General features: G+C 69.6%; 81 protein-coding genes, 3 tRNA genes, 1 other RNA gene and 4 pseudogenes (2 of these 89 cut by a window edge). 35 read left to right on the top strand and 54 right to left on the bottom strand.

All coding sequences use genetic code 11. From position 1 onward, the window contains the following. Window positions 1-877, top strand: partial view of a transglycosylase domain-containing protein gene (locus ACIBO8_RS02480; protein WP_396113865.1) — the 3' portion only. The gene continues 1,532 nt to the left of window position 1, outside the view; the window shows 877 of its 2,409 coding nt (coding positions 1,533-2,409); its start codon lies beyond the left edge, outside the window; its stop codon occupies window positions 875-877. A 67-nt stretch (window positions 878-944) separates the two neighbouring features. Here the strand turns inward: ACIBO8_RS02480 and ACIBO8_RS02475 are convergent, their stop codons facing one another. Then, window positions 945-1,397, bottom strand: coding sequence for a GatB/YqeY domain-containing protein (locus tag ACIBO8_RS02475; protein WP_396113299.1), 453 nt, complete (start codon window positions 1,395-1,397; stop codon window positions 945-947). Between the two features lie 25 nt (window positions 1,398-1,422). On the opposite strand from ACIBO8_RS02475, the gene ACIBO8_RS02470 reads away from it, so the two are divergent. Together ACIBO8_RS02470 and ACIBO8_RS02465 are read left to right on the top strand one after the other, a co-directional pair. Continuing rightward, window positions 1,423-2,319: a metallophosphoesterase gene (locus ACIBO8_RS02470; RefSeq protein WP_396113298.1), complete on the top strand. Its 897-nt coding sequence runs from the start codon at window positions 1,423-1,425 to the stop codon at window positions 2,317-2,319. A gap of 73 nt (window positions 2,320-2,392) precedes the next feature. After that, window positions 2,393-2,466, top strand: a tRNA-Pro gene (locus ACIBO8_RS02465). Between the two features lie 266 nt (window positions 2,467-2,732). Here the strand turns inward: ACIBO8_RS02465 and ACIBO8_RS02460 are convergent. From ACIBO8_RS02460 to ACIBO8_RS02450, 3 genes and pseudogenes are all read right to left on the bottom strand, one after another. Further along, complete coding sequence (locus ACIBO8_RS02460) at window positions 2,733-3,548, bottom strand: hypothetical protein (RefSeq protein ID WP_396113297.1); 816 nt, start codon at window positions 3,546-3,548, stop codon at window positions 2,733-2,735. 110 nt (window positions 3,549-3,658) lie between these two features. Continuing rightward, window positions 3,659-5,029 carry a hypothetical protein gene (locus ACIBO8_RS02455; protein ID WP_396113296.1) on the bottom strand — a complete coding sequence of 457 codons (1,371 nt, stop codon included), beginning with the start codon at window positions 5,027-5,029 and terminating at the stop codon, window positions 3,659-3,661. A gap of 237 nt (window positions 5,030-5,266) precedes the next feature. Further along, a pseudogene (locus ACIBO8_RS02450) lies at window positions 5,267-5,701 on the bottom strand (tyrosine-type recombinase/integrase); the annotation flags it as partial. Between ACIBO8_RS02450 and ACIBO8_RS02445 the strand changes: the two are divergent. Continuing rightward, window positions 5,691-6,932: pseudogene (locus tag ACIBO8_RS02445) on the top strand (type I restriction enzyme endonuclease domain-containing protein); the annotation flags it as partial. The pseudogenes ACIBO8_RS02450 and ACIBO8_RS02445 sit on opposite strands and share 11 nt — an antisense overlap. Before the next feature lie 189 nt (window positions 6,933-7,121). On the opposite strand, the gene ACIBO8_RS02440 reads toward ACIBO8_RS02445, so the two are convergent. The 4 genes from ACIBO8_RS02440 to ACIBO8_RS02425 all read right to left on the bottom strand — a co-directional run bounded on the left by ACIBO8_RS02440 (window position 7,122) and on the right by ACIBO8_RS02425 (window position 27,046). After that, window positions 7,122-9,911, bottom strand: a complete 2,790-nt coding sequence (locus ACIBO8_RS02440; RefSeq protein WP_396113295.1) for an AAA family ATPase — start codon at window positions 9,909-9,911, stop codon at window positions 7,122-7,124. Window positions 9,912-9,988: 77 nt separating this feature from the next. Further along, window positions 9,989-10,309 carry a hypothetical protein gene (locus tag ACIBO8_RS02435; RefSeq protein WP_396113294.1) on the bottom strand — a complete coding sequence of 107 codons (321 nt, stop codon included), beginning with the start codon at window positions 10,307-10,309 and terminating at the stop codon, window positions 9,989-9,991. 61 nt (window positions 10,310-10,370) lie between these two features. Then, window positions 10,371-18,095 (bottom strand): SpvB/TcaC N-terminal domain-containing protein, encoded by a 7,725-nt coding sequence (locus ACIBO8_RS02430; RefSeq protein WP_396113293.1) that lies wholly within the window; start codon window positions 18,093-18,095, stop codon window positions 10,371-10,373. Further along, window positions 18,092-27,046: a neuraminidase-like domain-containing protein gene (locus ACIBO8_RS02425; RefSeq protein ID WP_396113292.1), complete on the bottom strand. Its 8,955-nt coding sequence runs from the start codon at window positions 27,044-27,046 to the stop codon at window positions 18,092-18,094. The genes ACIBO8_RS02430 and ACIBO8_RS02425 overlap by 4 nt, the downstream gene beginning before the upstream one ends. 165 nt (window positions 27,047-27,211) lie before the next feature. Here ACIBO8_RS02425 and ACIBO8_RS02420 point away from each other — a divergent pair, with 165 nt between their 5' ends. Further along, window positions 27,212-28,264, top strand: coding sequence for a hypothetical protein (locus ACIBO8_RS02420; RefSeq protein WP_396113291.1), 1,053 nt, complete (start codon window positions 27,212-27,214; stop codon window positions 28,262-28,264). A gap of 713 nt (window positions 28,265-28,977) precedes the next feature. Here the strand turns inward: ACIBO8_RS02420 and ACIBO8_RS02415 are convergent. Together ACIBO8_RS02415 and ACIBO8_RS02410 are read right to left on the bottom strand one after the other, a co-directional pair. Continuing rightward, window positions 28,978-29,346 (bottom strand): hypothetical protein, encoded by a 369-nt coding sequence (locus ACIBO8_RS02415; RefSeq protein WP_396113290.1) that lies wholly within the window; start codon window positions 29,344-29,346, stop codon window positions 28,978-28,980. 273 nt (window positions 29,347-29,619) lie between these two features. After that, on the bottom strand, window positions 29,620-29,832 hold the full coding sequence (locus ACIBO8_RS02410) for a hypothetical protein (RefSeq protein WP_396113289.1): 213 nt from the start codon (window positions 29,830-29,832) through the stop codon (window positions 29,620-29,622). Window positions 29,833-30,020: 188 nt separating this feature from the next. Between ACIBO8_RS02410 and ACIBO8_RS02405 the strand changes: the two are divergent. Continuing rightward, window positions 30,021-30,248, top strand: a pseudogene (locus ACIBO8_RS02405) (hypothetical protein); the annotation flags it as partial. A gap of 192 nt (window positions 30,249-30,440) precedes the next feature. Here ACIBO8_RS02405 and ACIBO8_RS02400 read toward each other — a convergent pair. Together ACIBO8_RS02400 and ACIBO8_RS02395 are read right to left on the bottom strand one after the other, a co-directional pair. Next, window positions 30,441-31,016 carry a hypothetical protein gene (locus ACIBO8_RS02400; RefSeq protein ID WP_396113904.1) on the bottom strand — a complete coding sequence of 192 codons (576 nt, stop codon included), beginning with the start codon at window positions 31,014-31,016 and terminating at the stop codon, window positions 30,441-30,443. 112 nt (window positions 31,017-31,128) lie between these two features. Next, the gene (locus tag ACIBO8_RS02395) at window positions 31,129-31,587 is read right to left on the bottom strand and encodes a hypothetical protein (protein WP_396113288.1); all 459 of its coding nucleotides are present in this window, start codon (window positions 31,585-31,587) and stop codon (window positions 31,129-31,131) included. 63 nt (window positions 31,588-31,650) lie between these two features. On the opposite strand from ACIBO8_RS02395, the gene ACIBO8_RS02390 reads away from it, so the two are divergent. From ACIBO8_RS02390 to ACIBO8_RS02380, 3 genes are all read left to right on the top strand, one after another. Then, a complete protein-coding gene (locus ACIBO8_RS02390) occupies window positions 31,651-31,962 on the top strand; it encodes a hypothetical protein (protein WP_396113287.1) in 312 nt (103 codons plus the stop codon). Next, a complete protein-coding gene (gene fxsT, locus ACIBO8_RS02385) occupies window positions 31,959-34,970 on the top strand; it encodes an FxSxx-COOH system tetratricopeptide repeat protein (RefSeq protein WP_396113286.1) in 3,012 nt (1,003 codons plus the stop codon). The genes ACIBO8_RS02390 and fxsT (ACIBO8_RS02385) overlap by 4 nt, the downstream gene beginning before the upstream one ends. Window positions 34,971-35,520: 550 nt before the next feature. Then, window positions 35,521-36,450 carry a phosphotransferase family protein gene (locus tag ACIBO8_RS02380; RefSeq protein WP_396113285.1) on the top strand — a complete coding sequence of 310 codons (930 nt, stop codon included), beginning with the start codon at window positions 35,521-35,523 and terminating at the stop codon, window positions 36,448-36,450. Between the two features lie 341 nt (window positions 36,451-36,791). Here ACIBO8_RS02380 and ACIBO8_RS02375 read toward each other — a convergent pair whose 3' ends face one another. The 4 genes from ACIBO8_RS02375 to ACIBO8_RS02360 form a co-directional block, all read right to left on the bottom strand. Beyond that, on the bottom strand, window positions 36,792-38,723 hold the full coding sequence (locus ACIBO8_RS02375) for a hypothetical protein (RefSeq protein ID WP_396113284.1): 1,932 nt from the start codon (window positions 38,721-38,723) through the stop codon (window positions 36,792-36,794). Window positions 38,724-39,079: 356 nt separating this feature from the next. Further along, complete coding sequence (locus ACIBO8_RS02370) at window positions 39,080-39,724, bottom strand: DUF6193 family natural product biosynthesis protein (RefSeq protein ID WP_396113283.1); 645 nt, start codon at window positions 39,722-39,724, stop codon at window positions 39,080-39,082. A 2-nt stretch (window positions 39,725-39,726) separates the two neighbouring features. Further along, window positions 39,727-44,157: a polymorphic toxin-type HINT domain-containing protein gene (locus ACIBO8_RS02365; protein WP_396113282.1), complete on the bottom strand. Its 4,431-nt coding sequence runs from the start codon at window positions 44,155-44,157 to the stop codon at window positions 39,727-39,729. Between the two features lie 58 nt (window positions 44,158-44,215). After that, window positions 44,216-45,298 (bottom strand): ALF repeat-containing protein, encoded by a 1,083-nt coding sequence (locus tag ACIBO8_RS02360; RefSeq protein ID WP_396113281.1) that lies wholly within the window; start codon window positions 45,296-45,298, stop codon window positions 44,216-44,218. A 512-nt stretch (window positions 45,299-45,810) separates the two neighbouring features. Here ACIBO8_RS02360 and ACIBO8_RS02355 point away from each other — a divergent pair. Beyond that, the gene (locus tag ACIBO8_RS02355; protein WP_396113280.1) at window positions 45,811-47,757 is read left to right on the top strand and encodes an RICIN domain-containing protein; all 1,947 of its coding nucleotides are present in this window, start codon (window positions 45,811-45,813) and stop codon (window positions 47,755-47,757) included. Window positions 47,758-47,969: 212 nt separating this feature from the next. Here the strand turns inward: ACIBO8_RS02355 and ACIBO8_RS02350 are convergent, their stop codons facing one another. The 3 genes from ACIBO8_RS02350 to ACIBO8_RS02340 all read right to left on the bottom strand — a co-directional run bounded on the left by ACIBO8_RS02350 (window position 47,970) and on the right by ACIBO8_RS02340 (window position 52,141). Then, on the bottom strand, window positions 47,970-48,662 hold the full coding sequence (locus ACIBO8_RS02350; RefSeq protein ID WP_396113279.1) for an MOSC domain-containing protein: 693 nt from the start codon (window positions 48,660-48,662) through the stop codon (window positions 47,970-47,972). 214 nt (window positions 48,663-48,876) lie between these two features. Beyond that, entirely contained in the window at window positions 48,877-51,378 is a 2,502-nt protein-coding gene (gene fxsT, locus ACIBO8_RS02345) for an FxSxx-COOH system tetratricopeptide repeat protein (protein WP_396113278.1), read from the bottom strand. Between the two features lie 64 nt (window positions 51,379-51,442). Next, on the bottom strand, window positions 51,443-52,141 hold the full coding sequence (locus ACIBO8_RS02340; protein ID WP_396113277.1) for an SDR family oxidoreductase: 699 nt from the start codon (window positions 52,139-52,141) through the stop codon (window positions 51,443-51,445). A 59-nt stretch (window positions 52,142-52,200) separates the two neighbouring features. On the opposite strand from ACIBO8_RS02340, the gene ACIBO8_RS02335 reads away from it, so the two are divergent. From ACIBO8_RS02335 to ACIBO8_RS02325, 3 genes are read left to right on the top strand one after another with little or no spacing between them, the layout of a single operon-like run. Continuing rightward, entirely contained in the window at window positions 52,201-52,581 is a 381-nt protein-coding gene (locus ACIBO8_RS02335; RefSeq protein WP_396113276.1) for a MerR family transcriptional regulator, read from the top strand. Then, the gene (gene cutA / locus ACIBO8_RS02330; RefSeq protein WP_396113275.1) at window positions 52,578-52,910 is read left to right on the top strand and encodes a divalent-cation tolerance protein CutA; all 333 of its coding nucleotides are present in this window, start codon (window positions 52,578-52,580) and stop codon (window positions 52,908-52,910) included. Before ACIBO8_RS02335 ends, cutA begins: the two co-directional genes overlap by 4 nt. A gap of 37 nt (window positions 52,911-52,947) precedes the next feature. Further along, window positions 52,948-53,604, top strand: coding sequence for a hypothetical protein (locus ACIBO8_RS02325; protein ID WP_396113274.1), 657 nt, complete (start codon window positions 52,948-52,950; stop codon window positions 53,602-53,604). Between the two features lie 10 nt (window positions 53,605-53,614). On the opposite strand, the gene pyrE is transcribed toward ACIBO8_RS02325, so the two are convergent. Next, entirely contained in the window at window positions 53,615-54,139 is a 525-nt protein-coding gene (gene pyrE, locus ACIBO8_RS02320; protein ID WP_396113273.1) for an orotate phosphoribosyltransferase, read from the bottom strand. A gap of 156 nt (window positions 54,140-54,295) precedes the next feature. Between pyrE and ACIBO8_RS02315 the strand changes: the two genes are divergently transcribed. Beyond that, window positions 54,296-54,580 carry a hypothetical protein gene (locus ACIBO8_RS02315; protein ID WP_396113272.1) on the top strand — a complete coding sequence of 95 codons (285 nt, stop codon included), beginning with the start codon at window positions 54,296-54,298 and terminating at the stop codon, window positions 54,578-54,580. An 18-nt stretch (window positions 54,581-54,598) separates the two neighbouring features. Here the strand turns inward: ACIBO8_RS02315 and ACIBO8_RS02310 are convergent, their stop codons facing one another. Both ACIBO8_RS02310 and ACIBO8_RS02305 read right to left on the bottom strand, forming a co-directional pair. After that, window positions 54,599-55,663, bottom strand: coding sequence for an aspartate-semialdehyde dehydrogenase (locus tag ACIBO8_RS02310; protein ID WP_396113271.1), 1,065 nt, complete (start codon window positions 55,661-55,663; stop codon window positions 54,599-54,601). Between the two features lie 9 nt (window positions 55,664-55,672). Beyond that, window positions 55,673-56,938: an aspartate kinase gene (locus tag ACIBO8_RS02305; RefSeq protein WP_396113270.1), complete on the bottom strand. Its 1,266-nt coding sequence runs from the start codon at window positions 56,936-56,938 to the stop codon at window positions 55,673-55,675. 236 nt (window positions 56,939-57,174) lie between these two features. On the opposite strand from ACIBO8_RS02305, the gene ACIBO8_RS02300 reads away from it, so the two are divergent. From ACIBO8_RS02300 to ACIBO8_RS02280, 5 genes are all read left to right on the top strand, one after another. Then, the gene (locus ACIBO8_RS02300; protein ID WP_396113269.1) at window positions 57,175-57,996 is read left to right on the top strand and encodes a hypothetical protein; all 822 of its coding nucleotides are present in this window, start codon (window positions 57,175-57,177) and stop codon (window positions 57,994-57,996) included. Window positions 57,997-58,203: 207 nt separating this feature from the next. Then, entirely contained in the window at window positions 58,204-59,943 is a 1,740-nt protein-coding gene (gene leuA / locus ACIBO8_RS02295; protein ID WP_396113268.1) for a 2-isopropylmalate synthase, read from the top strand. Window positions 59,944-60,211: 268 nt separating this feature from the next. Continuing rightward, the gene (locus ACIBO8_RS02290; RefSeq protein ID WP_396113267.1) at window positions 60,212-60,880 is read left to right on the top strand and encodes an HNH endonuclease family protein; all 669 of its coding nucleotides are present in this window, start codon (window positions 60,212-60,214) and stop codon (window positions 60,878-60,880) included. Beyond that, window positions 60,877-61,200, top strand: a complete 324-nt coding sequence (locus ACIBO8_RS02285) for a hypothetical protein (RefSeq protein ID WP_396113266.1) — start codon at window positions 60,877-60,879, stop codon at window positions 61,198-61,200. Before ACIBO8_RS02290 ends, ACIBO8_RS02285 begins: the two co-directional genes overlap by 4 nt. Window positions 61,201-61,259: 59 nt before the next feature. Continuing rightward, entirely contained in the window at window positions 61,260-62,918 is a 1,659-nt protein-coding gene (locus ACIBO8_RS02280) for a beta-N-acetylhexosaminidase (RefSeq protein WP_396113265.1), read from the top strand. Window positions 62,919-63,036: 118 nt separating this feature from the next. Here ACIBO8_RS02280 and ACIBO8_RS02275 read toward each other — a convergent pair whose 3' ends face one another. The 9 genes from ACIBO8_RS02275 to ffs form a co-directional block, all read right to left on the bottom strand. After that, on the bottom strand, window positions 63,037-64,074 hold the full coding sequence (locus ACIBO8_RS02275) for an ABC transporter ATP-binding protein (RefSeq protein WP_396113264.1): 1,038 nt from the start codon (window positions 64,072-64,074) through the stop codon (window positions 63,037-63,039). 20 nt (window positions 64,075-64,094) lie between these two features. Next, window positions 64,095-65,162, bottom strand: a complete 1,068-nt coding sequence (locus ACIBO8_RS02270) for an ABC transporter ATP-binding protein (protein WP_396113263.1) — start codon at window positions 65,160-65,162, stop codon at window positions 64,095-64,097. A 10-nt stretch (window positions 65,163-65,172) separates the two neighbouring features. Continuing rightward, window positions 65,173-66,174: an ABC transporter permease gene (locus ACIBO8_RS02265; RefSeq protein WP_396113262.1), complete on the bottom strand. Its 1,002-nt coding sequence runs from the start codon at window positions 66,172-66,174 to the stop codon at window positions 65,173-65,175. Between the two features lie 119 nt (window positions 66,175-66,293). Continuing rightward, window positions 66,294-68,063, bottom strand: coding sequence for an ABC transporter substrate-binding protein (locus tag ACIBO8_RS02260; RefSeq protein ID WP_396113261.1), 1,770 nt, complete (start codon window positions 68,061-68,063; stop codon window positions 66,294-66,296). Between the two features lie 85 nt (window positions 68,064-68,148). Then, window positions 68,149-69,156: an ABC transporter permease gene (locus ACIBO8_RS02255; RefSeq protein WP_396113260.1), complete on the bottom strand. Its 1,008-nt coding sequence runs from the start codon at window positions 69,154-69,156 to the stop codon at window positions 68,149-68,151. Window positions 69,157-70,112: 956 nt separating this feature from the next. After that, window positions 70,113-70,706 (bottom strand): recombination mediator RecR, encoded by a 594-nt coding sequence (gene recR, locus ACIBO8_RS02250; protein ID WP_396113259.1) that lies wholly within the window; start codon window positions 70,704-70,706, stop codon window positions 70,113-70,115. Window positions 70,707-70,710: 4 nt separating this feature from the next. Next, complete coding sequence (locus tag ACIBO8_RS02245) at window positions 70,711-71,019, bottom strand: YbaB/EbfC family nucleoid-associated protein (RefSeq protein ID WP_364700107.1); 309 nt, start codon at window positions 71,017-71,019, stop codon at window positions 70,711-70,713. Window positions 71,020-71,115: 96 nt separating this feature from the next. Next, on the bottom strand, window positions 71,116-74,322 hold the full coding sequence (locus tag ACIBO8_RS02240) for a DNA polymerase III subunit gamma and tau (protein WP_396113258.1): 3,207 nt from the start codon (window positions 74,320-74,322) through the stop codon (window positions 71,116-71,118). A gap of 74 nt (window positions 74,323-74,396) precedes the next feature. Further along, window positions 74,397-74,487, bottom strand: an RNA gene (gene ffs, locus ACIBO8_RS02235) — signal recognition particle sRNA small type. Between the two features lie 84 nt (window positions 74,488-74,571). Here ffs and ACIBO8_RS02230 point away from each other — a divergent pair. Next, window positions 74,572-74,659 (top strand) — tRNA-Ser (locus ACIBO8_RS02230). A 111-nt stretch (window positions 74,660-74,770) separates the two neighbouring features. Then, the gene (gene uvrA / locus ACIBO8_RS02225) at window positions 74,771-77,239 is read left to right on the top strand and encodes an excinuclease ABC subunit UvrA (protein ID WP_396113257.1); all 2,469 of its coding nucleotides are present in this window, start codon (window positions 74,771-74,773) and stop codon (window positions 77,237-77,239) included. A 159-nt stretch (window positions 77,240-77,398) separates the two neighbouring features. Here uvrA and ACIBO8_RS02220 read toward each other — a convergent pair whose 3' ends face one another. The 6 genes from ACIBO8_RS02220 to ACIBO8_RS02195 all read right to left on the bottom strand — a co-directional run bounded on the left by ACIBO8_RS02220 (window position 77,399) and on the right by ACIBO8_RS02195 (window position 81,689). Continuing rightward, a complete protein-coding gene (locus ACIBO8_RS02220) occupies window positions 77,399-77,899 on the bottom strand; it encodes a hypothetical protein (RefSeq protein ID WP_396113256.1) in 501 nt (166 codons plus the stop codon). A 267-nt stretch (window positions 77,900-78,166) separates the two neighbouring features. Next, entirely contained in the window at window positions 78,167-78,967 is an 801-nt protein-coding gene (locus tag ACIBO8_RS02215) for a class I SAM-dependent methyltransferase (protein WP_396113255.1), read from the bottom strand. A gap of 32 nt (window positions 78,968-78,999) precedes the next feature. Next, window positions 79,000-79,341, bottom strand: coding sequence for an STAS domain-containing protein (locus tag ACIBO8_RS02210; protein WP_396113253.1), 342 nt, complete (start codon window positions 79,339-79,341; stop codon window positions 79,000-79,002). Between the two features lie 231 nt (window positions 79,342-79,572). Further along, the gene (locus ACIBO8_RS02205) at window positions 79,573-79,782 is read right to left on the bottom strand and encodes a hypothetical protein (protein WP_396113252.1); all 210 of its coding nucleotides are present in this window, start codon (window positions 79,780-79,782) and stop codon (window positions 79,573-79,575) included. A gap of 240 nt (window positions 79,783-80,022) precedes the next feature. Next, the gene (locus ACIBO8_RS02200; RefSeq protein WP_396113864.1) at window positions 80,023-80,457 is read right to left on the bottom strand and encodes a universal stress protein; all 435 of its coding nucleotides are present in this window, start codon (window positions 80,455-80,457) and stop codon (window positions 80,023-80,025) included. A 5-nt stretch (window positions 80,458-80,462) separates the two neighbouring features. Continuing rightward, window positions 80,463-81,689 carry an ArsB/NhaD family transporter gene (locus ACIBO8_RS02195; RefSeq protein ID WP_396113251.1) on the bottom strand — a complete coding sequence of 409 codons (1,227 nt, stop codon included), beginning with the start codon at window positions 81,687-81,689 and terminating at the stop codon, window positions 80,463-80,465. 39 nt (window positions 81,690-81,728) lie between these two features. Here ACIBO8_RS02195 and ACIBO8_RS02190 point away from each other — a divergent pair, with 39 nt between their 5' ends. Next, window positions 81,729-82,130: a glutaredoxin domain-containing protein gene (locus ACIBO8_RS02190; RefSeq protein WP_396113250.1), complete on the top strand. Its 402-nt coding sequence runs from the start codon at window positions 81,729-81,731 to the stop codon at window positions 82,128-82,130. Here the strand turns inward: ACIBO8_RS02190 and ACIBO8_RS02185 are convergent. Together ACIBO8_RS02185 and ACIBO8_RS02180 are read right to left on the bottom strand one after the other, a co-directional pair. Then, complete coding sequence (locus tag ACIBO8_RS02185; RefSeq protein ID WP_396113249.1) at window positions 82,069-82,473, bottom strand: DUF2809 domain-containing protein; 405 nt, start codon at window positions 82,471-82,473, stop codon at window positions 82,069-82,071. The two genes, ACIBO8_RS02190 and ACIBO8_RS02185, sit on opposite strands and share 62 nt — an antisense overlap. 63 nt (window positions 82,474-82,536) lie before the next feature. Continuing rightward, on the bottom strand, window positions 82,537-83,343 hold the full coding sequence (locus ACIBO8_RS02180) for a hypothetical protein (RefSeq protein WP_396113248.1): 807 nt from the start codon (window positions 83,341-83,343) through the stop codon (window positions 82,537-82,539). Window positions 83,344-84,288: 945 nt separating this feature from the next. Here ACIBO8_RS02180 and ACIBO8_RS02175 point away from each other — a divergent pair. After that, window positions 84,289-84,507, top strand: coding sequence for a hypothetical protein (locus ACIBO8_RS02175; protein ID WP_396113247.1), 219 nt, complete (start codon window positions 84,289-84,291; stop codon window positions 84,505-84,507). A 107-nt stretch (window positions 84,508-84,614) separates the two neighbouring features. Here ACIBO8_RS02175 and ACIBO8_RS02170 read toward each other — a convergent pair whose 3' ends face one another. Further along, window positions 84,615-85,028 (bottom strand): hypothetical protein, encoded by a 414-nt coding sequence (locus ACIBO8_RS02170; RefSeq protein WP_396113246.1) that lies wholly within the window; start codon window positions 85,026-85,028, stop codon window positions 84,615-84,617. A gap of 720 nt (window positions 85,029-85,748) precedes the next feature. On the opposite strand from ACIBO8_RS02170, the gene ACIBO8_RS02165 reads away from it, so the two are divergent. Beyond that, complete coding sequence (locus ACIBO8_RS02165; protein WP_396113245.1) at window positions 85,749-86,114, top strand: hypothetical protein; 366 nt, start codon at window positions 85,749-85,751, stop codon at window positions 86,112-86,114. Between the two features lie 269 nt (window positions 86,115-86,383). Here the strand turns inward: ACIBO8_RS02165 and ACIBO8_RS02160 are convergent, their stop codons facing one another. Then, window positions 86,384-86,710: a hypothetical protein gene (locus tag ACIBO8_RS02160; RefSeq protein ID WP_396113244.1), complete on the bottom strand. Its 327-nt coding sequence runs from the start codon at window positions 86,708-86,710 to the stop codon at window positions 86,384-86,386. A 161-nt stretch (window positions 86,711-86,871) separates the two neighbouring features. After that, a tRNA-Ser gene (locus ACIBO8_RS02155) sits at window positions 86,872-86,961 on the bottom strand. A 108-nt stretch (window positions 86,962-87,069) separates the two neighbouring features. Here ACIBO8_RS02155 and deoD point away from each other — a divergent pair. Beyond that, entirely contained in the window at window positions 87,070-87,777 is a 708-nt protein-coding gene (deoD, locus tag ACIBO8_RS02150; RefSeq protein ID WP_396113243.1) for a purine-nucleoside phosphorylase, read from the top strand. On the opposite strand, the gene ACIBO8_RS02145 is transcribed toward deoD, so the two are convergent. From ACIBO8_RS02145 to ACIBO8_RS02130, 4 genes and pseudogenes are all read right to left on the bottom strand, one after another. Beyond that, window positions 87,774-88,196, bottom strand: a complete 423-nt coding sequence (locus tag ACIBO8_RS02145) for a nucleoside deaminase (RefSeq protein ID WP_396113863.1) — start codon at window positions 88,194-88,196, stop codon at window positions 87,774-87,776. The genes deoD and ACIBO8_RS02145 overlap by 4 nt on opposite strands. Window positions 88,197-88,222: 26 nt before the next feature. Continuing rightward, window positions 88,223-88,738: a tRNA adenosine deaminase-associated protein gene (locus tag ACIBO8_RS02140; RefSeq protein WP_396113242.1), complete on the bottom strand. Its 516-nt coding sequence runs from the start codon at window positions 88,736-88,738 to the stop codon at window positions 88,223-88,225. 175 nt (window positions 88,739-88,913) lie between these two features. Next, window positions 88,914-89,498, bottom strand: a complete 585-nt coding sequence (locus ACIBO8_RS02135) for a DinB family protein (protein WP_396113241.1) — start codon at window positions 89,496-89,498, stop codon at window positions 88,914-88,916. Between the two features lie 41 nt (window positions 89,499-89,539). Then, window positions 89,540-90,487, bottom strand: a pseudogene (locus tag ACIBO8_RS02130) (prephenate dehydrogenase); the annotation flags it as partial. 92 nt (window positions 90,488-90,579) lie between these two features. Here ACIBO8_RS02130 and ACIBO8_RS02125 point away from each other — a divergent pair. Next, window positions 90,580-91,734 carry a hypothetical protein gene (locus ACIBO8_RS02125; RefSeq protein WP_396113240.1) on the top strand — a complete coding sequence of 385 codons (1,155 nt, stop codon included), beginning with the start codon at window positions 90,580-90,582 and terminating at the stop codon, window positions 91,732-91,734. Between the two features lie 63 nt (window positions 91,735-91,797). Here ACIBO8_RS02125 and ACIBO8_RS02120 read toward each other — a convergent pair whose 3' ends face one another. Continuing rightward, the gene (locus ACIBO8_RS02120; protein WP_396113239.1) at window positions 91,798-92,535 is read right to left on the bottom strand and encodes a M23 family metallopeptidase; all 738 of its coding nucleotides are present in this window, start codon (window positions 92,533-92,535) and stop codon (window positions 91,798-91,800) included. A 340-nt stretch (window positions 92,536-92,875) separates the two neighbouring features. Here ACIBO8_RS02120 and ACIBO8_RS02115 point away from each other — a divergent pair, with 340 nt between their 5' ends. Together ACIBO8_RS02115 and ACIBO8_RS02110 are read left to right on the top strand one after the other, a co-directional pair. Beyond that, entirely contained in the window at window positions 92,876-93,262 is a 387-nt protein-coding gene (locus ACIBO8_RS02115; protein WP_396113238.1) for a hypothetical protein, read from the top strand. Between the two features lie 103 nt (window positions 93,263-93,365). After that, window positions 93,366-93,533, top strand: coding sequence for a hypothetical protein (locus ACIBO8_RS02110; protein ID WP_396113237.1), 168 nt, complete (start codon window positions 93,366-93,368; stop codon window positions 93,531-93,533). Window positions 93,534-93,852: 319 nt separating this feature from the next. Here the strand turns inward: ACIBO8_RS02110 and mtnA are convergent, their stop codons facing one another. The 3 genes from mtnA to ACIBO8_RS02095 form a co-directional block, all read right to left on the bottom strand. Next, the gene (gene mtnA / locus ACIBO8_RS02105) at window positions 93,853-94,815 is read right to left on the bottom strand and encodes an S-methyl-5-thioribose-1-phosphate isomerase (RefSeq protein WP_396113236.1); all 963 of its coding nucleotides are present in this window, start codon (window positions 94,813-94,815) and stop codon (window positions 93,853-93,855) included. A 77-nt stretch (window positions 94,816-94,892) separates the two neighbouring features. Further along, complete coding sequence (locus ACIBO8_RS02100) at window positions 94,893-96,563, bottom strand: DUF885 domain-containing protein (RefSeq protein ID WP_396113235.1); 1,671 nt, start codon at window positions 96,561-96,563, stop codon at window positions 94,893-94,895. A 40-nt stretch (window positions 96,564-96,603) separates the two neighbouring features. After that, on the bottom strand, window positions 96,604-97,671 hold the full coding sequence (locus ACIBO8_RS02095; RefSeq protein ID WP_396113234.1) for a PHP domain-containing protein: 1,068 nt from the start codon (window positions 97,669-97,671) through the stop codon (window positions 96,604-96,606). A gap of 163 nt (window positions 97,672-97,834) precedes the next feature. Here ACIBO8_RS02095 and ACIBO8_RS02090 point away from each other — a divergent pair, with 163 nt between their 5' ends. The 7 genes from ACIBO8_RS02090 to ACIBO8_RS02060 all read left to right on the top strand — a co-directional run bounded on the left by ACIBO8_RS02090 (window position 97,835) and on the right by ACIBO8_RS02060 (window position 106,884). Continuing rightward, window positions 97,835-99,676, top strand: a complete 1,842-nt coding sequence (locus ACIBO8_RS02090) for a M48 family metallopeptidase (RefSeq protein ID WP_396113233.1) — start codon at window positions 97,835-97,837, stop codon at window positions 99,674-99,676. A gap of 1,140 nt (window positions 99,677-100,816) precedes the next feature. Next, window positions 100,817-101,881, top strand: coding sequence for a hypothetical protein (locus ACIBO8_RS02085; RefSeq protein ID WP_396113232.1), 1,065 nt, complete (start codon window positions 100,817-100,819; stop codon window positions 101,879-101,881). Beyond that, window positions 101,868-104,609 (top strand): nitrate- and nitrite sensing domain-containing protein, encoded by a 2,742-nt coding sequence (locus ACIBO8_RS02080; protein ID WP_396113231.1) that lies wholly within the window; start codon window positions 101,868-101,870, stop codon window positions 104,607-104,609. Before ACIBO8_RS02085 ends, ACIBO8_RS02080 begins: the two co-directional genes overlap by 14 nt. Further along, the gene (locus ACIBO8_RS02075) at window positions 104,606-105,076 is read left to right on the top strand and encodes a roadblock/LC7 domain-containing protein (RefSeq protein WP_364684543.1); all 471 of its coding nucleotides are present in this window, start codon (window positions 104,606-104,608) and stop codon (window positions 105,074-105,076) included. The genes ACIBO8_RS02080 and ACIBO8_RS02075 overlap by 4 nt, the downstream gene beginning before the upstream one ends. Further along, on the top strand, window positions 105,073-105,549 hold the full coding sequence (locus ACIBO8_RS02070) for a DUF742 domain-containing protein (protein WP_396113230.1): 477 nt from the start codon (window positions 105,073-105,075) through the stop codon (window positions 105,547-105,549). The genes ACIBO8_RS02075 and ACIBO8_RS02070 overlap by 4 nt, the downstream gene beginning before the upstream one ends. Next, window positions 105,527-106,159 (top strand): GTP-binding protein, encoded by a 633-nt coding sequence (locus tag ACIBO8_RS02065; RefSeq protein WP_396113229.1) that lies wholly within the window; start codon window positions 105,527-105,529, stop codon window positions 106,157-106,159. The genes ACIBO8_RS02070 and ACIBO8_RS02065 overlap by 23 nt, the downstream gene beginning before the upstream one ends. 95 nt (window positions 106,160-106,254) lie before the next feature. Further along, the gene (locus tag ACIBO8_RS02060) at window positions 106,255-106,884 is read left to right on the top strand and encodes a hypothetical protein (RefSeq protein ID WP_396113228.1); all 630 of its coding nucleotides are present in this window, start codon (window positions 106,255-106,257) and stop codon (window positions 106,882-106,884) included. Here the strand turns inward: ACIBO8_RS02060 and ACIBO8_RS02055 are convergent. From ACIBO8_RS02055 to ACIBO8_RS02040, 4 genes are all read right to left on the bottom strand, one after another. Beyond that, window positions 106,875-107,861 (bottom strand): hypothetical protein, encoded by a 987-nt coding sequence (locus ACIBO8_RS02055; protein WP_396113227.1) that lies wholly within the window; start codon window positions 107,859-107,861, stop codon window positions 106,875-106,877. The genes ACIBO8_RS02060 and ACIBO8_RS02055 overlap by 10 nt on opposite strands. Window positions 107,862-107,958: 97 nt before the next feature. Then, window positions 107,959-112,797 carry a DNA repair ATPase gene (locus tag ACIBO8_RS02050; RefSeq protein ID WP_396113226.1) on the bottom strand — a complete coding sequence of 1,613 codons (4,839 nt, stop codon included), beginning with the start codon at window positions 112,795-112,797 and terminating at the stop codon, window positions 107,959-107,961. Further along, window positions 112,794-114,824, bottom strand: coding sequence for a flotillin family protein (locus ACIBO8_RS02045; protein ID WP_396113225.1), 2,031 nt, complete (start codon window positions 114,822-114,824; stop codon window positions 112,794-112,796). Before ACIBO8_RS02045 ends, ACIBO8_RS02050 begins: the two co-directional genes overlap by 4 nt. A 57-nt stretch (window positions 114,825-114,881) precedes the next feature. Beyond that, window positions 114,882-115,343, bottom strand: partial view of a hypothetical protein gene (locus tag ACIBO8_RS02040; RefSeq protein WP_396113224.1) — the 3' portion only. The gene runs 114 nt beyond the window's last position; the window shows 462 of its 576 coding nt (coding positions 115-576); its start codon lies beyond the right edge, outside the window — the gene reads right to left on this strand; the stop codon is at window positions 114,882-114,884.

Below are 115,343 nucleotides of genomic sequence, written 5' to 3'. Positions count from 1 at the left end.
GGTGGTCGACGTCGCGAAGCGCTTCGGCGTGCAGTTCCGGGCCAAGCAGGACTACGACTTCGCCGCCACCGAGGAGTCCGCCCACCAGTGGGGCGCCTTCACCCTCGGCGTGTCCTCCTCCACCCCGCTGGACATGGCCAACGCGTACGCGACCCTCGCCGGCGACGGCATGTACTGCACGCCCACCCCCGTCGAGCAGATCACCTCGCAGGACGGCGAGAAGATCGACGTAGGGCAGCCGCACTGCACCCGGGCGACCTCCCCTGACGTGGCACGAGCCGCCCTGGACGCCGCCCGCTGCCCGGTGGGGGACTCGGCCCAGCTCGGCAACTGCAAGGGCCGCACGGCACCGCAGGCGCACTCGGAGATCGGCCACCCGATCTACGGCAAGACGGGCACCACCGACCACGACAAGACCGCCGCGCTGATCATCGGCACCACCACCCTCACGGTCGCCGGCTACCTGGTGAACCCCGACTACCAGGACCACTCCGACCGGATGTCGCACCAGATCGTGAACCCCGCCGTCTGGGGCACCATGGCCGACTTCATGGAGGGCAAGCCCAAGGTCCAGTTCAAGACCCCGGGCAGCCGCAAGATCTCGATCGGCGACCAGCGCTCGATCCCGGACGTCACCTGCGCGACCATCGACGGCGCCCGGGCCCGCCTGGAAGACGCCGGCTTCAGCGCCTCGGTCGGCGCCGAAGTCGAGTCGAACTGCCCGAAGGGGACGGCGGCCGGCACCAACCCGGGCGGCCGGACGATCAAGGGCGGCTACGTCAGCATCGAGGTCAGCAAGGGCAAGGCCGATGACAAGCCCAAACCCCCGAAACCGGGCGACGGCGGCATCATCTTCCCCCCGCCCCGGCGGCGCTGACGGTCGGACGACGACGGGCGGGTCACCCTCGGTGGGTGGCCCGCCCGTCTACTTCTCCCGTACGGGATCAGCCGAGCTGTTTGCGCACCTCGGCCGCGACCCGGCCGCCCTCGGCCCGACCCGCCACCGCGGCCTGCGCGGCCTTCATGGCCGGACCCATCTGACCCTTCCCGCTGAAGCCGCCTGCGCGCAGCGCCTCCGCGACGATCCCCGCGATCTCCTCGTCGGTGAGCTGAGCCGGCAGATACCGGTCCAGGATCTCCCCCTCGGCGTTCTCCTTGGCCGCCTGGTCGGCCCGGCCGGCGCCCTGGAAAGCGGTCGCCGCCTCCCGGCGCTTCTTCGCCTCCTTGGTGAGCACCGCGAGCACCTCGTCGTCGGAGAGCTCCCGCGCGGCATCCCCGGAGACCTCGGCGTTGCGCACCGCGGACAGCGCCATCCGCAACGTCGACGTGGTCAGCTCGTCACGGCCCTTCATCGCGGTGCGAAGGTCATCGTTCAGGCGGTCTTTCAGCGTTCCCATGGACGCCCAAACTACTCTGGCCCTCATGCGCAAGCGCCCCCTTTACGCCCTGGCCGCCACGATGACCGCCGTCGGCGGCGCCACCTTCGCCTACGCCTCCCTGGTCGAGCGCAACATGTTCACGCTGCGCCGCCTCAGCGTCCCGGTCCTCGAACCCGACGCGGAGCCGCTGCGCATCCTGCACCTGTCGGACCTGCACATGATGCCCGACCAGCACCGCAAGCAGGCCTGGGTGGCGGCCCTCGCCGGCACCGACCCCGACCTCGTCGTGGTCACCGGCGACAACATGGCCTCCCCGGACGCCGTACCCGGGGTCCTACGCGCCCTCGAACCGCTGCTGCCCGTGCCGGGAGCATTCGTCTTCGGCTCCAACGACTACCGCGGCCCGGTCTGGAAGAACCCCCTGAGATACGTCCTGCCGATCGAGAACGAGTACGTCCAGGGCGTCGAACTCCCCACGGAAACCCTCCGCCAGGCCCTCACCGACGCCGGCTGGGCCGACCTCAACAACGCCCGTACGGTCCTGAAAGCCGGAGGCCGCTCCATCGAACTCGCCGGTGTCGACGACCCCCACGTGGACCGAGACGACTACCCCTCGGTCGCCGGCCCCGCCACCCCGGGCGCCGACCTGCACCTGGGCGTGACCCACACCCCGGCCTCCCGAGTCCTCGACGCCATGGCCGCAGACGGCTTCGCCCTCCTCCTGGCCGGCCACACCCACGGAGGCCAGGTCTGCATCCCCGGCTACGGCGCCCTGACCACCAACTGTGACCTGCCCCACTCGATGGCCAAGGGTCTGCACCGCTGGCCCGGCTCCGACTCCTGGCTCCACGTATCCGCAGGCCTGGGCACCCACCCGACAGCACCGATCCGCTTCGCCTGCCGCCCCGAGGCGTCCATCCTGACGCTGATCCCCCGCTGACCTGCGACTTTCCGGCAGGGGGATACCGATTTCGCGTGGCGGAGCGCGTCGGATACTATTGCTCAGCACGCCGCGGGGTGTGGCGCAGCTTGGTAGCGCGCTTCGTTCGGGACGAAGAGGCCGTCGGTTCAAATCCGGCCACCCCGACAGAGGTAAGGGCCTGACCAGTGGGAACGCTGGTCAGGCCCTTAAGTTTATCGATGGGGTTTGAATCGCCCCCCCCGAAAACCCCCCGTAAACGCCTGGGCGCGATCAGATTCGTCGGCCTATGGCCGTCGGGCGGGGGACGTCAGGCGTTCGCCTGTTCGGGTCTGCAAGGCCCGGGTGGTTGCGGCGCTCCCGGGCCGCCCGCTGTCCGCCCAACGCCGACATGGCGAAGTGGGTCGGCAGGGAGCAGCCGAGGAAGCGACTCGCTATCGAAGGCCGTGGGGCGCGCTTGATCGCGCCTTGAAGAGGTCGAAGCCGCTGTTGATAACCGCAAACGACGCGAGCGTGCACAAGTAGAGCCCACTGACCGATCCTGTGATCCGTACGTGGTTGACGTCGCCTACGCGCTCCACGATCTCCTTATCGAGCAGACCGAGCGTTCCGCTGATATCGCCGTGGGCAAGGGAGCTGCATCCGCTCCAGACCACTTCGGCGAGGTCCGCGCCGAGTGTGGTCAGCTCGCCTGCGGCTTTGACGCTCTCGGAGTACTGCGGTGACCGCAGCGCCCTCCTGGCGTCGTCCGGTTGAACGCCCGCGTTGATGATCAGGTCGCGGAGCTGCCGCTCACGCTGTTCGACCGTCCGGGGGCCTGGCTGTCCGACGAGTTCTCGCATTCGTGCTGAGTGGCGGACCTCCTTGGCCTCAAGGGACAAGCGCCGGGTCACGCGGGCCAGCCGCATCGGCGGTCCCAGCATCCAGACCGCGCGCGCCCCGTTCTCGAAGGCGCCACGGATGAGCGAGGACTGGGCATGAGTGTGAATGCGGATCGACGCTGAACGGTCGGTCAGCTCACTGACCAGCGATGACCGGAGACACTGCATGTGGTCGACGGCGACCGTCAGGGCGTGCCACGCGCTGTGCGAAACCTGGTATGGGTCAGCCTTGGCGTCATCGCCTGCCAAGGGGCTGCCCGGCTGCACCTGCCAGGCAGCGCCGGGGCGGTCGGTCATCTCGCGCCACGCGTCAACCTTGTCCAACAGCGACAAGAGCTTCCGAAGGTCGCGCTCTTCGTTGTCCTGCACAGCGGGGGATGCTACGCCCGACCGGCTCCGGTGCGATTTATCTGCCCCCAGAGCTCCAGTGCCGGCGGCTCGACGCCGCTGTGGACGCGTCCCCGCCAGGCGCTGCATAGCTAGTTGAACGGGTATTGCTTCCACGCCTGGTCGAGCAGGGGGTTGCGGTCGTCAGCCAGTTGGTGCGGCTTGAGCGCGATCCCCAGCGACCAGGTCGAGCGCCCGGAGTCAGCCATGATCTCGGTCAGGATGGGGCCCACAGGCAGGCGCTGGCCGATACTCACGAGGGACTCGATCTCTCGGGCGGAGCACACGGTCACCGGTACATCGCAGGTAGGCAGTACCTGGCGTCCAAGGAAGCTGTTGGCCATGTACCACGGGTCGAGGGTGGCTACTAGGCCGAGCAATGGCCGGTCGTTCGGGATGTGGGCGACCTCTGGCGCGCCGGCCTTGATCAGCGCGAGCGTGCGGTTGATCTGCTTGATGGCCTTGCCGACGGTGCGGGTCATCATCGTGGTGAGGGAGTCGTCACCCGCGCGTCCAGCGGCCGGGAGGATCCCCGCCTTGGCTTCTACGAGCAGCACCACGTCGTCGAGCACGACGAACCAATCGGTCGTGTCCATCCGGTCCTTGCCGCGGTGGTACTCGACCTCGGGTTCGACACGCGCATCGGGCAGTGTGGCGAACTGGCGTCCCACGTAGTCCTCGAACAGGTACCCGAGGTCGATGGCGAAGCCGGTTCCCCATTTGTGGACGCCGGCGTAGTACCACTCGAGTGGTGACATCCGCCGGGAGATCAACTGGGGTACCGGGGCGATCAGCCGGCCGTCTTTGCGGCGGATGAAGGGGCGCGCAGTGAGCGGGTTGAACACGTACTTGTCGAGCAGCGGCACGGCCGGTGCCTCGGCGGCGAGCTTCTTGAAGCCGGCCACGTCGGTGGCGAACGAGGTGTTGACCACGTCGAGGATCGTGTCGCGCGGAAGCACGTTGAGCACCGGCGTGAAGTTCGACTGGTCGAGCCATGTGGGATCGAAGAGGCCGCCGTTTATGTCGGCCCCGGCGTGCAGCAGCATTGCCACACCGGCGGCCTCCCGGACCGGGGCGCCGAGTAGCTCGGCCAGGCGCTCGTCGGTGATGACTGTCAGGGGCTTGCTGCCGGTGTAGCCGTTGAAGAGCGCTTCGGCTCGCGCTAGCTCCTCGAACATCGACTCCTGGTACGGGAATTGCTCGTACCCGATGCGGACCATGACCGCGAGCGGAGAGCCCAGGTGAGGGTGGTCGAGCTCCTCGGGGTGCAGGTTGTTGTGCATGTGGCAGGCAAGGGTCAGGTCCCGTGCACGCATGGGCGTGGACCTGTGGGGGTTGCCGTTGCACAGCGATGCCTTCACGACCGCCGCGAGCGCCCACGGCGTCGTGCGCTGGTAGCCGCTCGGGTCCTCGTCCATCCGCCGGGGCAGCTTCTGCGCCGCGGCGACCACGGCGTCCAGCACCGACTCCTGGTTGAACCGGCGGACGTGATCCACGAAGTCCTTGTAGGTCCACTCCGGCGCCGCTGAGCTCACGCGAAGACATTGGCACGGTTTGCGCCACTTCAACAACCGGATTTGGGCCGTTCAGCGCGCTTGAGCCGGCCTGTGACCAGGACCAAACACGCTGATGCCCCGACCGATGGGTCGGGGCATCAGCGCCGTCGCTCCTGGCTCTAGCCGGGCATCCGCCGCAGAAGGCTAGGCGGCGTGTGGCCGTTCGGGTTCGCTCGCCGACTGGCCGGGGCCGAGCTTCTCCAGGATGTGAGAGCTGTCCGGGGCCAGCGCCGGTTTGACGATGTAGTGCTTCTTGGTGATCGCCTCGTCTTCGTGGCCGAGTTGGCCGGCGGCGTCCTTGGCGTCGGCTTCCTTGTCGATGAGGCTGGCGACCGTCTTTCGGGCGGTGTGCGGCGTGACCCATTCCAGGCCGGTGTCCGTGCGGGCTTGGCGCCACTGACGCCGCACGTTCTGTGGCGACAGCCAGGTGCCGCGCCGTGAAGCGAAGATCGCGTCGTGAGGGTTGTCGACAGCCGTGATCTTGCGGGCCATCAACATGCCGACCGCGAAGGGCGGGAGCACGACGGTCCGGTAACCGGCGTCAGTCTTCGTCCATCCCTGTCGGAAGATGGACCGGCCGATGAAGGGCGCCAACCTCATGCAGGCTCTCGCCCGCGTCAACCGCCGGTTCCGGGGAAAGCAGGACGGCCTGCTGGTCGGCTACGCCCCGCTGACGGAGAACCTGCGCAGGGCGCTCACCGAGTACACCCCCAGCGACCAGGAGGACCAAACCCTCGGCCGGGAAATCGACCGCGCCATCAGCGAGGTGCACAACGAGATTTCCGTCATCGAGGCGATGCTGGCCTCGGTTGGGTGGCGGGCGGTCCTCGACGACGAGAACGACGCGACCCGCTGGCTGCGGGCAGTGCGCAAGGCCGCCAACTTCCTGCGCGACCCCCGGACTCCCGGCAACCTCGTCGAGCCCGGCACGAAGCCGCTGCACCAACGTTTCCGCGACTCGGCGGGTCGGCTGGAACGGTTCTACCGGCTCTGCGCCACCAGCCGTGACTTCATCGAACGTGCCGGCGACATCGAGCGCCTGCGCCGCGACATTCATTACTTTCGCGACGTTCGGGTCTGGATCGTCAAGGAGGAGGCCGCCGACCGGGAGGCCAAGGGTTTGCCCAACACGGCCGAGGTGGAGCGCTACCTTTCTCAGCTGGCCGCCGAGGTGGTCGACGCTGCCGACATCACGGACATCTACGAGGAGGCCGGCCTCGGCAAGCTCGACATCACCGAGCTCAACGGGGTGGCGTTACAGCGTCTGCAAAACTCCGACACCCCGCACCTCGCCGCCTCTGCGCTACGCCGGCTGATCCAGCGCAAGATGCGGGAGGTCACTAAGCACAACGTGGTCCGCCAGGAACGCTTCTCCGCCCAGCTTGAAGACTTGATGAATCGCTACATGCGCCAGCAGCTGACCAGCGCCCAGCTGATCATCGAGCTCGTCGAGATGGCCAAGCAGGTATCCGCCGACGCCCGTCGCGGCCAACAGTTCGACCCTCCGCTCAACCACGCCGAACTCGCCTTCTACGACGCCGTCGCGCAGAACGGCGCCGCCACGGAACTCATGGGCGTCGGGACCCTGGCAGAGATCGCCCGTGAGTTGGTCAGGTCCATCCAGTCGTCGATCACCGTGGACTGGTTCTCCCGCGAACCGGTACGCGCGAAGCTACGCAGCCACATCCGCCGGCTGCTGGCCCGCTACGACTACCCGCCAGACCACGAGCGCGCCGCCGTCGACCTCGTCCTTCGGCAGATGGAGACCTTCGCCAACGAGTGGGCGCCGGGTGGGGCAAGGTCAAGCTGACGCTTGGACAGCTCGGGAATAATCTTTCGAGCTGCGCCTTGCCGAGCTCGGCATCCGAGCCGACCTGTATCGCTATCGCGACCGCAGGGTTCGCCGGAGTCGTCCTCAGCCCCATGCGCTGAACCGACCGCACCGCGCAGCGGCCACCGGGCACCGGGCACCGGGCACCGGGCACCGGGCACCGGGCCGTCATAGCCGAGGAACCGCGCCGGCCTCGGTAAGGAAGCGGACCAGTTGCGTCCGAGACGACAACCCCAGCTTGCGATAGACGCTGGACAGGTGCGCCTCAACTGTCTTGCGTGAGATGAACATCGCGGCCGCCACCTCAGGGTTGCTCAACCCCCGGGTCACCGCCGTCGCGACTTGCAGTTCCTGCGGAGTCAGCCGGTATGCCGGGCTGGGTTCGTGGGCCGGGCCGGTCGGCCGCTCTCCCGCCGCGATCAGCTCCGCCTCGACCCTCCGCGCGTACGGGTCGGCTCCCAGCACGCGGAACGTGGTCAGCGCCGCCCGTAGGATCGGTCGCGCTTCGGCCAGTCGGCGGTGCCGGCGCAGCGCTTCGGCGTGGCACAGCTCGGTGCGTGCCTGCTCGAACGGGTTGACGGAGTGCCGATGCAACGCCGCCGCGGCGGCGAAGTGGGCGGCCGCCTCATCCCCGTCGACCGCCACCATGCCGTGACAACGCTCGGCCGCCGCTCGCGGCGTCGGCAGCCCACTCAACGCCGCGTGTCGGTCCACCTCGACCAAGCGCGCCGCGGCCTGCTTGGTGCGGCCACACCGCCAGTACGCCTCGACGAGGTCCGGTTCCCAGAGGATCACGTTCGGGTTACCCATCCCGTTACGTGTCGCGAAGTCGCGGACCTCCTCCAGGTAGGTCACCGCACGGTCGGGTGCGCCGGTGGCCAGGTGGAGTAGTCCTCGCACTCCGCCTTCCCACATCACCAAGCCGCCGGTGCCCAGCGGCCCGGACATCTTCGCCGCCTCGTCGAGCCGATCGGCGACCAGTTCCGCATTCCCACGGGCGGCGTCCAGGCGGCCGAGCAGCACCAGCGAGAGCCCGATGGTCACCGGAACACGAGTCTCCTGCCCCAGGCGCAACGACTGCTCCGCGCCGGCGTACGCCTGCGCCCAGTCGCCGGTGCAGCGATCCACCTCACTGCGGTAGTTCAGGGCGTGGCTCAACGTGCCAAGGTGACCGTCGCGGCGCGCATCGTCGATGATTCGGTCCAGGAGCCGGCGCGCACTGTCGTACTCCTCGATCCAGAGGTAACAGGCGCCGAGGAGGCAGAGTGCGAGGGCGTCGCGGTCCGGATCGAGCGCTTCCACGGCCCTGTCGAGGGCGTCCCGGTCGACCGCTGGATCCCCGGCGAGCACGAGCGCTTGCGTCAGCGCCGCCCGGCAGCCGGCGTGTACGGCGGGGTCGCCGGCTGTCTCGGCGAGGCGTACCGCCCGCCGGCACGCCTCGCCTGCCGCTCGGATCCGGCCCTCCGTGAAGGTCGGCAGCGCTGCCTCACAGAGCAGCCGCGCGGCCCGGCCCGGGTCGGCTCCGGCAACGTTGTCCGCGGCCGTCATCAGCACCCGCTCGGCGATGGCCGGCGTACCGCGGATGGTGAACGCCCGGCCGCGCAGCAGATCCACGTCTGCTGCGGTACACGGGTCAAACGCCAGCGTGCGCGCTTCGTCCAGCCACGCGGTCGCCTCCTCCAGCAGGCCACCGCCGAGCGCGTCCGACCCCGCCTGCAACAGCCGGCGGATGCGGCGTTCGGGCTGTGTGTCGAGCCGGGCCGCGCGGTGCATCACCCGCGCGGCGGCCGCCAGCCCGGAACGGCCCCGCATGTCCCGGGCCGCCTCCTCCAGCTCATTCGCCAGCTCGTCGTCGGTGCCCACCGCCGCGGCGGCTCGGTACTGCAGACGGGTGTCACCGTCGGCGGAGTCGATCAGCGCCTGGTAGGCGCGTCGGCGCGCCCAGCCTCCGGCCGCGGCTTCCACCGCCGAGCGCACCAACGGGTGCGAGAAGCGGATCCGGTCGCCGTCGATGACGATCAGCCCGGCAGCATCCGCCGGATCCAACACGCTGGGATGCAGGGCGAGCGCGTGCAACGCGGCCAGCAGCATCGACGTTTCGGGGACGGCGGCCAGCGCCAGCACCAGTAGAGCCGTCCGGGTTCCCTCCGGCAGTGGGTCCAGTTGCGCGGTGAAGGCGCGGGTCAGGTCGGCGCCCAGCGGCAGTTCGTCGGGCAGCGGCCGGGCGCCGGCGAGCTGCCGATCGTCCAGGCACAGCGCCATCTCACGCAGCGCCAGCGGGTTGCCTTGGGTGGCCTGCCAGAGTCGGCCGACGATCTGCGGGGCCACCGTCGTGCCGCGCAGTTGTTCGATCAGGCGGCCGCTTGCCGCGAGGTCCAGGCCGCCAAGGGTGAGCCGGTCCAGGCCCCGGCAGTCCAAGGGACCGGGCGTATCGGCGCGGACGGTGAAGATCGCGCCGATCGGGTCGTTCGGGAGCCGACGGGCGGCGAACGAGAACACCGCCGCCGACGCGGCGTCCAGCCAGTGCACGTCATCGACGACCAGTAGCACCGGGCTGCTCTCTGCGGCTACGGTGAGTAGCGTCAGCGCGCCCATGCAGACGGCGTACTGGGCGGCTGGCTGCTCGCCTGCTTCCAGTGTCAGTGCCCGGCGCAACGCCGTCGCCTGTGGTGCAGGCACATCGCCCAGCAGCGGGAGCAGCGGGCGCAGGACGTCGCCCAGGGCCACGAACGGCACGTCGGACTCCGACTCCAGGCCGGTCGCGCGCAGCACCATGCAGTCTCGGGCCTCGCTGGTCGCGTGCTCCAGCAGGGCGGTCTTGCCGATGCCGGGCTCGCCGGAGATCACCAGGGCGCCGCCGCGGCCGCCGGCGAGGGCACCCAGTAGCGCCGCGACGCGGTGGCGAGGAGCGTCGCGGCCCACGAGCGGTGCGGCGGTAGCCGCGTCCGGCACGTCCATCAGTCCATTCCGCCGTGCACGGCGAGATCGTGTCAACCGGCCTTCTGTACGAGCCGGTGCGAAGCATCCGACACCTCTCACCGCAGCAGCGGGGCCGGATTCGGCAGGCCGTTGGCCATGCCAGGCTCCGCGTACGCGTCGACGATCAGCTGCCGCACCGCCGCCGCGAAACGCGGATCGGCCGCGGCCGCCCGGATCGCGTCGGCCAGCGGCACCGCCAGGTCCGGTCGCGGCCGTTCAGCCGCCGCACCCAGCATCGCCGTCGCGGCCGGATCGCCGGCGAGCCCCCGCGCCGCCGCGCTCGCCAGCCGGCGTCGGCCCTGCCAGGACCGGTGCCGCGCGATCGAGGACGTCAGCAGCGTGGCCGCCACGTTCGCGATGAACGTCAGGTCCGGCACGGCGTCCCCTCCCGTTGCCCGTTTCCTTGGGCACCAGAACGTCGGAGGCGACCAGCTCCTCTCAATAGTTGAAGTACTCGTTGTAGACGTCCTGCTGGATGACCGGCGCCAGCAGCGGCATGCAGTAGTGCAGCGCGGGGTCGTCCACCGACACGTCGCCCATTTCGTACGCGAGACCGATGGCTGAGCAGTCGACCTGCATCTTCATTAATTTGGCGCCGCTCTTCACGCCCTCCCACGTCCCGGCCAGTGGCCCGGTCACGATGCCTTGCGGGCCGATGGTGCTGAGGTTGAGTACCGCGCCGACGTTGTCGCCCTCGTCGTAGTCGTTTTTGGCGCCCCAGAGCCCGAGACCGATGTTGATGCCGGTCATGAGCCAACCGGCACCTCTGGCCAGCATCGACCCCTCACTGGCGGTGGCTCGGACGGCGGGGCTGAACGTCTCGGCCGCTGGAGCCACGAACTCGGCGGCGGCGGCCTCAGCGGCCGGTTCGACCGCCGCGGCGGCTGTCGTCTGCGATGCTGTCGGCGTGATGGACCAGTTACCTTCGAACACCGACGACCGGGGCGCCTTCGACACGGCGAGTTGCAGAAAGTTGCTGGTGCTTTGGGTGTCCAATGTCAACGGACCGTCCACGGCCGCCGCGATTTCCGACTCGGGGACGCACGCCAGCAGGTCCTTGGCACCCGACTTGGCGGCGGCGGCCACGGCTGAGTCGGCGAAGGTTGAGTCGATCTGCCCCGCGGCGGCGGCGTGCGCGCCCGCGGGAACGGGTTTCCCGGCGGCCGCTGCGGCCTGTTCGAGCCGGGCCAGGCCCGCCTCGGGTCCCAGCTCTCGTGCGGTGGCTTGGGTGACGCCACCCGCCTTGGCCTCCGCCTTGAGCCGGGCGATCACGGCGGTATCGAGGAGCGTTTTCCCGTCGCCGACCACCTCGTGGATCAATACCGTGGGCTGGTTGCGGTCGAAGGCGGAGCCGCGACCAGCCGGAATCGGTGACTTGCCGTTCGGTGCGCGCAGGTTCTCGCGCTGAAGGGCGATCGGATCGATGTGCTCCGACACCAGCGCATCCGGGGTGCCCTTGCCCCGCAGTCCCTGGCTGCCGTGCCGGTTGACGTCTCCGAGCTTGCCCTTCTTCGGCTCGGTGCCGGACGGGTCGTGGCGGCCGACGGGATCGCCGCCGGCGTACGCGAAGAGGTTGATGCCGCCGCGCAGCCCGGCTCGGTCGCAGCTGAGCCATCGCCCGAGCCAGGGTAGGTAGTAGCGGGAGACGTGATAGGTGAAACCGGTCTCCGCGTCGCGTTCCCGGCCGGCGAAGCGGTAGTGCGGCGTCTCGATCTGGCCGTTCATGGCCTGGTAACTGGAGGCGCCGTACGGGGTGTACTCCTCGTAGGACAGCACTCGAGCGGCCTCGTCGACGTCCATAGTGACCGAGCCGAGATGGTTGCCGAGGTGGAACCGGACGACCTGGGCCGGGACGCCGGGCTCGGTGCCGGCCAGGCGCAGGTCCACCTGGGTGATCCGCTGCCGGTCGTCCATCAGGTGGAGGGTATTGCGCAGGATCGGGCTCGCGCCATTGCGCTGGTAGATCTCTACCGGCCCGCAGTAGAGCCGAGTCTCCTTCACGACTCCGGGCGCGCTCTCGGTGACCTTGCGAACCCGCTGGCCGGTCGAGTCGTAGACGTACCAGGTCCGCTCGCCGTTCGGGTCGGCGGCCGCCTGCTGACGGGTCATCTGTAGCTGGTCCCGGAAGTCCCAGCGGATCTCCTGAAGGTGTGGCAGCTGCTGCATGTTTCCGTGCTCGTCGTAGCCGCCGCCGGCGACGCTGTACACCTCGGTGGTGCCGCCGACCGTGCAGGAGGTGAGCCGATTACTCACCGCCGCCGGCACCAGCTGGCTCGGTTCCGCGTACGCGAAGGTGCGCGACCATCCCGGGTTGGCCGGATCGCTGCCCCGATGCTGTACCGACTTCAGGTTGCCCGCGCCGTCGTAGCGGTAGCGCTCGAGGTACCGGCCCATCGCGGCGCCGTCGCCGGGATGCAGGAGCCCGACCCGGCCGGCGTCGTTGTAGGTGGTCGGAATCGGCGTACCGGTCTGGTCCAGGTGCTCGCGGCCGGTCGCCTCGATCAGCCGGTAGGTCGCGTCGTAGCGGTACTCGTTGATCGGGTCCACCACCGCATTGCGGAAGAAGATCCGTTGCTGCGCGTCGTCGCGGATGGTGGTGATGTTGCCGGCCGGGTCGTACGCGTAACTGAGCAGCTGCAGGACGTCCGCGCCGCGCCGGGTGGTGAGCCGGGTCAGCCGGAAGGTCGACGGGTCGTACTCGTAGTCGGTGACCACCCCGTTGCCGTACTCGATGTGCAGGCGCTGGCCCTTGGCGTCGTGGGTGAGCGCGGCCACGACGTGCAGATCGGCCGAGCCGGGCTCGAGCGGCCCGCCAGGGTCCGTGCCCTGCTCCAGCCAGGCGTCCGCCCGCTCGAGCAGACCGGCAGGGCTGTAGGCGCGCTGTACGACGTTCGTGGGGGCGCCGGGCTGGTCGTTGTGCGGCGCCACCTCCTGGGTCGGCCGATTGAACGCGTCGTAACTCGTGCGCTGCAGTAGCGTGCCGGGCAGCAGGGCCACCGTCGCGGACCAGTCGACCAGCGCGTCGTACGCGCGGACGAGCTGCCGTCCCGACTGCAGGACGTTGCCCTTGAAGTCGTACCGGTCGGTCGAGACGACGCCCGCCTGGTCGCGGACCGCGACCGCCCGGCCGCGCAGGTTCCGCTCCTGCGGATCCGGCAGCGACTCGCCGAACGTCGTCGAACCGACGACGATCTCGCTCGTTGCGGCGAGCGCCAGCAGGTGCACCGAGACCGGCCGGTGCAGCGCATCGTGCGCGATGCGTTGTCGGTGCCCGCGGCTGTCCCAGGTGTAGATCTCGCCGCCGCCGACGTCCATGAGGGTCCACCGCTGGCCGGACTCCATGCTCGCCTGGTGGATGAGCCGGCCCATCACGTCGTACTCGTAACGCATCACCAGGCGGCCCAGCGCGTCGATCACCTCGAGCTGGCGGTCCTCCAGGTCGAAGACCGACCGGGTCGCGTACGTCTCGTCGGTGGCCGACGAGCCCGCGGGCACGGTGTAACGGAAGCGGTTGTGTGCCACCGTCAGCGCTGGCCGGCCGAGGGCGTCGGCGTGGGTGAGCGCGGGGGTGCCGGCGTGCACGGACGCCGACTCGGCAGCGCGCTGCTGCGCCTGCGCATCACGCGGATCGGGCCACAGGGTCGCCCGGTCACCGGCGTGCGCCGGGTCGCTCCGCAGCTCGTACCACGTCGGCCGCAGGTCCGCCGCGGGCAGGCGGCCGAGCAGGTCGCCGACGTTCGCGTCGGTGGCCGGATCCGAGATCAGGACGGTGTCGTTGCGATCCCAGGACTCGTGGCGCCAGGGCCCGTAGACGACCTTCTCCCAGCTGTGGTCCGGGTGGACCTTCACGACGACCCGGCCCACCGGGTCGTAGCCGAGGATCGGCGTGACGCCGACTCTGGCGTCGTGCTCATACTCGTGCCCCCGGGCGAAGAAGGGCTCGTACTGGCGTACCGGTTTGGCTTTGTTGTTGTAGACGGTCCAGCCGGAACCGACCCACCGGGGGCCGGCCGCGTCGGGCTCGGCGATGGTCTTCGTCTGGATCTGCCGGTCGAAGCCGTCCGAATAGCTGAAGGTCATCTGTATCCGCAGCGGCGCCGGATCGCTAACGTGCGTCTCGCGGGCAAGGGTGCAGGCCCACGCCGGTACGGGATGTGCCGTGCCCGCCGAGCGGCGATAGGAGTGCAGGTCGTAGACGAAGCGCTTGCCGGCGTCGCGCAGTAGGCCGGTGGCGGCGCCGGAGAGCGGAGCGGAGAACAGTCGGTCCAGCGTCGCGGTGGTCAGGTCGGGCTCGAAGTCGGGCGCGAAGCGGTCGCCCTCGGCGGGGACCGCGCCGGCCTTGCCCATGACCGCGGCCGCGACCACCATGCCGATGGCGTCATATGCGACGGCCGATCGGTTGCCGTTGGCGTCGGTCACCTCCCGCGGCTGGAGCACCCGATAGTCGGCGCCGGACATGGTCACGGTGTTGCCGAGCGCGTCCGTGGTCCGCTCCGGCAGCAGCCCGTACTCGTCGTAGGTCACGATCGACTCAGTCGGTATGGCCGACGTGTCAAACGGGTTGCGGTGCCGATGAACCAGAAAGAACGCCGAGCGCGCGAAGTCCAGTTCCTGGTCGGCTCTGGCGGTGCGGTCGGGGGAGAAAAACGTGGTGCCGGACGGAATCCACCAGCCGGGTTCGCCGGGCACGGTCACGTACCCGCCGTCGCGCGTCAGCATCTCGGAGGTCACCCGGCCCGCGAACACCGTGGCCACCTGCCCGGGAGTGAAGGCGAGCCGGTAGCTCTCGAACGGCAGGCCACGCGATTCGAGGAGGCCCTCGGCCAGAGCGCCGGTCAGATCGTCGGCCCGGTACAGGTGCCGGATGCGGTCCACCATCCGCTTCTCGAGCAGCCCGGCGGAGGGCGTCCGCTCGTAGTCGATCACGGTGGCCGTAGCGACCGCGTCGTCGATCTCCGCGAAGGAGTAGCGCGGACGCGGGACGAGGCCGGTGACTTGGAACGTCGTCGACCGCGCCGGTAGCGGAGTCCGGTGGCCGCCGGCGGCGTCCACCGGGTTGGTATAGGTAGTCTCGGTGACCGAGATCCAGACCTCGGCCTGTGCGGCCTGGCCGGCCGGTGCGAGGCCGGGATCCGGTACGCGCCGGCCGTATCCGATGCTCGCGCTTCGTGTCACGTTTCCGTACGCGTCCACCGCGAGGGTCAGGGCGTGCGTGGTACGCGGATCGGCCGGGTCGCGTTCGTAGTGGTGGCTGATCGTCTCTCGGGGGTGGGTGAGGAACACAGCGTGCCGGTTGGGCCCGCGCGGCTGCAGCACCGTGACGGTCAGATTCTGCTCGGTCACTGTGTACGGGTGTGCCGCCTGTGGGGTCGCGTCGTCCGCGTAGATTTCCTGGCGCAGCATGGAGCCCTTCAGAGCCCGGCATGCCTCGCGCCGGGTGTCGGTGTCCAGGCCGTCCGGCAGGACGGTGTCGGACAGCAGCATCGCCGCGACCTGGGCGTCGGTGCGGCCGGGTTCGCGGTAGTACTCGTCGGTCAGCAGGGTGGAGACCTGGTAGCCGGGGCGGAACACGCCGGTGTGGTACCAGGTGATCGTCACCGTCGGCGGTACGTGCGAGGCGGCGTCCTCGTTGCTGGCCGTGGGCGCAGCGGCCAGGTCGGCATAGTGCTCGGTGTCGCGCTGCTCCACCCGGGCGAAGCCGCGGAACTCGCGTTCCACCCCGTCGAAGTAGCCGTGGCTGTAGCGGTAGCGGGTGACGAACCGGTTGCCGCTGACGTGGTCGATGGTCTCGACCCGGCTGACCGTGTGGACCGGAAACGGTAGCCGGGTGACCCACGGTCGCCCGGCGTGCAGGTCGTCGAGGTAGAAGCGGGTGGAGGAGGTGTAGCTCACCAAGGTTTCGGCGCCCAGGTTGTTGACCGTCCGCATCAGCAGGTGTGGTTTGACGCCGCCCATCAGGTCGATGTAGCGCACTGGGCTCCGGACGGCGGCCGGTGCCGTCGACGACCAGACCAGGCACGCGGTGCCGTTGCCGAGCAGGTCGGCGACCTGTACCGCGCTGAGCCGGTCGACCCTCGGGAAGGCGGGCAGCCGGATCGGATCGGACAGGCGGTTGCCGGACTGGTTGAAGTAGACGCGGACGCCGTCACCGCCCAGGTAGACGATGTCGGTGGTGTTTGAGCCGTCCAGGTCGGCGAGCCGGATCCGGCGCTGGTCGAATGCGTCGGGGCGGTCGAACCACGGCGAGTTGCGCATGACGATGCGGGAGCCGAACCGGCCGTAGCCGAGGCTGGGCCAGTACGAGACCTGCCCGTTGCGGATCCGGACCAGGTCGACGAGGCCGTCGCCGGACATGTCGGCCAGGTACACCGCCTGCTCCCCGTCGGCGAAGACCAGGCGCGGGCCGGTGCCGTCGTCGTCCGGCTGCGGCACCCGTATGCCAGGGGCATAGCCGTCCTCGCCGCGCGAGGCGTACCAGGTGCACGCGTCGGCGTCGGTGACCAGGATGTCGGCCAGGCCGTCGCTGCTCAGATCGACGAACCGCAGGTTCGGGTCGTCGAACCGCACCGCCGGGGCCGCGGCCAGCGCTCGGTAGGCGGTCCAGCCGTCGTCGGTGCGGCTGCTGAAGCCGGGCACGGGATCGTCCACGAGTACGGCGTCGACGCGCCCGTCGCCCTGCAGGTCGAGCAGCTGTCCGCGACCCGACCCGGGGCGGACGGTGGCGGGGGCGTCCGGCAGGCGGGTAAGCGGTCCCAGCCTGCCACCGAGGTTGGCCTTGTAGTACCAGCCGTCGCCCTGGTCGCTGAGCACGCCGGGCAGTCCAGTGCCGTCCAGGTCGAGCCACTGGTAGCCGTGGCCATCCACACCGACCGGCAGGTTGCGCACGCTCTCGTCGTCCAAGGTGTGCACGACCGGATCGATCACCGGCTTGCGGTAGGAGAACTCGAGCGGCGGCAGGGAGCGGCGCAGGTACCTGCCGTCCGGTTGGCGCATGTAGCCGGCCTGGGTGACGGACATCAGGAACGACGCGACGCGGGTGCTGCCCGGGTGCGCCAGCTCGGTCTCGGGCGGCGGGTCGGCGCCGTCCAGCGGCAGGTCGTGGTAATCGAACGCGGTCGAGCGGACCAGATACGGCTCCGGTCCCAACTCGGGGATCCGATGGAACATCAGCACCTCGGTGCAGCGCCGGTGGGTGCGTACCTCGAATCCGGGCCTGTAGGTGGAGAACGGGTCCGGCCGGGGGGCCCACGGTGTGGTCGCATCGATCGCCGCCTGCACGTACTCGTGCTGCTCGGCGGTGGGGATGGTGGGCTCGGGCGCGATCGGCGTGAGGTGGCCGTCGGCGTACCCGAAGACCGCCTCGAACAGCCAGTCGGCGGCGTCGGCCTGCACCAGCCGGGAGGTGCGATTGCCGTACTTGATGCGCTTGAGATACCGCTGCCGGGCGTGATCGCGGGCAGTGTCACCCGCCAGCGGCGCTGCCAGGCCGGCGTCGTCCTCAAGCAGGTACTCGTAAACGATAGCGTTGCCCTTGTCGTCGCGGCTCTCGCAGACGAGCCACTCGAACGTACGCGTCCCGTCCTCGATCCGGCTCCGGCTCGTGCGGCCGTAGAGCGTGGTGACGTTGTCCCGGCTGATCGAACGCCAGTGCGTCTCGCCGTTCGCGATGTCCACCCAGCGTTCGATGCGCGCGAACATGCCCTCGATCCGGGGCCGGTAACGGTGGATGCGGAAACCCGGCGCCGACGTGGTGTCGGCCTGCCGCACGCCATCGACCAGCGTCGGGACCAGGTCCTCGGCGCCGGACAGGACGAACACGTCGGACTCGTCGGCGTCGGCGTAGCGGGGCAGCCCCTTGTCGGTCCGACGCGTAATCGCCGGGGTGTTCAGCGTCCACCCGAACCCCCACCAGCCGTTGCCCTGCCCCGAGTCGTACGACAAGGTCAACGACGGCCCGAACCCGGACCGGCCGGGCGACAGCGGGATCGGGACGGACACCGTGGCCGTGCCGTTGACGGGGTTGGTCCCGAACTTCTCGCCGATGCCCTTGATCGCACCGCCACCGCGCGGCGTGGAGATCACCGGAAGCCCCGGCGCACCGCCTGCCTCGGCCTGGGCAGCCGGTGCCATCGCGTCCGTCGAGGCGTTCTGCGGGCTGGTCATCGGTTCAGGGTGAAGCGCTCGACGACCCAGAACTGGCGCACGTCGGTGGTGACGTCGGCGATGGACACCTTGAGGCTGCTCACCGGCGCGCCGGCGTCGTGGGCGACCAGCACCGTGAGATCTCCGACGGGGGGCCCTTCGGTGAAGGTCAGCTCGACGCCGCCCTGCACCGCCGTCACCTTCTCGGCCGCCAGGTCGCCGGCGACGAACAGGTAGACGTCGCTGGCCACCACCTTGTCCGGTGCCCGGCCCTGGGTGAAGAACGGCAACGTACGCGTGATGCTGGGCAGATCAACGACCCGTTCAGTGGCGCCGGCGTTCGGATGCATCCCGGCGTACCAAGCGTCGGGGAACTCGTTGACCACGTCGAACGCGGTGAACAGGCCCTCGTTGGCGCTGAGGTCCTCGACGTCCTTCACCCAGTCCAGCAGCGCCCCCTCGGCCGCCGTACGCAGCGCGTCGCCGCCGTCCCGGCTGGTGTAGCGCAGCCGCAGCATCACGTCGGTGATGGACCGGTAGTCGAACTGGTGCAGCACCTGGGGCAGCTCCAGCCGCCACGTACTGATTACTCCGGCGCCCTCGAACGGCAGGTATCGCTCGTCGCGTAGGTTGAGCTCGAAGGTGCCGGTCTCGGCCTCGACCGAGCTGACCGCCACCGCCGACAAGGGGATGCTGGCGGTGGCGAACCGGTCGTCGGAGTCGTCGGTGCCGCGCGGATAGTCGCCGGCGTTCTTCGCCGCCGGACTGGTCCGATATTCGTGCCGTAGCAGCCGCACGGTCGCGTTGAGTCCGGTGGCTGGCCCGGTGGTGCACGGGATCCGCAGATCCACGGTTTTGATCCGGCGTTGGTAGTGACCCGGGTAGTCCATGTCGAACAGCACCTCGGGAAGCGAGAACTCGCAGGTCCCGGTCTCGCGCAGGCTCATCAGGGCGCCCGGGTCCAGCCGACGCAGGGAGACCGTCTTGACGACCTCAAAGTCGTATCCGCGGGAGCTCTGGTACGTCGACTCCAGCTGCTTGAGTCCCTGCCACAGTCGTTCCCCGGCGAGTAGCCCGTCGCGGCCCGGGTCCCAGTAGCCGAACTGGATGAACCCGGGACCGGTGTACCCGCGTTCGAAGCGGAACAGTTTCTCGGCCTTCTTCGCCAGCTCGTACGCGAGTGTGTAGGCCTGGTAATACAGCCCGCTGAGCTGACTGTCCATCCAGGTGTAGAGCGCCGTGCCGCTGTACTTGCTGGTCAGGAAGTCGAGCACCGCCTGCGAGTTGTCGATGGCGGCCTGTTGGTTGGCGATCTCCTTGCGGGCGATGTCGATCCGGATGTCCTGCGCGAGGGCCTGCCGGTCGATGTTGCTGATCTCGTGCCCGGCGATGTTGGCGAGCTGGACGCGTTCTTGCAGTTGTCGCTGGAAGGCCGCCTTGCGGCCGGCGTTGGTGGAGTCGAAGGTTGTGGCGTTCGCGTGCACCTGCAGCTCGCGGGCCACTCCCTGGGTCAGGTTGCCCAGGTTGGAGCCGCCCCAGGTGAGGGCCGCGCCGACCCCGATCGGGGTAGCGTGGGCGCCCAGCGTCGGAATGGCGTGGAAGACGCTGGCCAACGCTTCGACGTGGCCGATCACCGTCTGCCGGTCCCGGGCCTCGGCGGCCTTGTCGAGCTCCTCCTTCTCCAGTGCTGTCAGCCTGAGTCCGCCGGCGTCGACGGGTGTCTCGATCAGGTCGGGCAGCTCGACGAAGTCGGTGGTGCCGGTGGGCACCTTCGCCAGGTCCTCACCGAGCAGGCGCAGCTGGTGGGCGCAGCGGTAGACGGCCGCGAGGCGGCTGGCCGCCAGCGTTGCCCGGGTACGCACGGCCTCTTCCAGCTGTTGTGTACGGACCTGCATGACGAGTCCGTTGACGGCGTGCTCCTGCACGGTGCGCAGGTGAGCCAGTTCCTCCGCGTCGCCCTTCTCCTTGACCGCCAGGAAGGCCGTGCCGAGCGACTTCAGCTCGGAGCACGCCTCCAGCGCCTTCTGCAGCAGGTACGTGAACCGGTAGTCCGGCATCGGCGTGTCCAGGTCGTTGAGCACGCTGGCGATGCTCAGACCGGCGGCCGCAGCGGCGACGAGTTGGTTCGGGTCCAGCGCCGCCTCGAACAGCGGCAGCGGCGAGTAGACACCGTTGATGTCCTGGCACGCGCGGATCTTCGTCAGCCGGTCGTCGATCGTCGACCGCAAGGCCTGGATCTCCGGATTGGCGGGGATGCCGAAGTACAGGCTCGACGCCGAGCCGAACAGGTTGGCCGGCTGCGGCTCGATGGCCGGACCGTCGTCGGTGAGCTCCGGCTGGTTGGCGAACGGGAACGCCAGTTCCAGATCGACAAGGGCGTTGCTGAACGCGTCCCAGCGGTCGAGCAGCGAGTTGTAGGTCGCCGGCTTTGTGCGGCCCCTCTTGGGGATCGCCTGGCCGGCCGGGCCGTAGACGTGCGACGCCGTGACGTAGCACTGGATGGCCAGCGGAACGGTCTCCAGCGTGTTCTGCCGGAAGTAGTAGTCGCCGTACTCGATCCAGATTCGGACGTATTGCATGGCGGCCCATCGCTTGTACGCCGAGATCCGACCCCGGGCGACCACGTGCGGATTGAACGGATTGTCGCGCCACTCGCTGATGTCCCTGTCCGGAGTGTTCGGCTCCAGCCGAAGGAACAGGTCCTGCGCGTCCCGGTCGATCTCGGTGAGATTCAGCGGCAGGAACCGCCAGACCGGGTCCTTGTCGTCCCCCTTGGCCAACGGGTTGACGATGTAGTGCATCACCCGCAGCGCGTCGTCGAACTGCCGTGCCGCCAGCAGCCGTTGCGCCAGCAGCATCGGCGCGTGGAAGGCCAGCTCCCAGGTGTAGAGCGACCACGGCGAGCGCAGCTCGTGGAACAGGCTGGTGCCGGTCCGGTAGTACTCGCCGTACCGTTCGTTCCCTCGGCCGGCGTCCAGGTAGTAGCGGAACAACGCGTCGACCCCGCCGGCGGTAAGGCTGCCGAGCAGCGCGGGCATGTCGCCGTCGTTGCTGCTGTCACCGCCGCTGCTGCTGCCGTAGATGAACAGCACCCACAGCGTGTTGCGGATGAAGTACGGCGACTGCGACCAGTCCGGCGTCGCCTTGTCCCGGGTCTGCAGCGGATGCAGATGGTTGTCGGTGTCGTAGTGGAAGGTCAGGCTCGGTACGGGACTCCACGGGTTGGGTTGCCCGGTGTCCGCCTCCAGGTGATGCCCGCTGAACTGGAACCGTCCCAGCGCCCGGCCGGGCGCCTCGTAGACGTCGATCCACAGGTCCTGTTCGGCGATGAAGGGTCCCTTGGTGATTCGGGAGAGGAAGACGTACGACCCGACGTCGGGGGCGACCGGTCCGGCGGCGCTGTACAACGCACTCGTGGAGAGTCGTTTCGGTGACCACTTGCCGTCGCGGTACTCGCTGTAGGCGAGCTTGATCTCCCAGGACTGTAGGCTCTGCGTCCCGCTCACCTTGCCGTCGCCGACGTCGTTGAAGCTCTTGTTCGATACGTCCGGCGCCTCGGTCTTGCGGTTGAACTGCGGGAAGAAGATCAGCACGCGGGACTGGAACACCACGGGGACGAGATAGCAGCCGTTGACGTTGATCGGTGTCGTAGCGCCCGACGGGATCCGGGCGGCGTCGTAGCTGGGAACATCGACTGCCACGCGTTCCCATGCGGACCAGCGCCGACTCGAGCTGTCCAGCACGCGGTAGTAGAACAGATGCGGCGCCGAACGGGTCCGGCCGAAGACGTGCACCCGGCCGGCCGCCGCGTCCACGAACAGGCCGGCCGGGTCCAGGGCGGCCACCTCGTCGAGTTGGTCGACGTAGTTGCGGAACGCCGTTTCGACCGTGTCGCGGTCGATGTCTTTTTGCAGCAGCTGGGCCTGCAACGCGTCGAATATCTCGGAGGCGTCGTCGCGCAGCTCCGCGCGCAGATAGCTCTCCGGGTTGACGAGCAGCCTGCGGTTCGCCTCCCACACTCGGTACTTCTGCATCCAGTCCCAGCGGCCGCGGTCGAGCACGGTGGCGTCTACGCCGTGTGCGGCCTCCAGCCCGAGCAGGCACCGCTGGACGAATGACTGCACGCTGGAGATCGCCTGTTTGATTCGCGAGGTGTCCCGGCAGGTGCCCATCTCGACGTCGATCAGGAAGAACTCGAACAGGCTGTCGGCGTCCACCACCCCCCACTCGCGCAGCTCCGGCTGCACGACGAGGTGGGAGACCAGGGCGCGGCGCTGGTTCGCGCGCAGTTCGTCATAGCAGGGCTTGACCGCCTTCTCCCAGTCCTCGGCGGTGAAGCGCCCGCGGAAGCTGGCCTCGATCTCGCCTGCCAGCCGGTGCGTGGGCCAGAAACGCGACCCGGGCTGCGCCCAGGCGAACAGCTGCGCGACCTCGGCCCGCGAGCTGTCCACCACATCGAGCGCACGGGCCATCCGGGCGAGCACGAGCTCGTTGCGGAAGGCGGTCGGATCGGAGATGTCGAAACCGGCTGGCGCCAGTAACGCCGTCACCTGAGCAGGCTCCCAAGCGGTGGCCGCGACGAGCCGGTCGACGAGACGAGCGGGATCGGCCCCGGCGCCACCAGCCCACCGGAACAGCCCGACCAAGGCGTCACCATTACTTTTGATCGTGGTGCGCAGCGCCGTGTAGTCGGCGAGCCGCCGCCACCCGCCCAGCGCCGGCGAGTCCAGGCTCAGCCCGCCGAAGTCGGCGCCGTGCAGATGCAGCCAGCCGGTCTCGTCGGCGCTCAGACCGTGCGCATTGACCAGAAAGCCGACCCGCCAAATCTTCAGCATCACCTCGCGTACCCCTGCCGCCAGGTGCTCGGCGATCAGGGCCGATTCGGGTATCGGCGCGGTCGGGTGGCCGGCGGCCCGCCACTTCACCTCGGTCGGCGCGATGTCGTGCGTGTCGAACGCGTACAGGGTGCCCGGCCGCAGCGGGATCGGCTCGGTCAGCCACACGTTCGAGGGGTCCTGCTGCTGGACGGTGAAGGGCACGACGTCGCCGCCGAGCGACAGGGCGGTGGGCTGCTTGTCGAATCCCTCGGCCACGAAGACGTACGCGTCATTGGCCGACACGAGCAGGTACCCGTGGAAGCCGGGACCGGCCGGCCCGGTGTTCTTGAGCGCCAGCAGGGTGTCCATCGCGCTGGTGCCGGACACAGTGAGCACGTCGGAGAGTAGGATGTCGGCCACGAGCGGGTCGAGGCCGGCGGCACCGGACACGGTGTCGACGACGAACTTGTGCGCCAGCCGGCGGCGTAGCTCGGGCAGCAGCATCCGCAGGTACGCCAGTCGCTTCGTGCCCGCGGTGGCCGGCTCCGCGGCGTCCGGCGCCGGCCAGACGTCCCCGCTGAGCAGGACGGCGGCGAGCGCCTGCTGCTGCTCCGCAGTGGCGGCGAGCGGCTGGATCGTGGCTTCGAAGAATCGCCGGGGCTGCGCCGCCAGCCGGTCCAGGGCGGCACGCCAACCGGGCAGCGGCGAGAGCGCCTCCACCTGGGCCCGGGCGTCGGCGTCGAGGATGCCGACCACGGTGAGCGTCGCCGGCGCGTACCCCCGGTACGTCACCCTCCCGGCCAGGGCCGCAGGCACCTCGACGGTGAGCCCGGCCGGCGCGTTCGTGGTCCATGCCGTGCCGCCCTGTAGCAGCCCGGCGATCTGTTCGAGAACGGCGTCGTCGAACAGCAGGCTGCTCTCCGCGCGTACGCGTTCCAGTGTCGCCAGCGCCTCGTCATTCTCGCCCAGGTCCGGATGTTGCTGGTCAACCGCGGTCAGCCCGTCGTACAACGTCTTGGTCAGCCGCAACACCGCGGCCGGTGCCGGGGTCAGCGGGCGTCGGACGTCGTCGTGCCCGGTCAGGGCGAAGTCAAGTCGGCGCAGCGACAACCCGGCGTCCTCGGCGCGCCGCCAGTCCTCGAGGAATCCCCAGGTCTTCTCGGCGTCGCCGAACGGGTCACCGAAGATCACGCGCAGCCGGACCAGGTCGGGTGCCTTGAGCCGCAGCCAGCGGCCCAGCACGGCGTACCGGAACAGAGCAGAGAGGGTGCCGAGGGTTAGCTCGTCGGGCAGCGCCAACTCGGCACGGAGGACCGCGACGTCCTGCGCGCCGATGCCGAGGGCGGCCTGCAGACCCGCCAGATGCTGGGTGATCGGGGCGGCCCCCGTCAGCACCTGGCCGTTGGCGTCCGGTCGGAAGATGTCGTCGGTGGCTAGGACGTCGTGGCGCAAGAAAATGCGAGCGTAGAGCGACTTCTCGCCGGACGTGCCCACGTCGTCCCAGAAGGCCAGCACCCGATCGAGCTCCAGCCCGGTACGGTCCATGATCCGGCTGACGTAGGTCAGCTCGTGCAGGAAACCGGCGGTGATATGCGCGGGGCGGGGCAGCGCAGGGCACCCGCTGCCATGGTCCTCGCAGTCGCCGGTGGCGCAGCCGCACTCGTCGTACGCGAGCTGCCATTGACTGGCTCCGGAGTCGACCTCGATCTCGTCGTCGTCCGCGACGGCCGTCGTACCGAGACCGGCGAGTGCCTCATCCGTTTCCGGAACGGTCCAGCCGAGGGCACGCCACAGCCGGACGAACTTGTGCAGCCGCCCGTACTCCGCTTTGGTCACGGCGCTCCCATCGAGGTGAATCAGCCGGACGCGGTCCAGATCGCACGAGTCAGCCGGCGGCAGCCAGCCGATCCGCGTGCCGGGGCCGTCCACGCCCGGCCGCGCGAGGTAGCCCTCGTCGTCCGTAACACCGATCACCGTGGCCTCGGAGCTGCGGATCAACAGCCCACTGAAGACCTCGCCCTGCGCACCGGTGGCCTGGCCAGCGGCCGTGACGCCGCCGATTACGACACTCCTCGGGTCGGTGATGGTCCCGTCATGATCGAGGTGTCCGAACAGCATCCACTCGTTGGTGTCCACCTCCTGGTATAGGTCCCCCGCGATAGGCAGCCGCGGACGTTCCCCGGAGTCCAGGACGATCAGCCGGCCAAGCCGGTCGAACCAGCAGCGCACCCAGGCCGAGATCTCGTCGCGACCGGTCGCGGGCACGACCGCCTGCTGGGTGGTGAGGAAGTCGATGAGCTTGGCGAACCGCCGCCGCGGATCGGTGGTGCCGTAGTCCACCAGCGTCTGGAGGAACCGGTAGCTGGCCCGGATCGCCAGGGCCATGCTCTGCGCCGGGCCGGTCGGCATCATGGGGTTGACGTACCTGGTCCGCAGCACATCGGCCAGGTCGGTGTACGCGATTCCGAGCCGGGGCAGCAACTGATCCTTCACGAAGGTCAGCCCGGTTCGCGTGGTCGCATCGTCGGCGAGCATGTCGTCCGCCGAGGCATAGCCGTAGTACTCGTGCACCGGGCGTACACCGACGCGGCGTCGGTACTGCCGGTCGGTGAGTTTCTCGCCCGTGCACAATTCGAGATAGCGCTTTGGGCTGAACCCGGCACGCGTCAAGATCACATACTGCTCCTGGGTGAGGCCCAGGAACTCGGCGTCCGCCGCGTGCTGCCGCAAGTGCGCGTAGAGGGCCCGCATCTCCGGCAGATCGGCGGGGTCCGCATGCTTGGTCTCGGTCGCTGGGGGACCGCTGCGAAACCGGTCGAGGACGTCGAAGCGGGTGGTCTTCATGGCCCGCAGCCAGATCCGCATCCGGTCGATCGGCTGGTGGTATGGCAGCTCGACGGGGAACACCGCGGACTTGAGCTGGCAATAGGCCTCCTCGTTCACGTGCTGCGGCTGAGCCAGCAGCTCGCTGCTGATCTCGGTCTCCACGTTGAAGACCTCGATCGTGGCCTGCCTGGGGTCGTGCGTGTCCTGCGCGTAGTCGCCGAGGTGGATGACGAAGCTCTCCAGTACCTCGTTGACCAGGTCGATATAGGGCAGCACCGTGTTGGTGTTCTGGCAGGTCAGTTCGAGGTTTGCCAGGTCCGGGCGGCGACGTAGCAGCAGTTCCAGCGGCGTGCCGGCGATCCCGGACACGGCCGGGCGATCCGGGTCCAGGTCGTTGTTGCGCAGGAACTGCAAAAGCTCCACGAAGTACGCCGCGGGGCTGTAGACCGACAGGCAGTCGTCACACTCACAGAAGTCGAGGTCGCCGAAGAGCCCCCGGATGCTCAGCGTGGCCCCGCTTGCGTCTGCCGCCCGCTGCACCCGGTTGAGCCGTTCCTCCTGCGGCAGTGGCCCGTCGACGAGGCCGATTCCGGATCCAGTGATCTGCTGGCGCATCGTGGCCAGGGCATCCTCGTTGCGGATCTGCACTCGCACGGCATTGCGGTGGGTGGCGACGGCTGCGTCGGGATCGAGTGTTCCGTTCATCCGGCGCAGGAACTGATCGCGCGGCGTCAGCGCTACGCTCATCGCCGACCGGTTGCCGCTGGCGACCACCGCCGCCACGGCCTCCGGGGTGGGGCTGATGGCCTGGATCCGTTGCAGCGTCTGCAGCGCCTCGATCACGCCAGCGCGCAGGTCAACACGCACGCCGTCGAGCGCGTCGGGCGCGGTCAGCGCCGCCGCCACCGATCGGGTGCGCATGTCGAAGTCCGCGCCGAGATTGTCAAGGACCGTCACGACGCCGCCCGAATCCCCAACCGCGGCGATGTCGATCTCATTGTCTCGCACCATGCGCTGTAGCACGGCGGTCGGCTCGTGCCGGAACAGCCCGGTACGCAGCTGGCGCGCGAAGGCCATCCGCCGATCCTGCGCGGTCTCACCGGGCAGGTCGGCCGGGAGCGTGGTACGTCCGATCGCCCGGACAAGGTCGTCGAGGCCGTTCTGCCGAGCCAATGTGCGGAAGCTGGGCACCGCGCCGGGAGCGGCCAGCGCCGTCTCCAGTGGGCGATGGTTTCCGGTCCACGCCAGGAACCGCTCGGCGGCCTGGATCTCCTCACGGTTTGTTTCGTCCGGGGCGAGTCGGCGGACGGCAGCGTCGCGGGCATCCATGTGCGAAACCATCGTCGGCCGCCAGCCGCTCCCGCTACCGGCAACTCCCTAACCCTTTCGGCCATCCACTCTCCGGAACCCGACGGGCAAATCCAAGGGAGAACCCTGATGCGGCGGCGAGCCCAACTCGGTTGACTCGCCCAGGAACGTCGAGGGAGGTGCTGAATGGCCGCGCCACGGTTCTGGCCCTGGCGCCGATGGACGGCGCTGGTGGTCTCGGCGGTGCTACTTCTGGCCCTGCTCGTGCTGATCCTGGTCAGCCGCCGGACGACCCAATGGCCCGGCGATGGTGACGTCGGCTCGCTAGTCCTGGCCGCCGCCGCGATCTCCGTGGTACCGATCGTGCTGATGATCGCGGATGGGATCGCGGCCGGCGGCGGCAGCATCGGTATCGCCGGGGTGACCCTGTCGTTCGCCGCCACCTCCCAGGCCGTCGCCGCCGGCCTACAGACAACGACACTGACGCACAATCTCGGCACCACCGACAGTGCCGTCCTCCAGTCCAGTTCTCTCGCCAGCATTCTCGACGCGCTGCGCAATGCTCGCCGCAGCGACGTCACGGTGGTAGACCTCGGCGATGGTCACAGCTGGTGGGAGTCGCGACTGTTCATCCTGATCGCCGGCGCAGCGCAGCGAGACCGGCCCCGAGTGATCGCCTTCGTCGGAGACCGCGCCGGCCGGAGCGCCCAGTTCCTGGGCTGGGCGACACCCGACCGACTGCTACAGGCGCACCTCAATGCCAGCGAGGCCTTCCGCGACCACTACGCGCGCGCCCTGGCCGACACCGCGCAGTGGCGGCTCGGTACCCCGGCCGGCACCGGTCCCGCCGACCAGCCGGCGGTGATACTGCCCTGGGGCGGCCAGCAGTACCTACCCGTGCTGCACGAGGGCCGCGCCGACCCGGGGTTCGCGCTGGAACTGTTCCTGCAGCAGGCGCTCGACTCCGATGCCGCTTCGGGCCTACGTCGTCCGGTCACCGTCGCGCGCCTGCAGGAACTGTACGCGGCGGAGCTAATCATCGACGCTATCGAAGTACGGGCGGACAGCGCGGCGTGGTCGGCGTTGTTGACGGGCAGCCGGGAGAACTTCTTCGCACTCACCGAGGCGGGGCACTTCCGCGGGGTGGTCCCCCGCGACAGCCTGGTCTCGGTGCTCATGGCACAGCTGTTGGAGGCCACGGGCATGGTCGCAACCCGCCGGACCGCCGCGCGCATTTAGGCGGGCGCGCCGCACGCCGGGCCTGGTTAGGAACGTGTTGCAGCCGTCGGCGAAAGGGTTGATCTTGAGGGCAGGGCACCGACCTGCGCCAGCATCCCGCCCCCCGCGCGATACGGGGACAACGGGCACCGGGTTCATGCCCCCGTTTACCCCCCGAAAACCCATGCCAAGCGCTGACTACCAGCGACAAGCGGCAATCATCTCGCGAGGGCGTTTGTGCAGGTCAACGCCAAAGAGTGGCAACCAACGACGAGCCCGAGACTGTGACGGTCGGCACGAAGAGGCCGTCGGTTCAAATCCGGCCACCCCGACCACGTGAAAGTGCAGGTCAGGGCTGGTTCTCCTCACGGAGAACCGGCCCTGATTTGTTTCCCGGCCCGCTTCTGGGGGTGGATCTTGAATCCTGACTCCCCGACCTCCTTCCGGCGAGCTTCGAGGAGCCGGTCCAGGACGACGACTGGGGAGTGCGACGCCATCGCCAGCCGCGCGTCCAAGGCGGCTTCCTACAGCGTTGCCAGTTGGGCGAGGAACTGACGGCGCATGGCCGGCGTGATGTGCGAGTAGCGCGCCTGGACTGAGCCGTCGAAGTGACCCGTCCGGCCGTCTTGAAGTACGGCCGGCACTCCGAGTTCCTGCATCTGCGGCAGGTGGGCTTAGTTCCGCTTCAACGTCTGAACCGTCGCGGTCGACTCGGGAGATCACCAACCGGCGATCTACACGTCCACGACGTCCGCGGTGAGCAGGGCCGGTCCGTAACCGAGTTCCACGATGATTTCTTCGGCCTGAGCGATCGTAATGGGACAACCACAGTCCGACCCCCGATGGACGTCTCGTACCGGCGCCTCGGAGGTGCGCCACACCCCGGCCCGTCGGTCGAGGGATGCGCCGACCCGGAGGCCGGAGGCTTCTCGATCGTAGCGGCGCAGCGTGCCCAGATGGTCACCCTCGTGCCGCGTGTAGGAGCCCTTCGCGTATCCGGCGATGTCGTACTGCACGGCACGCCCCCGGATAGAGCCTGGGTCGCCGCCGTAGTAGGTCGCCCAGAAAAGGTATCGCTGCACAACCGGTTCGCGGTGAATCATGAGCACCGATGCTAGGCGTGGTTCGTGAGCTATGTCTTGCGGTACTTGTGACCCCAGCCCGACCCCTACGCCTTGCAACGGCGCGCCACCTGAAGAACGTCGTCCGAGACGGGTCTACAGCCAGGGCCGGCAGAGTGCTAGCCCTGCCCGTTCCTACGGATCAGGAGGTCGACGTCCGCGCCATCCCCGTGCCAGCAGCAGCCTCCGCCTGCGGGCACAAACGGAGACCCACACCGGATTGGTGACCAGGCGATCGGCGCCCTTATCAGTGCCTCAGTGTTCTACGCAGCCGTCGCCTCGGAAGTGAACGAACCGGAGGTGGCGTGCAAGTTCGTTGACCGCAGATTGAAGCGGCGTCGCGCCGACTTCCTTCGCGGAGTCGAAGGCCAGCCAGCCCTCCCGCGCGGCCTCCTCAACGATGGCATGCGAGAGTCGTTCGATCCGTAGCAGGTACTCCGGGTCGGTGCTCCCATTGGCTGTATCCATGCGCTCCTCCGCTGTTGAGATCAGCGAACCCAGCTGGGTGACGAGTCAGGCAACCTACTGATCGGCCATGTCCGTCTTGCTCCTCGTTGGGAGTGACCGGGGAGTGGACCTTGAAAGGATGGTCCCCGCAGGCTTGCTCATACCGACGCGCGCCAACATCGCGACCTGGGCTTTGGATCGAGTGCAGCATGGCGGCGCGTCATGATCCTAATTGGGGACGAAGAGGCCGTCGGTTCAAATCCGGCCACGGCCGGGCGTCGTGCGGTGCGACACGCGGATACAGGCCCGAAGCGGAGCGCCATCCCGCGTGCAAGCACACGATCAGCGGCGTTTGTCCAGGTGGTCCGTACGCCGAAGCACCGCACATCCAAGACCTCGGAACACCGCACGAAGGCCCAGACAGCCGCGGCAACGTTCTCTGCCTATGCCCCAACCACAGCGTCCTGTTCGACGCTGGCGCCATCTACGTTGACGCCTACGGCGTGGTTTGGGACGGCACAACACCCACACCGACACTGCCGAGCTACGGCGGGTCAGTAGACACAACATCGACGTCAGCCGGCTCGCGTACCACCAGCGGCACCACGCCTCTAGGAACCTGCTCCGTGTCAGAACTCAGGCTCGGGGGCCGGGGCGGGCATGACCCAGTCGCTCATGTCGTAGACGGTCGAGCAGTAGTCGTCGATGGCGTTGATCTTCGTCTGGTGGTGCAGCTCATCGTCGCGAACCAGGGAGGGAAGCTCCACAGGGAAGGATCCGCCTTGTCCCGGCCAGATTGTTCCGTCGGCCTGGGTCAGGGGGAGGTCGATACCGGTGATCGTGCCGGTTTTGGAGTTGTTGATGTAGAGCCGGTGGCGGCCGGGTCCGGTCAGCAGGTAGCCGTGGAGCGTGAAGATGTCTTCGAACCACAGTGCGCCGCCGCCGTACAGCAGCTGCCGGAGCATCGAGAAGTAGTTGATGTCGTACTCGGTGGCGCGATGGCTCGCGGAGAGTCCGAGCGTCTCGGCTGCGACGACCACGTTGCCGTGGCTGTCGCAATCCCCGGCCGCAGCGGCCAGGTCCGCGTACGAAAGTGTCCGTACCCAATCCACCGCCGCGTGGACGTCGAGTTCCGCGCCGTCGTCGCCGGTGAGATGGAACTCGACGGCGACCTTGGCCGGCGCTTGCGCGCCGGCCAGCAGCACGATCCGAGTCCGGTTGCCACCGGCGCGGACGACTCCGCCGAGGCGTACCACGTCTGCAGGTCGGGGCCCGCAAGGCGCCATCACCAGAGGGCCAACGATCCCTAACAGTTGCTCATGGAGATGGTTCTCGCGATCCACAGTCGTTACATCCTCGGTGTCGTGTTGTTCGGTCGTAGCTTCTGAGCCTATTGACGAACTCCGGGCACTTCGTCTTGCCCTTGCAGCAGGCGGTGATCACGCCGATGTAGCCGCCGTCCGGGGTCTGCCACATGTTGTCGTCGGTCCTGGTCGCCTGCTGCGAGACGATGAGAATCCTCTCGAAGATGTCGCCGTCGTTGGGGTCTGCGGCGAGGATCTCGTACTCGAGCCGGGCGCCGACCTCCCTCTTAGGCTTGGTGGCCATCAGGTGCTCGAAAACGACTCTGTTGCGCAGATTGTGCTTGGAGGCGAAATGGTGGTAGCCGATAGCCGAGTTGCCGTACCGAACGAAGACCTTGTTGCGCTCCTGGTCCGAGTATGAGTACAAGGCTGCCCCACCACGGCGTGACGCCGCCGGTGCGCCGGGATCCACGTCCCTCAGGGGCCCTTGCCATTCCCGGGTGCGGTAGCGCCGTCCGGGTCGACGCTGGGGTCGATGTGGTCGGAGATCCGGACGCCGTATTCCGCAGCGGACGCGCTCGCTTGGCTACCTGCCCAGGCTGACAACGCAGTCGCGTTGTCCACCCGCGCCGTCGCCGCCTACGCCGACCGCACCGACCCGGCATGGGCATTCGGCGACGAAGCCGGTTCGCACGCCGAGCTGGCGATCTCGCGGATCGCATCCCGTGACATCGAAGCAGCCCGGAGGCCCGTCGGGTCTCAGGCCTGGCTGGAGACGGCAGCTATGGAGATCCCCCGTTCGGTGGTCGTCGTCCGGATAGCGGCTGGTGCATTGTGGATGCTGTGAGCGATGCGTCCCGGATCTTCATCTCGCACGCGGGTCGGGATCGGGCGTGGGCGCAGTGGGCCCGCTGGCATCTGGAGGCGGCCGGATACCGGACCGAGTTGGACACGATCGACTGGGCGCCGGGAACCAACTTCATGCAGGCCATGCACGAGGCATTGCACCGCGGCATTCCGATGCTGGTGCTTCTGTCGGCCGCCTACCTGGACCCGGAGCGGTACACCACCGATGAATGGACCACGCGGCTGGCGCAGCGCCGCAAGGATCCGGACGCGAAGCTGATCCCGCTGCGGGTCGACCGTGTGGACCTGCACGGCGGCTTGTGGTCGCCGATCATCGTGCCGGACGTGTTCGGCCTGCCCCCGGACGAGGCGGTCACCGTGCTGGTTGAGGCGGTACGTCACGTGCTCGACCCCCCACCGGCCGCGGCCCTCTTGGCGGGACCGCCGGCGTACCCCGGACAGCCCGTGGCCACGGCTGGGGCTGCGGGGCCGCGGCCGCCCGGGTCGCTGCCCGCGGTGTGGAACCTGCCCCGCCGCAACCCGGGGTTCACCGGCCGTGACGGCATGCTGAACCGGTTGCACGACACCCTTTCCGGCGGCAGCCGGGTGGCGGTGCAGGCATTGCACGGCATGGGTGGGGTGGGCAAGACGCAGCTCGCCCTCGAGTACGCCCACCGCTTCGCCGGGGAGTACGACCTGGTGTGGTGGATCCCCGCCGAGCAGAGCGAGTTGATCGGCGACCACCTCGCCACTCTGGCGCAGAAGCTGCGCCTGGTCCCGGCCGGCACGGCCACGCCGGACGCGGTCGAGGCGCTGCACGATCACCTGCGAAGAGTGTCGCGGTGGTTGCTGGTCTTCGACAACGCCGAGGAACGCGACCATCTCGCGCCATGGCTGCCGGATGGGCCGGGCCATCTGCTGATCACCAGCCGTAACCCGAACTGGGCCGGCGTCGCCACTGCGGTGGACGTGGACGTGTTCACCCGCAACGAATCCATCGCCCTGCTCCACACCCACCTGCCCCACCTGGACCAGGGCGATGCGGACCGGCTCGCCGAGGCGCTGGGGGACCTGCCGCTCGCGGTCGGGCAGGCCGCGGAGCTGCTCGGCGAAACCCGCCTCGATGTCGACAGCTACTTGGCGGAGCTCGGCGAGCACGCCGCCGAGCTGATGCGTACGGGAGGGCCTCCGGCCGGCTATCCGGCCGTGTTGGCGGCCACCGTCACCCTGACCGCCGAGCGGCTGCGCACCGCCGACCCGGCGGCCGGGCAGCTGCTCTACCTGTGCGCATGGCTGGGGCCTGAACCCATTCCGGCCGACCTGTTCACCGTCCGGCCCGGCCTGCTCCCAGAATCCCTGGCCGGCATGGCGGGCAGACCGGTCGTCGTCGGCCGGACCCTCGCCCAGCTCGCCCGATACGGGCTCGCCCGGCTCACCGACACCGGCCCGGTGCTGCACCGGCTGGTACAAGCCATCCTGCGCGACACCGACCCCACCCCCGAGACCGACCACAGCACCATCGAGCAGCTGCTGGTCGCCGCCTCGCCCGACGACGGCACCCACCCGCAATGGTGGCCGCGATGGACCGCGCTGCTACCGCACATCCTGGCCGCCGACCCGGCCGCCACCAGCAACCCGGACCTGCGTTGGACCGCCCAACGATCGGTGTGGCACCTGGCCGCCCGCGGCGACGCCCGCACCGCCTTGCCCCTCGCCGAACGCCTGTACCAGGCCTGGACCCAACGGCACGGCCCCGACGAGTCCAGCACCCTCGCCGCCGCCACCACTCTCGCCGAGATTCACCGGCAGCTCGGCCACTACCAGCAGGCCCGCCAGCTCGACGAAGACACCCTCACCCGCCGGAAGGTCCTCGGCGACGACCACCCCAACACCCTGACCTCGGCCAACAACCTCGCCGACGACCTGCGCAGGGTGGGGGAACACGAGCGGGCCCGCGAACTGGACGAGGACACCCTCGCCCGCCGGCGGCGGGTCCTCGGCGACGACCACCCCGACACCCTCAGCTCGGCGAACAATCTTGCCGAGGACATGCGCAGGGTGGGGGAACACGAGCAGGCCCGCGAACTGGACGAGGACACCCTCGCCCGCAAACGGCGGGTCCTCGGCGACGACCACCCCGACACCCTCAACTCGGCCAACAACTTCGCTGCCGACCTGCGCAGGGTGGGGGAACACGAGCAGGCCCGCGAACTGGACGAGGACACCCTCGCCCGCCGGCGGCGGATCCTCGGCGACGACCACCCCCGCACCCTGAACTCGGCCAACAACCTCGCCATCGACCTGCGCAGGGTGGGAGAACACGAGCGGGCCCGCGAACTGGACGAGGACACCCTCGCCCGCTACCAGCGGGTCCTCGGCAACGACCACCCCGACACCCTCCGCTCGGCCAACAACCTCGCCATCGACCTGGCCGCGATGGGGGAACACGAGCGGGCCCGCGAACTGGACGAGGACACCCTCGCCCGCCGGCGGCGGGTCCTCGGCGACGACCACCCCGACACCCTCACGTCGGCGAACAACTTCGCTGCCGACCTGCGCAGGGTGGGGGAACACGAGCGGGCCCGCGAACTGGACGAGGACACCCTCGCCCGCAAGCGGCGGGTCCTCGGCGACGACCACCCCGACACCCTCACGTCGGCCAACAACCTCGCCATCGACCTGCGCAGGGTGGGGGAACACGAGCGGGCCCGCGAGTTGGACGAGGACACCCTCGCCCGCCGGCGGCGGATCCTCGGCGACGACCACCCCGACACCCTCCGCTCGGCCAACAACCTCGCGGTCGACCTGGCCGCGATGGGGGAACACGAGCAGGCCCGCGAACTGGACGAGGACACCCTCGCCCGCCGGCGGCGGATCCTCGGCGACGACCACCCCAGCACCCTGAACTCGGCCAGCAACCTCGCCATCGACCTGGACGCACTCGGCCAACACGCCAAGGCCAGCCAACTTCGACAGCAATTCCGCCCGCCGGATCTGTCGGAGTCATAAACAGCCGGATACCTCCAAGCGGCGCATGACGGACGTCCTGATATCGATCGACCACGTGGGTCTGAGGGCCCCAGCCAACCCGCGTACCGGGTAACCAGGGCTTCGAAGTTCGTACGAGTCCGGTCCAGCGCCTTCTCCCCACGCTGAGTCAGACCGTCGAGCAGCGCGCGCCGGATTCGGGCTTCCCGCCATGACGCATCGACTGCTCGCGCGCCGCCATCCGTTCGTTGAGCTACCCGCAACAGACGCGCACCATACGGGGAACAGCTTGGCGGCCTGCGCGGCACCGTCATCAGGCAGATCCGGGAGGTCTTTCCACGGGACGTGTCCCGAGTGTGGGTCATTGGCGGCGAGGCGGACGACGTCAGCGGCATCTTCAGTGGTGAGGTATGCCCCAAGGTATCCAGCCCACGTGCCATCAGCTTCCAGATTGCGGACATGGGCACCCGAAGCCGCGGTGGACAGCAGCGGCTACAAGGCACCGTCCCCTTGGGCCACACCCCCGGTAATGCGGGTGCGTCGACGAACCGCCGGCCCTAACTTGTGTGAGATGGACCTTTCCCATCTCGGCACGCCGGTGGGTCCGATGGTCCGTGTCCACGGCGGGTTCGCCAATCGGATGTACCGCCTCGACACCGACCAGGGCTCCTTCGCAGTCAAGGAATTGAACCTCCTCGACCGCCGCTGGACCTACCGCGCCGATGACGTGTTCAGGTTCGAGCGGGCGGCTTTCGCCGCCGGCATTCCGATGCCCGAGCCCATCGCGGTCGGCGACCGTACGCTGGTCCACCGGTGGGTCGAAGGCGAGAAGATCCCCGAGGCACCCGTGTCACCGGCGTACGCGTTCGAGATCGGTGAGATCCTGGCGCGCCTCCACGCCCTCGACGTCTCGTGGACCCACGTCCCGATCGAGGACCCGACACCACGGGACTGGCCCGGACTCGCCGCGCGGGCGACAGCGACCGGACAGCCCTGGGCCGGCGAACTCACCTCCCAGGTCGATACGTTGCTGGCAATTGCCCGCTTCGTCGACATTTGCGAGCGACCGGGCCCCGTCGTGCTGACCCACAAGGACATCCAACCGTGGAATCTGCTCGCTCGAGAGGGCCGGCCGGTGGTGCTCGACTGGGAGCTCTCGGGGATGCTGGACCTGTCCGGTGAGCTCGGCTCGACAGCGTTGAGCCTCGCCAAGGGACCCGGCTTCGACGACATCCGGCCCGCCATCTTCCGTTCGGTCCTCGACGGTTACGTCGCAGGAGGCGGAGTGCTGCCGCCGCCGGGTCGGAGCTGGTTCGCGTACGTGATCAGCGGCTGGCTGGGCCACACCAGGTGGAACATCCTCCGCTGCCTCGCCGGTGTCGAGGCGCGCACGGGCCCTGATCTGGCGCTGTCGCACGAGTCCGTACGCAACGGACTGCGCGGCCTTCCCGAACTGTTCTGCCGACTCCCCCAGCTCGAAGCGCTGCTCAACTGGCAGTGACGTTTCGGCGGTTCTTGTCGCCCTGCAGGCCCGCGTGTACGGCCATGGCGTCCCACACCGGACGCCCACCACCATCCTCGGGAACGGCATCTCGCCGGGTCAGGCTTTCGCCGCCGATCTGAGCATCGCCCTTCGTCCAAGACGCCGCCCTACGGCCAGCCGGGTCTCGAACTCGAACCCCCGCACAGACCGTATGCCTTTGTGATGCCGTGGACGACCTCTCCGCCGGGCAGGATGCGACCGGACTCGGCGTTGCCGATGGTGCTGTGCGCCACCTCCAACACCGAAGGCCCAGACCGACCGATCCGCCGGACTGGGCCTTCAACGCTGCGGAGGAAGGCCTACATGGTCGCGCCATCCCAAATCTCGCGGCGGGTGTCCTTGCCCGGCTCCCACACCCAGTGGGTGAGCTTGCCGTCGGTGCCTCGGGCCCAGATGTGGTGCTGGGTGCCGATCACGTAGCTGGTCGGGTTGCCGGTAATACCGTCGCCGATCACGTTGTGACTCCGGCCGGTGCCTCGTACCCAGCTCCAGTGGTGCAGCTTGCCGTCGGTGCCGCGGGCGTACACGTGTTGGCCGTCGCTGGTGGCGTACCCGGTGGGGTCCCCGTCCAGGCTCCCGCCCCAGTTCTCGTGGCCACGACCGGTGCCCGTGGTCCATGTCCAGTGCTGCAGGTCGTGCACCTGGCCCTCGGCGCCGCGGCTGAAGATGTGCTGCTGGTCGCCGTAGAGGAAGCCGACGGGGTCACCGGTGACGGCACCGTCCCAGGTCTCGCGGCGGGTGTCCTTGCCCGGTTGCCACACCCAGTGGGTGAGCTTGCCGTCGGTGCCTCGGGCCCAGATGTGATGCTGAGTGCCGATCACGTAGCTGGTGGGATCGCCGGCGATGCCTTCGCCGATGATGTCGTGGGCGAAGCCTGTTCCGCGGGTCCAGCTCCAGTGGTGCAGCTTGCCGTCGGTGCCGCGGGCGTACACGTGCTGCGCGTCGTCAGTGGCGTAGCCGGTCGGATCACCGCTGACGGTGCCGGCCCACGTTTCGCGGCGCACAGCCTTGCCGGATTCCCATACCCAGTGGTTGAGCTTGCCGTCCTTGCCTCGGCCGAGGACGTGCTGCTGGGCACCGAAGACGAACGCGACGGGGTTGCCGGCAAGGTCGCCGCCCCAGTTCTCGTAGCCGCGGCCCTGGCCGGGGACCCATTTCCAATGGTGAAGCTTGCCGTCCGCACCACGGGCGAACACGTGCTGCTGGTTACCGGAGACGAACGATGCCGGCCGTGACTGCCGCTCACGGGCGACCTTGTCGAGCGCGCGTGCTTCCTCCTGGCCCTTGAGCAGGAACGTCTGCGACGCGAGCAGCGTGTTGGCGGCCAAGGCCTTCTCCGCGGCAGCCACGAGGTTCGGCTGGTAACCCTCCCGGCGAGCAGCGTCCCGAATCGCCGTGATCTTGGCGCGGTAGCCGGCGAGTTCCTTGGCCGCGGCGGCTGCTTCGTCGCGGGTGTTCGCGGCGGCGCCTCCGACGAAGATGAAATCCTTGAGCGCCTGGTCCAGGTCGGCGTCCGGTGCGTTCAGCGCGACCTGCGAGGCGAGCTTCACCTCCGTGCCTTTGGCGTTGTCGTGTACGTGCAGCACGAACTGGCGGTTCGGGGCGTTGACCAGTTCTTCGCCGACCGGGAGCAACAACAGTTGCAACAGCGACCTCTTGGCCTGGGCCAGTTGCTCGGCGCGCAGCTTGGCGGCGTCCGCCTCGGTCGCCTCCCTGATCGCATCCTGCAGGTCCTGCTCGGCCGCCGCCGCCGCAGCGGTGTGCAGGAACGCCGACCAGTCGTCCTGATCAGTGCCGTCCGCGATCGCAGCCTTGGCCGCGGTCCACACGTGCTTACCCTGGGGAACCTTCTGGAAGACGCTGAAGATGAAGTCCCGGTCACTCTGCTCGATCAGCTTGGTGTCCGAGGGGTCGAGCTTGACGATGACCGCCACGGAACGGCGCAGCGCCTGCGCCTGCGCCTCCGCGATCTCAGCCCGAGCATCGTCACCGGCGGCGGTGAAGACTCCGCTGGTGATGAACTCGTACGCCGCGTCGGCGTCATCGGTGTCGTACGCGCGCAGCGCCTCGGCCTGCACGAAAGAGTCCTTCTTGGCCTGGCGCCACAACGCCAGCACGAACGCCTGGTCGTCCAACACCAGCATGTCCATGCCCGGGTTGACGCCGATCGCCCCGGCCGCCTTGACCTTCTCCTCATCGGTAGCGCGGTTGGTGGCGGCATCGGCTGGCATGGCAGAGGCGGCGGTGGCGAACGAAGCTCTGACGGGTGCGGCCGCCGCCTGAGCCGGTTGACCGGTTCCTGACGCCACCAGCGTGGTGACGACGCCGGCGGCCAGCAGGCCGACTGCAGATTTTCGTGAAGGCATTCGTGAGCTCTCCTAGGACACGTTCAGCTGACATCAAGAGGTGCCGAGAAGATCTCAGGCATATGTTCGTGGCGGGTGTGCGCAGGCTCCCGAGCAAAGTGCGACGAAGTGGTCATCCGACCGCGGGCGCACTCCGCCTTCCGGGGCAGAGCGTGCTGTCCGAGGCATCCCCGGGGAAGTGACCTTCGGCCATGGACAGCTGGGGGACGCGAACCGGCTGATCACGGCAACTTGCCGTGGTCGGCGCCGCGAGTGCGGATCGCCTGGGTCATCATGGCAACCGCCTCACGCGCAGTACCTTCGAAGTCGAACGCGCTGCCGTCCGGCGTATATGTCGCGTACCATTCCGGCCGGATCATGAAGATGGAGAACAGCGGGTCCTTGCTGTCCGCGTTCTCGAACAATACGAAGCGATGGCCCAACCGAGGAAAGCGCCGCCTCAGCACAGGCTCCTCGGCAGCCAAGGCCACCAGCTCGCCATATCCATGGAAGTCGTCCTCGACCTCCCGGAGAACGACCCGCCACTGATACTCGACGGCTTCTCCTCGTTCATAAGCAAGCTCGAGATCGAAGTACTCGACGAAGGGATGAGCGGCGGACAGCCGGCTCAAGCCCACTCCTTCCACCCACAAGCACGAAGCATCCACGACGGAAGAAGCGTCTGCCGTCGTGCCGCGCGCCTGATTTCGGTCTTTCCGCCAGAATTCGCAGAGATAGTCTCCGTCCGCAGTCACATGCACGGCCACGGCCCGGTCCTCGAGAGTCATTATCGCCGTCGAATCGTCTTGCCCGGGTCGATCCGTCATGAAGCGGCACGGCGAATCCGCGTCCAATTGCGCATTCAGCACCGTGGCAAGGTCTGCCATACCTAGCGCACCCCCGGTAGCGCGAGGCTCAAGCCGGCCATCTTGGCCGTAACGTCCTCGCCGTAGTAGAACCAGCGTATCCGGCCGGCCAGCCCCTCGTCGCTTTCGGCCGCCATCTCAATCTGGCGCATCTCCCAGTCCGTTCCGCGACCGTTCACCCAGCCCACCTTGCCGCGCTCGGCCGCGGCCCGGTAGATGTCGATGGGCTTCATCCCCTTCTCGGTCTCGAGCCTGCCCAGGTCCACCGCCAATTCGATCTCCGGGTTGCGGATGGCGTTTTTCACCTCTCGCACCCATTGCGGCAGGGCAGTGTCGTGGTAGAACCCGTAAACGTTCCCGTTGAAAGTCATGCCGCCGAGTTCGTCGGCGAGCGGATCTCCCACTTCCTTGACACCCAGGACTACGAGATCTCCGGCCTTGGGCGAAACCCCGGTGATGGGACCTCTGCCGTTGTCACACTCGCATGTGTCCGCATGGCGGGGAAGGGTCGGAGTGCAGTTGTGGACGAGGATCGCGTCGGCGCCGGCGACCACATAGAAGGTGTGCACGGACGCGACCGTGAGGTTGTGCATGATGCGGCTGCCGGTGTACTTGTCGACAGCCTTCACCGTCGCCGGTCCACCGCGTCCGAGCAACGTTTCGCCGGACCCCAGATCACCGGCGTCGATCCAGCTCCGCGTGGTGGCACTCCAGAACGGATGGTGCTGGGTCGTCCGCACGACCTGATCGCCGCCGCTCGCGCCGACCGTGACGTCGGCGAAATCGGTGTCCAGATTGCGGTGAAGCTCGGTGACCGGCTCGGCGCTGGTCGCCCCGGTCTCGGGATCCGTGGCGAGCACCTCCTCGCCCACCTCGATGTCCGCGATCGGCTCGGTCGTACCGTCGGCCAGGAGCACGCGGGTTTCCGGAGCGAAGCTGTCCGCCGAGCACCTCTTCAGCAAGTTCTCGAGACCTTCGAGGATGGTCTTGCCGTCTGCCAGCCCGCGCAGGGCGCTCTCGACGGCCGGGAAGCCGTTGATGTCGATCGAGAGCTTCAGCGCGCTCAGTTCGGCCGGACTGAAAGTCAGCTTCTTCGGCAGGTCGACGTCGAGCTCCAGCAGCTTGGCCACCTTGAGCGCGCCGAGCTTGTTGAGCGCCGCCTCCATCGTGTCGGTACCGAGCTTCTTGATACCCGCCAGCAGCTCACCGGAGATCAGCTTGCTGAGGCCCGAGACCAGTCCTTCCTTGAGCACGTCCACGCCCGCGGCAATCTTGCCGATCTTGGGGATGTCGAGTGTCAGGAGGTCGATGACGGTCATGCCGAGCGCCTTGGCGTACTCGCCGTTGCGCCATTCGTCCAGGTGAATCAGGGATCCGGGATTTTCGACGAGCTGCGTCATGCCCTCCTTGAGCATGTCGCAGGCTTCCTCCGAGTCGGGCGTGTCGCCGGGATTGTTGCCAGGCTTCCCGAAGACGCACAGCCCGGTCATCCACAGCCCGCCGACAATTCCGGTGATGGTTTCGGTCTCACCCTCGACGAACTTCTTGTACCAGTCCGGGTAGTCCGAGGCTTCGATCTCGGCCTTGTGCTCGTCGTTCCATTCCTTCATCCAGGCTGTCTGCCGGGCCCGCTTCTCCGCCGCGGCCACGTCGGCGACCTGCTTGACCGCCGCGTGGGTGTCCTTGGCGATCTTGGCCATCGCAGCGGCCGACGCCTTCATCGCGTTGGCGAAATTGTTGGCGGATATCGACGCCGCCGCGATCTGCTTGGCGATCTTGCTGGCGTTGTCGGCCGCCGTCTTCGCCTGGTTCGAGTAGCCGCGCGCGGCGCCGGCTGCCTGCCGCGCTATCGCGGCATCGTGGCCGGCGTCGACCGCCATCCTCTCGGCCGCGTTGGAGTACCCGGCCGCCTGCTGGGCCGCGTCCGATGCGTCCGTCGCGGCCTCCACGGTCGCCTTCGCCTCGGCAACCGCGCCCCGCGCGGCGGCGATCGCGACCTTGCTGGCTCGCAGCGCCCGAGCCGCTTCCTCGGCGGCCTTCTGGGCCGCCGCGTACGCCGGCTTGACCTGCTGCTGGGCCCGGAGAGCCTGCTCCGCAGCATGCACCGCGGCGGCCTGCGCGTCAGCCGCGTGGCGTTCGGCCGCGGCGCCCTGCTCGGCACCGATCAGGATCGCGTTGTTGGCGACGTCGACAGTCATCGCCGCGTCGTTGTCCGTGTCGGCGTACTCTTCGGCGACCGTCAGCGCGCTGGCGGCGGGGTCGGCGATCGCAGTCGCCGCGGCCCGGGCGTTGATCGCGGCCCGTCCGGCCACCCTGCTCTGGAACGACGCGATTCCGGCCTCGCGTAGAGCCGAGTCCGCGGCGGACCCGGTCAGCTCGGCATCGGCCTTCGCGGCCACGGCGCGGTTGATCGCCTGGCGGGCGACATTGACCGATTGCCGGGCCGATTCGTTGGCGCGCTGCGCGTCGGCGATCGCCTGGCCGGCCGCCGCTGCCGCGTCGGCGGCATCCCGGCGTGCAGCGGCCGCGGCGGCGGCGGCCGCCTCAGCCTCCGCGCGAGCAGCTGCGGCGGCGGCACCGGCGCGCTGGGAGGCGGTCGCGGCGGCGTCCGCCGCGTCCGCGGCGCTGTTCGCGGCGGCCTGTGCCTTGTCCGCTGCGGCGCGGGCCGCCGGCAATTGAGCTTCGATGATCGCTGCCTGCTGCGCGGCGCGGTCGCCCTCGGCGGTGCCCTTCTTGGCGATCGCGTCCTGCTGGTACGCCGCGTAGCTCACTTCCTTGGCATTGCGCTCGTTCATCGCCTGCTGTGCACGGAGAGACGCGTTCTTCGAGTCGGTGACGAGCCCGTCGAACCGCTTGATCCCGGCAGTGACCTCATCGGCCGCCGCCTTGGCGGTAGCTCCCTTGCTTCCCGCGATGTTCTGTTGGGCGACCGCCCGCCGGGCCGCGTCGTAGGCGGCCGCCTGCTGCGCGATCGCGATCGCCGTCTGCCGCCGGGCAGTGTCACGCTGGGCCTTCGCCTGGACGTAATGGTCGTGCGCGTCGTCGGCGTGGGCTCCGGCGTCCTTAGCGTCCTGCTCGGCGCGCAGCCGCTGCTTGTGCGCATCGGCCTCGGCGGCCTGCGCGGCGGCCGCGAGCTTCTCGGCCTGGTCGGCGAGCTTGGTCGCGGCGGCAGCCTCCCGCTCGGCGGCCTGGCGGTACTTGACCGCGTTGTTCGCGCTGACGGTGGCGTTGTGGTCGGCGTCCAGCGCCTTGCCGGCGGCCTCGGTCGCCTCGGCGGCGTGGCACGCGGTTTCGGCGGCCAGGGTCGCTGCCGCGGCGGCATCGCTCTGGGCGCCCATCACCTCGGCCCAGTCGACCCCATGCGTAAGGCCGGTCTTGACGAGCGTGGCGGCGGCACTCTGCGCGACCCCGGTGTGCGCGGCAACCTGGCCCGCGTTGCGACTCGTCGTGGCTGCTTCGGCGCAGGCCTGCGAGCGCAGCTTGGTCAGATCGGCGGTGTGCGTCTTACCGCCTGCCTTACGGATCGGCAGGTCGCTCGTGTAGATCGCGTCGGCCTGTTTGGCGTACTTGTTGACCAGACCCATCGAGTTGGCCGCGACCGTCAGGGACTGGGTCGCGGTCACGCTCTCCGTGATGATGGTGGTACGGGCGTTCGCCGCCTGGGTGGCACGGGTCGCCAGATCGGTCAGGTCGGTGACGGCCTTGGTGCGGGCCTTCAGCGCCGCCTCGATCTGCTGCTGCGCGGCGCTGTCCCGGGCGGCCGCCGCGGCGTAACCCGTCTTGTAGAAGGCGGCGATGGTCGCCGGATCCTCGGTGTCCAGGGCGGCCTGTCCGGCGGACTTTACCTCGTAGCCGCCGGAGGCGATGATCTGCTCGACGCGCGCCTTGATCGTCTTGGCCTGCTCGGCCGCGTTGATCTCGTCCTGGTTGTCCGCTGCCACCGCTGCTTCGTGGCCGATCGCGACGAAATCGGCGATCTTCTTGTCGTCCTTGGTGGCGAGTGCCGCCGCCGCACGCTGCCGCACGATCGGTCCGCCGGTCTCCGCCCAGTTCTGCACGATGGACCGGTTGGCGGCGGCGATCCGCTTCCTGCGCTCGTCCGCCGCAGCCCGGTACACCGGCAACGCCCGGTCGAGGAAGGCGGTGAACTCGGCCGCGTCGTTCGTCTGCAGCACCGTGGCCGCGGCCGCACGTACCTCGGTGTCCTCGTCGTAGTCGGCGAGGTCCTGGATCAGCATCCGGTTGAGCTCGGCGTCGTCGATCGGTCCTTCGGCGAGCAGCGACCGCTCCTGCGCCGCCTCGGTCGCCCGTTCACGCTCGATCCACTGTTGCGGCGTCATGGTCGTCGATGCCGCGGCCTTCGGCGCCACAGGGACAGCGGCATTGGCCGACTGTGGCAGCAGAGTGACTACCAGCAGACCGGCGATCGCCGCGCCGATACGTGCGAGCGTCATGTATTCCCCCGTGTTTTCCGTTTTTCGAGCCGAGAAGTGTCGAGCCGGCTCGACAGCATCAGATGGTCGGTACGACCGGGATCGCGGTGGCGTTCGCGCGAGTGCGCTCCGCCAGTTCCGTCCACTGTCGCGCCTGCTCCTGCGCCCACGCGAGCTCGTCGGTCCAGGCGGTGCCTGTGGTGGCGGCCTTGTCGGCGATACCCGGCCAGTCCTGCTGGGTGGAGGCGACGATCGCGAAATCGTGCACCATGCCCCAGGCCTTGGCCTGCGCCTGCGCCAGCTGCTCGTCGGCCTGCCACTGCTGGCGGGTGGCCGCAGCGACCTCGGCAGCGGTGTTCCATGCCGTACGCGCTTCCTCGGCAGCCTTGGCCTTCGCTGCTCCCGACGTCGCCTCGTAGGCCTGCTGCGCCTGCTGCGCCGCGACGCTGAGCTGGTCGAACTGTCGCCGGGACCGGAGCTGCTGCTCCGCGACGTCCATCCGGTAGGCCTGGATGTCACAGTCGGCGGCACTGATCCAGGCGTACTTGAAGAACTCGGCGATGTCGGCGTCGGTACCCAGCTGGACGGCGCGCTGTGCGGCTGCCCGTACCCATGGTCCCGAACCGTTCAAGGCCAGATCGGCCACGAAGTCGCGATCCTGTTGCGCCTGCTGCTTGGCCTGCTGGATCGGCGAGTGCTTGGCGTCCAGGTCCTGTGCTTCCTTCAGGCCGGTGCGGACGTACCGGTCCTTTTCCGCCAGGGTGCCGTGCGAAGCGCGAACGGCGGTGACATGCACGATCGGAGAGCTCTTGTCCGTCGTCGTGGCGATCGTCCGGGAGATGATCAGATCGTTGCGGGAGGCGTTCTTCGCCGCGCGGGCCCGGGCTTCCTCGTAGCCGCCGCCCGGGCTCAGGAACTTGGTGACCGCGTCCGGGAGGTCGCTCTTGAGGGCCGACCAGGCCGCCGACTGCACCTCCCACCGAGGATCGCGGTCCGCGAGCCGGCGCACCATCTGCCGATACCGGTCCGCCTGGTCGGCGGCGACCGTCACCGACTCGCCGGCCTGCGCCGGCGCGGCCGCCGGGAGGACTCCCGCCGTGACGCCGCAGACAAGCGCCGGGACGATGAGAAGGACCGGCATTCGGGTACGGGCACGGAACATGGCGCTCCCTTGAGGATCGTCGTGAACACTTTCACCGCAACGAATGAACGGCGGTGGATAGTCATAGCAAATGCCTCGGAAAATTAAGTCCTTTACGTCGCTTTTGAAGCTCCGCGCCACCCCGCGCAGTGCCCAAGATCACATCGATTTGAATCAACTGAGCCGTAAGCCGCAGCGCGTCACCCGTATTCCGTGAAGGCGCCGGACGAGGGCGGGCAGGCGATAACAATTCGGCCGCTGACAACGCTGCTCGCCGGCCGCCAAAACGGCAGATTCAGCCCACTCGACCCGTTCCAGGCCGGGCGGCGTGCCTCGCCGACGCCAAAAGGGGGCGCCGATGTCTTACATTGTCGCCGGCCCCTCCCAGCAAGATCGCATCGTGGCGGCACCGCCAGGAAAGGGTCCACGTCAGACGATCGCCGATCTCGTGTGGGCAGCCATGAGTCGGCGACCATCCCGCCGCGCAACTCGGCGTAGCGCGGTGTAGTTCTATGGGGGCATCTTCAGTGTCAGTGAGCAAGCTCAACAGGCTGGTGGCAGCGCTTGCCGCCGCGATGGTGACGGTCTTCCCGGCCGCGCCGAGCGTTGCCGCGCCGGCTGCGGCGGGCGCCGCGGTAGCCGCAGTGGTGGCCGATCCGACGAACCGGGCCACCGACGAGGAGAAGGTCAAGGCGGCAGCGGCGCTAGGCATCAGCCCCGGCATGGACCTGCTGGTCCTCGACGATCAACAGTTCGTGCTTGCCATCTGGCGAGCCGCCAACGAAGACACGTACGTCAAGGCCGAGGCCCTGCGGGCGTACGACGACTCGGATCCGAACTCCGCGTACACCTACATCACCGTCGGCATCTTCGACGCGGCCGACCGGGACGCCCAGGTGGAGATCGCTGCCGAGCAGGCCAAGGCCCGGCGCCGTTCCGTCGCGGTCACCGTCGGACTCGATCCCAAGGACACCGCGCTGATCGAGAAGGGCGACCGCGACTTCATCTTCGCCGTCTGGCAGCGCGTCGCAAGCGGCAGCAAGGTGTCGGCCGCCGCCAGGGACGCCCTCCGCGACGGCAGCGGCGAAGCTGACTGGACCGCCTTCCTCACCACGGGAGCACAGGCGGCTGCGGCCCAGGACATGGCCGACGCTATCGCCGCCGCCGACGCCGAAAAGGCCGCCCGGCTCCGCGCGGAGCAGCTGAGCACCGCCAAACGGGCCCTGCTGCAGCTGCTGCTGCTCCCGGTCAGCGACGAGCTGGCCAACGCACCCGACCGGCAATACGTCCTGGCTGTCCACGCCCAGGCCAAGGGTGTCGAAGTGAGACTCGCCTCGCAGGCGGCGCTCAACGCCCCGGACCCCGACCTTGCCAAGGCCCTGTCCGACTTCATCTTCACCGGCGGCGCAGCGGCCAACGCCCGCGACGAGCAGGCCGCCGCCGCCAAGGAACTTGCCGACTACCGCGCCAAGGCCACCGCCATCCGCGACGGCGCCCGCCGCGACGGGCAACAACCGAACCTGCTGGCTGCCGCGGACAAGGCCCTGGCGGCCAACACACTGCTCGCCTTGCAGACATTCCTGCTCAAAGGGCAGGATGAGGCGCGCGCCCTGGACAAGGGACTCAGTCAGCGCACCGTCAACCTCGTGATTTCCCAGAGCAGCAAGCAATGCCTGGCCATCGGCGGTGCGGCCAAGGAAAGCGGCGCCCACGCGATCCAATGGCCCTGCACCGGTGGGACCGAGCAGGACTGGCAGATCTACGCTCGTAGCGGTGGCCGGTACGAGCTTCGCAACGACCACAGTGACATGTGCCTCGCTCTCGCCGCCCCCAGCAAGGAGAAGGGCGTGCACGTGGTGCAGCAGCCCTGCCGTACCGCGAGCGAAGACCAGTACTGGCAACTGAGCAAGGACGCCAACGGCTACACCGAGCTGCGCAACACCTTCAGCAACCAGTGCCTGGCCATCGGCGGCGGCTCCAAGGAAGAGGGAGCCCACGCCATCCAATGGACCTGCAACGCGAGCACCGTCGACCAGAACTGGCAGATCAAGAGCCGCGTCATCGGGCAGCAGATCCGCAACGTGAACAGTGGGATGTGCCTGAGCAACGGAGGCTCCAAAGACACCGGAGCACACATCATCCAGACTGCCTGCTCGGACTCCAACGACGCCGAGTGGCACCTGACGAGCCGCCCCGACGGCAACGTCGAAATTCGCAGCGACCACAGCAATCTGTGCGTCTCCATCGCCGCCGGCTCGAAAGAGAACGGCGCCCACGCCATCCAATGGACCTGCGACGCCACCAAGAAGGACCGGCAATGGCAGATCATGGGAGACGGTGCGGCTGTCCAACTCCGTAACGTCAACAGCAACCAGTGTCTTTCGATCGGCAGCGGCTCCAAGGAAGAGGACGCTCACGCCATCCAATGGACCTGCGACGCCACCAAGAAGGACCGGCAATGGAACATTCCCGGTAAGTGATCGAGAGCTGCATAAACGGCTCCGGATTTGCAGCATCCTGCGGTCCGGGGCCGTGCATCTTGGCGAATCTACGATGCCCTTACCAACAACGGGCGGTACGGCATCCGCAGCAACGCCGTCGTTCAGACCGGCCTCGCCGACGACGTAGATGCTCCGCTGCCTCGCCGGCATCGAGGCCGGACAGGCCCCGGAGCTCGAGACGCGTCTGGTGGCTAGGTCCACCTACAGACATCGCCGGTGGCGACTCGTCCCGGGCGTTCCACGGCCGCGACGACGCCGAGGATCATCTCGTGATACTCGGTCAGGGTCTTGAGCAGGTCGCTTCTCTCGGCAGCCCCGTCCTGCCGCATGTCGATCATCACGCATCGGGTGAGTGGCTTGACGATGCGCAGAACCACGTCGGCGCCGATGCGGACGCGGCGTCCCGGCCATTCGTCCTCCGGAAAGCCCTCGGCGGCACCGTCGATCAATAGGTTGGCTCGGAACCGGAGAGGGTCGATGTCTCCCCCGCCACTGAGCTTGGACAGGGAGCGCAGAGACGCTGTAGTGAGCAGGCTGACGGGACCCTCGTCATGGTGCGGGACCGATGCCTCCGCGGCGAGCGTTACCCTGCGGCCCAGGATCTCGCCGACTGCCCGATGCCCGGCGACGTCCGCGGCGTCGAAGCGGCGACCGTCCGGCATCTCCACAACGGGAGCCGGCTCTGCCGCGTACGCCCGAAGGCGGAACAGGCCCGGCATCCGCCGGAAGCGTCTGGTGTTCTTGCCGCTGCCGAACTTGCCGTCCGCGTCGCGCACCGCCCACAGCCGGTCCCCGGCCAAGCCACGTTCCCCTACGTCGGCGGACGACACGACCTCGCCGAGCATGGACTTGACCGGAAAGCGACGGATCTCGCGGAGCTGCACGAGGCGACAGTACGAGACCGCTACGACGGTCCTCAGCGGTCGAACCAGACGACAAGAGGGCAGTTCCCGTCGCCGTGCGGGCCCGCGAGTACGGCCATCACCTCCCACACCGGACACCAGCCCCCGGCCGGGGGACGGCATCTCGCCGGGTCGGCCATCCGAACGCGTCGTAGCTTCGGGCGGCGCACAGGCAGTCCAGATGGGCACCCGCGGTTCAGGCCGTCGTCGAGCGCTCGGCGCACCGCAGCCGGTCGGCTTCCGCCTCTTCCCCCAGCGCGACCAGGTCGGTGACAAGGTTGCCTACCGACTCGACGGTGTCGGGATGCTCATCTCCCAGCACCCGCCGCAGCCGCGCCAGATTGTCCTCATCCACCTCGCGCGCCCGCGCGAACTTCCCCAAGCCCCGGAGGTCCGCAGCGAGCGCGCTGGCCGACGCCAATGTGTCCGGGTGGTCGACACCCAGCACCCGCCGCCGACGCTCCAGGTTGGCCGAGTCCAGCTGCCGAGCCCACTCGAACTCCCCCACCGCGCGCAGGTCACCCGCCAGGTCATTGGCCAAGCTCAGCGTGTTGGGGTGATCGTCCCCGAGCACCCGCCGCGCCCGGGCGAGGGTCTTCTCGTGCAGGTCCCGAGCCCGTTCGTGCTCGCCCAGCTCGCGGAGGTCGACGGCGAAGTTGCCCGCCGAGCTCAGGGTGAACGGGTGGTCTTCACCCAGCAGCCGCATCCGCCGGGCCAGGGTGTCCTCGTCCAGTTCGCGGGCCCGCTCGTACTCGCCCAGTTCGCGGAGGCCGTCGGCGAGGTTGTTGGCCGATCCCAGGGTGTTGGGGTGGTCGTAGCCGTGCAGCCGGCGCCTGCGGTTCAGGGTGTCCTCGTCCAGGTGGCGGGCCGACTCGTAGCGGCCGAGCTGCCCGTAGATCGAGGCCAGCGTGTGGGTGATGGCGAGGGTGGTGTCGTCGTCCGGGCCGTGCCGGCCGGTCCAGGCGGCGTGCAGGTGTTCGGCCAGGGGAAGCGCGGTGCGGGCGTCGCCGCGGGCGAGCAGGTGCCACACCGCCGCGTCGGCCGTCCAGCGCAGGTGGAGATTGCCGGTGGTCGCGGGGTCGGCGGCGAGGATGTGCGGCAGCAGCTGCGTCCATCGTGGCCACCAGGCCGGCGTGGCCGGGTCGTCGGGCCGGGCTGAGATCAAGAGCTGTTCGACGGTACGGCGGTGAGCGTCGGAATCGGGATCGGTGTCGCGCAGGATCGCCTGCGTCAGTCGGTGCAGCAGTGGTCCGTCGTCGGTCAGGCGGGCCAAGCCGTACCGGCCGAGCTGGGCAACGGTACGGGCGAAAGCCACCGGCCGGCGCGCCACCCTGGCAAGCGGCTTGCGGAGCAGGGCGGGCCGGGCGAGGAACAGGTCGTCGGGGATGGGCTCCGGCCCCAGGTGCGCGTACAGGGCGAGCAGCTCTCCGGCGGCAGCGTCGTCGTCGCTCAGCCGGTGCGCCGCCACGGTGACGGCGGCGGCCAGGGGGAGCGGGTAGCCGGCCGGGGGTCGCCCGTCGCGGAGCAGGTCCGCGGCGTGTTCGCGGAGCTCGTGCAGGTAGGCGTCGACGCTGATGCGGGTCTCGGCGAGCAGATCTGCCGCCTGGCCCACCGCGAGGGGCAGGTCGCCGAGCGCGTCCGCGAGCCGGTCGGCGTCCCGGTCGTCGAGGCTCGGCAGGTGGGTGTGGAGCAGCGCCACCGACTCGTCGCGGACGAACACGTCGACGTCCACCGGCTGGGCCACCCCGGTCCAGGCGGGACTGCGGCTGGTGATGATCAGGTGCCCGGGCCCGTCCGGGAGCCAGGCGGTGAGGTCGTCGCGCTCCTCGGCGTTGTCGAAGACGAGCAGCCATCGCGGCCGTACCCGGAGATGTTCGCGAAGGGCTTCCACCGCGGCGGGAGTGGTGGTGTCTTCCGTCACCAGGCCGACCTTGGCCGCGAGCGAGGCGAGGTGGTCGCCGATGAGCTCGGACTGCTCCGCCGGGATCCACCAGACCAGGTCGTACTCGCCCGCGAAGCGGTGGGCGTACTCCAACGCCAGCTGCGTCTTGCCGACGCCGCCCATGCCGTACAGGGCCTGGACCGCCGCGCGGTTCCCGGCGCACAGGGTGTCGTGGAGCCGGTTGAGCATGCTGTCGCGGCCGGTGAACGCGAGATTCCGGCGGGCCAGGTTCCACACCGTCGGCAGCGACCCGGGCGGGCGCGGGCCCGCCTCGGCCACGGACGTCCGAGCGCCCGGGTACGGCGGCACCCCGGTCGCCCCGGCGCCCGCGGCCGGCGGATCCACGACCTGGCGGACGGCGGTCAGCAGCATCCTGACCGCCTGTTCCGGGGCCAGGTCGTACACGTCCGACACCACGATCGGCGCCCACAGCCCGTCCCGGAGATCGACGTTCTCGATCCGCACCGGGATCAGCTTCGCTTCCGGGTCCTTGCGTCGCTGTGCCAGCCGGGCCGTCCACTCGTCGGTGGTGAACTTGTCCGGGTCCAGATAGGCGGTGGAGAGCAGCACGAGCATGGGGTTCTGCCGGCTCAGGGCGTTGTGCATCGCCTCGACGAAGTTGGTGCCGGGCGCCCAGTCGGCGCTGTCCAGTTCGGTGGCGTACCCGGCCGACTGCAGATGCCAGCGCGCCCATTCCGCCCATGCCCGGTCCCTGCCGGCGTGCGAGATGACGATCCGGGAGGCGGCTGCGGTCACAACGTCCACACTGCACGATGAACGAGCCGACGACGACCACCGAACGGGCGACAGACGGCGGGCCTCAGGCCGTCGGGTCCGGGGCGTAGAACGCGCTCGGGTCGCCCGCGAGCGATGCCTTGACGCGCCGGCTCCAATCGTCCGCCAGGACCTCCAGCCGGTTCTCCTCGATGCCGTCGAGCGCCGCCGTCACCACCTGCTCCGGGGAGATCTTGGGTCCGTCGAACCGGGCCGACATGTCGGTGTCCGCCGCGCCCAGGTGCAAGCCGGTGACCAGGGTGTCCTGGGCCGCAAGTTCGAGGCGGACGCCGTTCGTCAGGCTCCACTCGGCGGACTTGGCCGCGGCGTACGCGTTGGCTCCGGGGTACGAGAACCAGGAGAGCGCCGAGAGGACGTTGAGGATGGCTCCCCCGGCGAGCCGCGGCGCGAAGGCGCGGATCACGGCGAGCGTCCCGAAGTAGTGGGTGTCCATCTCGCGGCGGATCTCGGAGAGGTCGCCCGTGATCAGGTTCTGGCCGGTCGCGATGCCCGCATTGTTGATCAAGAGGGTGACGTCCTGGGCCGCCGCGGCCGCCGCCGCGACCGAGTCCGGGTCGGTGACGTCGAGGCGCAGGGTCTCGACGCCGGGGACGTCGATGAGCTCGGGGCGGCGGGCGGTCGCGTACACCTTGGTGGCGCCGCGCTCGAGCAGGGTGGTCACGAACTGCTTGCCGAGGCCCCGGTTGGCACCGGTGACCAGGGCGATCGATCCGGAAATCTTCATGCGGGCTACGCTAGAACCTGACGTTGACGTCAGAGGCAAGTGCTGCGACGGGAGTCACTATGCGGATCGGCGAACTCGCCACCAGGGCGGGCGTGAGCGTACGGGCGCTGCGCTACTACGAGGAGCAGGGGCTGCTCGGCGCCGACCGCAGCCCCAGCGGTCAGCGGCACTACCCGGAGCCGGCGGTCGACCGGGTGCGCCTCATCCAGATGCTCTACTCCGCCGGCCTCTCCAGCAGGACCATCGCCGAGCTGCTGCCGTGCGTGGACGCCAAGGTCAGCACGCCCGAGTCGCGGGCCCGGCTGGCCGCCGAACGCGACCGCATCGACGCCCAGATCGCCGAGCTCACCCGCACCCGCGACCGGCTCGACGCCGTGATCGCCTGCTCCACCAGCCACGACGGCTGCCTCACCCAGATGGAAGAAGCGGTGCCGGCATGAGCATGAGCAGCGACGAGATCTGCGAAGTCGTCATCACGGCCGCCGACGCGGAATGGCTGGCCGGCTTCACCCGGCGGCTGGTCGAGGACCGGCTGGCCGCGTGCGGACAGCAGATCGCCGCGATCCGGTCGATCTACCGGTGGGAAGGTGCCGTGCACGACGACCCCGAGGCGCGGGTCGCCCTGCACACCCGCACCTCGCTCGTACCCGAGATCGTCGCCCGGGCCGATGCCGAGCATCCCTACGACGTACCGTGCGTCTTCGCCCTGCCGATCCTCGCCGGAAACCCGGCATATGTGCACTGGGTTCTCGCAGAGACCAGGAACTAGGCAGGCGGCCCGCCTGCCCATCGACGAGGACCGCACCGTGACGCGTACTGAGTCGTGGGGCCGGAGGCGGTTGCTCGGCGCCGCACTGGCCGCGGTGCTCAGTTGCGCCGCCTGCGGCGCCGACGCGCCGGCCGAGCCGTCCGATCCCCCGGCCACCGGAACACCTCCGGCGGTGCGCTTCACGTCCTCGGTGGAGTCTCGCGGGCAGGCGCTGCACATCCGCTACGAGCTGGTCAACGAGTCAGGTGGGGAGTTGATCGTGCTCAACCGGGTGCCGGCCCACTCGGCGTCCGGTGCGCCGGTCACGGACCCCGGTGCGGTGTACGTGACCGGCGCCGGGCCGAAGGGCCGGGTGGAGATCGCCAAGCGTGCCTTCGCCATGCCGGTCACGGACAAGAAGACCTGGGCTCAGCCGGCCCAGATCTCCGGGGTGACGGTCCGGCCGGGCCGGGCCGTGAGCGAGGAGCTCACCGTCCCGCTGCCCTTACACCGGCATCATCCGTACGGGGACGACTACGGCGACGGACCGATCAGCCTGCCCGACCCGGTGACCGAGGCCGTCTTCTGCGTCGGGGTGCTCCGCGCGACCGACGCGCCCTCCGCCGGCGCGGAAGCTGCCGTGGTGACGCTTCCGCACCTGTCCTCGACCACCCGGGTGCAGTATCTCTCCTGCTCCCCGCCGGCTCGGTGGTGACCGCGCCCGGTTAGGCCGCGGCCTCGAGGTCCGCGCGGGTCAGCAGCGCGCGGAGCTGGATGCCCTCCGCGGACAACGCCTCGGCGCCGCCCTCCTGGCGGTCGATCACGCAGAGCGCGTGGTCGACGTGCGCACCCAGCTTGCGCAGGTCCATCGTCGAGAGGACGACCTGACCTCCGGACGTGACGACGTCCTCCACCACCAGCACGCGACGGCCGGCGACCTCGGCGCCCTCCGCCAGCCGGGCCGTCCCGTACGCCTTGGCCTGCTTGCGCACGAAAGCGCAGGGCAGCTTGGCGTGCCGGCCGAGCGCGGTCACCACGGCGATGCCGCCCATCTCGAGACCCGCCAGCACTTCGGTGCCCTCGGGGATGAGCACGGCCATCTGCTCGGCCAGCCGGTCGAGCAGCACCGGATCCGACTCGAACTGGTACTTGTCGAAGTATTCGGTGGCGGTCCGCCCGGAGCGCAGGACGAATTCCCCGGTCAGTCGGCTCACGTCGCGGACCTGCCGCGCAAGGTCAGAGTCAGTCACGAGGACACAGCCTTTCATCTCGATGCCGGGTCCGGCCGGGCGGGTGGCCGGGCTCGTTTCACCCGTACGCGTAATTGCTGGAACGACTGGGTAGAGGTTTGTCTAGATTCGACTATTTTGCGGGTTAATGAACGTCGACCCTTCGAAAGGCTTGTCGTGACACCCTTCGCGCTGCTCTTCCTGATCGCCCTCGCCGGCTCGTCGTGTTTCGCCATCGGCCGCGCTCTCGGTCGCGGCGAACGCTACGAGAAGGGATATCGCGAGGGTTTCCGCGACGGTGAGACCGGTTCGCTGGCGCGCGCGGCCCGGCTGATGCAGCTCAGCGACCGCCGTTCGATCGCACCCGCCGTGGAGGCGATGCTCGTTCCGCACCCCACCGTGCCCCAGCAGGCAGCACCGGCCATCGTCGGCATTCCGGCCCGCCCACAGCTCGCGCTCTGAGAAACACCGTGACCGGCGTCAGCCTTTGGCGATCTCCGCGGCCAGCAACTCGGCGATCTGCACCGTGTTCAGCGCCGCACCCTTACGCATGTTGTCGCCCGTGATGAAGAGGTCGAGCGCCCGGGGGTCGTCGATCGCGCGGCGGATCCGGCCCACCCAGGACGGGTCCGTGCCGACCGCGTCGATCGGCATCGGGAACTCGCCGGCCTCCGGATCGTCGACGAGGATGACGCCCGGGGCGTTGCGAAGGACCTGACGGGCGCCCTCGGCGTCGAGCTCCGAGCCGAAGACCGCGTGGACCGCGATCGAGTGGCCCGTCACCACCGGCACCCGGACGCAGGTGGCCGACACCTTCAGGGCCGGCAACCCCAGGATCTTGCGGGACTCGTTGCGGAGCTTCAGCTCCTCCGAGGACCAGCCGTCCGCCGCCAGCGCGCCGGACCACGGCACCACGTTGAGGGCCAGCGGGGCCGGGAAAGGGCCGAGGTCGTCGCCGACCGCCTGCCGGACGTTGCCCGGACGGGAGCCGAGGGCGCGGTCGCCGGCAACCTTGCTGAGCTGGTCGTGCAGGGTGTCGACACCGATCTGTCCCGCCCCGGAGACCGCCTGGTACGACGCGAGGACGAGTTCGCGCAGGCCGTACTCGCGGTGCAGCGGGGCGATCGCCATGATCATGGCCATCGTGGTGCAGTTGGCGTTCGCGACGATGCCGCGCGGCCGGTATCCGAGGTCCTCCTTGTTGACCTCGGGAACCACCAGCGGCACCTCGGGATCCATGCGGTACGCCGACGAGTTGTCCACCACCGTCACGCCGCGGGCGACGGCGACCGGCGCCCACTCGAGCGAGACCTCGTCGGGCACGTCGAACATCGCGACGTCGACGCCGTCGAAGACCTCCGGGGTGAGCTCCCGCACGGTGAGGTCCTCGCCGCGGCAGGACAGCACCTTGCCGGCCGAGCGGGACGACGCGATCAGGCGGATCTCGCCCCAGACGTTGCGGCGGGAGCTGAGCAGCTCACGCATCACCGTGCCGACGGAGCCGGTGGCTCCGACGACGGCGAGGGTGGGCTGCGGCGACCCCATCCGTCCGCGTTACCGGCCGGTGCCCGCGTAGACGACGGCCGTCTCGTTGCCGCCGAGCTCGAAGGTGTCGTGCACGGCGCGCACCGCCGTGTCGAGGTCGCTGTCGCGGCAGACCACCGAGACGCGGATCTCCGAGGTCGAGATCATCTCGATGTTGACGCCGGCCTCGCCGATGCAGGCGAAGAACTGCGCTGCGACGCCCGGGTGCGAGCGCATGCCGGCGCCGATCAGCGACACCTTGCCCACGTGGTCGTCGAAGAGCAGGCTCTTGAACTTGATCTGCTCCTTGATCTTGTCCAGCGCCGCCATCGCGGTGGGGCCGTCGGCCTTCGGCAGCGTGAACGAGATGTCGGTGCGACCGGTGCCCTCGGTCGACACGTTCTGCACGATCATGTCGATGTTGATCTCGGCCTGGGCCACCGTCTCGAAGATCCGGCCGGCCGCGCCGGGCTCGTCGGGCACGCCGACGATGGTGATCTTGGCTTCGCTCCGGTCGTGGGCGACCCCGGTGATCAGCGCTTGTTCCACGTTCGGGTCCTCCATCGATCCCGTGACGACAGTGCCGGGCTTGCTCGAGTACGACGAGCGTACGTGGATCGGCACGCCGAACCTGCGGGCATACTCCACGCATCGCAACATCAGCACCTTCGCCCCGCCGGCGGCCAGCTCGAGCATCTCCTCGTACGTGATCTGCTTGATGTGGCGCGCGTTGGAGACGATCCGCGGATCGGCGGTGAAGACGCCGTCAACGTCGGTGTAGATCTCGCAGACATCGGCGCGCAGCGCCGCGGCGAGGGCGACCGCGGTGGTGTCCGAACCCCCGCGGCCCAGCGTGGTGATGTCCTTGGTGTCCTGCGAGACGCCCTGGAAGCCGGCGACGATCGCGATCGCACCCTCGTCGAGGGCGGTCCGCAGCCGGCCCGGGGTCACGTCGATGATCCGGGCCTTGCCGTGCACCGACGTGGTGATCACGCCCGCCTGCGAGCCGGTGTACGACCGGGCCTCGTAGCCGAGGTTGTGTATCGCCATCGCGAGCAGGGCCATCGAGATGCGCTCGCCCGCCGTCAGCAGCATGTCGAGCTCGCGGCCGGGCGGCAGCGGGCTCACCTGATTGGCGAGGTCGAGCAGGTTGTCGGTGGTGTCGCCCATCGCCGACACCACGACCACCACGTCGTCCCCCGCCTTGCGGGCCGCCACGATCCGCTCCGCCACGCGCTTGATGCGCTCGGCATCGGCCACGGACGAACCGCCGTACTTCTGCACCACCAGGGCCACGGCAGCCGACTCCTTCCAACGCCGCACGTGCCGACGCCGCCGGCGTTCCGGCCGGCGGCGTCGGTCGAGTCAATCGGTGACCAGACTAGCGGCGGACGTCGCGTTCGCTGACACGCGATCCCAGAATCCGGCCGGTGGACCATCACACGACGGCCGAGCGGGTGGCGCGACACGCCGGAAAAGGGTTCCGGTCGGCGCAACGACCCGTACGGGCGAAGAGAGGCGAGAATGTCTCAATGCGTTCCCGCCCCGCCTCGCGTGTTTTGTCCGCGTCGGCCGCCGTCCTGCTCGCCGCCGGCGTCTCCGCCTGCGGCGATGCGGCCCCGGCGACCCCGCCGGCAAGCCCGGCGCCCTCCGCGGCGCCGGAGGCCGAGGACGCGCGCATCGAGCTGGCCGCCCGCGCAGCGCTGGCTCAGGACCACCGCTTCGCGGCGCTCTACACCCTCGACGTCCCGGGCCGGGCGCAGCGCTCGATCATGGCGACGGTCGCCGTGGACGGAAGCTGGCGGGTGGACATCCCCGGCGGCGCCCTCGGCGGCACGACCGACGTGTCGATCACCGAGACGGAGGCGGGTGTCTTCCAGTGCGCGATCCCGTCGGCGTCCAATCCGGTGTCGCCGTTCTGCGTACGGGTGGCCGACCGCGGCAAGCACGTGCCGAAGGAGTACGACCCCAAGGTCGAGCGCGTGTTCCGGCAGTGGCTACCGGTCTTCACCGATCGCCAGGCGCCCCTGTCGGTGACCGCCGCACAGCCGCTCCCCGGCTCGACCGGCAGCTGCTACTCGGTCGACACGATCTCCGCTTCGCTGTCCGCGCCGGTCGACGTCGGCATCTACTGCTACGCCGACGACGGCCTGCTCACGGCGGCCCGGGTGACCTTCGGGACGATCACGATCTCGGGTACGGCCGCAGCACCGCCCCCCTCGGTCGAGCTGCCCGGCCCCGTGGTCGGTGGCGAGCCGATGGGCATGGCCGCACCGCCGCCGACCACACCCCCGACGACCGCGTCGTCCACACCCGCCGCCCCGAGCTCCGGCCGGCCGTCCCCGTCCGCGTGACGGCGGGGGCCGGACGCTGCGGTTTCCCACGATCCGGGCGTACAGTTAGCAACGGCCGAGTTGATCACGTAGGGTGACGTTCGACATGTGGTACGCGCTCCTTCTTCGCTGCCGCGACGAGGCCCCATCCGAGGCCGGCACCTCGTCGCGGAGTTGACGCGCGCCGGTCGGTCCTCGTGAACTGACCAACCTCCTGTAGGAGCTCGCATGTCCAGCGACGTAACCGTCGATCCGATCGCCCGGCAGCGCCCCAGCCGGATGCCGTTCCAGCGCTACACCCCCTACCAGCAACAGTTCGCCGTCGACCTGCCGGATCGGCAGTGGCCGTCGCGGCGCATCGAGGCTGCCCCGCGGTGGTGCGCGGTCGACCTGCGCGACGGAAACCAGGCCTTGATCGACCCGATGTCCCCCGAGCGCAAGCGGCGGATGTTCAGCCTGCTCGTCGCGATGGGCTACAAGGAGATCGAGGTCGGCTTCCCGGCCGCCAGCCAGACCGACTTCGACTTCGTCCGTCAGCTCATCGAGCAGGATCTGATCCCGGACGACGTGACCATCCAGGTGCTGGTCCAGTGCCGCGAGCACCTGATCGACCGCACGTTCGAGTCGATCCGCGGCGCCAAGCGCGCGATCGTCCACTTCTACAACTCGACCTCGACGCTGCAGCGCCGGGTCGTCTTCGGCCTGGACAAGGCGGGGATCACCGACATCGCGACCACCGGGGCGCGGCTCTGCCAGAAGTACGCGGAGATCCACACCCCCGACACGGAGATCTTCTACGAGTACTCGCCGGAGTCCTACACGGGCACCGAACTCGACTACGCCCTGGAGATCTGCTCGGCGGTCATCGACGTGATCGACCCCACCCCGGACCGCCCGCTGATCATCAACCTGCCGGCGACCGTCGAGATGGCCACCCCCAACGTGTACGCGGACAGCATCGAATGGATGCACCGCCACCTGCCCCGCCGCGAGAGCATCATCCTGAGCCTGCACCCGCACAACGACCGGGGCACCGCCGTCGCCGCCGCCGAGCTGGGCGTGCTGGCCGGCGCCGACCGCGTCGAGGGCTGCCTCTTCGGCAACGGCGAGCGTACGGGCAACGTCGACCTGGTCACGCTGGGCCTGAACCTGTTCTCCCAGGGCATCGACCCGATGATCGACTTCTCGGACATCGACGAGGTCAAGCGCGCGGTCGAGTACTGCAACCAGCTGCCGGTGCACGAGCGCCACCCGTACGTGGGCGACCTGGTCTACACCGCCTTCTCGGGCTCGCACCAGGACGCGATCAAGAAGGGCCTCAGCGCGCTGCAGGACGACGCGTCCGACGCGGGCGTCGACGTCGACGCGTTCACGTGGGGCGTGCCCTACCTGCCGATCGACCCGAAGGACGTGGGCCGCACGTACGAGGCGGTCATCCGGGTCAACTCGCAGTCCGGCAAGGGCGGCGTGGCGTACATCATGAAGGAGGAGCACAAGCTCGACCTGCCGCGCCGGCTGCAGATCGAGTTCTCCGGCGTGGTCCAGCACGTCACCGACGCCGAGGGCGGCGAGGTCGGCCCGCAGCAGATGTGGGACATCTTCGCGAGCGAGTACCTGGTGGATCACCAGCAGTTCGGCGTCATCGAGCTCGAGCGCTACTCGACGGCCACGGTGGACGGCAAGGTCGAGATCGACGCGGAGGTCCGGCACCGCGGCACCCGCCGCCCGCTCGTCGGCCTGGGCAACGGCCCGATCGACGCGTACGTGCAGGCCCTGGAGCCGCTCGGGATCAAGGTGCGGGTGCTCGACTACGCCGAGCACGCCCTGACCTCGGGCGAGGACGCGCAGGCCGCGGCCTATGTGGAGTGCGAGATCAACGACCGCACGGTGTGGGGCGTCGGGCTCGACGCGAACATCGTCACCGCGTCGATCAAGGCCGTGACGAGCGCCGTCAACCGCGCCCGCTGAGCCTTCGGAACCGACAGGCCGCCGCCGGCCACGAGCCGGCGGCGGACCACCGGGCCCCGTGTGACCCACAAGAGTCACGCGCGCCCGAGAACAGGTGACACGACCGGGTGATCCCCGTCGCGCTCCGCCGAAGCCTCCACGAGAGCGCGGTCAGGCGGAACGCCCAGCGACTCGTGCGCCGCCCGGTGACGTCCGGGCGGCGCGCGGAACGTATCCGGCACGGATGACGACCGGCGCCAAACGGGCGTACGGCGCATACGCTGGATTCGTGCCCCCACGCTCCGCTCCTCGATGGACCCTGCGCCTCGCCGCCGCCCTGCTCGCCTCCCTCACCCTCGCCGGCTGCGAGGTGACCGTCCCCGACTCCGGATCCGGCTCGCAGTCGGGCGGCACCAGCTCGACGCGTAACGGAGACGAAGCCCGCAAGCGGCTCGCCAAGCTGACCGTCGCCAAGTCCGGCTCCATGCGCGGCTACAGCCGTGACAAGTTCCCGCACTGGCGCAGCACCGGAGAAAACTGCGACGTCCGTGACACCGTCCTCAAGCGCGACGGCACGAAGGTCAAGGTCTCCGGCTGCAACGTCGTCGCCGGCACGTGGACCAGCGCGTACGACGGGGACAAGCTCACCGACCCGGCGAAGGTCGACATCGACCACATGGTGCCGCTCGCCAACGCCTGGCGTTCGGGCGCGAGTTCGTGGACCACGAGCAAGCGTGAGGACTTCGCCAACGATCTGGACGATCCGCAGCTGGTCGCGGTCTCCGCCTCGTCCAACCGGTCGAAGGGTGATCAGGACCCGTCGACCTGGAAGCCCGAGCGGACCGGTTCCTGGTGCCAATACGCCGAGGACTGGGTAGCAGTGAAGACCCGGTGGAAGTTGACCGTGACCTCCGCCGAGAAGTCCGCGCTGGCCGACATGCTGGAGAACTGCAGATGACCGACCCCGCCACCCCCGGCACCGAGACCGAGACCGACACCAAGATCCCTGCCGCCGCGAGCCCGGCCGGCGCCGACAGCAGGACCACGGACATCACGGCTGGTCAGGGCGGCGTGATGACCGACGAGGTCGGCGTCATCACGGGCGACCTCACCCTGCGCACCGAGCTCTCCGACGGCAAGGTCGTCGTCCGTGCCCAGTACAAGGACGCCGACGAGTGGTACGCGGTCACCGGCGCCAAGGCGGCCTTGAAGGACCCTGCGGACCTGGACGCGGTGCACACCGTCGTCGTCGGAATCCTCAACCGCCCCGAGGGATGACAATGAGGATGCTTTACAGATAGACCGATTTCTTTGTAGCGTCGGGCATGGCCCCACCCGTGACGTCCCGCTTGCTTGCCGCGGCAGCGCTCGGCCTGCCCCTGATCGCCGCCCCCGCTTCCGCCTCGCCCGGCGCACGCGCGCCCTTCAGCGCGGCGTCTTTCAGCGCGGCGGGCGGCCACGCCATGGCCGACCGTTCCGCCGCGCGGTCGCCGTCCGGCGGGACCCCGGCCCTCAGTTCCGTCATCCCCGTGCCGGTGCAGGTCACGCCGGCCGCCGGGACGACGTTCCAGCTCGGGCCGCTGACCGTCATCCGCACCCAGCCCGGCTCGCGGGCCGCCCGCGCGGTCGGCGAGCAACTGGCCCGCGACCTGCGCCCGGCGACCGGCTACCGGCTGCCCGTGCTGCCGGTCGCCCCGCGCCGCCTGCCGGTCGTGTCGCTGCTGCTCGGCGCCGATGACCGCCGGCTCGGCTCCGAGGGCTACCGGTTGACCGTCGACGCCCGCCGGGTCACGATCCGGGCGAACGAGCCGGCCGGGCTCTACGCCGGCACGCGTACGCTGCTCCAGCTGCTGCCCCAGGAGATCGACTCGCCGACGCCCGTCCGTCGTGCGTGGACGATCGCGGGCGGCAGCATCCTGGACTACCCGCGGTTCGCCTATCGCGGCGCGATGCTCGACGAGGCCCGGCACTTCGACACGCCGGACGAGATCAAGGCCTACATCGACGAGATCAGCCGCTTCAAGGTCAATTACCTGCACCTGCACCTCTCCGACGACCAGGGGTGGCGCATCCAGATCGACAGCTGGCCCAAGCTCACCACGGTCAGCGGCGGTCCGGGCACCGGCGTCGACGGGGAGGGCCCCGGCTTCCTCACGAAAAGCCAATACCGAGAGATCATCCGGTACGCGGCCCGCCGGTACGTGACGATCGTGCCGGAGATCGACATGCCGGGCCACGTCAACGCGGCTCAGGTGGCGTACCCGGAGTTGACCTGCGACGGGGTGGCGCCTCCGCCGCGTACGGACACCGAGGTCGGGTACAGCTCGCTGTGCATCGGGTCGGAGACGACGTACCGCTTCGTCGAGGACGTGATCCGCGAGCTGGCCGCGATGACGCCGGGGCCGTACCTGCACGTCGGCGGGGACGAGGCGCACGCCACCCCGGAGGCCGACTACCTGACCTTCGAGCAGCGGGTGCTGCCGCTGGTCGCGAAGTACGGCAAGGTCGCGTACGGCTGGAACGAGATCGCCAAGTCGCCGGCGTCGGCCACGGCCGTCGCCCAGTACTGGGACACCGCCAGGACCAACGCGACGGTCGCGGCGGCCGTCACCCGCGGCACCAAGGTCGTGATGTCGCCGGCCAACAAGGCGTACCTGGACATGAAGTACGACCGGAACACCCCGCTGGGCCAGGACTGGGCGGGCTACATCGAGGTGCGGACGGCGTACGAATGGGATCCGGCCACCCGCGTGACCGGGGTGGGCGAGCCCGCGATCCTCGGCGTCGAGGCGCCGCTGTGGTCGGAGACGTTGCGCAGCCTCGACGACATCGAGTTCATGGCGTTCCCGCGCCTGCCGGCCATCGCGGAACTGGGCTGGTCACCGGCTTCGAACCACGACTGGGAATCCTTCCGGACCCGCCTCGGCGCCTACGGCCCGCGGTGGACGCGGCAAAACGTGAACTTCTATCCGTCGCCACAGATCAATTGGGGTTAGCCACTCACGCAGAATGAAGGGCGAGGGCCAGCGTCAGCTGGGCCCCCGCCCGGCCTCGACGGGAGTTGCGGTCCGCACCACCCACCGAGCTACGACATGAAGCTCTTGATCTTGGTCCTCAGGCGGACGCACCCGCGGGCCGGCGCCCCGCAACGGCCTCGTCCTCGACGACCGGGAAGTGGCAGGCCGTCTGGTGCGAGGCCGGGTCGTCGAGCCGAGCGACCAGCGGCGGCTCCTCGGTCGCGCAGATCTCCTGCGCCTTCCAGCAACGGGTTCGGAAGCGGCACCCCGACGGCGGGTTGATCGGGCTCGGGACATCGCCGGTCAGCAGGACCCGCTCCCGCTGGGCCCGGTCGCGGCGCGCGGGGTCCGGAACCGGGACGGCCGACATCAGAGCGACCGTGTACGGGTGCCGCGGGCTGCGGTAGAGCTCGTTCCGGTCGGCGATCTCGACGATCTTGCCCAGGTACATGACCGCGACCCGGTCGGAGATGTGCCGGACCACCGACAGGTCGTGCGCGATGAACACGTACGTGAGGTCGAACTCCCGCTGAAGGTCGTCGAGGAGGTTCACGACCTGGGCCTGGATCGACACGTCGAGGGCGGAGACCGGCTCGTCCGCGACGATCAGCTTCGGCCGCAGCGCGAGCGCGCGGGCGATCCCGATGCGCTGCCGCTGACCGCCGGAGAACTCGTGCGGGTAGCGGTTGTAGTGCTCGGGGTTGAGGCCGACCAGCTTGAGCAGGTCCTGCACCGCCCGCTTGAGGCCGTTCGGGGTCGGCATGTTCTGGATCTGCAGCGGCGCCGAGATGATCGAGCCGACCGTGTGCCGCGGGTTCAGCGACGAGTACGGGTCCTGGAAGATCATCTGGACGTCGCGGCGGAGCGGACGCAGGCCCGACTGGCCGACGTGGCTGACGTCGCGGCCCTCGAAGATCACCTTGCCGCCGGTGGGCTCGAGGATGCGGGTCATCAGGCGGCCGGTCGTGGACTTGCCGCAGCCGGACTCGCCGACCAGGCCGAGCGTCTCGCCGGCCTTGACCGCCACGTCGATCCCGTCGACCGCGCGCACCGCGCCGACCCTGCGCTTGAAGACGCCCTTGGTGATCGGGAAGTGCATCTCCAGGCCGCTGACCTCGAGCAGGTTCTCGCTCATCTTCTCTTCCCCACTCCCGCTCACAGGTTCGGAGCGACTTCCTGCTCGAAGATCGTCTTGCGGTCCTCGGCCGGCAGGTGACACGCCACCGCGTGCACTCCTCCGCGCAGCTCCGGGACGTCGGTGAAGGACCGGTCACCGTTGCGGCCCGCGTACGGGCAGCGGGGGTGGAAGGCGCAGCCGGACGGCAGGTTGATCAGGCTGGGCGGGGTGCCCTTCACCGGCGTGAGCCGGTCGCGCACCTCACGGTCGAGGCGGGGCATCGACCCCAGCAGACCCCAGGTGTACGGGTGCTGCGGTTCGTGGAACACCGCGGCGGCCGGGCCCCGCTCGATGATCTTGCCGCCGTACATGACCACGACGTCGTCGGCCAGCTCCGCCACCACGCCGAGGTCGTGAGTGATCATGATGACCGCGGAGCCGAACTCCTCCTGCAGGTCGCGGATCAGGTCGAGGATCTGCGCCTGCACGGTCACGTCGAGCGCCGTCGTCGGCTCGTCCGCGATCAGCAGGTACGGGTTGTTCACCAGCGCCATCGCGATCATCGCCCGCTGGCGCATACCGCCGGAGAACTGGTGGCCGTACTCGTTGAAGCGCCGCTCGGGCTGCGGGATGCCGACCCGGGCGAGCATGTCGATCGCGCGCTCCCGGGCTTCCTTCCTGGACGCCTTCGGGTTGTGCACCCGGTACGCCTCCACGATCTGCGCACCCACCGTGTAGAACGGGTGCATCGCGCTCAGCGGGTCCTGGAAGATCATGGCCATCTTGCCGCCGCGCAGCTTACGCACCTGCTCGTCGTCGGCGGTGACCAGCTCCTGGTCGTCCAGCCAGATCTGGCCGGAGACCTTGGCGTTGCTGCGCGTACGGTGCAGGCCCAGCACGGCGAGCGAGGTGACGCTCTTGCCGGAGCCGGACTCACCGACGATGCCGAGGGTCTTGCCGCGCTCGACCGCGAAGGACGAGTTGCTGACGGCCTGGACGATGCCGTCGTCCGTCTCGAAGCGGACAGTGAGGTCCTTGACCTCGAGGAACGGCCGGGTGCCGCGGTCGCCCGGCAGCGTGCGGCCCGCGAGGGAGTCTGTCGACATGGTTCTCTCCTCAGCCCAGCCGTACGCGCGGGTCGATCACGCTGTAGAGCAGGTCGACGATGAGGTTGATGACCACGATGAAGATCGCGGCGAGCAGCGTCACGCCCAGGATCACCGGCAGATCGCTCTGCCGGATCCCCTGGAGCGCCTGGTAGCCCAGGCCGCGCAGGTTGAAGACCTGCTCGGTGAGGATCGCGCCGGCCAGCAGGGCACCGAAGTCGAGGCCGAAGATCGTGATCAGGGGGGTGAGGCCGGAGCGCAGGGCATGCTTGCCGATGACCGTACGTTCCGGCAGACCCTTCGAACGGGCCGTACGGATGTAGTCCTCGCCGAGCGTCTCCAGCATGTTGGCCCGGGTGAGCCGGGCGTAGGTCGCCGCGAACAGGAACGCCAGGGTGACCCAGGGCAGGATCAGCCCGCCGAACCACGCCGCCGGGTCCTCGGTGAACGGCGTGTACGCGGCGTCCGGTAGCCAGCCCAGCCAGTAGACGAAGATCAGCAGGGCGAGCTGGCCGGTGAAGTAGATGGGCAGCGAGACGCCGGCCAGTGCACCGGTCATCGCCGCCCTGTCGAGGAAGCTGCCTCTTCGAAGGGCGGAGAGCACACCGGTGCCCACGCCCATGAGGACCCACAGCACCGCAGCGCCGATCGCCAGCGACAACGTCACCGGGATGTCGCTGAGGAGCAGCGGGGTGACCTCCTGCTCGGTCTTGAACGAGTACCCCAGGCAGGGCGCGTCGCAGTGCGTCACGTCGGTGCCGTTGGAGTAGTCGCGGCCGACCGCAAGGCCCTTCAGGAACTTGCCGTACTGGACCAGGATCGGGTCGTCGAGACCGAGCTTCGTGCGGATGCCCTCGAGCGACACGGCGTCGGCGGTCTTGCCGATGTAGAGCAGCGCCGGGTCGCTGCCGGTGATCTTGGGAACCATGAAGAAGATGCCGAAGGTCACCAGCGTGACCACCAGCAGAGTGATCACGGCGTTGACGATCCGCCTGATGAGGTATGCCAGCACGACGTTCGGCCGAACAGCGGACGGGCGTCGATTCCTCGCGGAACCGACGCCCGCCCACCGTGGGCGGCCTTCACCTGCCCTTCGATCTACCCGTTACTACTTGTTCGGGCGGGAAATTTCTACTTGCCGTCGCTGACGCCGAGGGCCTGGAAGTCGACCATGCCGAACGCGTCGTGGATGTAGACGTTCGTCAGCCGCGGGTTGCGGTAGTTGAGCGCCTTGTCGAACACGAACGGCAGGTAGTACGCGCCTTCCATGGTCTTCTGGTTGATCTGCTTGTAGATGTCCTGCGCCTTGGTCAGGTCGGTCTCGGTGGCGGCCTGGTCGAACAGTCCGTCGATCGAGGGGTCGGAGACCTCGGCCAGGTTGTAGTTGCCGTTCTTCTGAATGAAGCGGCTGTCCACCAGAGCCTGCAGGTAGCCGGTGCCGGACGGCCAGTCGGCGCCCCAGCCGGCGATCATGATGCCGTAGCCCTTCTTGTGGACGTTGTCCGGCGCACCGACGACGGACGCGACCTGCGAGCCGTCGTACTGCTCGATGGTGGCCTTGATGCCCACGGCGCCCAGCGAGGCCTGCAGCGACTCGGCGGTCTTGACCTCGGCCGGCTTGTTGTTGCGGACGGCGATGATCGTGTTGAAGCCGTTCGGCTTGCCACACGCGGCCAGCGCCTGCTTGGCCTTGTCCACCTGCGGCTTGCCCTGCGCGCGGCCGTACGGGTCGTACGCCGGGTCGGAGCCACCGATGTTCGGGGGCAGCATGTTCGTGCCGATGTCACCACCGGCCACCGGGCCGCCACGAGCGGTCTGCAGCGCGGTCGGGTCGGACGCGTAGATCGCGGCCTTGCGGCAGTCGACGTTGTCGAACGGCGCGACCTTGGTGGAGAACGCGGCGTACCGGATGAAGCCGGTGGCCGGCGCGTCCGAGTTCGCCTTCTTCTTCGGGTCCTGCAGGATCTCGGCGCGGGCCTTGGTCTGCACACCGGTCTGGCCGATGTCGAGGTCGGCCGTGCCGGCGATCAGGCGCGAGTCCATGTCCTCGGCGTTGGTCGTGATCGTCACGTTGATCGCGTCCGGCAGCGCCTTGCGGATCGTGTCCGTGCTCTTGTCCCAGTTGGGGTTGCGCACGAACTTGACGCTCTTGCCGGGCAGGTACTCCGACATCATGTACGGGCCGGAGGACGCCGGCTTCGAGGTGTACTTCGCGCCGGTGTCACGCTTCTGCGGGACCGGGCCCGAGCCCGGCATGGCCAGCAGGTACGGGAAGTCCGCGAACGGCTTGGCCAGCTTGAAGATGATGGTGGAGTCGTCCGGCGTCTGGACCGACTTCAGACCCAGCTTGTTCGGGTCGGTGTCCTTGTACGGGCCGGGGTAGTTCTGGCCCTGGTCCAGCTGCTCGATCATGTACGTCGGGCCACCCGGGACGACGTCCTGCGCGAAGACGCGCTCGATGCCGTACTTGATGTCCTTGGACGTGATCGGGGTGCCGTCGTCGAACTTGATGCCCGACTTCAGCTTGAAGGTGTACGTCTTCTTGTCCGCGCTGATCTCCGGGTCCGACTGCGCCAGGTCGGGGGCCAGCTTCAGGCCCTCCTTGCCGGGTGCGGCGGTGTAGTCGACCAGCTTGCGGGTGTAGAGCCGGTTCATGTTCCACACGAACGCGTAGTAGCCCCGTACCGGGTCCCAGAAGTCGGCGTCCTGCGCGGTCCACAGGTTCAGCGTGCCGCCGGTCTTCTCGCTCGCGTTGACGACCGACGTGATCGCCGCGTTGTACTCGCTCTTACCGGAGCCGCTGCCCCCCTTGCCGCTGTCGGACCCGCCGCCGCACGCGGCGGTGAAGCCCAACGCGACGGCGACACCTGCGGCCGCCACCACCCTCGTCTTGCTGACCACCTGTTCTCCTACCTCCTTGAAACGGAGCCATCGGCTCCGCGAACCGTGCGACGGTGCACCAGGACCCGGCTGACCACGGATGCGATCAGCGAGCCTTGGGGTCAAGGGCGTCCCGCAGGCCGTCTCCGAAGAGATTGAAGCCCAGTACGGTGACGAAGATCATGACGCCCGGAATGATCATGTACATGGGGTCGCTCGTGTAGTAGCTCAACGCGTCGGACATCATCCCGCCCCACGACGGGTTCGGTGGCGGGATGCCGACGCCCAGGAAGCTGAGGGCGGCCTCGGTGAGGATGTTCGTCGGGATGATCAGCGTCGTGTAGACGAGGATCGGCGCCGCCAGGTTCGGCAGCAGCTCCCGGAAGAGAATGCGCGGCGCCCGCGCACCGAGGCTCTTCGAGGCTTCGATGAACTCGCGCTCCCGCAGCGAGAGCGTCTGTCCACGCACGATGCGCCCGATGTACGGCCACCCGAAGAACCCGATGACAACGATCAGCACGAGCACCCGCGACCAGCGGCCACCCATCCCGAAAATCTCGTGCGGCAGGACGGAGACCAGGGCGATCGCGAAGAGCAGCTGCGGGAACGCGAGCAGGAAGTCCATCACCCGGCTGATCACCGAGTCGACCCAGCCGCCCAGGTAGCCGGCGGCCAGTCCGAAGAGCGAGCCGAGGAAGGTGGAGACGAGAGCCGCGAGGACGGCGACGACCAGCGAGGTCTGCGCGCCGTACAGGATGCGGGTGAAGATGTCGCGGCCGGACACGGGCTCGACACCGAGGAGGAATTCCTTGCTGATGCCGCCCCACGCGCCCTTCGGCGTGCTGAGGGTGGGGTCGATCGTGTCGTTGTGGAACTCGTTGATCGGGTGGCCCCACAGGCGGGCGAGCACCGGCGAAAGAATCGCGAGTATCACGAAGATGATGACGACGATGCCGCCCGCCATCGCAACCTTGTCCCGCTTGAGCCGCCGCCACGCGATCTGCTTCAGCGACCGGCCGGCGATCGCCTTCTCGCCGGTGTCACGGATGTCGGCGGGGTCGTCGGTGGGCGCCGACCGCTCATCGGTAATCGACGCCTCTGGGCCGATCGACATCTAACCGCCGGTCCTTTCCCCGGCTGCCGACCACCACACGGCTCCAAAGCCTCTTCAAGCGGGCACAGGCCCGTTCGTCCGGAGGCGATGGCTCCCGCAGCGCTCCGGCAACCGATCGGTTAACGCAAGCCTCGAGTGCCGACCTCCGAGAACCGGCCAGGTCCGGCCGGGCCGCGGAGGCAGCCGACGGCGGGTGTGCCGCCATCGTTAGGAACATTCACCTACGGCGGGTGTGCGGTCAAGGCTGTCGCCAGCTCTCGGTAGCTTCCGTGTCTCGCCCGTGATGTGACCGTGACCTAGGCGCCCGCCAAGACGGAAAACTACCGGGTACAAGGCCGAGAAGCAGGTGAAACCGGGCAAAAGAGACCGGTTTGCGACGATGAAAGAGTGACGCCGCGAACACTTGACTGATGGGTGGAGGCGGTGTCATCCGGCCGAGGGATGGGTTGGGGAGTCACTACGGACCGTTCGGACGACGCGGGGGCGGCCGGGTCGGGGGTTGTCGCGTCGTCACTGTTGCTTTCGGACAGCGGCTGGTTCTGACGGCCGCGAGTTTCGGCTCGGTCACCGGTGATCTGGGGGCGGTGTCAGTGCGGTTCTCGGCCCGTCGGCGAGGTCGCCGTCGGGTCGGTGCGGCTTCGCGGTGCGGGCGTTCTGGGGACGGACCGGGCGTTCCAAGCCGATGCCCCGCGCGCCGGCATCTCCGGCCGATACGCGGCCCCATCGTCAATCGGTGCCCGCCGGCATCTCGGCCCCTTGCCCGTCCCGGCATTTCGGGCGGGTACCCGGCCGCGCGCCGAGTCAGACGTGTGGTCCTGGCGGCCCGCGCTCCGTGCTCGGCCGCGCCCCGCGTGCTGCGGCCGCCGCACCGTCTTCCGGCCGCCACCCGCGGCCCCGTCCCGCGCGCTAGACCCGAGATGCGTGGCACCGGCCCGGCGTCCGGTCGGCAACGGTCGTCAGACGGCGCGGCGCCCTTCGAAGGCCCTGCCGAGCGTGATCTCGTCGGCGTACTCCAGGTCGCCACCGACCGGAAGGCCACTAGCGAGCCGGGTCACCGCGATACCCATGGGCTTCACCATCAGCGCGAGGTAAGTGGCCGTCGCCTCGCCCTCGGTGTTCGGGTCCGTGGCGAGGATCAACTCCTTGACCTCGCCCGTGCCCAGCCGGACGAGCAGCTCACGGATGCGCAGGTTGTCGGGGCCGATGCCCTCGAGCGGATTGATGGCGCCACCCAGGACGTGGTACCGGCCGCGGAACTCGCCGGTGCGCTCGATCGCGACGACGTCCTTGGGTTCCTCGACGACGCAGAGCACCTCGTTCGTACGCCGGGAGTCGCGGCAGACCCGGCACTGCTCCGACTCGGCCACGTTGAAGCAGGTCGTGCAGAAGCGGACCAGCTCCTTCACCTTGCGCAGGGCGGTGGCCAGCCGGTTGACGTCGGCGGGGTCGGCGGAGAGGACGTGGAACGCGATCCGCTGGGCGCTCTTCGGGCCGACGCCCGGGAGCCGTCCCAGCTCGTCGATCAGGTCCTGGATGGCGCCTTCGTACACGGACTCAGAACCCCGGCAGGGTCAGGCCGCCGAGACCGCCGGTGGCCGGGCCCATCTTCTGCTCGGTGAGCTCACGCTGCGCCTCGGCGGCATTGTGGATCGCCGCGAGCACCAGGTCCTCCAGCGTCTCGACGTCGTCGGCGTCGACGGCCTTGGGGTCGATCTTCACGGACTTGAACTCACCCAGCCCGGTCACGACCACCGTCACGAGGCCACCGCCGGCGGTGCCGGTCAGCTCGGCCGCGGCCAGCTCGGCCTGCGCCTGCGCGACCTGCTGCTGCATCTTCTGCGCCTGCTTCATGATCTGCTGCATGTTCGGCTGTCCACCGGGGCGCATTCGTCACTCCTCAGTCAAGGGGGGTAGTCCGGTCCATTGTCCCGCGCGCGGCCCCGTACCCGGGGAGCCGGGTCAGGACTCGCTGATCTTCTCGGCCCCGAAGGCCTCCTGAAGCAGCCGCACGGCCTGCTGCTCACTGCTCTGCCGCGCGGTCTTCTCGTCGATCACGTCGTCGAGCGGCTCGTCACCGGGATCGAACCCCTCCCACGACGCCCCGTCGGCCCCCCGGACGGGACCGTCGTACTCGGGGTCGTACGGCGCTTCCTCCGTCGGGGAACCATCGGACCACGCGCCTCCGGCGTTCGCGGCAGCGCCGGCCGCGCCTCCCACCGCACCGCCTGCGGCGCCGGGCCGAGCAAGACCGCCACCTGCGGCACCCGGTCGAGCAGCCACGCCACCGGCAGCACCCGGTCGAGCAGCCACGCCACCCGCGGCACCGGGGCGGACGGCAACGCCCGCGCCGCCTGCAGGACCGACGACCACGCCGCCGGCCGCCGAGGGCTGGGGACCGGACCGGACGCCGGCGGGCGCCGCACCCCGGGCAGCAGCCGCTCGGGCAGCCGCGATGCCCCGGCTCGGTGCACTGTCCCCCGCGGAGCCGGCCGCGACAGCACCATTCGCTGAACCAGCGGCGACAGCAACACCTCCGACGTTCGGTGCGCTTCCCCCGGAGTCGACCGCCGCACCCGGCGCGTCATTGCGAGGAACCGTCCGAGCCTCCGGCACCGCGGGACGACCGGCGCTCTGGGCCGGGCCCGGAACCGACTCGTCCGCGCTCATGTGCCCCGGCCGGGCCGGCTCGGGCCAGTCCTCGTCATCCGCCGCGAGGGTCGCCGACGAGTCGGCGGCCGGGGGGACCGCCGGGGCCGCGAGGCCGCCGGGTTTGACGGGCTCCGGCCAGCCTCCGTCATCCTCCTCGTCGGCCGAGCTCTGCGGTGCGGTCGCGGTCTGCCGTGCGGAGGCCCCCGATCCGGTACGCGCCTGAGCCGGCGTCCGCTGCTCCCCGCCCTCGTCCCGCGCCGGCCGGGTCTGCCCGGGGCCCGAGTCCTGTGGCCCGCGAGGAGCGGGACCCCCACCACCTTGCGGTCCCCGGGGTGCGGGACGCCCACCGGAACCCTGGGAAGGGCCGCCCTCGCCCGCAACGTCGCACCGGATCTGCCACCGTCCCCCGAGCGCCTCGTAGAGCGCGTCGGAGATGAGCTGCGGCTCGGCGGCGACCATCCGCGCGTGGGCCGGGAAGCGGAACGTCAGGACGACGGTCTGCCCCTCGAGATCACGGACCGTGGCGCCCTGAGCCAGCGCGGCGATCTTCTTGCTCTTCCGCCCGACGGCCACCATGATCTCCGGCCACACCTCGCGGATCGAGGCGGCGGAGAGCTGACCGGGAACGGCGTCGACGACGCCGGGATCCTCGGGAACGTCCGGCATGATCCCGGCAGGCTCGACCCGACGCGCCTCGGCCCGACGCGGCTCCGGCGCCGACGAACCCGATGCGGCCGAACCCAGCCCGGCCGAACCCAGCCCAGCTGAACCTGGCGCACCCGAAACCGGCCCAGCCGAAACCACCCCAGCGGGATCTGCCGCAGGTGCAGGCGAAACAGGATCAGACGGGGGCGATACCGAGGCAGACACCGCCGAGGCAGGGGCCGGCGCTGCGATCCCCGAATTCGCCGATCCCGTGTGGCCGCTGGAGGACGGCATGGCAGCAGCCGGAGCGTCGATGACCGCATCGGAGACGTGAACCGACGACGCAACCCGCGGCGCCGACGACGCCGAACTTGAGACATCGGAAGCGGGCGCGAATGAAGCGGCCGAAGAATCGGCAGCGGCTTCCGGCGACGCCGCGGTTGCCGTCGACTCAGACGAAGGCGTAGCAGCAGCGGCAGGAGAAACCGGCGCCGCGCCGGAAACCGCCGGCTCGGGCGAGGACTCGGCAATGCCACCCGCCACCGGCTCCGAAGACCCCGGTTCAGCAGCCCCCGCCGAAGCAGGCGCCCGACGGCTGGCCGCCGCCGCTGCCGCGCGCGCCGCCGACAGGCCCGACGTTTCGGCGCCGCTCGCGGATGGCGCTGCGGACGGGGACGGGTGCTCCGCGCGTACCGGATCGTGGTCTGAAGTGAGGGTGAGCCGCCGCTCCATGCGCTCCAACCGCTGGAGCAGCGCACCGCTGGAGTCGTCGGCGCCGGGGAGGAGCATGCGGGCTGTGATCAGCTCGAGCAGCAGCCGCGGGGCCGTCGTGCCGCGCATTTCCACCAGGCCGTTGTGCACGATGTCCGCGCAGCGGGAGAGGGTTGCCGGGCCGAGGCGGGTGGCCTGGGCGCCCATCTGGTCGAGCTGGTCGGCCGGGCCGTCGATCAGGCCCTTGGTGATCGCGTCGGGGACTTGCTGGAGCACGATCAGGTCGCGGAACCGCTCGAGCAGGTCGGAGGCGAAGCGGCGCGGGTCGTGGCCGGCTTCGGCGACGCGGTCGATGGTCTGGTATGCCGCGGCGCCGTCGCCGGCGGCCAGTGCGTCGCACATCTCGTCGATGAGGGCGACGTCGGTGACGCCGAGCAGGGCCACCGCGCGGGCGTAGCCGACGCCCTCGGGACCGGCGCCGGCGATGAGCTGGTCGAGCACCGAGAGGGTGTCCCGGGCGCTGCCGCCGCCCGCCCGGACGACCAGGGGAAAGACCGCCGGATCGATGTGGACGCCCTCGGCCTCGGTCAACTGCTGCAGGTACGGCCGGAGCGTCGCCGGCGGGATCAGCCGGAACGGGTAGTGATGGGTGCGCGACCGGATCGTGCCGAGCACCTTCTCCGGCTCGGTCGTGGCGAAGATGAACTTGACGTAGTCCGGCGGCTCCTCGACGAGCTTGAGCAGCGCGTTGAAGCCGGCCGACGAGACCATGTGGGCCTCGTCGATGACATAGATCTTGTAGCGGCTGTTGGCGGGCGCGAAGAACGCCTTCTCCCGCAGCTCCCGCGCGTCGTCGACACCGCCGTGGCTGGCCGCGTCGATCTCGATGACGTCGATCGATCCGGCGCCGTCGTTGGCCAGCGACTTGCAGGAACCGCAGGCGCCGCACGGCTCCGGAGTGGGACCCTGCTCACAGTTGAGCGACCGGGCCAGGATGCGCGCGCTGGAGGTCTTGCCGCAGCCGCGTGGTCCGGAGAACAGATAGGCGTGGTGCAGCCGCCCGCTGCGCAACGCCTGCGACAGCGGCTCGGTGACGTGCTCCTGCCCGATGACCTCGGCAAACGTGCGAGGCCTGTACTTGCGGTAGAGGGCCAGTGCCACTCCTGCCTCCTCCTGACGACCGCGCCATTCTCCGTCGAGGGTGTGACAAGAACAAACGGCGTGCCCCAGAAGTGAAGGACCCCCCGTGCACCCGCCAGAGCCCGCTTATCCTTGCTGCCTTCCGGCCCTGGGGAGGTTCACGGGGTACGCGCCGCACGAGGGGCTGTGGGACAGCGTACCCGGAGCCTCAGGCGAGCCACCGGGCAGTCCCGCGGAAACCCGGTCGCCGGGTTCTGTATCCTGTCGGACGGAGGATTCGCCTAGAGGCCTAGGGCGCACGCTTGGAAAGCGTGTTGGGTTCACACCCTCACGAGTTCGAATCTCGTATCCTCCGCCAGCCAGACCAGGCACGACGCAAGGGCCGACCCCTGAGGGATCGGCCCTTCTGCGTAGGTGGTCAGCGCTCGTGGCGACGATTCGGCGCCGCCGAACAGGGTAAGCAGACCCGGTGAAAAATGAGGTTATTGACCGGTTCGTGCGCGTCCGGGGCGCCGCCGAGCACAACCTTCGGAACGTCGACGTCGACATTCCCCGCGATGCCATGGTCGCCTTCACCGGCGTCTCCGGTTCGGGCAAGTCCTCGCTGGCCTTCGGCACGCTCTACGCCGAGGCGCAGCGCCGGTACTTCGAGTCCGTCGCGCCGTACGCCCGCCGGCTGTTGCAGCAGGTCGGTGCGCCGCACGTGCAGGAGATCACCGGCCTGCCGCCGGCCGTGGCCCTGCAACAGCGTCGCGGGGCACCCAGTTCGCGGTCGACGGTCGGCACCATCACCACGCTGTCCAACCTGCTGCGGATGCTCTACTCGCGCGCCGGGACCTACCCGCCGGACGCCCCGCGGCTGGAGGCCGAGGCGTTCTCCCCCAACACCGCGGCCGGCGCCTGCCCACGGTGTCACGGACTGGGCGTCGTGCACGACGTCGCCGAGGACCTGCTCGTCCCGGACCCGTCGCTGAGCATCCGCGAGGGCGCCATCGCGGCCTGGCCGGGCGCCTGGCAGGGCGCCAATCTGCGCAGCGTCGTGAGCGGCCTGGGGATCGACATCGACAGACCGTGGCGCAAGCTCAGGAAGAAGGACCGGGACTGGCTGCTCTACACCGACGAGCAGCCGTCCGTCCTCGTCGAGCCCGAGCGTGACCGCCTCGACAGCGGCTACTACGGGAAGTTCTGGAGCGCTCGTCGGCACGTCATGCACGTACTCGCCGACTCCAAGAGCGACCGGATGCGTGAGCGGGCGATGCGGTTCGTCCGGAGCGTGCCCTGCCCGGTGTGCCACGGCAGCGGCCTGCGCCCGGAGGCGCTCGCGGTGACCTTCGCCGGCCGCACCATCGCCGACGTCAACGCGATGCCCCTCGCCGCCCTCGTGGCGGTCCTGCGGCCCGCCGCGGGGTTGTCCGGGGCCGGGGCTGCCACACCGACCGCCCGGTCCGGGGAGTCGACCGAGGTGGCGGTCCGGCTCTGCGCCGACCTGGTCGCGCGGGTCGAGGTGCTGCTCGACCTCGGCCTGGGGTACCTCAGCCTCGGGCGCCGCTCGACGACGCTGTCGCCCGGCGAGGCGCAGCGCCTACGTATCGCCACCCAGTTGCGTTCGGGCCTGTTCGGGGTCGTCTACGTGCTCGACGAGCCCTCCGCGGGCCTGCACCCGGCCGACGCGGAGCCGCTGCTGGACGTGCTGGACCGGCTGAAGGCGGCGGGCAACTCGCTGTTCGTCGTGGAGCACGACATGGACGTGGTCCGGCGGGCGGACTGGGTGGTCGACATCGGCCCCGGCGCGGGCGAGAGCGGCGGACGCGTGCTGTACAGCGGTCCGGTCCCCGGCCTCGAACAGGTCGAGGAGTCGGCCACCAGCCGGCACCTGTTCGGCCGTGCCGAGCCGCTCGATCATCGCCCGCGTACGCCCCAGGGCTGGCTGCACCTGCGCGGCGTCTCTCGCCACAACCTCCACGGCGTATCCGTCGACGTGCCGCTCCGTGTGCTGACCGCGGTGACCGGGGTGTCCGGTTCCGGGAAGTCGACGCTGGTCACGCAGGTGCTCGCCGAGGTCGTGCGTGGCCACCTCGGGCTGGCGAGCGACGAGCCCGACGAGGCGGAGCTCGACGTCGACGTACGGGACGCGGCGGGCCTCGACTCGTTCGACCGGCTGGTCCGGGTCGACCAGCGGCCCATCGGCCGCACGCCCCGGTCCAATCTGGCCACCTACACCGGGATGTTCGACGCGGTGCGCAAGCTGTACGCGGCGACGGACGAGGCGCAGGCGCGCGGGTACGCGGCCGGGCGGTTCTCCTTCAACGTCGCGGAGGGGCGGTGCGAGACCTGCCAGGGCGAAGGGTTCGTCGCGGTCGAACTGCTGTTCCTGCCCGGGACCTACGCGCCGTGCCCGGCCTGCCACGGCGCGCGGTACCGCACGGAGACGCTGGAGGTGACCTACCGCGGTAAGAACATCGCGGACGTGCTGGCGATGTCCGTCGACGCCGCCGCCAAGTTTCTCGCCGACGTTCCGGCCGCCTCGCGGAGCCTCGAGACGCTCCGGGAGGTGGGGCTGGGCTACCTGCGGCTGGGCCAGCCGGCGACCGAGCTCAGCGGTGGCGAGGCCCAGCGCATCAAGCTCGCCACCGAGTTGCAGCGGGCCCGCCGCGGCCACGCGCTCTACCTGCTCGACGAGCCGACCGCGGGGCTGCACCCCGCGGACATCGCGCTGCTGCTGCAGCAACTGCACCGGCTCGTCGATGCCGGCAACACCGTCGTCCTGGTCGAGCACGACCTGGACACGATCGCCGGCGCCGACTGGGTCATCGACCTCGGCCCGGGCGGTGGTGACGCGGGCGGCCGGGTCGTCGCGACCGGCCCTCCCGCCACGATCGCCGAGGCCGGGGACAGCGCGACCGGGCGCCATCTGGCGCGCCGCCTCGAGCGCTCCTGAGCGGTTGGCCTCCCCGGCCGTCAGAGCCACCTGCAAAGTGGTCATTGGCCTGCCACGACCCCGCCCCGTGACTGATCAACGCTTGCCGCCGAAGTGGACACTCGGCCCGGGTTTCGGGGTAACGGGGGTATGGCTGACCGCTCGACGCATCGCCCTGCGTCAAGACAGATCGTCCTGGTCCCGCAACGAGGTCATGGGCTCAATCTTGATCTCCAGAACATGCAGGGCTGCGGCCCACTGCTCCGCGTCGTCGGCACGGCCCGCCCGCGTGTACTCGACCCCATCGTCGAAAAACAGGCACATGCGGCGGAACTCGCCGGCGTACCCCGCCACGCTCTCCACCTCCAGCTTTCGCAGCGCCCCCACGGGATGCGTCACGATGCCGCCGTCCGCCCGGGACACGACGACCTCCGCCGGCCGCTCCGACGGGACGAGCCGCACCCTCACCACCGCCCGGCTCTTACTCCGGTAATCCCGCACGATCACCCCCACGAAGATCAAGAACGGCACCACCATCACCAGGGCGATGACCACACCGTCGTCGACCAACGCGGCCACGGGCAGCGCAAGGAAGAGCACGCCGAGAAAAAGCGGAACCTGATAGTGCGGGTAGCGCTCGTCCTGCTCGGCGAACCACACGAGGTCTTCTGCGTCGGCCACAACGCGATGATGATCGCTCCAGGCAAACGGCGTTCGTGCTCGGTTCCCAGGCGATCGGTTCGCGACCTCCGGCCAAGGGCACTTGTGCCTCGCCGCCGGGACCATCCGGGTCAGTGCCTTCCCGAAGCACCCCGGCGATGACGGCCGGGCACGCTGGCCCCAGCCTCATCGCCCACCCATCCGCCCCCGATCCCCTGACGCCGTCCAGGCTGGTTCCAGGCAGAGCCACTCGAGTTCGGTCCCGTCCGCGGGCGCCGGCCTCCGGCGTCAGCGGGCCCCCGCGCCCAGCAGCGCCGCCGTCGGCAGGCGGAGCAGCCCGTCCCGGTCGAGATGCGCCCGGACGAGCTCGTCGTAGCACTCCTTCATCCGCCGGACCGTGGCAGCGTCCTGCCGGCTGATCACGTACCCGATGCTCGCCAGGCCGCCGGCCGCCCCCGCCCACCAGACTTCCGGGTCCACCCGGTGCTCCCAGCGCACGGTCCGGACCTGGACCTCTCCCAGACCCGCCCGCTCGAGCAGCTCCCCGAGCCCGTCCGGCGTACGGGCAAAGTCCTCGGCAACCCCGGGCATCAATGGCCTGATCACGCCGGCCGCCTCCACGACCTCGTCCCAGAGTCGCTGCAGGGGTGGCGCGGGCTGCGGCCACACCGTCACGCCGACGCGACCCGACGGGCGGGTCACCCGGGCCAGCTCGGTCACGGCCGCTGCGGGGCGGGCGACGTGGTTGACGACGAAGTTGGCCGCGACGGCCTCGAAGGATGCGGTCCGGAACGGGAGGGTGGGCAGAACGGCGAGCGCGGTACGGGCCGACGGGATCCGTGCGGCGGTCGCGGCGACCATGCTCGGTTCCGCGTCGACCGCGATGACGTCGGATGAGCGCTTCGCTGCGGCCTCGGCCAGCGAGCCGGTACCGCAGCCGGCGTCCAGAATGCTCGTCCCGGCGGAGGCCCGGACGGCGTCCAGCAACTGATCGACGGGGTAGGCGCACAGCCCGGCGAAGCTGCGCCCGTAGGCGTCCGCTTTGTTGCGCCAGAGGTCACGCCGGTACGCGTCGTACTGCTCGGCCATCGCCGCCCCCTCGGCCCGGGAACGGCGACACTCTATATCTGTGCTGCCGCGATCGCGTCGTCCACCTCGGGGAAGATGGCGAAATAGCGGCTGAGCCCGACCGTGTCGAGCAGGTCGACGAGGAAGCGGTTGGCGCCGGCGAAGCTCAGCCAGCCGCCGCGGGCGGAGATCACCTGTTTGGCCGTGATGAAGGCGCTGAGGCCGACGGAGTCGCAGAACTTCAGGGCGGACAGGTCCACCACGATGCGCGGGACCGGCCGTTCGAGCAGGTCGGCGAGCAGCTCGTGGAGTTTTGATGCGGTGTCGGCGTCGAGCTCGCCGCTCAGGCGGAGCACGGCGACGTCGGTGCGGTGGTCGGTCACGGTGGCCTGCATGGCATCGCTTTCGTCCTAGTTGCGCGGGTTTCCATGCTAGATGTGGCCGATCAGTGGATGGCGCACAAAGCGTCCGTCCAGATCGCGCATGAGCATCCGCATTGCGCGGCCGCCGACGTCTCGAATCCTTGAAGGACGGTCAGAGAAAACGGGCCGGATCCCGAGGGATCCGGCCCGATCAACGGCTGGCCGAGAGAAGGTTGCGTGCGGCGCAGCCCGGCTCCTGGCGTCTTACAGCTGACGCCACTGCCAGCGTGGACCACGCCACGCGTCTGCCAGGATCAGCGCGGACGCCTTTCCCGGACACTGCTGCACCTTGGACTTGCCCTGGGGGCCACCCATCTGGGCCTCGACCTCCCAGACCTCGCCATCGGTGCGGACGTAGACGTCCCGGCGTGCAAGCCGGACGTCACCATTCCACCAGTGCTGCTCAACTCTCACGTGTCGACCTTATGACAGATATCGACGCCTCTGCGCGAGGCAAATCTGCGAAAGTTTTTCGACGGCAGGACGAAGCGCATTGTCCGATCCGGTGGTTTTCCACCCCACGACTTGCGGTGGGGTGCCCATATTAGGGCGGCTCCCTACCTGACACTCTGCGTAGTCATCGCAGGTGGCCACGCTTCATCGAGGCGACGAAACCGTACCGACACGTAACCGTCGTCCGACCAGCAGATTTGATCATGGGATCGAGGCGACGCCGGGTGGCGCCTCCGGCCAGACCAGCAATACTCGGCACGGTGCGTGATCAACGACGAAGCGCGTACGGTGCCCCAGACTGCGGGGTCCGAGCCGGCTGAGATCGCCGTCGCGAGCGAGGATCAACAGGTCGGCCTGGGCGCACGCGGCCACCACTTCGCGCTCCGGGCGACCACGAAGGGTGAGCGTCTCCGCCGTACGGTCGAGCCGGTCGGCCGCGGCACGCAGCAGCCGGGATTCGGCCGCGCCCAACAGTTCCGCGGGATCGGCGCCGGCCACCCGGCCGAGGAGCCCGGCCGATCCGCTCAATGCCGCTTCTGTGTCCACGTCGAGGACGTGCAGCAGGGTGATCTCCCCACCCAGCTCGCGCGCGGCGTCGACACACGACTCCCAGGTGCCCTCGTCGAGCCACACCATGACCTTCACAGCCCTGACACTCGCAGACCAAGCCACAATCCGGCCACCCCCGTGAGCAGGCAGACCGGCACGGTGATCAGGCCGAGCCGGAGGAATTCCCCGGTCGCCGGCGGATGCCCACGGCGGTGCAGGATCTGCCGCCACAGCAGGGTGGCGAGCGAACCCACGTACGTGAGGTTGGGCCCGATGTTGGCACCGAGCAGCACCGCCAGCACCAGGCCCGGGGTGTGGGCCGCCGCCGGCAGCAGCATGAGCGTCGCCGGCAGGTTGTTGACCAGGTTCGCCAGCACCGCCGCCAGCCCCGCCATGACGAGAAGGCCGAGCACGCCGGCCTGCCGGGGCGCCACCCGATCGACGAGCGCACCGACCGGGCCGCGGCTCACCGCTAGCACCACCACGCCCAAGGCCAGGACGAAGAGGCAGAAGCCCGGATCGGCCCGGCGCAGGAGGGTTCCGGCACGCTCCTTTTCGTGTACGGCGAGAGCCAGCGCACCGATCAACGCGACCCAGCCGGGGTGCACCCCCACCGGACCGGCGGCCGCGAAGCCGGCGAGGGTCAGCCCCAGCACCACCAGCGCGAACCGCGGCGGAGCCGGCTGGTCGACCTCACCCGGATGCGCCGGGGTGCCCAGGTCGTCGGCGAAGAAGCGGCGCAGGATCACGTACTCGACCGCGATGACCGCCAGCCATGGGAGCACCATCAGGCCGGCGAAGGCGAGGAACGACAGACCGGCCGCCGACATCGCGAGCAGATTGGTCAAATTGGACACCGGCAGCAGCAAGGAGGCCGAGTTCGCCAGGTGGTTGCAGGCGTAGACGTGCGGCTTGGGGCGTACGGCCAGGGTCGAGGCGGTGGCGAAGACGACCGGGGTGAGGAGCACGACCGTGGCGTCGAGGCTCAGCGCCGCGGTCACCACCGAGGCGAGCACGAAGACGATGCCGAGCAGCCGCCGCGGCGAACCCCGGCTCCATCGGGCGGCCACGGCTCCGGCGTACCGGAAAACCCCGGCCCGGTCCGCGAGATGGGCCAGGAGCAGGACCGCCGCCAGGAAACCGACCGTGGGGCCCAGGCCGGCGAGTTCGTGGAGGGCGTCACGCAAGGGCACGAGGCCGGTCGCGACGACGATGACGGCGGCGGGCACCGCGGCGACCGCCTCGGGCAGCCCGCCCGGGCGCGCGACGGCGAACCCCAGCACGCCGGCCAGGAGCACGAGCGGCACCACGGTGATCACAAGGGGCCCCTGATGCCCGGATCCCGTAGCGTCGAAACCATGCTGCGTCGATGGCTCCCCGCCGGTGTGCTGCTCGCCACCGGCATCGCCCTCGCCTTCGCCGAGGGGCCGCTGCCGCTGGTCGTCCTCGCGGTGCTGGCGGTGGCCGTCTCCCCGTTGGCCTTCCCCCGTTCGATCCCCGCAGCCGAGGCACAACGCCGCAGCGCGGGGGACGGCAAGCCGATCATCTACTGGCGGCCGGGCTGCCCGTTCTGCCTCCGGCTGCGCGCCACGGTCGGCCTCCGTGCCCGGCGCGCCCACTGGGTCGACATCTGGCGGGACCCGGAGGGTGCCGCGGCCGTACGGGCGGTGGCCGGCGGCAACGAGACGGTGCCGACGGTCATCCTGGCGGGCGAGCCGCTGGTGAACCCCGACCCCCGCCGGATCCGCGCCGCGCTCTGACCGCCAGGTGGGCGACGACCAGCGGTACGACACCCACCGGATACCAGACGACATCGGTCGCGTCGAACCGTGCCCCGAGGATCAGATGGGCCGCGGGGAACCGGGCGGGTATCCCGGTGAGCTGGAAAAACTCGACGAGCCAGCAGAAGAGGACCGCACTCGCCCCGGCGGTGATCGGGTGCGCCCCGGGGCGGAGCACGAAGACGCCGGCGTAGACGAGCGAGGCGTAGAGGGCGGTGCCGGCGTACTGCTCGAGCGGCCCGCCGGCGACGGCCCGGACCAGGAAGGCGACGCCCACGATGAGAACGGCGCCGGCCAGGGGGAAGAGCCGGCGCCGGATCATGAACACGATGCGGCCCCCGGAGGTGCTCCGGGGGCCGCACGGTGGAGATTCACGGGGAGAAGATTACTGGCGGGTCCAGCTCCAGTCCCGGACGAGCACCTCGTGCTGCGGCGCCCAGGTGGCGTTGGCACCCGGGTAGATCGAGATGATCTCGGTCTGCAGACGGGCGGACACGTCGGTGCCCCAGCCGCTCTTGGGCGTCCGCGAGTACGGCGCGTTCATGTTCACACCGTCGATGATCAGCTGAACCTTCTGGTTGACCGGGTCCACCGTCATCGAGACGTTGTGCCACGCGGTGTCCGGCTTGAGGTAGCCGGCCTTGGCCCAGCTGCCCCCGTTGGCGCTGGTCCACACGCTGATCTGGCCGAAGTTCGACTGCCACGGGTTGAGCACCCACTGGAAAGCCGTGCCGTGGTCGACGCGGGTGTTGATGCCGTCCCAGACGAACAGACCACCCTCGACGGTCTGCGCGTTGCGGGGGCCGCCGGCGGTGGACGGCACGTACGGCATCTGGAACGAGTAGCTGGCCTGGTGAACGACCTTCATCATCGACACGTCGGTGACCCGCTTGAACGAGATCGCGTGCGCCATGATGCCCCGGTTCTGGACGTTGGCACGCAGGCGCGAGTCGGTCCCACGGTGCTCGACGGCGATGTCGGCACTGGTCACCGGCGCCTGGCCGGCGGCGGCGTACACGCCGTCACCCACCACGGTCGTCCAGCCGCTCAGGTCCGAGCCGGACTCGGCCACCGCAGCCAGGGCGGGCACCGACAGACCGGTCGAGACGACGGTTCCCAGGGCGACACCGGCGGCGAGCACCGAGAGGAAGCGACGACGGCTAGTAACTGTGCGTGTCTTGAGGTTTTCCATAACTACGAAGAGTAGTGAATGCATGTGCGCTAAGCCTCGGCCGATCAGCCAATCCAGCCTCCAGCGAAAGCCACGGCAGTTCCCCCGTCCCGCGACTAGACAGTCGAGTTCTCCGCCGTGTCGCGACGTTTGGGCGGTTTCCGTGCGGGAAACAGGGTCATGTGATCGGGAGATCGGAGCCGCCACCCTCGCTACATGCTGTGATGGGCGGACGTTACAATAAGTTAGTTGAGGCTTGCGGTATTTGGATCTCGGACACAAAAACGCCCTGCTCAGTGGCGGTGGTGAAGGGATTTGAACCCTTGGAGGGCGTAAACCCTCACACGCTTTCGAGGTCTGTGATCTAGCGTCCCGCCCGTTGCGCCACCCTACGTGAGCTGCAGGGCAAGGGTCCTGGCGATCTGCACCGAACCCCGCCGTACGGCCGCGAACGAGGCCAAAATTGAGACCACGACGGTCTCGCCGCCACCGAAACGAGACACGAGCGGCGGCAGACCCGACGTACGTGGGCCCCCGCCTTCAGCTACACGCGCCGGCGCAGGAACTAAGGAAGCCGCCCGGCGCCGGGAGCACGCCGAGGCCGCCGCCCGTCTCCAACACCGATACGGCTGAGCGCTGGCCGCTTTTGTGCGGAATCCGTGACGTGGGATGTGCGCAGTACCCCGCTCGGAAATGAACGTGACCCGCACCGAGGTCACCTCCGGCAGATCCGGAAGTACTACCCAGCACACGCGTAAGGTCAGCCAGATCCTGGCGCTCCGTGACCGCCCAAGGAGCTGAGCTGATGACGACTAGCCGCAACTAGGACCGCTCACCGGAAACCCCGCGAGACAAGCGTTTCCACGACCTGCGCGCCTCCGGCTACACCGGCCCGATCGACCAGGACGGCTACAAGGCCACCGTCGTCAGCAAAGGCATCCACGCCCGCATCGTGAGGCAGAAGTGATGGGCATCTTCAGCCGCAAGGACCCCGAGCCCCCGGTGCGCCGCGAGGTGGTGCGCGAACTGCTCAAGCTCGGCATGAAGGAAACCGACGCCGCTGACTGCGACATCGACAGCCGCGAGTTCACCCGAGCGAAGAACGCCTTCGACCGCGCGGCGCGCAACAGCACGCAGGCCGAGCCGAGGGCGGCACACGCCGCGCTGCGCCGACAGGGCTACTGAGTCCACGCGGAGCGCGGCCATCCCGGGACCCACTGCCCGCGCGGCTGCTGAGACGAACGCTGCAGGGGCCGGATACCGGCCCCTGCAGCCACTACCTTTATGGATTACTAACACCACGCAAGGGTGATTTCGCCATCATGATTGTCGTCCGAACTATCGATAGAGGCAAAATTGTCGTACGAAATCCAGCCCTTCTTGTTCGTGCCTTCCATTCGTCCATAAACCCAGTGAACGCCGTAGATGTTGTTGTGCATGCACATCCACCACATCTTCGCTCCCCCATGGACAACGTAGGCGTTGTCGCAGGTTGAATATGGACCCGTTTTAAGATTCCAGGTACCTTCCTTGATGATGCCCGACCCATCGCCATTCTCCCGGTTGCCCATCCACCCTAAGCAGCTGTCAGCGGCAGATGCCGGCTGAGCAGAGACAGCGCTGAGCCCCGCAGCCAGCAGGGCGGATGCAACCGCCACGCGCGCCGCCCGAGTAATTGTTAGACGCATTAGCTTTCCCCGTTTCACCGTTGATTTGCTATCGGATCATCGTGCAGTCGCGAGCGACAATAACATGCACGATCATCAACTTGCATCCCCATGGGACGACGGCTAACCACCGCATTGTGACGCTATGAGTGCGCTCCATTGCGGAAAGTGAATGTTGATCCGTTCGCGCTTGCGACGCCCGCAATGATTCTGACCCGCACCATCGTTCAATCCATCGTCGGGATCCCCTTCGCAACGGTGACGAAGTGCCAGCCATACCCCCTAGAGCCGTACCGGCGTGAGGTGACCTTGTTTCAGGTGTCACGTCACGTCAGCTCACCGGCTCCTGATCGCGCACGGGCCGCGGGGCGGGGGCGGTGCTAGCGCCGCTCACGTGGCCGCCTATACGGCGACCGGCGTGGCCGCCCTCCCCGTTCTGGTCCAGTGCTGGGCCTGCCGCTGAGCCTCGGCAAGGTGGCCGCCGGGCTTGCTATCAGCGCGGTCAGCACTACCTGGCCGACCGGCGCGCCCCGCTGCGCACACTCGCCGAACTGACCGGGCTCGGCGGCTTCCACGCCCTCGGCGCACCTCGACCGGGCCGTGACGACATCCCGTCGATCGGCACCGGCGCCTACGCCCTGGATCAGTCCCTGCACTACCTGTTCCGTTCGTCGCCGCGATGGTCATCGCCTGACCGTATTACGGCAGCTCAGCCACCCCGCAGACCCGGGCACGCCCACTCGATCGGAGGACCCGACCGTGAGTACGCAACCCCCACCACCCGACCGTGACGACTTCGACTGGACCGCCGCCGAACACGACCTCGCAGGCTCACCCAACGCCGAGGTGGTGGACCTGGACGCCGCATGCACCCGCCGAACGGCGGGCACCACCCCCGACCCGAACGCCGACGACGTCGGCGCCCTGGACGACACCGACGAGGACGGCCCGACCGGACCGGTGATGGTCGACAGCCTGGACGCGCAGCGGCGCCCGCGGTTCTCTCTTGCTGCGTTCCGCGACGCGACCCGGGTGCCGATCGTTCCGTCCTGGCAAAAGTCCGGGGCCGAGTTCGGCACGAACCTGGCGTGGGCGTGCGGGTTCGGCGCGCATCACCAGTTCTAGGATTTCGCGAATCATGTCGTCCGGCTTGCGGACATCCGGGTCGACCTGAGACGCTGTTACCATTTCTCCGATTTGGCGAGCACTCGCAAGTACGAATCCCACTCCCGATTGAAAGCGTTCTCCAACCGGCGCGATTCCAGTGGAGACACACAGCCTCTGTTGAGTGAGCCTATCAACTTGAACATGTCTTCTCTGTCTGTCGCAATTGTCGACTGGAACTGAGAAAGTGGCCCTGTAACGTCAGTTGCACTTAGTCCAAGCAATACCGGTCAAACTTTGCCGTTACTCAACGACTTCGCAAGGGCTCCTGCCTCGAATGTCAGCCAAGGCTCGTGTTGATTTTCGGCTGCGACACAAAGGATGCCTTCGCTAATAGCGTCGAGTTTCTCGCCCACCTCGAGAGCCCACCGCTGACCCTTCTCGATGTCTTCGCTTGATACCCATGGGCTCACCTCTTGAATAACGTCGGGAAGCCATTCACGGAGTAGCTGGGCGAACTTCATACTGATTGGCTTCGACCAACTAACGAAGATCTTCATCCTGTCCCAGCCTTCCGACACGTCGCGGCTACGCTCGGCTTCCTCCGCAGAGCTCATGTTGACACGACCGCTGCGTGGTGGATTGGGGCCGTTCGTCTCCGCGAGCAGGGCCCTGCGTCGATGCACGGCGACAGACGCACGTCATGAGACCAGAACTGAGACCAGACACAGAAGCGCCCGGCAGCTCGCTAAGAGCTGCCGGGCGTCTGCCCTGCTGGTGGCGGTGGTGAAGGGATTTGAACCCTTGGAGGGCGTAAACCCTCACACGCTTTCGAGGCGTGCTCCTTAGGCCGCTCGGACACACCACCGCGAAGTAGATTACCCGACCGCTCACCGGCCTCACCGCCGGGATACCCGGTGGCGTGAACAAGCAGGTCGCGGCACCTGCCGGGGAGCGGCCTGGCAGGATCGACGGCATGAGTGTGCACATCGGCGCGAAGCCGGGCGACATTGCCGAGCGGGTTCTGCTTCCCGGGGATCCCATGCGGGCGAAGTGGATCGCCGAGACGTTCCTGAAGGATCCCGTCTGCTACACGCAGGTCCGCGGGATGCTGGGATTCACCGGTACGTGGCAGGGGGTGCCCGTCTCGGTGCAGGGATCCGGCATGGGCATGCCGTCGGCCTCGATCTACAGCCACGAGCTGATCAACGAGTACGGCGCCAAGTCCCTGATCCGCATCGGGTCGTGCGGCGCCCTCTCCGAGGATCTGAACCTGGGTGACGTGGTCGCCGCGATCGGGTCGGCCACCGACTCGAACATGAACCGGGTGCGGTTCGACGGCCTGATCGACTACGCGCCGGTCGCCGACTTCGGGCTGCTGCGGACCGCCGCCGACGTTGCCGACCGGCGGGGTATCGCGTTGCGGGTGGGCCCGATCCTGGCCGCGGACGCGTTCTACACCGACCGGCCCGACCTCTACGACACGCTCGCCGACTACGGCGTGCTGGCGGTCGAGATGGAGTCGGCGGCGATCTACACCATCGCGGCCCGCTACCGGGCGAAGGCGCTGACGATCCTGACGGTCAGCGACCACATCAAGCGCGGCGAGAAGATGGATTCGGCGCAGCGCGAGCAGGGCTTCTCCGACATGGTGCAGATCGGCCTGGACACGGCGATCGCCTAGACACCGCGGAAGAAGTCCCGCATCAGGGCCGAGCATTCCGCCTCGAGCACCCCGGAATACACCTCCGGGCGGTGGTTCAGGCGCCGGTCCCGCACCACGTCCCAGAGCGACCCGACCGCGCCGGTCTTCGGCTCCCAGGCGCCGAAGACCAGCGTGCCGACCCGGGCCAGCACGAGCGCGCCGGCGCACATCGTGCACGGTTCGAGGGTGACGACCAGCGTGCAGTCCGGCAGCCGCCAGCTGCCGGTGAGCAGCGCGGCCCGGCGCAACGCCAGGATCTCGGCGTGCGCGGTCGGGTCGCCGGTGGCCTCCCGCTCGTTGCCGGCGGCGGCCAGCTCGTTGCCGTCGGCGTCGAAGACGACCGCGCCGACGGGTACGTCCTCCGGGAACGAGGAGGCGACGGCGATGGCCCGGCGCATCCACGTCTCGTGCCGGGGACCGGGCCTCACGCCTCGCGCAGCTCCTCGAGCTCGTCGCCGCAGCCCAGTTTCTGGCAGATCTCCGCGGTGACGTCCGACGGCAGCATGCCCTCGAGGCCGCACAGGGTGAGCAGCCGATGCGAGTTGACCCCGAGGTCGGCGAGGAGCTCGACGTCGCCGACCGGATCGGCGTCCGGATCGGCGGCGGGCCGCTCCTCCTCGTCGTCGCCGGACCCCGCGGCCAGGTCGTCGATCTCCAGCGCCGGCGTCTCCACGTCGGCGAGCAGCAGCGCGCCGAGCCGCGACTCGTCGGCGAACGCCGAGTCGGACCCGAACACCCGCAGATCCTCGCCCTCGTCCAGGCGCAGGATCACCAGATACTGGTCGTCCGCCTCGACGAACAGCAACGACAGGTCGGCGTCGGGCTCGGCGTCCCGCAGCCTGTCCACCACCTCATCGATGTCGGCCAGCCCGGCGAGCTCCAGCTCGGACGCCGTCCAGCCGTTCTTGCCCCGAGCGACGGCGGCAGCGAAAGTCGACACGAATCCCCCCACGAACGTCTGTTCTCAGCGAGACGGTAGTCGCTGCATCGGCCCGAGCGAAGCGCCACGCCCCGAAGGAGACAAGCTCTCTTGACGGTACGGGCACAGCTCGTTGCGTGGGACACGGCCGGGCGCTGCCGTCCCGGCCTTGTCCCCCCGCCGCCGGGCGGCGCGGTCAGCCGCGCTGCTCCCCGGACGGCTGCCACTTCTGCATCCACGGCGAGTCCGGCCAGTTCTCTGCCGCGGCCATGATCGGGTACGCCGTACCGCCGTCGACCGCCTCGCGGATGATGTCGGCGTGGCCCGCGTGCCGGGCGGTCTCCTGGATGAGGTGGAGCAGGACCCAGCGCACCGACCAGTTGTCGATGTCCTTGGGGTTCCACGGCACCGAGTGGTCGACCGGCACGTCCTGACCCAGGTCGGCGATCTCCGCGATGGTCTTCTCGGTCCGCTCGGCCACACGCTCGTAGTGCGCGAGGACGTCCTCGATGGACTCGCCGTCCGCGAGCCGGAAGTTGTCCGCGTACGCCTGGTAGTCGACCGGGCGCGGCTCGCGGCGAACGGTGTCGATCCAGCTCGCCTCGGTGGACGCGCAGTGCTTGATCAGGCCACCGATGGTCAGGGGGCTCGCCGTCGGCGCGGCGCGCAGCTGCTCGGGGGTGAGGCCGTACGCGGTGAGCCTGAGCACGTACCGCATCTGCGCGAGGTAGGCGAGGAGGCCCTCGCGCTCGTTGCTGAAGGCACCGACCTGACCGGGCATGACGTTCTCCTGTCCTCGTGTTTCTCGGCTACCCCTGAAGCCTAGGAGCCATTCAGGTCACTTTCTGGCCGCATTCCGGACAGTTTCGGGCCGACGCCGGTCACCCAGCCGCCCGCACGCCCGAGGGCCAGCAGCGCATCCCGATCAAGGTCCAATTCCACGGGTACGCACGCAGCAGCCGGCCAGTTCCGGCGCAGCTCCCCCGCCCGGCGCAGCAGCGGCGTCAGAGCCGCGACCGGTTCCGGCTCGGCCAGGCGCCCCGCGTACGCCTCCAGGTCCGCCAGCACGTCCGGCAGGATCCGGCGTACGGCCGGCGCGTTACCGCCGCACATGGCCGCGATCAGTTCCGCGCGGGTGGCGGCTACACGCGTACCGTCGCGGAACGAACCTGCCGCGAGCGACCCGGCGAGCGGATGCCCGTCGATCAGGTTTGTCAGGGCCGCGGCGAGCAGGTGCGGGATGTGGCTGATCCGGGCCACCGCCTCGTCGTGCTCGCCGGCGGTCGCCGGAACCACCCGGGCGCCGAGCGCGATGCACAGCTCCGCGAGGCGCAGCCAGTCCTCGAGCGCGGTCTGCGGCTCGAGGCAGAGCACCCAGGCGCAGCCGTCGAACAGGTGCGGGTCCGAGGCGAGGAAGCTCGACTCCGCCGTGCCGGCCATGGGGTGCCCGCCTACGTACCGTAGGTGGCCGACGAGGTCTCGCACCGGGACCTTGACCGAGGTGACGTCCGTGATGAGCCCGGGGAAACCGTCGAGCTCGCGGAGGACCGACGGCAGGGCGGGCAACGGCACGGCGAGCACCACCACGTCCACGCCCTCGACGGCTTCGGCGATGCTGTCGGCCACCTGTCCCACGGCCGCGGCGGCCTGACGGGTCTCCGGGGAGAGGTCGTACCCCGTGACCTCGTGCCCGTGGCCGGCGAGGGCCCGGAACAGGGAGCCGCCGATGAGACCTAGACCGATGACCGCGACGTTCACGCCGGTGACTGTCCCACACCGGCTCGCATCATCCGTACGGCCATGTAGCTTTTAGTCCGTTTCGTCACTAGATAACCCACATCAATACGGTTACGTTTCGGGATGTGACGTACAGGGGCAAACTTCGCAAGCAATGCATGGTGGTCCTGGCAACCTTCGGCGCGGTCCTCGCCACGGCGGCGACGCCCGCGCAGGCGGCGGTGTCGGAGACGTCGGACGCCGTGCCGGGCTTCAACGGGACAGTGCTGGCCGTGGCCTACTCGGGCAGCACGATCTATGTCGGGGGCGACTTCACCTCGGCGATCGTCAAGGGCAAGAGCTACGCCCGGAGCCGGCTCGCCGCCGTCAACGCGTACACGGGAGAACTGCTGCCGTGGGCGCCCACCGCCGACGGGCGGGTGAAGGCGATCGCCGTGAGCGGATCGTCGGTCTACGTCGGCGGTGACTTCGGCTACGTGAGCGGGCAGAAGCGGGACAGCCTCGCCCGGCTCGACGCCACCAGCGGCGCCGTGTCCAGCACCTTCAAGCACGCGATCGAGGGCAAGCCGTACGCCCTGGCCGCCGCGAACGGCCGCCTGTACGTAGGCGGCACCCTGACCAAGGTGAACGGCCAGGTCCGCACCCGGCTCGCCGCCTTCGACCTGTCCACCGGCGTCCTCGACGCCGCTTGGAAGCCCACGGCCGACGACCAGGTCGAGGCCCTCGCCACCGCGAGCGGCCGGGTCTACGTCGGCGGCAAGTTCCACAAGGTCAACAGCACCAGCGGCTACGACCGCCTGGTCGCCCTCGACCCCGCGTCCGCCGCGATCGTCACCGGCTTCAAGCCCAAGCCCGCCGTCATCGTGTTCGCCATCGCGGTGACCTCGGACAGCGTGTACACCGCACACGGCGGCCAGGGTGGGACGGCCGCCGCGTACACGCTGACGGGCACCAAGCGCTGGAGCGCGACCTTCGACGGCGACGCCCAGGCGATCACCACCCTCGGCGACACGGTGTACGTCGGCGGCCACTTCGACCACGCGTGCCGCACCGCCCGTACCGGAGATCAGGGGGTCTGCCTCGACGGCTCGGACGACCGGATCAAGCTGGCCGCCCTGGCGCTCGACGACGGTCACCTGCGCGACTGGACGGCGAACATGAACGGCATCGAGGGCGTCCTGACGATGGCGGCCAGCACGACGGTCGGCGCGTTCGCGGCAGGCGGCGCGTTCACCACGGTGGACGGGGTGTCCCAGAAGAGGTTCGCGCAGTTCAGTTGAGCTCCGACCATGCAGCAGGGCCGCATCCGTGGGTGACGGATGCGGCCCTGTGTACGTTCGCGCTCAGGCCTTGCAGTTGTGGGCGGCCTTCCAGGCCTTCACCGTCGCGACCGGGCTCTTGCTGCCGCCCTTGCGCCACGACGTCAGGTAGGTCGCGGGCCAGATCACGCCCCGGCGCACCTTCCAGTCGCCCACCTTCGCGCACGGCGGCGAGATGCCGTAGTGCAGGTGACACACCCCGCTGGCGTTGCCGGTGTGCCCGACCTTGCCGAGCTGCTGGCCGGCCTTGACCCGTACGCCGGCCTTGATGCCGCTCAGCACCTTGCTGAGGTGCGAGCCGTAGTAGCGCACCCCGTCGTCGCCGAGGATCGACACCGACAGGCCACCGTTCAAGGGCCCGTCGGGGCGGCCCTCGACGTACGCGTCCTTGAGGCTGATCTCGAGCACGACCCCGCTGGTCGTCGCAACCACCGGCTCACCGCAGTCGGCGAAGATGTCCGTCGCCGGGTACTTGCTGTGGGTCGGGTGGAAGGCCACGTTCGAAGCCTTCACGGGGAACACGTACGTGACGTTCCGAGCCGCGACGGGCGGCTTCTTGCTCGGCGTCGTCTTCGGCGCAGGCGGCGAGCTGACCTTGCCGGCAGCCGCGGGCGGCGCGGCCGAGACGGGCCCGGGCGCCGTCGCCGACGGCTCGACGAACTGCGGCGTCACACCCGCCGAGGACCCGCCGTCGGACGTCCCACAGGCAGCCAGCGAGAGCGCGGTGAGGGTCAGAACCGAGAGAGTGCGTACGGAAACCACCGCGCCATCCTGGCAGAAGTGGCCAAGAGATGCCGACCCCAGGCGGTCGAAGAGCCTCGATCCGCCGGAGCATTTCGGGCTTCTCGCCCAGCCGTTACCTTTCCTCCGCGGCCGCCCTGCCCCGCCGAGCCACCCGGCCTGACGGGCAGGGGTCCTACCTCGCCGAGCCACCCAGCCTCGACAGGGCGGTCGCCCTCCCTCGCCGAGCCACCCAGCCTCGACAGGGCGGTCGTCCTCCCTCGCCGAGCCACCCAGCCTCGACAGGGCGGTCGTCCTCCCTCGCCGAGCCACCCAGCCTGGATAGGGTTGGCAGGAAGACACCGACGCCGGGAGGAATGGCATGCCGGAGCAGCACGGAGGGTGGGCGGAGTCGAGCCCGCCGCCCGGCTGGTTGCCGCCGACCGGGGCCCCGGCGCTGCCGAGCCTGCCGCCCCGTCCCGTCTACCGCGAGCCGCACCCCATCCGCACGGCGCCCCTGCTCACCGGCCTCGGCGCGGCAGCACTCTGGTGCACCCTGTTCGGAAGCATCGGCCGCGATCTACTGAGCTACGCCTGGTGGTCGGTCGCCGCAGCGATCTCGGCCTGGCTCGTCGCCGCCTTCCTGGCCCTCTTCGGCGACCGCGGCACAGCGGTCGGCGTGGCCCTCGCGAGCGGCCTCGCTCTATCGATAGCCGCCAGTCTCGTGGGTGCGAGATGGATCACCACTGATGACTGGCCGCTGTGGTGAATGTCCAGCTCTGCGCCCCTCTGTCATCGACGAACGGTACTGCCATGGTGGCGCAGCGCACTTGACCTTGACTAACGGCGAGCGGCTCGGCAGTCTCGGCCCCATGGCCCACGTACCGCAGCGACTCGACCCGGATCGTCGCCGTCGCAGGCTCGAGCTCCTCGCCGCTCTGGCCGACGCGAAATCGGCCCGCGAACACACCCAGCCCCACCGCCTCAGGGGCGCCCGCATCCGCGAGCTGATCGCCAACCGCCGCCGTCTGGCCAACTGATCCACCACCCCGGCTGAGGGCCGCCCACATCCCCGAGCTCATCGCCAACCGCCGCCGTCTGGCCAACTGATCCACCACCCCGGCTGAGCGCCGCCCGCATCCCCGAGCTCATCGCCAACCGCCGCCGACTGGCCACCTGTCGGCGGAAGCCGTACCCCGCCCGAGGGGCGACCGCAATCCGCGAGCTGATCCGCCGCGTCTCCCGCGGACGGCTCGCGCAGGTCGCAGCCTCTCGCCCGGCCATGCGCCGCCGCGGCGAATCAGGTCGATGCGTCCAGTCCCGGCGACGCCGAGCACCCATGGTGGGCCGCACTGAGAGTCAGAGCTTTTCGCCCCGATCCAGGCGTACGACCCGCCGGTCCGTGACGATCGCCGTGACCAGGTCGTGCGGCGTCACGTCGAAGGCCGGGTTGACCGCCGCCGAGTAAGCCGTCACCTCGGCAGCGCCCCGGTCCTCGATCTCCACTGCCGCCCCCTCAGGTGTGTCCATGTCCACCGTCGACTCCGGCGCTACGACGACGAACGGCACGCCGGCCCGCCGAGCCCCCAGGGCGTGGGCGTACGTGCCCACCTTGTTGATGACGTCCCCGTTGGCGCAGATCCGGTCGGCGCCGAGGATGACGGCGTCGGCTTCGCCCCGGGCGAGGAGGAACGGGCCGGCCGAGTCGACCGAGACCCGGAACTCGATGCCGGCCTGCTCCAGCTCCCACGCGGTCAATCGGGCTCCCTGCAGCAGCGGCCGGGTCTCGCTCGCGATGACCCCGGCCAGAACTCCGCGCCGCTGCAGCTCGAACACGACACCCAGAGCCGTGCCGCCGACCACCGCGGCGAGCCCACCGGTGTTGCAGTGGGTCAACACCCGCGGCCGCCCACCGCACAGCTCGATCAGGAGGTCCGCCCCGAGCACGGCCATCGCCTCCGACGCCGCGATCTCCTCGTCGCGCACGGCGCACGCCTCGGCGAGAACGGCCTCGAACCCGTCGCTGAGCCGGGCGGCGGCCCGCCGGGCACCCCGGGCAAGGTTCACCGCGGTGGGCCGGGCCACTTCCACATCGCGTACGGCGCGAGCCAGCCCTTCGGCATCCCCGGCAAACTCCCGGGCAGCCAGCGCCACCCCGAAGGCACCGGCCACCCCGAGCGCGGGAGCACCCCGGACGGCCAACGTCTGAATGGCCCTCACCAGCTCGGCAACGGTCGTGGCCCGCAGCATCCTGAGCTCCCCGGGCAGCACGGTCTGATCGATGAGCTCCACAGCGCCGTCCACCCAGTCAATGGTCCGCATGAGCCGCAGCCTATCGACGGGCAGCCGAACCTTCTTCGGGCGCGAAGGCGCGAACCCCGCCAGGAGCCGCGACCCGGTCAGAGGCGACCGAGCGCCTTCCGCAACGGATCCAGCCCCAGCGCGCCGAGGTTCAGCGCGTCCCGGTGGAAGTCCTTCAAGTTGAAGTCGGCGCCCTTGCGGGATTTGGCGTCATCGCGGGCCTGGAGCCAGATGCGTTCGCCGACCTTGTACGACGGGGCCTGCCCCGGCCAGCCCAGGTAGCGCTTCCACTCGAATCGGAGCACGTCCTCCTGCATGCGGCAGTGGTCGCGGAGGAATTCCCAGCCCAGCTCCGGCGTCCAGCGCTCGCCCGGGTGGAAGGCGAACGGGTTGTCGCGCGGGATCTCGAGTTCGAGGTGCATGCCGATGTCCACGATGACCCGTGTGGCTCGCAGGGCCTGGCCGTCGAGCATGCCGAGGCGGTCACCCGGGTCGGCGAGGTAGCCGAGGTCGTCCATCAGGCGTTCCGCGTAGAGGGCCCAGCCCTCGCCGTGACCGGAGCACCAACAGAGGAGACGCTGCCAGCGGTTGAGGAGGTCGGCGCGGTAGATGGTCTGGCCGATCTGGAGGTGATGGCCGGGCACGCCCTCGTGGTAGACCGTCGAGGTCTCGCGCCAGGTGGAGAACTCCGTCTGGTTCTCCGGCACCGCCCACCACATGCGGCCGGGGCGGCTGAAGTCTTCGCTCGGTGCCGTGTAGTAGATGCCGCCGTCGCTGGTGGGGGCGAGGCATGCCTCCACGGTGAGGACCGGGGCGGGGATGTCGAAGTGGGTGCCGTTCAGCTCGGAGATCGCCTTGTCCGCGGTCGCCTGCATCCAGTCGCGGAACGCCTCCTTGCCGGGGATGCGGCGGGCCGGGTCGGCGTCGAGCACTTCGACGGCCTGGTCAACGGTGGCGCCGGGGCCCGCGATCTCGGCGGCGACCGCGCGCATCTCGCGCTCCAGCCGGGCGAGTTCTTCGAAGCCCCACGCGTACGTCTCCTCGAGGTCGATCTTCGCGCCGAGGAAATACTGCGAGGCGCGGGCGTACCGTTCCCGCCCCGCCGCCTCCTTGTCGCGGCCGAGCGGGGCGAGCTCCGTACGCAAGAATTGTCCGAAGCCGGCGGTGGCCGCCGTAGCCGCGGCAGCGTTGCGTTGCAGCTCCGCGAGGAGCGTTCCCTGCGCGCCGAGACCATCGGCGAGGCCGTGGAAGAAGTTGTCGCGGGTCGGGTCGGTCCAGGCGTCGCACTGCTCGGCGACCTCGATCATCTGGATCCGGGCGCTCGCATTGCCCTTGGCCGCCTCGGTGAGCAGGCTGCGTTTGTACTGCTCGAGGGCCTGTGGGAAGCCGCCGAGCCGGGCCGAGATGGCGGCCATCGCCTCTTCACCCTGGATCGGCATGAGATCGAAGACCATGCGCAGGCCGTGCAGGGCGCTGGAGATCACGTTGATCTCGCTCGCTATGTCACCGGACTCGTGGCGGACCAGGTCGAGGCCGAGCCGCTCCTGCATGGCCTCCTTGGCGACGTTCTCCGCCTCGGTCTCGGGCTCCAGCGGATCCAGCTCGAGCAGGGTGCGGCGGACCAAGTCGGCCTTCTCCTCGAAGCCCTCGGGCGACAGGTCGTCGAGCTTGTCGTCGTAGCCGGGCACGCCGATGAAGGTCGCGCCGGTCGGGTTGAGCGGCGCCCACTCGGTCACGTAACGGTTTGCGAGGTCGTCAATCTGTCCCACGGGGCCGACCCTACGGGAGACCACCGACAAAACGCTGGACTTATTCGGCCGGGGCATGACCCGCCGTCCACGCGAGGAGGCGATCGGTGGTCCAGGTGTTCACCACCCGATCCACGGGTACGCCGCAAAGCGCCGCACGCTCGCATCCGAACCGCTGCCAGTCCAGCTGCCCTGGAGCGTGCGCGTCGGTATCGATGCTGAACAGGCAGCCCGCCTCCACCGCGACCGTGAGCATGCGTTTGGGCGGGTCGAGCCGATCCGGCCGCGAATTGATCTCGACCGCCTTGTCGTGCTCGACGCAGGCGGCCAGGACCTTCTCCACGTCGAAGGTGCTCGGCGGCCTGGTACGCGCCCGACGGTGCGCCCGGTCCCCCTCGCCGGCGGCGGACACCTTGCGACCGGTCAGATGGCCGAGGATGTCGAGGTGCGGGTTGGCGATCGCCGTCACCATTCGGCGGGTCATCTTCGGCGACTCGTCGCGCAGCCCGCTGTGCACCGACCCGACCACCACGTCCAGGCGCGCCAGCAGTTCGTCCTCCTGGTCCAGCGAGCCGTCGGCGAGGATGTCGACCTCGATGCCGGTGAGGATGCGGAAGCCCTCGGGCAGCGCGTCGTTCAGCTTGTCGACATAGTCGAGCTGCTTGCGCAGGCGAGCGGCGGTGAGGCCGCGGGCCACGGTGAGGCGGGGCGAGTGGTCGGTCAGCACCAGGTATTCATGCCCGAGCTCGACCGCGGCCAAGGCCATCTCCTCGATCGGCGAGCCACCGTCGGACCAGTCCGAGTGCGCGTGGCAGTCGCCGCGTAACGCCTCGCGCAGTGCGGCCGCCGCCCCGACGAGATCGGTGCCCTCGGTGCTTTCCAACCGGCGCAGGTATACCGGCTCCTCGCCGTTGAGGGACTCGGTGATGCAGCGGGCGGTCACGTCCCCGACGCCGGAGAGCTTGGCGAGCGTGCCCTCCGCCGTACGCTGAACAAGCTCTCCGGGTGGCAGCGCCGCAACCGTCGCAGCGGCCGATCGGAACGCCTTCACCCGGTATGTCGCCTCGTTGGCGCGCTCCAACAAGAATGCGATGCGTCGCAGGTCAGCGGCCGGATCCCGAGATGCCATGCCGCCCAGCGTAGGCGGTGATCGGCTCTTTTCCCCGGTTGTCCACAGCTCCCCCGGTTGTCCACAGGCCCCCGCCGAACGGGGTTGCCCAGCGAAGATCGGTATCGGTATCTTCCTCGCGCCGCGGGCCGGGACCCCCGGTGTCACGGGGAAGGAACGACCGATGTTTCGTGCTGCCGCATCCGTGGTGATGCTGCTCGGCTTCTATCTCGTCGCGCTGATCCAGCTCACCGCCGTGCTCGCCTTCGTCGTCTGGGCGGCGATGTCGCACCACGCCGCGGCCGGCCTCAAGCTGGGCCTGCCGCTGCTCATCGCAGTCGGCGCGACGGCCGTCGGCCTGTGGCGCGCCATCCGCACGCAGCCGGAGCCGATGCACGGGCTGGTCATCACCCCGCAGGCCGCCCCCGAGCTCTGGCAGACGGTGCACGCCCTGGCGGCCGAGGTCGGCACCCGCTCGCCCGACGAGATCCGGCTGGTGCCCGAGGTCAACGCGGCCGTCGGCGAGGACACCAGGCTGCTGGGCCTGGTCGGCGGGCGGCGCCGGCTCTACCTGGGCATGCCACTGATGCAGGCGCTCTCCGTCGACCAGCTGCGCTCGGTCGTCGCGCACGAGCTCGGTCACTACTCGGGCCGGCACACGCGGCTGGGCGCGGTCGCGTACCGGGGCCGGCTCGCGATCGGCGGCACCATCAGCCGGATCGGGCGCTGGAACCCGGTCGGCATGGTGTTCCGCGGCTACTCCCGGCTATACCTCCTCGTCGACAACGCCGCCTCGCGGCGGCAGGAGCTCGACGCCGACCGGGCCTCGGTGCGGATCGTGGGCCCCGACGTGGCGATGTCAGCGCTGCGCGAGGTTCCGGTCATCGACGCGGCGTGGGACTTCTACTTCGGACGGTACGTCGCCCCGGGCTGGGAGGCCGGGTACGCGCCGGACGACGTCTTCGGCGGGTTCGGCCAGCTCTTCCTCGCCCGCGGGGACGAGCTCGCCAAGCTGCGCGAGAAGGAGCCGAAAAAGCACAAGTCGCGCTGGGACACGCACCCGTCGACGGCGGAACGGATCGAGGTGATGCGTACGGCAGCCCAGCAGCCGCACCCGGTGGACGGCCGTCCCGCCGCGGCGCTGCTGCCGTCGATCCACGAGGCCGGCATCGCCCTGCAGCGCGAGGTCGTCGAGGTGGCCGACCGGCGCGTACTGCCCTGGCCGCAGTTCACCGCCGCGGCCTCCACCGCCCGCCTGCAGCGCACCGCGGACCGGCTGTTCCGGTCGCTGGGCCGCCTCACCGGCACCCCCGACCCGGGCCTTGGCACGCTGTTCGCCCTGGTCGCCGCCGGGCGCCTGGGTGAGCTGGCGGAGGAATTCTTTCCCGACGTCTCCCGCGAGGAAGCCGCGCTCAAGTTCGCCGGCCTGATGGACGTGCTGTTCATGCTGGCGGCCATCCGCTCGGGCACGGCCTACTGGCAGCACTCGTGGACGGGCCCGGCCCGGCTCATCGACGCCGACGGCACGGAGCTCGACTTCGAGGAGATCGCCAAGCTGGCGGTCGCCCCGGCCACCCTGGAGGAGGCCCGGGCCCGGCTCGCCGACCGCGGGGTACGCATCGAGGCCGCCGGCATCATCGAGCGCAAGGCCACCGCGAACGGCTCGGACATCATCGCGGCGATCGCCAACCTCAAGGTCGACGGCGCTCACACCGACCTGGTGCTGCTCGACCGCGGCTTCGTGTTCGTGCCCGGGCCGAAGTCGACCGACAACGGCAAGCAGCGTCTGCAGGAGCTGCTGTCGTCGGCATCGGTCGAGCAGCTGGCGACGAGCTACCGGTTCGTGCCGTTCGAGGAGGTACGCGCGACGACCATCACGAAGCGGACGCCGGTACGGGCTGAGCTGCACCTGCACGACGGCGCGGTGGTCGCCATGGAGGAGCGGTGGACCGGGGAACAGCTCGGCGACAGCCGTGCCACGCTTCTCGGAGTCCTCGACAGCCTCGGTGGCCGAGCCGAGAACTGACCAGCTCCGGCCAGGCCCGGTGCCGAGACCAGCCAGGCCGAGGGCGAAAGTTGGGAGCCGGGCCAGCCGGGTTGGGGGCGAAGCCGGGGAAAGCCGCGGGTCACGGTGGCGGCATGGCCGGGCGGGGGACAGCCCAAGGCCACAGACCGGCTAAGGCTGAGAGCCGGGCAGAGCCGGGAGACGGCGCCGAACCCGGAGAACGGGCCAAGCGAGAGGCTCAGAGGCCGGGACCACGGGCCGAAGCCGGACGGCGGCGGCAGCGAGCCGCGTGGCTCGGGTCCCGGCCGGCCGGGCCGCAGCGGGCTGGCCGGTGGTCCGAGTCGCACCGCACCGGGCCGCACGGGGTCAGGCCGCACGGGGTCAGGCCGCACGGGGCCAGGCCGCACCGCGCCGCCACGTAGTCCCTCCACGGCCGCGTCTGGCCAGGCCGCGCCGGGCCGGGCCGCGCCGGGCCGGGCCGCGCCGGAGCGGGCGCACCGGGCCAGGCAGGGCTGGGCCGCACCGGGCCGGATCAGCCTTTGCCCGGGCCGGTCGGCGGCGCGGCGGACTGCCGACCGGCCCTACCGCCGACCGACATGCGAGCTTTCGGCGCTTCGTCCGCCCGAATGCGGCAATAGGACACCCAAACGCCCGGCCCAGCCCTCCACCGGGCGGGCTTTCCCACGCTCTTGTCCACCTCGTGAGACAAGATGAGTGATCGTGCAAACACTCTACGCAATTGCCACCCGTTACGTGACGTATTCGTTACTCACCAGTAATACGGTTCGGGCGGGAGAGCGTACTCCATTGTGGAACGCTCGGGCCAGCGTGGGTCACCGCGGGACGAATCCGCCCAAGCGTGGCACCGCTTTCGGGTCGAGTCGCTGCTCGGAAGGGGTGGACCTGCACGTACGACCTGGCCGCCTCCGGGGTCCATCCCCCGATCAGACGAGCCAACTCTGACCCTAAGAAAGGGGTCGCATGATTATTTCCCGGATAGATTGACCCGGATCGGTGCGCCCGCACGGCTACGGAGGGTAGCCGCCAAAACGGTCTATCGCGGATGCATGGCGGAGGAATTGGGCAATGTCAGTCTCGGTGGATAACCGGCGAACCCGGACTCGATCCGTGCTCGCGGCTGTTTTGACGCTTTTGATACTCGTGCCGGCGGGCATCCTGTTCGCCCGGGTCTGGGATGACGTCTCGGGCCGCAAGGACAGCACCCGGCTCGAGCAGAAGGGCGTCGAGTACATCACGGCTCTCGCCCCACTGGTCAGTGCCCTGGCCGAGGCTCAGAGCTCCGCCCTGTCCGGCGTGACGAGCGTGCCCACCTCGCTGACCGCCGCTGTCACCGGCGTCGACGCCGTGGACCGGCAGCTCGGTGGCGACCTGCGGACGCGGGACCGGTGGACCGGGCTGAAGCAGAAGATCGAGCTGCTGCCCAAGGTGACCGGCGGCCCGATCGCCGTCTTCCAGGCCCACGTCGAGGTCAGCGATCTGGCGCTGGCGCTGTACGACGCGGTCCGCAACAACTCCGCGCTGATCCGTGACCCGGACAACGACCTGTCGCACCTGCAGCAGGCGGTGGCCGTCGAGCTGCCCGCCACGGTCGTGCAGGTGAGCCGGATGGGTGACCTCAGCCAGCTGGTGGCCAAGGCGAACGCCCAGCAGCAGGCGCAGCTCGGCCCGCAGTTCGGCGCCGCAGTGCTCGAGGTCAACACCTCCGTCAACAGCCTCACCGACAACCTGCAGGCCGCCGTCGACGACACGAACAGCCCCACGTTGAGCGGCAACCTGGTCAGTGGCCTCGACACGTTCCGCCGCGGGGTCGAGTCGCTGACGCGGGGGGCCAACCCCGGGGGCGCTCCGGACGCGTCGACGATGGCGACCGCGCAGAGCCAGCTGCAGGTGTCGCTGGCGAACCTGGCCGGGATCACGACGCGGGAGATGACGCGTCTGCTGGACGACCGGCTCGACACCCTCGACTACCGCACGCTGGAGGCGCTCGCCGCAGCCGGTGCGGCCGTCCTGTTCGCGCTTGCCGCGATCGCCCTGCGGCTGACGGCTCGGCGGCGGACGGCCGGGGCTCCTTCGCCGGCGCGGGTTCCCGGTGAGAACACCCGGGACTTGGCGGTCGGGGCCCCGGGTGGGGACTTCGGTGGGCAGATGCCGGTGTACGGCGACGCCACCCAGACACGGCGGGAGCGATCCGGTGCTCTTCGGTAAGTTCCGCATCCTGGGCAAGTTGACGCTGCTCGTCCTCGTACCGTTGATCGGCGTTGTGGCTCTTGCCGTGCCGATCGTCGTCAACCGCATCGATGTCGCGCGGGACGCCCAGGACACCTCGGACATCGTGCAGCTGGCCACGCAGGTCGGTTCGGCGGTGCAGGAGCTTCAGGAGGAGCGCCTGCTCTCGGTGGGTTACCTGTTCGGCCTGATCCAGGAGCCGGAGCTGGCGGTGCAGAGCGCCAAGGCGACCGACCGCATCCAGGGGCTCAAGAGCCTCGACCAGCCCCTGTCGAAGGGCCTGCGGCAGGCCGTCGACGACGTCTCCAAGCTGGCCGGCACCCGGGCCAACGTGATCAACCGGACCATTCGCCCGGACCTGATCGTCACCGATTTCACCGCCGTCATCACCCCGATCATCAACGAGCTCGCGCTGGCTCAGAAGGCCGACCTGAACACCTCCGCGGGCCGGCAGGTGTACGCGCTGGAGCAGGCGCTGCGTACCGACGACATGATCAGTCAGGCGTCCGGTTATCTGACCAGCGCCGTGGTGACCAAGAACTCGGCCATGATCGGCCTCTTCTACTCGACGCTGGTGCAGCTGCAGCTGCTGATCGTCAACGCGCAGCCGTACTTCACCGACGCGCAGTACAAGCTCTACCTGGGCGCCCAGGAGGCGTTCGCATCACGGGTGGGTGACCGGTTCCTGGTCGAGGCGGCCACCGATCCCGACTCGGCGGTCAAGCTGCTGCAGACGCGGACGCTGTTCCCGTCGCTGCGGTCCGTCATCGTGCTCGGTGGATTCGTGGAGAAGCGGGTCGCCTCGGACGTGGACACGGCCGTGACCGAGGACCGGAACTCCGCGCTGCGTACGGCCGCCCTGGTCGGTGGCGGCTCGCTCCTGCTGCTGCTGCTCGTGATCGCGCTGTCGCTGTTCATGGCCCGCGCAGTCGCCCGGCCGCTGCGGCGCCTCACCGCCTCGGCCGACCGGATCGCCCGCGCCGCCGAGGCCGAGCTGGAACGCGTGGCGGACGACGACTCCGAGGTGGCCCGCCCGATCCGGCTCGACCCGGTCGACGTGGAGGCCCGCGACGAGATCGGTGACCTGGCCCGCGCGTTCGACCGGGTGCAGACCACCGCTGCCCGGCTGGTGGAACGCCAGGTTCTCGGCCGCCGCAACGTCGCCCAGATGTTCGGGCACGTCGGGCGGCGTACCCAGAACCTGGTCGGCCGTCAGCTCGCCCTGATCGACAACCTGGAGCGCCGGGAGACCGACAGCGACCGCCTGCGCGACCTGTACCGGCTCGACCACATGTCCAGCCGTCTGCGGCGGAACGCCAGCTCGCTGGTCGTGCTCTCCGGTGGGGCCGGCGCGAACGACCACATGGCGCCGCTGGCGCTCTCCGACGTCGTACGCCTCGCCCTCGGTGAGATCGAGGACTACACCCGCGTGGACGTCGAGGTTCCGGAGGAGCTGGTCGTCGTGCCCGCCGTCGTGGCGGACCTGACGCTGCTGCTCGCGGAGCTCATGGAGAACTCGACCTCCTTCTCCCCGCCGCACACCCGGGTCACCGTCTCGGCGGCGGAGCTTCGCGGCGGCGCCCGCCTCGCGATCGAGGACCACGGTCTGGGCCTGTCGCCGGAGCGGCTGGCCGAGGAGAACGCCCGGTTGACCCGCCGCGAGCGCCTCGACCTGGCGCCCACCGAGGTGCTCGGCCTCTTCGTGGTCGGCCGCCTCGCCCGGCGGCACGGGATCGAGGTCACGCTCACCGACACGCCCGAGGGTGGCGTGACGGCCTGGGTCGACCTCGCCCCGGCACACCTGCTGCCACGGCCGGAGCCGCTGCCCGCGGAGCTGGCGCCGATCCAGGCGACCGTGCCGAGCAGCCACACCGAGTTCGCCCCGCTGATCGCCGGCGGGTCGGCGCGGCACGTGCCGGGCAGCACCCAGCCCTTCGACGCCAACGTGCTCACCCGGGCCACCCGGACGCTCGAGGTGGCGAGGTCGTGGGACGCGTTCGCGGTGGGCCCGACCGCCCCGCAGCTGGAGGCGGTCCCGAGCAATGTGATCGAACACGCCGAGATCTACGAGACCACCCCGGTGGCGGGACGCTTCCCGGCGGCGGTGCACGAGCTCCCGTCGGCCCCGGCCGCCATGCCCTATCAGAAGCCCCGGCCGCACGAGACCGCGTACCACATGCCTGAGCCGCAGCAGGCCGCTTACCAGCAGCCCGTGCCGTCGCAGCAGCCCGTGCCGTCCCAGCAGCCGGTGCCGCCGCAGCAGCCCGTACCCCCGGCGGTCGTGCCGCAGCCGCGCACGAGCCCGGAGGCGCGCAACGGCTCGGCGGCCCCGCTGCGCCGGCGGGTTCCCGGCAGCCAGCTGCCGGCCGAGACCGGACCTAAGCTGCCGACCGCGCCGCCCACGCCGGACGACGCGATCGCGGCCCGGGAGGCCTTCGACGCCTTCGAGGCCGGCGTGTCCCGCGCCCAGTGGGACGTCATCGAGCAGGACATGGCCGCTCCGCCGGCCGTGGGCCACACGCCGCTGACCCGGCGGGTGCCGGGCGCGACCCTGCCGGCGCCCGAGCCCAGAAATCCGACCCCGCCGGCCGCGCCGGCCCAGCCCCTCGACCCGGAGGCCGCCCGAGCCCTCATGGAGCAGTTCGAGTACGGCGTAGCCCGGGCACTGCACGAAACCCAGCCACAACCCGAAGGACAACCGCGATGACTTCCCCCTACTCCACTGACACCGGCAACGGACGCGACTACGCGCAGTCGCAGCTCAGTGCGGAGGCGAAGACCTTCAACTGGCTGCTCGACTCGTTCACGTCCGGCACCGCCGGCGTCGTCGAGGCCATCGCCGTCTCCTCGGACGGTCTGCTGATGGCGATGTCGGCGATCAAGGACCGGCCCAACGCCGAGCGCCTCGCGGCGGTCGTCTCGGGGCTCACCAGCCTCGCCGGCGGCGCCGCCAGCTGGTACGCGCTGGGCAGCCTCAACCGCGTCATCATCGACATGGCCGACGGCTACCTGCTGGTGACCGCGATCAGCGCCGGTTCGGTGCTGGGCGTGATCGCGGACCGGACTGCCAACCTGGGCACCCTCGCGTACGAGATGACGCTCTTCGCCACCCGCGCCGGTGGTGCCCTGAGCCCGCGCCTCATCGCTGAATTGAAGAACGCCGTCCAGCAATGAACGCGGCGGCCGACTCCGACGACCCGGACTTCCCGGCGACGCCCGGTGTCCGGCCGTTCCTGCGCGACACGGGTCCCGGCGCACGGTACGAACCGTCGCCGGCACCGGTTCCCGGGCCGATGCCCGGGGACCAGCCCGGCGAGCACGCGTCGTCGTTGCGGCCGTTCGTCATCACGTCCGGCCGCGTCGCCGGCCAGGACGCCGGTATCGGGCTGGAGACGCAGGTCAGTGCCCTCCCCGGGGCCCTGACCGCGCGGCTCTCACCCGAGCAGCGGGCCATCGTCCAGCTCTGCGGCGAGCCGCTGTCGGTGGCCGAGATCTCGGCGCGGCTCCGGATGCACTTCGGCGTCACCCGGATCCTCGTCGGCGACCTGCGGGCCGCCGGGCACCTTGACGTTCATGTGTTGGAGAGCGACTTCCCCGACCCCGAGACCATCATGCGAGTAATCCGTGGGCTTCGATCCATCTCCTGAGCGCCGCGTCGTCGGCACGGCGCGCGTACCCGGCGCGCCGCAGAGGACCTCACCGCCGGTGCCGGTCAAGATCATCGTGGCCGGTGGCTTCGGCGTCGGCAAGACCACCACCGTGGGCGCCATCTCGGAGATCTCGCCGCTGACCACCGAGGCCGAGATGACGACCGAGTCGGTCGGCGTCGACAACCCGAACCAGGCGACCGCCAAGACCACCACGACCATCGCGATGGACTTCGGCTGCGTCACCATCGACCAGACGCTGAAGCTCTACCTCTTCGGCACGCCGGGTCAGACGCGCTTCTCGTTCATGTGGGACGACCTGGTCCGCGGCGCCCTGGGGGCGCTCGTCGTGGTCGACACGACCCGGATCGACGACTGCTACCCCGCCGTGGACTACTTCGAGCGCGCCGGGCTTCCGTTCGTGGTCGGCGTCAACACCTTCAACGGACAACTCGGCTACAACCTGGACGAGGTACGGTGGGCGCTCGCTGTGCGTGACGACGTACCGGTGCTCCAGTTCGACGCCCGATTCCGCGGATCGGTGAGAGATGCCCTGCTCGTGGTGCTTGACCAGGCCCTCGACAAGGCCATGCGGATGCGTTCGTCGTAAGGTGTGCGCCGATTCGCTCCGTACGCGGTTTCCAAACGGCCGCTCGAGCGGGCACAGTTGTACGGGGGCGACTGCGTTGACGGGAGGAAGGTGACGTGCGAGGCGGACTGGACGACGCGCTCGACAGGCTGGCACGCCGCGACGAGCTGCGCCGGCGCGCCGCCGGGGAGGCCACGGGCACCCCGCCGGCGGTGACGGAGCTGGTCGAGGCGATCGCCGCGGTCGTGGGCCGCAACCCTGAGCTCGCCGTGACGGTCGGCGTCGAGGGCGCCGGCGAACCGGTGCTGCTGCACTTCGCGATCGAGGACGGCATCGTGCAGGTCAGCGCCGACAACTCGGTGGCGCGGCGGGCGGCCGAGCCGCAGGACGTCGAGGTCATCGACGTCGACCTGGACGAGCCGGAGCCGGCGGGCCCCGCCTACGAGCAGGCCGCCCCCGACCACGGGCAGGACACGCGCCGGATCACCTACCAGGATCGCGGCCAGCACCGCTACGAGGAGCCGCACCCCTTCGCCGCCACCCCGCCGCCCCCGGTGCCACCCCAGACCCGCCGGGTGCACCCCGAGCAGTACAGCGCCCCGCAGGAGCCGCCCGCGCAGCGCATGCCCACGCCGCTGCCCGAGCCGGTGCCGCTGCGGGTCAACGAGGAGGAGACAGAGTTGGCGGCCAAGCGTCTGGCCGCCATGCTCCGCGCCGACCCGTCTCTCCTACGGGCTCAGGACTGATCGCGCGACACCGCGGCCTTCTTGCCGGAGGCGGTGATCACGTACGAGACGGTCTCGTGCGTCCACGGGTTCGTTGCGGAGACCCGTACCCCGCGACGCACGTCCTTCACGTTGATCATTTTCAGCTGCGCCTTGGTGTTGAACATCGACCCCACCCGGCGCACGGCCTTGCGCAGCGACGCGACTTTCACCGTCGATCCTCGCGCCGCCGAGCGCGCCTCGGCGGCACCGGCGTAGCTGATCTGCTTGACGACGGCCGGCATCTGCACGTACCACACACCGCGCTTCAGCTGCGCCTCACCGATCACGGAGTTCGCCGCCGGCGGCGTGATCGTCTGGGGTGCGTACGTGTACGTCAACGTCATGGCAAAGCTGTCGGCCTCGGCCCGCGCACCGCTCAACGTCCCGGCCGGGCTGACGTGCAGTGTCACCGTCTGGCCGTCGACGGCCTGGACGTAGTCGACGGACCCGTCATCGTGCACGGTCTTCGTGCCTGCGTGATCGATGTCGTCGCTCAGCACCGCGGCCGGCGTCGGAGCGTCGTCCTTGAGGTGCTTGGCGAGGGTGAGTGTGCTGTCGGGGGTGAACACGTACTTGACGGTGGGGCGGCCCATCATCTTCACCGCGGCCCGGGACGTCCGGTCCGGCAACGTGCGGTAGAAGCCCTTACCAGCGATCGCGTAGCCGGCCCGCTGGCTTCCGGCGATGCGCATCTGCTCGTAGGCGATGCCGTGCGACGGGTCGACAACGTACGAAGCGGTCCCCGGCACCGAGTCACCGGTGATCGCGACGTCGGCCCTCCAGCCCCCTTCGGCCGCGGCCGTCGACGCGGTAGCCACCGGCTTCAAGGCCGCGGCCATCTGCGCCGCGGACAGCTGTGTCGTCGTGTCGGCGGCGTACGCGGCGCCGGGCGCGATCGACAGACCACCAGCCAGCGACACCGCGGCCAGCAACAGAACGGACCGGGACCTGCTCACGTGAACCACTCCTAGCGATGAGACGACTCCCCACCATCGGTCACCTGGCGCAAGCCACGACCGGGGTCATCTCAAGAAAAGGGCAAGAGGCAGCCCCCTAATCGCCGAGCGGCGGCCGCGCCAGCAGGATCGCCTTCTCCACCGCCCCGACCCGGTCCGCGAGCAACCCGACGGCGCCGACGGCCCGGGTCATCGGATCGTCCTCCGCGCCGCCGAGAGCCTTCTCCCGCAGGTACGCGGCCTTCACCTCGGCCCAGCGCGCCGCCTGCTCGGGGGTGAGCCGTCCGCGCAGCTCGGCGAGCTTGAGCAGGTTGGCCTCGGCGCCGGTGGTCAACGTCTGCGCCTCGCCCAGGTAGTGGTCGTCGACGACGGCCTCCAGCTCGGCGTCGTTCATCACCGGGACGATGCGTTCGGCGAGCTTGTTCATGTTGCGGTACGAGCCCTGCAGCTTGAACGGCGGCTCGGTCCGTGAGGCGTCCGCCTGGCCGGCCGAGGCGATGTACGCCTGGTTGTTGCGCAGCACGATCCGCTGCACCCGCCGCATCTTGCGCAACACCGACAGCACCTGCTCCAGCTCCGTCGCCGAGTACGCATAGCTGAGCCGGTCGGGGCGTACCGATTCGTCGCCCTCGGCCAGGCGCACCAGCAGCGGCAGGTCGGCCCGGTCGCGCGCGGACAGCGGCGCCAGCACCGGGTTCGAGGTGAGCGCGTTCTCCAGGTACGACATCTCGAACGCCTCCTCCCGGCCGCTGAGCACGTCGCCCAGGTTCCACACGTCGGCCCGGTTGGCGAGCATGTCCGGGATCCGGAAGCGCGTGCCGCTCTCTGTGTACGGGTTGCCGGCCATGCACACCGCGAAGCGCTTGCCCCGCAGGTCGTACGTGCGGGTCCGGCCCTCCCACACGCCCTCCATCCGCCGCTGCGCGTCACAGAGCGAGATGAACTTCTGCAGCAGCTCGGGTGAGGTGTGCTGGATGTCGTCCAGGTAGAGCAGGACGTTGTTGCCCATCTCCAGCGCGAACGAGATCTTCTCGACCTCCTGCCGTGCCGTCGCGTCGGGCGCCTCGGCCGGATCCAGCGAGGTCACCTCGTGGCCCAGGGCCGGGCCGTTGACCTTCACGAAGACCAGGCCGAGCCGGTTGGCGACGTACTCCATGAGGGTCGTCTTGCCGTAGCCGGGCGGTGAGATCAGCAGGAGCAGGCCGGACTGGTCGGTGCGCCGGCCGTCGCCCACCGCGCCGAGCTGCCGGGCCAGGTTGTCGCCGATCAGCGGCAGGTAGACCTCGTCGAGCAGCCGGTTGCGGACGAACGCCGACATCACCCCGGGCTTGAATTCGTCCAGGCGCAGGCGGGCCCGCTCGGCCTGGGCGAGGGCGGTCCGCTTCTTCTGGTACGCCCGGTACGCCGGCACCCGCTCCTCCCGGAACAGCCGGGTCGCCGCGAGGAAGTCGTCCAGGCGTACGGTCAGCTTCCCGCCGACGATCCGCGGGTGCTGGGACAGCAGCCCGGACACCGTCTCGCTGACCGCGGCCGCGGAGTCGTACCGGGTCAGCGTGGTGCCGGTGAGTTCGATGGCGACGGCCTCGGCCACGTCGCTCGCATCCCCGGAGTCCGGGTTGGCCCGGTGGTACGCCGACAGCCACGCGTGCACGAGTTGCCCGCGGGCGGCCGGATCCGCCTCGAGGGCGCGAAGATCATCGGCGTAGCTGCGCGCCGGCCCCGCGGTGAGGGCCCGGTGGAAACGGTCGAGGAAGGTCCGGGCGGTCGCGCTGGTCACGAAGCCGGCCGGGGCCGCGGCCAGCTCCTCGACCAGGTACTCGCCCACCACCCGGTCGGCGCCCGCCGCGGCGGCGAGGGCGTCGCACAGGTCGGCGAGGTCCTGTCCGGCGCCGAACAGCTCGCGGGCGCGGACCAGCGAGGCGGCCCGTACCGACCAGGACGTCTGCTCGGCCGCGGGCAGTCCGGCCCAGAAGAGTTGCGCGGCGGCCCGGACCTGCGCCGGATAGCGCAACAGGCCCGCGGCGGCGTGCAGCCGGATCACCGCGCCGAGAATCAGCGTGGCGTCGCTGTCGTGCACGCCGCGCTCGTAGCCCTCGTCGTAGCGGGACTCGGCTCCCCGGCGTACCGAAGCGTCAAGAGTGCCGTCCGCCTGGAGCGCGGGGTTTTCGGCGAAGAGGGTCGCGGCCAGGTGCTCCGCGCGCGACAGGTCCTTGGACTCCGACACCAGCGGCTGATCCCAGAACGGGCGGGTGGCCAGGAACTCCTCGTCGCGGACCGGCGCCCGGTAGTCCGTGCCGGTGATGGCGAACGCCAGCTCGTCGCCGTCCGGCACCAGCGTCAGGTCGATGGCCTGGGTGTTCACCGCGAACGTATGCCGGCCCAGGGTGATCGTGCTGCCGTCGGCGCCGTAGAGGTCGAGCCGGTCGCGCAAGGCCCGGCCGGCCTCCTGCCGCGCGGCCTTGACCCGCCCCTCCAGCTCCTCGGCCCGGACCGAGTCCCCGAGGGTACGCAGCTCGTCGGCGACCTTCCGCAGCTTGCCGACCATCGGATCGGTGGCGAAGTACGTGTTGACGTCGTCGACCGAGCCGAGCGTCGCGACCCGGCGCTGCACGCTCGCGAGGGTGCGCTGCGCGGAGTCGAACAGCCGGTCCGCCCGCCGGGCCCGCTCGTCCAGCAGGGCCTGCCGGCGCGCGGCGAAGGCCTCGTAGACCTCGGTCCGCTTGGCGCCGAGCTGGTCGATGAAGTCGTCGAAGTCGCCGAACCGGGACTCGAGCGCCTCCACCTGCAGCATCAGCTTGGCGAGCTGCTCGTCGCAGCGTTCCGGGGTGTCGGCGGCGGCGAGCGCGGCCGTCACGGACTGGGTGAGCAGCGCGAACTCGGCGGCGAACGCGGCGCGGCCCTCGACGGCGGCGAGCTCGCGCCGGCGGGCGTCGAGCGTGGCGCGGGCCCGGTTGACGCCGCCGAGCACCTCGCCGATGCGCTCGAGGATGCCGACCCGGACGGTGGCGTCGGCGATGTCCAGGCCGCCGACGACCTCGGTGACGACCTGGAGGCCGTCGGCCTGTTCGGTGAGCCGCTCGGCGACCGGCGCCGCCTCCGCGACCGTGGCGATGGCGGCCGCGTCGGCCACGAGCTGGTCGACGGACTGCTGGTAGCCGGTGAACGCGTCCGTACGCCGGAGGAATTCGACAGCGCGGCGGGCGGTGGAGTCGACCTCGGTGGACAGCTCGGCGGCGAGCTCGTCCAGCCGGGCGGTGTCGACGTAGCGCAGCTCCCGCAGGGTCACGATGCGGCCCTGGGCCTGGCGGAGTGCGGCCAGCTGACGGATCCAGGCGTCCGTGCTGGTCGGCACCTCACCGCGGGCCCGGCGGATCAGCGACATCGTGGCCGCGCCGGCCTCATCCACGGCCGCCGTCGCCTGCGCGGTCAACTCCTGCACCGACTCGAACTCGTCGAGAACCTGCTCGGCGGTGGCCCGCACCTCGGCGAGCGGCGTCCGCAGGTCCTCCAGCTCGGCATCGGACAGCCAGTGGTACTGGTCGAACAGGCGCGTGCAGGCGGCGATGATCGCCTCGAACACCGGGCCGGACGGGGTCATCTCGTCGATCATGCGGGACACCGACAGGGCGTCCGCGATGCCGCGTACCAGATCGGCGTTGCCCACCCGGTCCAGCGGGCCGGTGCCGACCGGCTGGGCCGCGGCGAAGGTGTCCGAGACGTACGGGGTCTGCCAGACCTGCATCGGGTGGACCCGGGCCGGCTCGTCGGATACGGCCCGGAAGGCGACCAGCGTGCCGTCGTCGAACAGCGAGTAGCCGTGGCACGGGATCGGCGTGGCGACCTCTTTGCGGATCACGTTGTAGGGCAGCAGCAGATACCGCCCCGCGGCCCGGGCGTGGAAGACGTAGAGCACGTCTTCGCCGTTGACCGAGCGAACGACCCGCTCGAACTCCAGCTCCGCCACGTCGGCGTCGAACGTCTTCGCGATGCCGGTGGCCAGGTAGTAGCCGCCCGGGAAGATGATGCCCTGGTCCTCCGGCAGGCGCTGGCACGCCTGGCCGATCCCGTCGAGGCGGACCACGTCGCGCGTACGGGTGTTGAAGACCAGATACCGGTGCGTGGTCTCCTTGTACGGCAGCACACGCAGCAGGATCAGCGGGCCGATTCTGGCGTACGCGATCTCCGCATCGGCGAGGCTCTGCAGCGGCTCGTCGACGGGCTCGGAGAAGATGCCCTCGCCGTCCTCGGTGTTGTTCTCCACCTTGACCGTGAGCGTGCCGCCGACCGTCTCGACGAACACCTGCTCCTCGATGGACACGTGCGGGTGCCGGCCGAGGACGTGCTGCTCGCGCGTGGTGAGCGTCCACTCGAAGTCGTGCGCGGGCGGGAAGACGTGGTCGCGTTCGCCGCGGTTGTCGACGTACGCGACGGACCCGTCCGTGCCCACCCGCCAGCGCAGCACCTTGAGATCGTCGGCGCGGGCGCCGGTCTGGAAGACCGCGAGCAGCAGCCCCTCCAGCCGGCGCAGCTGCAGCAGGTGCGTCTCGCGGTAATACCTGTACAGCTCGGCGAAGTCCCGCTGGAACGTCGGGTCGTCGAGCAGGCCGGGCACCGTCGCCGGGTGGAACTTGCCGTCGGCGAAGCCGTGCACCGCGAACACGTCGTCGACCGTCGTCTCGGTACGCAGTCCGATGAAGACGTTGTAGCCGAACAGCATCGCGCCGCCGACCTGCACGAGATCGCGCGGGACGCAGTTGTTCTCGGTGCGGATCCGCTCCGAGCCGAGCAGCCGCATCTGCTGCCCGCCGAACGTCTCCATCCGGCGGGCGTTCAGCGCCTCCGCGCGGCCGGCCAGCTCCTTGGCCTGCGCACCCAGCCGGGCGCGCAGGACCTCGTACGTGCCGGCGTCGAGCGTCTCCGTGGTCGCCGCGGTCACCGTGCCGCCGGAACCTTGGCGTCGGCCAGGCCCATCTCGTTGGCGGCCGCGAGGAGTTCCTTGAGCTTGGCGGAGTCCCCGTTGCCGGCCTTGATCTGCTGGGTCAGGAACGCCGACAGGGTCAGGTTGGCGACGTCACCGGTGCTCACCGAGCCGATGACCCGGCCCAGGTCCTCGGCGAAGTTCGCCTTCCCGTCCAGGTAGCGCGCGCCGAGACCCTGCACGACGTCCGAGTGCTGGACGAAGCCGTCGACGCTCTTGCCCATCGTGATGGAGCCGATGAGCTTGTCGAAGAAGACCGAGTCGCCGCCGACGATGTCGATGTCGGCCTTCTCCAGGCCGGTCGCGATGAGCGTGGCCTGTGCCTCGGCGATGTCCTTCTGCACGCTGATGCCGGCGAGGCGGATCTCCTTCTCCATCTCGAGCCGGAGCCGGTACTCCTCGTGCTCCCGGGTGGCGTCGTCCAGCGCGGCCATCGCGGCGGCCTTGTCGGTGAGGCCTTCGGCCTCGCCCTTCAGCTTCTCGCGGATCGCCTCGGCGGCGACCAGCGCCTTCTCCCGCTCCACGGCGGCCTCGGCGCGGCCGGCCTTCTCGATCATCTCGGCGTTGACCCGGCCGGTCTTCTCGATCACGTCGGCGTTGCGCTCGCGCACCTGGACGTCGGCGAGACCGGCGGCGGCCGCCTCGGCCTGCGTACCCTCGGCCAGCCGGATCTTCGCCCGGGCGTCCAGCTCGGCGGCCTGCTGGCGGGTCTCCGCCAGCAGCAGCTCCTCGCGGGCCTTGAACTTCGCGGCCGCCTCGGCCGCCTCCGCGGCCTTGATGTCCTTGACCAGGGCTTCCTGCGCCTCGGCCTCGGCCTGGATGATGACGGCCTGACGGGTACGCTCCGCCTCCTCGACGACCCGCAGCCGCTTGATGTTCTCCTCCTGCTCGGCGACCGTCTTCTCCACCGCGATGCGCTCGCGGATCACCTCGGCGATCGAGCGCTTCTCCGCCTCGACCTCCTTGTTCTTGGCGATGGTGGAAAGCTCGGTCTCCCGCTCCCGGCCGATGACCTCGAGCATCCGGTCCTTCTCGATGCGCTCGGTCTCGATCGCGATGACCCGCTCACGGTTCTTCTCGGCGACCGCGATCTCCCGGGCCTTGTTCTCCTGCTGCACGCCCAGCTGCTGCTCGGTCTGCAGGGCGGCGCCTTCGGCGCGGAGCCGCTCCTGCGCGTGCGCCAGGGCGATCTCGGCCTCCTCGCGGGCCCGCATGGTCTCGATCTCCCGGCGCTGCTTGATCTCGGCGTCCGCCTGGCGGCGCTCCAGCTCGAGGATCGCCTCCTTGGCGTCCACGTTCTGCCGGGTGATCTCCTTCTCCTCGTTGCGCCGGAAGTCGTTGGTACGCACCGACTCGATCGCGGTCAGCTCGGTGATCTTCCGGATGCCCTGCGCGTCGAGGATGTTCTTCGGGTCGAGCGAGACCAACGGCGTCTGCTCGAGGAAGTCGATGGCCGCGTCCTCGAGGCTGTAGCCGTTGAGGTCGGTACCGATCACCTCGATGATCTGGTCCCGGAAGTCGTTGCGCTTGGTGTAGAGGTCGACGAAGTCCAGCTGCTTGCCGACGGTCTTGAGCGCCTCGGAGAACTTCGCGTTGAACAGCTCCTGCAGCGTCTGCTCGCTGCTCGCCCGGGTGGTGCCGATCGCCTGCGCGACCTTGATGACGTCCTCGGTCGTCTTGTTCACACGCACGAAGAACGTGATCCGGATGTCCGCGCGGATGTTGTCGCGGCAGATCAGGCCTTCCCGGCCGGTACGCGAGATCTCGATCGTCTTCACCGAGATGTCCATGACCTCGGCCTTGTGCAGCACCGGAAGCACGACCGCGCCGGTGAACGTGACGTCGACGCGGCGCACCTTGCTGACGATCAGCGCCTTGCCCTGCTCCACCTTGCGGAACATGCGGCTGAGGAAGAAGACGACACCGAGCGCGATGAGCAGCACCACGGCGACGAGCACACCGAAACCGGTGGAGATCACGTCCATATTGAGCCTTCAGTCGTGTTGTGGGTGGTGGTGGGGCGGTTGGACGGGGGTCCCTTTTTAGGACTTGGCGATGTCGGCGGGGATGATCCAGAAGAAGTCGCCGTCGGGGTCCACGTCGTAGAGCAGGGCCTCGGTGCCCGCGCGCAGGTCGTCGTTGCCGGCCTGGCGGACCTGGACGATCGCGGAAGAACCGTCGGGGGAATGCACTTCGGCCTGGCCGAAGGTGCGGGTGACCTTGCCGGTGCGCACGACGCAGGTCAGCCCGACGAAGTCGGCCCGGGACGGCTCGGTGCCGGCGGGCAGGAAACGCTTGATGAGCAGGACGGCCAGCCGCGTGACGATCCAGGCGAGCACGACGGCCGCGGCGAGCACCAGGGCGCCGGGCACGGCTCCGAGCAGCTCCGCGCCGGCCAGCGTGGCGAACCAGGCGAAGACGATGAGCAGCGAGAGCACCACGGAAACGGGCACCCCGGCGAGCCCGAGGAAGCCGAGGAATCCGCCCTCGCCGACGCCGTCGCC

The organism is Actinoplanes sp. NPDC049681 (assembly GCF_044465265.1).
In the GTDB taxonomy this organism is placed as follows: domain Bacteria; phylum Actinomycetota; class Actinomycetes; order Mycobacteriales; family Micromonosporaceae; genus Actinoplanes.
This window is presented reverse-complemented; position numbering and strand designations above follow the sequence as displayed.

What these genes read in the sequence shown, in the direction of transcription:
- ACIBO8_RS02475 (WP_396113299.1), bottom strand. Translation starts at nt 1,397, where the DNA reads ATGGGAACGCTGAAAGACCGCCTGAACGATGACCTTCGCACCGCGATG.
- ACIBO8_RS02470 (WP_396113298.1), top strand. Translation starts at nt 1,423, where the DNA reads ATGCGCAAGCGCCCCCTTTACGCCCTGGCCGCCACGATGACCGCCGTC.
- ACIBO8_RS02440 (WP_396113295.1), bottom strand. Translation starts at nt 9,911, where the DNA reads ATGGACGTGCCGGACGCGGCTACCGCCGCACCGCTCGTGGGCCGCGAC.
- ACIBO8_RS02430 (WP_396113293.1), bottom strand. Translation starts at nt 18,095, where the DNA reads ATGACCAGCCCGCAGAACGCCTCGACGGACGCGATGGCACCGGCTGCC.
- ACIBO8_RS02425 (WP_396113292.1), bottom strand. Translation starts at nt 27,046, where the DNA reads ATGGATGCCCGCGACGCTGCCGTCCGCCGACTCGCCCCGGACGAAACA.
- ACIBO8_RS02420 (WP_396113291.1), top strand. Translation starts at nt 27,212, where the DNA reads ATGGCCGCGCCACGGTTCTGGCCCTGGCGCCGATGGACGGCGCTGGTG.
- ACIBO8_RS02415 (WP_396113290.1), bottom strand. Translation starts at nt 29,346, where the DNA reads ATGATTCACCGCGAACCGGTTGTGCAGCGATACCTTTTCTGGGCGACC.
- ACIBO8_RS02410 (WP_396113289.1), bottom strand. Translation starts at nt 29,832, where the DNA reads ATGGATACAGCCAATGGGAGCACCGACCCGGAGTACCTGCTACGGATC.
- ACIBO8_RS02390 (WP_396113287.1), top strand. Translation starts at nt 31,651, where the DNA reads ATGTGGTCGGAGATCCGGACGCCGTATTCCGCAGCGGACGCGCTCGCT.
- ACIBO8_RS02380 (WP_396113285.1), top strand. Translation starts at nt 35,521, where the DNA reads ATGGACCTTTCCCATCTCGGCACGCCGGTGGGTCCGATGGTCCGTGTC.
- ACIBO8_RS02375 (WP_396113284.1), bottom strand. Translation starts at nt 38,723, where the DNA reads ATGCCAGCCGATGCCGCCACCAACCGCGCTACCGATGAGGAGAAGGTC.
- ACIBO8_RS02370 (WP_396113283.1), bottom strand. Translation starts at nt 39,724, where the DNA reads ATGGCAGACCTTGCCACGGTGCTGAATGCGCAATTGGACGCGGATTCG.
- ACIBO8_RS02365 (WP_396113282.1), bottom strand. Translation starts at nt 44,157, where the DNA reads ATGACGCTCGCACGTATCGGCGCGGCGATCGCCGGTCTGCTGGTAGTC.
- ACIBO8_RS02360 (WP_396113281.1), bottom strand. Translation starts at nt 45,298, where the DNA reads ATGTTCCGTGCCCGTACCCGAATGCCGGTCCTTCTCATCGTCCCGGCG.
- ACIBO8_RS02340 (WP_396113277.1), bottom strand. Translation starts at nt 52,141, where the DNA reads ATGAAGATTTCCGGATCGATCGCCCTGGTCACCGGTGCCAACCGGGGC.
- ACIBO8_RS02335 (WP_396113276.1), top strand. Translation starts at nt 52,201, where the DNA reads ATGCGGATCGGCGAACTCGCCACCAGGGCGGGCGTGAGCGTACGGGCG.
- cutA (WP_396113275.1), top strand. Translation starts at nt 52,578, where the DNA reads ATGAGCATGAGCAGCGACGAGATCTGCGAAGTCGTCATCACGGCCGCC.
- ACIBO8_RS02310 (WP_396113271.1), bottom strand. Translation starts at nt 55,663, where the DNA reads ATGGGGTCGCCGCAGCCCACCCTCGCCGTCGTCGGAGCCACCGGCTCC.
- ACIBO8_RS02300 (WP_396113269.1), top strand. Translation starts at nt 57,175, where the DNA reads ATGCGTTCCCGCCCCGCCTCGCGTGTTTTGTCCGCGTCGGCCGCCGTC.
- leuA (WP_396113268.1), top strand. Translation starts at nt 58,204, where the DNA reads ATGTCCAGCGACGTAACCGTCGATCCGATCGCCCGGCAGCGCCCCAGC.
- ACIBO8_RS02285 (WP_396113266.1), top strand. Translation starts at nt 60,877, where the DNA reads ATGACCGACCCCGCCACCCCCGGCACCGAGACCGAGACCGACACCAAG.
- ACIBO8_RS02275 (WP_396113264.1), bottom strand. Translation starts at nt 64,074, where the DNA reads ATGAGCGAGAACCTGCTCGAGGTCAGCGGCCTGGAGATGCACTTCCCG.
- ACIBO8_RS02270 (WP_396113263.1), bottom strand. Translation starts at nt 65,162, where the DNA reads ATGTCGACAGACTCCCTCGCGGGCCGCACGCTGCCGGGCGACCGCGGC.
- ACIBO8_RS02255 (WP_396113260.1), bottom strand. Translation starts at nt 69,156, where the DNA reads ATGTCGATCGGCCCAGAGGCGTCGATTACCGATGAGCGGTCGGCGCCC.
- ACIBO8_RS02245 (WP_364700107.1), bottom strand. Translation starts at nt 71,019, where the DNA reads ATGCAGCAGATCATGAAGCAGGCGCAGAAGATGCAGCAGCAGGTCGCG.
- ACIBO8_RS02215 (WP_396113255.1), bottom strand. Translation starts at nt 78,967, where the DNA reads ATGGCCGAGCAGTACGACGCGTACCGGCGTGACCTCTGGCGCAACAAA.
- ACIBO8_RS02210 (WP_396113253.1), bottom strand. Translation starts at nt 79,341, where the DNA reads ATGCAGGCCACCGTGACCGACCACCGCACCGACGTCGCCGTGCTCCGC.
- ACIBO8_RS02200 (WP_396113864.1), bottom strand. Translation starts at nt 80,457, where the DNA reads ATGGTGTGGCTCGACGAGGGCACCTGGGAGTCGTGTGTCGACGCCGCG.
- ACIBO8_RS02190 (WP_396113250.1), top strand. Translation starts at nt 81,729, where the DNA reads ATGCTGCGTCGATGGCTCCCCGCCGGTGTGCTGCTCGCCACCGGCATC.
- ACIBO8_RS02185 (WP_396113249.1), bottom strand. Translation starts at nt 82,473, where the DNA reads ATGATCCGGCGCCGGCTCTTCCCCCTGGCCGGCGCCGTTCTCATCGTG.
- ACIBO8_RS02180 (WP_396113248.1), bottom strand. Translation starts at nt 83,343, where the DNA reads ATGGAAAACCTCAAGACACGCACAGTTACTAGCCGTCGTCGCTTCCTC.
- ACIBO8_RS02175 (WP_396113247.1), top strand. Translation starts at nt 84,289, where the DNA reads ATGGGCATCTTCAGCCGCAAGGACCCCGAGCCCCCGGTGCGCCGCGAG.
- ACIBO8_RS02160 (WP_396113244.1), bottom strand. Translation starts at nt 86,710, where the DNA reads ATGAGCTCTGCGGAGGAAGCCGAGCGTAGCCGCGACGTGTCGGAAGGC.
- deoD (WP_396113243.1), top strand. Translation starts at nt 87,070, where the DNA reads ATGAGTGTGCACATCGGCGCGAAGCCGGGCGACATTGCCGAGCGGGTT.
- ACIBO8_RS02145 (WP_396113863.1), bottom strand. Translation starts at nt 88,196, where the DNA reads ATGCGCCGGGCCATCGCCGTCGCCTCCTCGTTCCCGGAGGACGTACCC.
- ACIBO8_RS02135 (WP_396113241.1), bottom strand. Translation starts at nt 89,498, where the DNA reads ATGCCCGGTCAGGTCGGTGCCTTCAGCAACGAGCGCGAGGGCCTCCTC.
- ACIBO8_RS02115 (WP_396113238.1), top strand. Translation starts at nt 92,876, where the DNA reads ATGCCGGAGCAGCACGGAGGGTGGGCGGAGTCGAGCCCGCCGCCCGGC.
- ACIBO8_RS02110 (WP_396113237.1), top strand. Translation starts at nt 93,366, where the DNA reads ATGGCCCACGTACCGCAGCGACTCGACCCGGATCGTCGCCGTCGCAGG.
- mtnA (WP_396113236.1), bottom strand. Translation starts at nt 94,815, where the DNA reads ATGCGGACCATTGACTGGGTGGACGGCGCTGTGGAGCTCATCGATCAG.
- ACIBO8_RS02095 (WP_396113234.1), bottom strand. Translation starts at nt 97,671, where the DNA reads ATGGCATCTCGGGATCCGGCCGCTGACCTGCGACGCATCGCATTCTTG.
- ACIBO8_RS02090 (WP_396113233.1), top strand. Translation starts at nt 97,835, where the DNA reads ATGTTTCGTGCTGCCGCATCCGTGGTGATGCTGCTCGGCTTCTATCTC.
- ACIBO8_RS02075 (WP_364684543.1), top strand. Translation starts at nt 104,606, where the DNA reads ATGACTTCCCCCTACTCCACTGACACCGGCAACGGACGCGACTACGCG.
- ACIBO8_RS02070 (WP_396113230.1), top strand. Translation starts at nt 105,073, where the DNA reads ATGAACGCGGCGGCCGACTCCGACGACCCGGACTTCCCGGCGACGCCC.
- ACIBO8_RS02045 (WP_396113225.1), bottom strand. Translation starts at nt 114,824, where the DNA reads ATGGACGTGATCTCCACCGGTTTCGGTGTGCTCGTCGCCGTGGTGCTG.